The organism is Litorimonas sp. WD9-15, from assembly GCF_050271975.1.
Lineage (GTDB): Bacteria > Pseudomonadota > Alphaproteobacteria > Caulobacterales > Maricaulaceae > Litorimonas.
Genome location: NZ_CP189850.1, coordinates 114,436 through 228,137, shown reverse-complemented (window position 1 = coordinate 228,137; position 113,702 = coordinate 114,436). Strand labels below are relative to the sequence as shown.

General features: G+C 53.8%; 115 protein-coding genes and 1 other RNA gene (2 of these 116 only partly in view). 60 read left to right on the top strand and 56 right to left on the bottom strand.

Going from position 1 to position 113,702, the window contains the following annotated elements; translation table 11 throughout:
* Both scpA and ACP9M6_RS01135 read right to left on the bottom strand, forming a co-directional pair.
* Positions 1-1,136: the 5' portion of a methylmalonyl-CoA mutase gene (gene scpA / locus ACP9M6_RS01140; protein WP_427452693.1), read on the bottom strand. Its footprint begins 1,003 nt before the window's first position; 1,136 of the gene's 2,139 nt are visible here — the first part of the coding sequence; its start codon is at positions 1,134-1,136; the stop codon falls past the left edge of the window.
* Complete coding sequence (locus ACP9M6_RS01135; RefSeq protein WP_427452691.1) at positions 1,133-2,380, bottom strand: methylmalonyl-CoA mutase family protein; 1,248 nt, start codon at positions 2,378-2,380, stop codon at positions 1,133-1,135. Before ACP9M6_RS01135 ends, scpA begins: the two co-directional genes overlap by 4 nt.
* A 202-nt stretch (positions 2,381-2,582) precedes the next feature.
* Here ACP9M6_RS01135 and ACP9M6_RS01130 point away from each other — a divergent pair, with 202 nt between their 5' ends.
* Positions 2,583-3,380, top strand: coding sequence for a ferredoxin--NADP reductase (locus ACP9M6_RS01130; RefSeq protein ID WP_427452690.1), 798 nt, complete (start codon positions 2,583-2,585; stop codon positions 3,378-3,380).
* Here the strand turns inward: ACP9M6_RS01130 and ACP9M6_RS01125 are convergent.
* Complete coding sequence (locus ACP9M6_RS01125; protein WP_427452688.1) at positions 3,377-5,749, bottom strand: LPS-assembly protein LptD; 2,373 nt, start codon at positions 5,747-5,749, stop codon at positions 3,377-3,379. The two genes, ACP9M6_RS01130 and ACP9M6_RS01125, sit on opposite strands and share 4 nt — an antisense overlap.
* A 320-nt stretch (positions 5,750-6,069) precedes the next feature.
* Here ACP9M6_RS01125 and ACP9M6_RS01120 point away from each other — a divergent pair, with 320 nt between their 5' ends.
* A complete protein-coding gene (locus ACP9M6_RS01120; protein ID WP_427452687.1) occupies positions 6,070-8,019 on the top strand; it encodes a type I secretion system permease/ATPase in 1,950 nt (649 codons plus the stop codon).
* Entirely contained in the window at positions 8,016-9,347 is a 1,332-nt protein-coding gene (locus tag ACP9M6_RS01115; protein WP_427452685.1) for an HlyD family type I secretion periplasmic adaptor subunit, read from the top strand. Before ACP9M6_RS01120 ends, ACP9M6_RS01115 begins: the two co-directional genes overlap by 4 nt.
* 3 nt (positions 9,348-9,350) lie before the next feature.
* Here the strand turns inward: ACP9M6_RS01115 and ACP9M6_RS01110 are convergent, their stop codons facing one another.
* From ACP9M6_RS01110 to ACP9M6_RS01100, 3 genes are all read right to left on the bottom strand, one after another.
* Positions 9,351-9,776: a hypothetical protein gene (locus ACP9M6_RS01110; RefSeq protein ID WP_427452683.1), complete on the bottom strand. Its 426-nt coding sequence runs from the start codon at positions 9,774-9,776 to the stop codon at positions 9,351-9,353.
* Between the two features lie 64 nt (positions 9,777-9,840).
* Positions 9,841-10,584, bottom strand: a complete 744-nt coding sequence (locus ACP9M6_RS01105; RefSeq protein WP_427452681.1) for a helix-turn-helix domain-containing protein — start codon at positions 10,582-10,584, stop codon at positions 9,841-9,843.
* A 47-nt stretch (positions 10,585-10,631) separates the two neighbouring features.
* Positions 10,632-11,096 carry an Lrp/AsnC family transcriptional regulator gene (locus ACP9M6_RS01100; protein WP_427452679.1) on the bottom strand — a complete coding sequence of 155 codons (465 nt, stop codon included), beginning with the start codon at positions 11,094-11,096 and terminating at the stop codon, positions 10,632-10,634.
* 128 nt (positions 11,097-11,224) lie between these two features.
* On the opposite strand from ACP9M6_RS01100, the gene ald reads away from it, so the two are divergent.
* Positions 11,225-12,337: an alanine dehydrogenase gene (gene ald, locus ACP9M6_RS01095; RefSeq protein WP_427452677.1), complete on the top strand. Its 1,113-nt coding sequence runs from the start codon at positions 11,225-11,227 to the stop codon at positions 12,335-12,337.
* A 140-nt stretch (positions 12,338-12,477) separates the two neighbouring features.
* Here the strand turns inward: ald and ACP9M6_RS01090 are convergent, their stop codons facing one another.
* A complete protein-coding gene (locus ACP9M6_RS01090; protein ID WP_427452675.1) occupies positions 12,478-13,380 on the bottom strand; it encodes an aldose epimerase family protein in 903 nt (300 codons plus the stop codon).
* Between the two features lie 73 nt (positions 13,381-13,453).
* On the opposite strand from ACP9M6_RS01090, the gene ACP9M6_RS01085 reads away from it, so the two are divergent.
* The 3 genes from ACP9M6_RS01085 (at position 13,454) to ACP9M6_RS01075 (ending at position 16,931) form a co-directional block, all read left to right on the top strand.
* The gene (locus ACP9M6_RS01085) at positions 13,454-14,299 is read left to right on the top strand and encodes a class II aldolase/adducin family protein (protein WP_427452673.1); all 846 of its coding nucleotides are present in this window, start codon (positions 13,454-13,456) and stop codon (positions 14,297-14,299) included.
* A 234-nt stretch (positions 14,300-14,533) separates the two neighbouring features.
* Positions 14,534-15,505 carry a formylglycine-generating enzyme family protein gene (locus ACP9M6_RS01080; RefSeq protein ID WP_427452671.1) on the top strand — a complete coding sequence of 324 codons (972 nt, stop codon included), beginning with the start codon at positions 14,534-14,536 and terminating at the stop codon, positions 15,503-15,505.
* A gap of 34 nt (positions 15,506-15,539) precedes the next feature.
* On the top strand, positions 15,540-16,931 hold the full coding sequence (locus ACP9M6_RS01075) for an NAD(P)/FAD-dependent oxidoreductase (RefSeq protein ID WP_427452669.1): 1,392 nt from the start codon (positions 15,540-15,542) through the stop codon (positions 16,929-16,931).
* Here ACP9M6_RS01075 and ACP9M6_RS01070 read toward each other — a convergent pair whose 3' ends face one another.
* Entirely contained in the window at positions 16,932-17,645 is a 714-nt protein-coding gene (locus tag ACP9M6_RS01070; protein WP_427452667.1) for a hypothetical protein, read from the bottom strand.
* A 29-nt stretch (positions 17,646-17,674) separates the two neighbouring features.
* Between ACP9M6_RS01070 and ACP9M6_RS01065 the strand changes: the two genes are divergently transcribed.
* Positions 17,675-18,445 (top strand): hypothetical protein, encoded by a 771-nt coding sequence (locus tag ACP9M6_RS01065; RefSeq protein ID WP_427452665.1) that lies wholly within the window; start codon positions 17,675-17,677, stop codon positions 18,443-18,445.
* Here the strand turns inward: ACP9M6_RS01065 and ACP9M6_RS01060 are convergent.
* The gene (locus ACP9M6_RS01060) at positions 18,442-19,428 is read right to left on the bottom strand and encodes a tetratricopeptide repeat protein (protein ID WP_427452663.1); all 987 of its coding nucleotides are present in this window, start codon (positions 19,426-19,428) and stop codon (positions 18,442-18,444) included. The two genes, ACP9M6_RS01065 and ACP9M6_RS01060, sit on opposite strands and share 4 nt — an antisense overlap.
* Positions 19,398-20,045 (bottom strand): thiamine phosphate synthase, encoded by a 648-nt coding sequence (gene thiE / locus ACP9M6_RS01055; RefSeq protein WP_427452661.1) that lies wholly within the window; start codon positions 20,043-20,045, stop codon positions 19,398-19,400. Before thiE ends, ACP9M6_RS01060 begins: the two co-directional genes overlap by 31 nt.
* Positions 20,046-20,792: 747 nt before the next feature.
* On the opposite strand from thiE, the gene ACP9M6_RS01050 reads away from it, so the two are divergent.
* The 9 genes from ACP9M6_RS01050 to ACP9M6_RS01010 all read left to right on the top strand — a co-directional run bounded on the left by ACP9M6_RS01050 (position 20,793) and on the right by ACP9M6_RS01010 (position 28,444).
* Entirely contained in the window at positions 20,793-23,189 is a 2,397-nt protein-coding gene (locus ACP9M6_RS01050; RefSeq protein WP_427452659.1) for a zinc-dependent metalloprotease, read from the top strand.
* On the top strand, positions 23,186-23,572 hold the full coding sequence (locus ACP9M6_RS01045) for a GFA family protein (protein WP_427452657.1): 387 nt from the start codon (positions 23,186-23,188) through the stop codon (positions 23,570-23,572). The genes ACP9M6_RS01050 and ACP9M6_RS01045 overlap by 4 nt, the downstream gene beginning before the upstream one ends.
* Positions 23,573-23,743: 171 nt before the next feature.
* Positions 23,744-24,580, top strand: coding sequence for a TIGR01459 family HAD-type hydrolase (locus tag ACP9M6_RS01040; RefSeq protein WP_427452655.1), 837 nt, complete (start codon positions 23,744-23,746; stop codon positions 24,578-24,580).
* A gap of 30 nt (positions 24,581-24,610) precedes the next feature.
* Entirely contained in the window at positions 24,611-25,042 is a 432-nt protein-coding gene (locus tag ACP9M6_RS01035; protein WP_427452653.1) for a MaoC family dehydratase, read from the top strand.
* 6 nt (positions 25,043-25,048) lie between these two features.
* Positions 25,049-25,990, top strand: coding sequence for a bifunctional riboflavin kinase/FAD synthetase (locus ACP9M6_RS01030; protein WP_427452651.1), 942 nt, complete (start codon positions 25,049-25,051; stop codon positions 25,988-25,990).
* Positions 25,987-26,988 carry a cupin-like domain-containing protein gene (locus ACP9M6_RS01025; protein WP_427452649.1) on the top strand — a complete coding sequence of 334 codons (1,002 nt, stop codon included), beginning with the start codon at positions 25,987-25,989 and terminating at the stop codon, positions 26,986-26,988. Before ACP9M6_RS01030 ends, ACP9M6_RS01025 begins: the two co-directional genes overlap by 4 nt.
* A gap of 60 nt (positions 26,989-27,048) precedes the next feature.
* A complete protein-coding gene (locus tag ACP9M6_RS01020) occupies positions 27,049-27,432 on the top strand; it encodes a hypothetical protein (protein ID WP_427452647.1) in 384 nt (127 codons plus the stop codon).
* Positions 27,433-27,560: 128 nt separating this feature from the next.
* Positions 27,561-27,911, top strand: coding sequence for a hypothetical protein (locus ACP9M6_RS01015; RefSeq protein ID WP_427452645.1), 351 nt, complete (start codon positions 27,561-27,563; stop codon positions 27,909-27,911).
* Between the two features lie 146 nt (positions 27,912-28,057).
* A complete protein-coding gene (locus ACP9M6_RS01010; protein WP_427452643.1) occupies positions 28,058-28,444 on the top strand; it encodes a hypothetical protein in 387 nt (128 codons plus the stop codon).
* A gap of 4 nt (positions 28,445-28,448) precedes the next feature.
* On the opposite strand, the gene ACP9M6_RS01005 is transcribed toward ACP9M6_RS01010, so the two are convergent.
* Together ACP9M6_RS01005 and purD are read right to left on the bottom strand one after the other, a co-directional pair.
* Positions 28,449-29,753: an amidohydrolase family protein gene (locus ACP9M6_RS01005; RefSeq protein WP_427452641.1), complete on the bottom strand. Its 1,305-nt coding sequence runs from the start codon at positions 29,751-29,753 to the stop codon at positions 28,449-28,451.
* A gap of 72 nt (positions 29,754-29,825) precedes the next feature.
* Entirely contained in the window at positions 29,826-31,097 is a 1,272-nt protein-coding gene (gene purD / locus ACP9M6_RS01000; RefSeq protein ID WP_427452639.1) for a phosphoribosylamine--glycine ligase, read from the bottom strand.
* Between the two features lie 78 nt (positions 31,098-31,175).
* On the opposite strand from purD, the gene xseA reads away from it, so the two are divergent.
* Genes xseA through ACP9M6_RS00980 form a run of 4 tightly spaced genes read left to right on the top strand, consistent with a single transcriptional unit; the run spans position 31,176 to position 34,116 of the window.
* Positions 31,176-32,585: an exodeoxyribonuclease VII large subunit gene (xseA, locus tag ACP9M6_RS00995; RefSeq protein WP_427452637.1), complete on the top strand. Its 1,410-nt coding sequence runs from the start codon at positions 31,176-31,178 to the stop codon at positions 32,583-32,585.
* 29 nt (positions 32,586-32,614) lie between these two features.
* Positions 32,615-32,827, top strand: coding sequence for a DUF2093 domain-containing protein (locus ACP9M6_RS00990; RefSeq protein ID WP_427452635.1), 213 nt, complete (start codon positions 32,615-32,617; stop codon positions 32,825-32,827).
* 1 nt (position 32,828) lies between these two features.
* Positions 32,829-33,809 (top strand): M23 family metallopeptidase, encoded by a 981-nt coding sequence (locus tag ACP9M6_RS00985; protein ID WP_427452633.1) that lies wholly within the window; start codon positions 32,829-32,831, stop codon positions 33,807-33,809.
* Complete coding sequence (locus ACP9M6_RS00980) at positions 33,802-34,116, top strand: chorismate mutase (protein ID WP_427452631.1); 315 nt, start codon at positions 33,802-33,804, stop codon at positions 34,114-34,116. The genes ACP9M6_RS00985 and ACP9M6_RS00980 overlap by 8 nt, the downstream gene beginning before the upstream one ends.
* A 128-nt stretch (positions 34,117-34,244) precedes the next feature.
* On the opposite strand, the gene ACP9M6_RS00975 is transcribed toward ACP9M6_RS00980, so the two are convergent.
* The 4 genes from ACP9M6_RS00975 to ACP9M6_RS00960 are packed head-to-tail and all read right to left on the bottom strand — an operon-like array spanning position 34,245 to position 38,072.
* Positions 34,245-35,123: a lysophospholipid acyltransferase family protein gene (locus tag ACP9M6_RS00975; protein WP_427452630.1), complete on the bottom strand. Its 879-nt coding sequence runs from the start codon at positions 35,121-35,123 to the stop codon at positions 34,245-34,247.
* Positions 35,120-36,115 carry a tetraacyldisaccharide 4'-kinase gene (lpxK, locus tag ACP9M6_RS00970; RefSeq protein WP_427452628.1) on the bottom strand — a complete coding sequence of 332 codons (996 nt, stop codon included), beginning with the start codon at positions 36,113-36,115 and terminating at the stop codon, positions 35,120-35,122. The genes ACP9M6_RS00975 and lpxK overlap by 4 nt, the downstream gene beginning before the upstream one ends.
* Positions 36,112-37,371 (bottom strand): 3-deoxy-D-manno-octulosonic acid transferase, encoded by a 1,260-nt coding sequence (locus ACP9M6_RS00965; RefSeq protein WP_427452626.1) that lies wholly within the window; start codon positions 37,369-37,371, stop codon positions 36,112-36,114. Before ACP9M6_RS00965 ends, lpxK begins: the two co-directional genes overlap by 4 nt.
* Positions 37,368-38,072, bottom strand: a complete 705-nt coding sequence (locus ACP9M6_RS00960; protein WP_427452625.1) for a lysophospholipid acyltransferase family protein — start codon at positions 38,070-38,072, stop codon at positions 37,368-37,370. The genes ACP9M6_RS00965 and ACP9M6_RS00960 overlap by 4 nt, the downstream gene beginning before the upstream one ends.
* Before the next feature lie 29 nt (positions 38,073-38,101).
* On the opposite strand from ACP9M6_RS00960, the gene ACP9M6_RS00955 reads away from it, so the two are divergent.
* Complete coding sequence (locus ACP9M6_RS00955; protein ID WP_427452623.1) at positions 38,102-38,779, top strand: fused DSP-PTPase phosphatase/NAD kinase-like protein; 678 nt, start codon at positions 38,102-38,104, stop codon at positions 38,777-38,779.
* A 2-nt stretch (positions 38,780-38,781) separates the two neighbouring features.
* Here ACP9M6_RS00955 and ACP9M6_RS00950 read toward each other — a convergent pair whose 3' ends face one another.
* The 7 genes from ACP9M6_RS00950 to ACP9M6_RS00920 all read right to left on the bottom strand — a co-directional run bounded on the left by ACP9M6_RS00950 (position 38,782) and on the right by ACP9M6_RS00920 (position 45,154).
* Positions 38,782-40,530, bottom strand: a complete 1,749-nt coding sequence (locus ACP9M6_RS00950; RefSeq protein ID WP_427452621.1) for an ABC transporter ATP-binding protein — start codon at positions 40,528-40,530, stop codon at positions 38,782-38,784.
* Between the two features lie 4 nt (positions 40,531-40,534).
* The gene (locus ACP9M6_RS00945) at positions 40,535-41,641 is read right to left on the bottom strand and encodes an inositol monophosphatase family protein (RefSeq protein ID WP_427452619.1); all 1,107 of its coding nucleotides are present in this window, start codon (positions 41,639-41,641) and stop codon (positions 40,535-40,537) included.
* Complete coding sequence (locus tag ACP9M6_RS00940) at positions 41,628-42,992, bottom strand: TldD/PmbA family protein (RefSeq protein WP_427452617.1); 1,365 nt, start codon at positions 42,990-42,992, stop codon at positions 41,628-41,630. Before ACP9M6_RS00940 ends, ACP9M6_RS00945 begins: the two co-directional genes overlap by 14 nt.
* A 9-nt stretch (positions 42,993-43,001) precedes the next feature.
* A complete protein-coding gene (locus tag ACP9M6_RS00935; protein WP_427452615.1) occupies positions 43,002-43,400 on the bottom strand; it encodes an MAPEG family protein in 399 nt (132 codons plus the stop codon).
* Positions 43,401-43,418: 18 nt separating this feature from the next.
* A complete protein-coding gene (locus ACP9M6_RS00930) occupies positions 43,419-44,099 on the bottom strand; it encodes a DsbA family oxidoreductase (protein ID WP_427452613.1) in 681 nt (226 codons plus the stop codon).
* A gap of 66 nt (positions 44,100-44,165) precedes the next feature.
* Positions 44,166-44,612, bottom strand: coding sequence for a hypothetical protein (locus tag ACP9M6_RS00925; protein WP_427452612.1), 447 nt, complete (start codon positions 44,610-44,612; stop codon positions 44,166-44,168).
* 104 nt (positions 44,613-44,716) lie between these two features.
* Entirely contained in the window at positions 44,717-45,154 is a 438-nt protein-coding gene (locus ACP9M6_RS00920) for a MarR family winged helix-turn-helix transcriptional regulator (RefSeq protein WP_427452610.1), read from the bottom strand.
* 56 nt (positions 45,155-45,210) lie between these two features.
* On the opposite strand from ACP9M6_RS00920, the gene ACP9M6_RS00915 reads away from it, so the two are divergent.
* Positions 45,211-45,957, top strand: coding sequence for a ZIP family metal transporter (locus ACP9M6_RS00915; protein WP_427452608.1), 747 nt, complete (start codon positions 45,211-45,213; stop codon positions 45,955-45,957).
* 347 nt (positions 45,958-46,304) lie between these two features.
* Here ACP9M6_RS00915 and msrB read toward each other — a convergent pair whose 3' ends face one another.
* Both msrB and ACP9M6_RS00905 read right to left on the bottom strand, forming a co-directional pair.
* Complete coding sequence (gene msrB / locus ACP9M6_RS00910; RefSeq protein ID WP_427452606.1) at positions 46,305-46,811, bottom strand: peptide-methionine (R)-S-oxide reductase MsrB; 507 nt, start codon at positions 46,809-46,811, stop codon at positions 46,305-46,307.
* Between the two features lie 88 nt (positions 46,812-46,899).
* Positions 46,900-47,943: a 4-hydroxybenzoate octaprenyltransferase gene (locus ACP9M6_RS00905; protein ID WP_427452604.1), complete on the bottom strand. Its 1,044-nt coding sequence runs from the start codon at positions 47,941-47,943 to the stop codon at positions 46,900-46,902.
* A gap of 60 nt (positions 47,944-48,003) precedes the next feature.
* On the opposite strand from ACP9M6_RS00905, the gene ACP9M6_RS00900 reads away from it, so the two are divergent.
* The 3 genes from ACP9M6_RS00900 (at position 48,004) to ACP9M6_RS00890 (ending at position 51,695) form a co-directional block, all read left to right on the top strand.
* Positions 48,004-48,774, top strand: a complete 771-nt coding sequence (locus ACP9M6_RS00900; RefSeq protein WP_427452602.1) for a 16S rRNA (uracil(1498)-N(3))-methyltransferase — start codon at positions 48,004-48,006, stop codon at positions 48,772-48,774.
* A 980-nt stretch (positions 48,775-49,754) separates the two neighbouring features.
* The gene (locus tag ACP9M6_RS00895) at positions 49,755-50,789 is read left to right on the top strand and encodes a ribonucleotide-diphosphate reductase subunit beta (protein WP_427454734.1); all 1,035 of its coding nucleotides are present in this window, start codon (positions 49,755-49,757) and stop codon (positions 50,787-50,789) included.
* A 99-nt stretch (positions 50,790-50,888) separates the two neighbouring features.
* Positions 50,889-51,695, top strand: coding sequence for a tyrosine-protein phosphatase (locus tag ACP9M6_RS00890; protein WP_427452600.1), 807 nt, complete (start codon positions 50,889-50,891; stop codon positions 51,693-51,695).
* Positions 51,696-51,699: 4 nt separating this feature from the next.
* On the opposite strand, the gene ACP9M6_RS00885 is transcribed toward ACP9M6_RS00890, so the two are convergent.
* From ACP9M6_RS00885 to ACP9M6_RS00875, 3 genes are all read right to left on the bottom strand, one after another.
* Complete coding sequence (locus ACP9M6_RS00885) at positions 51,700-52,335, bottom strand: TadE/TadG family type IV pilus assembly protein (RefSeq protein WP_427452598.1); 636 nt, start codon at positions 52,333-52,335, stop codon at positions 51,700-51,702.
* A complete protein-coding gene (locus tag ACP9M6_RS00880) occupies positions 52,332-52,979 on the bottom strand; it encodes a TadE/TadG family type IV pilus assembly protein (protein WP_427452597.1) in 648 nt (215 codons plus the stop codon). The genes ACP9M6_RS00885 and ACP9M6_RS00880 overlap by 4 nt, the downstream gene beginning before the upstream one ends.
* 140 nt (positions 52,980-53,119) lie before the next feature.
* The gene (locus ACP9M6_RS00875; RefSeq protein ID WP_427452596.1) at positions 53,120-53,659 is read right to left on the bottom strand and encodes a pilus assembly protein N-terminal domain-containing protein; all 540 of its coding nucleotides are present in this window, start codon (positions 53,657-53,659) and stop codon (positions 53,120-53,122) included.
* 354 nt (positions 53,660-54,013) lie between these two features.
* Between ACP9M6_RS00875 and ACP9M6_RS00870 the strand changes: the two genes are divergently transcribed.
* The 10 genes from ACP9M6_RS00870 to ACP9M6_RS00825 all read left to right on the top strand — a co-directional run bounded on the left by ACP9M6_RS00870 (position 54,014) and on the right by ACP9M6_RS00825 (position 63,413).
* Entirely contained in the window at positions 54,014-54,205 is a 192-nt protein-coding gene (locus ACP9M6_RS00870; RefSeq protein WP_427452594.1) for a Flp family type IVb pilin, read from the top strand.
* A 98-nt stretch (positions 54,206-54,303) separates the two neighbouring features.
* Entirely contained in the window at positions 54,304-54,486 is a 183-nt protein-coding gene (locus ACP9M6_RS00865) for a Flp family type IVb pilin (RefSeq protein WP_427452592.1), read from the top strand.
* Between the two features lie 137 nt (positions 54,487-54,623).
* Complete coding sequence (locus ACP9M6_RS00860; protein WP_427452590.1) at positions 54,624-55,082, top strand: A24 family peptidase; 459 nt, start codon at positions 54,624-54,626, stop codon at positions 55,080-55,082.
* Positions 55,083-55,277: 195 nt separating this feature from the next.
* On the top strand, positions 55,278-56,141 hold the full coding sequence (gene cpaB / locus ACP9M6_RS00855) for a Flp pilus assembly protein CpaB (RefSeq protein ID WP_427452588.1): 864 nt from the start codon (positions 55,278-55,280) through the stop codon (positions 56,139-56,141).
* A gap of 9 nt (positions 56,142-56,150) precedes the next feature.
* A complete protein-coding gene (locus ACP9M6_RS00850; protein WP_427452587.1) occupies positions 56,151-57,623 on the top strand; it encodes a type II and III secretion system protein family protein in 1,473 nt (490 codons plus the stop codon).
* Positions 57,624-57,630: 7 nt separating this feature from the next.
* Entirely contained in the window at positions 57,631-58,314 is a 684-nt protein-coding gene (locus tag ACP9M6_RS00845) for a CpaD family pilus assembly protein (RefSeq protein ID WP_427452585.1), read from the top strand.
* Positions 58,315-58,373: 59 nt separating this feature from the next.
* Positions 58,374-60,044 (top strand): AAA family ATPase, encoded by a 1,671-nt coding sequence (locus ACP9M6_RS00840; protein WP_427452583.1) that lies wholly within the window; start codon positions 58,374-58,376, stop codon positions 60,042-60,044.
* 3 nt (positions 60,045-60,047) lie between these two features.
* The gene (locus ACP9M6_RS00835) at positions 60,048-61,448 is read left to right on the top strand and encodes a CpaF family protein (RefSeq protein WP_427452581.1); all 1,401 of its coding nucleotides are present in this window, start codon (positions 60,048-60,050) and stop codon (positions 61,446-61,448) included.
* Positions 61,449-62,435, top strand: a complete 987-nt coding sequence (locus tag ACP9M6_RS00830) for a type II secretion system F family protein (protein ID WP_427452579.1) — start codon at positions 61,449-61,451, stop codon at positions 62,433-62,435.
* 18 nt (positions 62,436-62,453) lie between these two features.
* Positions 62,454-63,413, top strand: a complete 960-nt coding sequence (locus ACP9M6_RS00825; RefSeq protein ID WP_427452577.1) for a type II secretion system F family protein — start codon at positions 62,454-62,456, stop codon at positions 63,411-63,413.
* 95 nt (positions 63,414-63,508) lie between these two features.
* Here ACP9M6_RS00825 and ACP9M6_RS00820 read toward each other — a convergent pair whose 3' ends face one another.
* A complete protein-coding gene (locus tag ACP9M6_RS00820) occupies positions 63,509-64,708 on the bottom strand; it encodes a tetratricopeptide repeat protein (RefSeq protein WP_427452576.1) in 1,200 nt (399 codons plus the stop codon).
* Between the two features lie 105 nt (positions 64,709-64,813).
* Here ACP9M6_RS00820 and ACP9M6_RS00815 point away from each other — a divergent pair, with 105 nt between their 5' ends.
* Positions 64,814-66,238, top strand: coding sequence for a leucyl aminopeptidase family protein (locus tag ACP9M6_RS00815; RefSeq protein ID WP_427452574.1), 1,425 nt, complete (start codon positions 64,814-64,816; stop codon positions 66,236-66,238).
* On the opposite strand, the gene ACP9M6_RS00810 is transcribed toward ACP9M6_RS00815, so the two are convergent.
* Positions 66,200-67,294: a hypothetical protein gene (locus ACP9M6_RS00810; RefSeq protein WP_427452572.1), complete on the bottom strand. Its 1,095-nt coding sequence runs from the start codon at positions 67,292-67,294 to the stop codon at positions 66,200-66,202. The two genes, ACP9M6_RS00815 and ACP9M6_RS00810, sit on opposite strands and share 39 nt — an antisense overlap.
* A gap of 168 nt (positions 67,295-67,462) precedes the next feature.
* On the opposite strand from ACP9M6_RS00810, the gene ACP9M6_RS00805 reads away from it, so the two are divergent.
* Together ACP9M6_RS00805 and ACP9M6_RS00800 are read left to right on the top strand one after the other, a co-directional pair.
* Positions 67,463-67,888 carry a MarR family transcriptional regulator gene (locus ACP9M6_RS00805; RefSeq protein WP_427452571.1) on the top strand — a complete coding sequence of 142 codons (426 nt, stop codon included), beginning with the start codon at positions 67,463-67,465 and terminating at the stop codon, positions 67,886-67,888.
* Positions 67,889-67,920: 32 nt separating this feature from the next.
* Entirely contained in the window at positions 67,921-68,709 is a 789-nt protein-coding gene (locus ACP9M6_RS00800; protein WP_427452569.1) for an NlpC/P60 family protein, read from the top strand.
* Positions 68,710-68,767: 58 nt separating this feature from the next.
* On the opposite strand, the gene ACP9M6_RS00795 is transcribed toward ACP9M6_RS00800, so the two are convergent.
* Positions 68,768-69,415, bottom strand: coding sequence for a c-type cytochrome (locus tag ACP9M6_RS00795; RefSeq protein ID WP_427452567.1), 648 nt, complete (start codon positions 69,413-69,415; stop codon positions 68,768-68,770).
* A gap of 170 nt (positions 69,416-69,585) precedes the next feature.
* Here ACP9M6_RS00795 and ACP9M6_RS00790 point away from each other — a divergent pair, with 170 nt between their 5' ends.
* Entirely contained in the window at positions 69,586-70,425 is an 840-nt protein-coding gene (locus tag ACP9M6_RS00790; RefSeq protein WP_427452565.1) for a prephenate dehydratase, read from the top strand.
* 46 nt (positions 70,426-70,471) lie between these two features.
* Positions 70,472-70,924, top strand: coding sequence for a YHS domain-containing (seleno)protein (locus ACP9M6_RS00785; protein WP_427452563.1), 453 nt, complete (start codon positions 70,472-70,474; stop codon positions 70,922-70,924).
* A 6-nt stretch (positions 70,925-70,930) separates the two neighbouring features.
* Here ACP9M6_RS00785 and nudC read toward each other — a convergent pair whose 3' ends face one another.
* Positions 70,931-71,851: an NAD(+) diphosphatase gene (gene nudC / locus ACP9M6_RS00780; RefSeq protein WP_427452561.1), complete on the bottom strand. Its 921-nt coding sequence runs from the start codon at positions 71,849-71,851 to the stop codon at positions 70,931-70,933.
* Positions 71,852-72,065: 214 nt separating this feature from the next.
* Between nudC and ACP9M6_RS00775 the strand changes: the two genes are divergently transcribed.
* The 4 genes from ACP9M6_RS00775 to ACP9M6_RS00760 all read left to right on the top strand — a co-directional run bounded on the left by ACP9M6_RS00775 (position 72,066) and on the right by ACP9M6_RS00760 (position 74,570).
* On the top strand, positions 72,066-72,590 hold the full coding sequence (locus ACP9M6_RS00775; protein ID WP_427452560.1) for a porin family protein: 525 nt from the start codon (positions 72,066-72,068) through the stop codon (positions 72,588-72,590).
* 100 nt (positions 72,591-72,690) lie between these two features.
* Positions 72,691-72,787: signal recognition particle sRNA small type (gene ffs, locus ACP9M6_RS00770), an RNA gene on the top strand.
* A gap of 112 nt (positions 72,788-72,899) precedes the next feature.
* On the top strand, positions 72,900-74,192 hold the full coding sequence (locus ACP9M6_RS00765; protein WP_427452558.1) for a mechanosensitive ion channel family protein: 1,293 nt from the start codon (positions 72,900-72,902) through the stop codon (positions 74,190-74,192).
* A gap of 9 nt (positions 74,193-74,201) precedes the next feature.
* Complete coding sequence (locus ACP9M6_RS00760) at positions 74,202-74,570, top strand: DoxX family protein (protein WP_427452557.1); 369 nt, start codon at positions 74,202-74,204, stop codon at positions 74,568-74,570.
* Here the strand turns inward: ACP9M6_RS00760 and ACP9M6_RS00755 are convergent.
* Together ACP9M6_RS00755 and ACP9M6_RS00750 are read right to left on the bottom strand one after the other, a co-directional pair.
* Positions 74,567-76,150, bottom strand: a complete 1,584-nt coding sequence (locus ACP9M6_RS00755; RefSeq protein WP_427452555.1) for a DEAD/DEAH box helicase — start codon at positions 76,148-76,150, stop codon at positions 74,567-74,569. The two genes, ACP9M6_RS00760 and ACP9M6_RS00755, sit on opposite strands and share 4 nt — an antisense overlap.
* Before the next feature lie 106 nt (positions 76,151-76,256).
* A complete protein-coding gene (locus tag ACP9M6_RS00750; RefSeq protein ID WP_427452553.1) occupies positions 76,257-77,996 on the bottom strand; it encodes a vanadium-dependent haloperoxidase in 1,740 nt (579 codons plus the stop codon).
* A 221-nt stretch (positions 77,997-78,217) separates the two neighbouring features.
* Here ACP9M6_RS00750 and ACP9M6_RS00745 point away from each other — a divergent pair, with 221 nt between their 5' ends.
* A complete protein-coding gene (locus tag ACP9M6_RS00745) occupies positions 78,218-78,589 on the top strand; it encodes a VOC family protein (protein ID WP_427452551.1) in 372 nt (123 codons plus the stop codon).
* 8 nt (positions 78,590-78,597) lie between these two features.
* Here ACP9M6_RS00745 and ACP9M6_RS00740 read toward each other — a convergent pair whose 3' ends face one another.
* Together ACP9M6_RS00740 and ACP9M6_RS00735 are read right to left on the bottom strand one after the other, a co-directional pair.
* A complete protein-coding gene (locus ACP9M6_RS00740; RefSeq protein WP_427452549.1) occupies positions 78,598-79,368 on the bottom strand; it encodes a CDGSH iron-sulfur domain-containing protein in 771 nt (256 codons plus the stop codon).
* Positions 79,365-80,663, bottom strand: a complete 1,299-nt coding sequence (locus ACP9M6_RS00735) for a ferritin-like domain-containing protein (RefSeq protein ID WP_427452547.1) — start codon at positions 80,661-80,663, stop codon at positions 79,365-79,367. Before ACP9M6_RS00735 ends, ACP9M6_RS00740 begins: the two co-directional genes overlap by 4 nt.
* Positions 80,664-80,916: 253 nt before the next feature.
* Between ACP9M6_RS00735 and ACP9M6_RS00730 the strand changes: the two genes are divergently transcribed.
* The 5 genes from ACP9M6_RS00730 (at position 80,917) to ACP9M6_RS00710 (ending at position 84,485) form a co-directional block, all read left to right on the top strand.
* A complete protein-coding gene (locus ACP9M6_RS00730; RefSeq protein WP_427452545.1) occupies positions 80,917-81,702 on the top strand; it encodes an SDR family oxidoreductase in 786 nt (261 codons plus the stop codon).
* Between the two features lie 71 nt (positions 81,703-81,773).
* Positions 81,774-82,928, top strand: coding sequence for a hypothetical protein (locus ACP9M6_RS00725; RefSeq protein ID WP_427452544.1), 1,155 nt, complete (start codon positions 81,774-81,776; stop codon positions 82,926-82,928).
* 125 nt (positions 82,929-83,053) lie between these two features.
* The gene (locus tag ACP9M6_RS00720) at positions 83,054-83,620 is read left to right on the top strand and encodes a carboxymuconolactone decarboxylase family protein (RefSeq protein WP_427452543.1); all 567 of its coding nucleotides are present in this window, start codon (positions 83,054-83,056) and stop codon (positions 83,618-83,620) included.
* A 227-nt stretch (positions 83,621-83,847) separates the two neighbouring features.
* On the top strand, positions 83,848-84,132 hold the full coding sequence (locus ACP9M6_RS00715) for a hypothetical protein (RefSeq protein ID WP_427452541.1): 285 nt from the start codon (positions 83,848-83,850) through the stop codon (positions 84,130-84,132).
* A gap of 56 nt (positions 84,133-84,188) precedes the next feature.
* Positions 84,189-84,485 carry a hypothetical protein gene (locus ACP9M6_RS00710; RefSeq protein WP_427452540.1) on the top strand — a complete coding sequence of 99 codons (297 nt, stop codon included), beginning with the start codon at positions 84,189-84,191 and terminating at the stop codon, positions 84,483-84,485.
* 4 nt (positions 84,486-84,489) lie between these two features.
* Here the strand turns inward: ACP9M6_RS00710 and ACP9M6_RS00705 are convergent, their stop codons facing one another.
* From ACP9M6_RS00705 to lepA, 5 genes are all read right to left on the bottom strand, one after another.
* Positions 84,490-84,822: a hypothetical protein gene (locus tag ACP9M6_RS00705; RefSeq protein ID WP_427452538.1), complete on the bottom strand. Its 333-nt coding sequence runs from the start codon at positions 84,820-84,822 to the stop codon at positions 84,490-84,492.
* A gap of 288 nt (positions 84,823-85,110) precedes the next feature.
* Positions 85,111-85,959 (bottom strand): HAD family hydrolase, encoded by an 849-nt coding sequence (locus ACP9M6_RS00700; protein WP_427452537.1) that lies wholly within the window; start codon positions 85,957-85,959, stop codon positions 85,111-85,113.
* A gap of 86 nt (positions 85,960-86,045) precedes the next feature.
* Positions 86,046-86,222 carry a DUF2158 domain-containing protein gene (locus ACP9M6_RS00695; RefSeq protein ID WP_427452536.1) on the bottom strand — a complete coding sequence of 59 codons (177 nt, stop codon included), beginning with the start codon at positions 86,220-86,222 and terminating at the stop codon, positions 86,046-86,048.
* A 65-nt stretch (positions 86,223-86,287) separates the two neighbouring features.
* Entirely contained in the window at positions 86,288-86,785 is a 498-nt protein-coding gene (locus tag ACP9M6_RS00690; protein WP_427452535.1) for a hypothetical protein, read from the bottom strand.
* 40 nt (positions 86,786-86,825) lie between these two features.
* Positions 86,826-88,640, bottom strand: a complete 1,815-nt coding sequence (lepA, locus tag ACP9M6_RS00685) for a translation elongation factor 4 (RefSeq protein WP_427452534.1) — start codon at positions 88,638-88,640, stop codon at positions 86,826-86,828.
* 124 nt (positions 88,641-88,764) lie between these two features.
* On the opposite strand from lepA, the gene ACP9M6_RS00680 reads away from it, so the two are divergent.
* Genes ACP9M6_RS00680 through ACP9M6_RS00665 form a run of 4 tightly spaced genes read left to right on the top strand, consistent with a single transcriptional unit; the run spans position 88,765 to position 92,125 of the window.
* On the top strand, positions 88,765-89,748 hold the full coding sequence (locus ACP9M6_RS00680) for a sterol desaturase family protein (protein WP_427452533.1): 984 nt from the start codon (positions 88,765-88,767) through the stop codon (positions 89,746-89,748).
* Entirely contained in the window at positions 89,748-90,875 is a 1,128-nt protein-coding gene (locus tag ACP9M6_RS00675; protein WP_427452532.1) for an acyltransferase family protein, read from the top strand. The genes ACP9M6_RS00680 and ACP9M6_RS00675 overlap by 1 nt, the downstream gene beginning before the upstream one ends.
* A 16-nt stretch (positions 90,876-90,891) precedes the next feature.
* Positions 90,892-91,452: a hypothetical protein gene (locus ACP9M6_RS00670; RefSeq protein WP_427452531.1), complete on the top strand. Its 561-nt coding sequence runs from the start codon at positions 90,892-90,894 to the stop codon at positions 91,450-91,452.
* Between the two features lie 34 nt (positions 91,453-91,486).
* A complete protein-coding gene (locus ACP9M6_RS00665) occupies positions 91,487-92,125 on the top strand; it encodes a DUF1134 domain-containing protein (protein ID WP_427452530.1) in 639 nt (212 codons plus the stop codon).
* On the opposite strand, the gene ACP9M6_RS00660 is transcribed toward ACP9M6_RS00665, so the two are convergent.
* Positions 92,122-93,756 (bottom strand): DUF4166 domain-containing protein, encoded by a 1,635-nt coding sequence (locus tag ACP9M6_RS00660; protein ID WP_427452528.1) that lies wholly within the window; start codon positions 93,754-93,756, stop codon positions 92,122-92,124. The two genes, ACP9M6_RS00665 and ACP9M6_RS00660, sit on opposite strands and share 4 nt — an antisense overlap.
* A 136-nt stretch (positions 93,757-93,892) precedes the next feature.
* On the opposite strand from ACP9M6_RS00660, the gene ACP9M6_RS00655 reads away from it, so the two are divergent.
* On the top strand, positions 93,893-94,126 hold the full coding sequence (locus ACP9M6_RS00655; protein WP_427452527.1) for a hypothetical protein: 234 nt from the start codon (positions 93,893-93,895) through the stop codon (positions 94,124-94,126).
* Between the two features lie 752 nt (positions 94,127-94,878).
* On the opposite strand, the gene pheT is transcribed toward ACP9M6_RS00655, so the two are convergent.
* The 6 genes from pheT to ACP9M6_RS00625 all read right to left on the bottom strand — a co-directional run bounded on the left by pheT (position 94,879) and on the right by ACP9M6_RS00625 (position 101,413).
* Positions 94,879-97,308, bottom strand: a complete 2,430-nt coding sequence (gene pheT, locus ACP9M6_RS00650) for a phenylalanine--tRNA ligase subunit beta (RefSeq protein ID WP_427452526.1) — start codon at positions 97,306-97,308, stop codon at positions 94,879-94,881.
* Between the two features lie 3 nt (positions 97,309-97,311).
* Positions 97,312-97,992 carry a hypothetical protein gene (locus tag ACP9M6_RS00645; RefSeq protein WP_427452525.1) on the bottom strand — a complete coding sequence of 227 codons (681 nt, stop codon included), beginning with the start codon at positions 97,990-97,992 and terminating at the stop codon, positions 97,312-97,314.
* On the bottom strand, positions 97,992-99,059 hold the full coding sequence (gene pheS / locus ACP9M6_RS00640; RefSeq protein WP_427452524.1) for a phenylalanine--tRNA ligase subunit alpha: 1,068 nt from the start codon (positions 99,057-99,059) through the stop codon (positions 97,992-97,994). Before pheS ends, ACP9M6_RS00645 begins: the two co-directional genes overlap by 1 nt.
* Before the next feature lie 75 nt (positions 99,060-99,134).
* Positions 99,135-100,064: a CheR family methyltransferase gene (locus tag ACP9M6_RS00635; RefSeq protein ID WP_427452523.1), complete on the bottom strand. Its 930-nt coding sequence runs from the start codon at positions 100,062-100,064 to the stop codon at positions 99,135-99,137.
* A 3-nt stretch (positions 100,065-100,067) separates the two neighbouring features.
* A complete protein-coding gene (locus ACP9M6_RS00630) occupies positions 100,068-100,433 on the bottom strand; it encodes a response regulator (RefSeq protein ID WP_427452522.1) in 366 nt (121 codons plus the stop codon).
* Positions 100,430-101,413 carry a hypothetical protein gene (locus ACP9M6_RS00625; RefSeq protein WP_427452521.1) on the bottom strand — a complete coding sequence of 328 codons (984 nt, stop codon included), beginning with the start codon at positions 101,411-101,413 and terminating at the stop codon, positions 100,430-100,432. Before ACP9M6_RS00625 ends, ACP9M6_RS00630 begins: the two co-directional genes overlap by 4 nt.
* 155 nt (positions 101,414-101,568) lie before the next feature.
* Here ACP9M6_RS00625 and ACP9M6_RS00620 point away from each other — a divergent pair, with 155 nt between their 5' ends.
* Entirely contained in the window at positions 101,569-103,215 is a 1,647-nt protein-coding gene (locus ACP9M6_RS00620; protein WP_427452520.1) for an FAD-dependent oxidoreductase, read from the top strand.
* On the opposite strand, the gene ACP9M6_RS00615 is transcribed toward ACP9M6_RS00620, so the two are convergent.
* The 4 genes from ACP9M6_RS00615 to ACP9M6_RS00600 form a co-directional block, all read right to left on the bottom strand.
* On the bottom strand, positions 103,194-104,585 hold the full coding sequence (locus tag ACP9M6_RS00615; RefSeq protein ID WP_427452518.1) for a lipopolysaccharide biosynthesis protein: 1,392 nt from the start codon (positions 104,583-104,585) through the stop codon (positions 103,194-103,196). The genes ACP9M6_RS00620 and ACP9M6_RS00615 overlap by 22 nt on opposite strands.
* 47 nt (positions 104,586-104,632) lie before the next feature.
* Positions 104,633-105,292, bottom strand: a complete 660-nt coding sequence (chpT, locus tag ACP9M6_RS00610; protein ID WP_427452517.1) for a histidine phosphotransferase ChpT — start codon at positions 105,290-105,292, stop codon at positions 104,633-104,635.
* Positions 105,293-106,111: 819 nt separating this feature from the next.
* On the bottom strand, positions 106,112-106,498 hold the full coding sequence (locus ACP9M6_RS00605) for a YdbL family protein (protein WP_427452516.1): 387 nt from the start codon (positions 106,496-106,498) through the stop codon (positions 106,112-106,114).
* Positions 106,499-106,524: 26 nt separating this feature from the next.
* Positions 106,525-106,716 (bottom strand): YnbE family lipoprotein, encoded by a 192-nt coding sequence (locus ACP9M6_RS00600; protein WP_427452515.1) that lies wholly within the window; start codon positions 106,714-106,716, stop codon positions 106,525-106,527.
* 130 nt (positions 106,717-106,846) lie between these two features.
* Between ACP9M6_RS00600 and ACP9M6_RS00595 the strand changes: the two genes are divergently transcribed.
* Complete coding sequence (locus ACP9M6_RS00595; RefSeq protein ID WP_427452514.1) at positions 106,847-107,560, top strand: YceI family protein; 714 nt, start codon at positions 106,847-106,849, stop codon at positions 107,558-107,560.
* Between the two features lie 154 nt (positions 107,561-107,714).
* On the top strand, positions 107,715-108,662 hold the full coding sequence (locus ACP9M6_RS00590; RefSeq protein WP_427454800.1) for a TerC family protein: 948 nt from the start codon (positions 107,715-107,717) through the stop codon (positions 108,660-108,662).
* Here the strand turns inward: ACP9M6_RS00590 and ACP9M6_RS00585 are convergent.
* A complete protein-coding gene (locus ACP9M6_RS00585) occupies positions 108,659-109,333 on the bottom strand; it encodes a Crp/Fnr family transcriptional regulator (protein WP_427452513.1) in 675 nt (224 codons plus the stop codon). The two genes, ACP9M6_RS00590 and ACP9M6_RS00585, sit on opposite strands and share 4 nt — an antisense overlap.
* Before the next feature lie 84 nt (positions 109,334-109,417).
* Here ACP9M6_RS00585 and ACP9M6_RS00580 point away from each other — a divergent pair, with 84 nt between their 5' ends.
* A complete protein-coding gene (locus ACP9M6_RS00580; protein ID WP_427452512.1) occupies positions 109,418-110,248 on the top strand; it encodes a sterol desaturase family protein in 831 nt (276 codons plus the stop codon).
* A gap of 26 nt (positions 110,249-110,274) precedes the next feature.
* Here ACP9M6_RS00580 and ACP9M6_RS00575 read toward each other — a convergent pair whose 3' ends face one another.
* From ACP9M6_RS00575 to ACP9M6_RS00565, 3 genes are all read right to left on the bottom strand, one after another.
* Complete coding sequence (locus ACP9M6_RS00575; protein WP_427452511.1) at positions 110,275-111,741, bottom strand: hypothetical protein; 1,467 nt, start codon at positions 111,739-111,741, stop codon at positions 110,275-110,277.
* Positions 111,742-112,466: 725 nt separating this feature from the next.
* The gene (locus ACP9M6_RS00570; protein WP_427452510.1) at positions 112,467-112,913 is read right to left on the bottom strand and encodes a DUF2147 domain-containing protein; all 447 of its coding nucleotides are present in this window, start codon (positions 112,911-112,913) and stop codon (positions 112,467-112,469) included.
* Positions 112,910-113,702: the 3' portion of a lytic murein transglycosylase gene (locus ACP9M6_RS00565; RefSeq protein ID WP_427452508.1), read on the bottom strand. It continues 467 nt past the right edge of the window; only the last 793 of its 1,260 coding nucleotides appear in the window; its start codon lies beyond the right edge, outside the window; it ends in the stop codon at positions 112,910-112,912. The genes ACP9M6_RS00570 and ACP9M6_RS00565 overlap by 4 nt, the downstream gene beginning before the upstream one ends.

Below are 113,702 nucleotides of genomic sequence, written 5' to 3'. Positions count from 1 at the left end.
TCTGTTTGTAGGAAAATTTGCGTGTTCCGCGCAATCCGCGCCGAGAAATCCGTGGGCAGGGCAAGGGCTTCGTCGAGCGAATTTGTGTGCAGCGACTGCGTCCCACCATCCACGGCGGCCATGGCCTCAATGTGGGTGCGGCCCACATTGTTGAAAACATCCTGCGCGGTCAGAGACCAGCCGGAAGTCTGGCAATGGGTGCGCAACATATTGGATTTCGGGTTCTGCGGATCAAACGCGCCGATCAGTTGCGCCCAAAGAAGTCGTGCCGCGCGGAGCTTCGCCACTTCCATAAAATAATTCATCCCGACCGCCCAGAAAAAGCTGAGCCTCGGCGCGAAACGGTCAATATTCATCCCCGCCGCGAGACCCGTGCGGACATATTCCAACCCGTCGGCCAGTGTGTAGCCCAGCTCAATATCCGCCGACGCCCCCGCTTCCTGCATGTGATAGCCGGAGATCGAAATGGAATTGAATTTCGGCATATGGGTGGAGGTATGTTTGAAAATATCCTCGATAATGCGCAGGCTCGGTTTCGGCGGATAGATGTAGGTATTGCGCACCATGAATTCTTTCAGGATGTCATTCTGAATAGTCCCGGCTAGCTGTTCCTGTTTCACGCCCTGTTCCTCTGCGGCGGCTATATAGAGTGCGAGGACGGGCAGGACTGCGCCGTTCATCGTCATGGACACAGACATTTTATCCAGCGGGATCTGATCGAACAGGACCCGCATATCGTAAATAGAATCAATCGCGACACCCGCCATCCCGACATCGCCAGGGACACGCGGATGGTCTGAGTCATAACCGCGATGGGTTGCGAGATCGAAAGCGACGGAAAGACCTTTCTGACCCGCCGCGAGATTGCGGCGGTAGAAAGCGTTGGAGTCTTCCGCCGTCGAGAACCCCGCATATTGGCGGACGGTCCAAGGGCGCTGCACATACATGGTGGGATAGGGACCACGGAGGTAGGGCGCGAAACCGGGATGGGTGTCTGTAAAAGGCAGGGTGGAGGTGTCCGCCGCGGTGTAATTTGCGGCGATGTCGATGCCTTCAGGAGAAGTCCAAGCGGCGCCAGAGCGTGGAGCGGTTGTTGCCGAGCCGAGGTCGAGTTTAGTGAAATCGGGATAGGTCATGCCCGTACCTCCGGTACTTTCACACCCTCTGCAGAGTGCAGCGTGACGCCGAGAATGGGTTCGGCCCGCGCGTCCCGATCCCCCTGCGCTGTCGCAAGATCGGAACTATATGTGTCGCTATTGAGATAGGTTTCCACACCGCCAATGCGTTCAATATCTTGGAATTTCGCCCACGCGGCCTGCGCCAGCGCGTCCGTCATATGCTCATGCCAATAACTGCCATAGGCAGCATCAGTGACCTGTCCAAGATGGCTTTCCTCCATCATCAGCAATTGCATATTGCGGGCGATGCGATGTGCAAACGGCGTCGCCTTGCCGAGACCGTCCGTGAAGGGGCGGATCGTGATGACATCCGCACCGCCAATGACTGCGCCAAATCCTGCGCTCATAATCCGGAGGAGATTGGTCCACGCATCTGTCCTCTGCATCATCCGCCCCGAGGTCACCGCGTGTAGGGGAATGTTCGATCCATCGCCGCCAAAAGCTTCCGCAATGCGCAAGATCAAACGCCGCGCCGCGCGGAATTTTGTGATTGTGAGATGTGCGTCGCGGTCTGTAGAGAGGTCGATGGAAAGATGCCGACACATGGCGTCCACACCGTGGCGACGCATGGATTCCGCAAGAGAGGCTGCCATGACGGAGAGTGCCTGAACCTCCGTTCCGCCGGCCTCATGCACGTCGGACGGCGCGAGGCTCATCAATCGCCAGTTTTCGGGACAATCCGAAAGCACCGCCTGAACTGTGTTCGCATCCTCGAGCGGGCCGAGGCCGATTTGCAGATGCGCCGTTTGCAAATCCTTGATAGAGAGGGCCATGGCGAACCGCGCTGCATTTTCCGAATTCGGGGCAAATTGGAGGGGTACGAGGTCCGTATAAACGCCTTCCAGCAGACGTTTCAGGTCATTGCGATCTTTGAGTGTCGCGCCAGCTTCTATCCGAACCGCACTCGCGCCGCCTTTGAGATCTTCGAGCAATTGCCGGTTGGCACGGGCGAGATCGGGATCGCGGACCGGCGCTGCGATATGCCAGGCCCGACCTTCTAGCAGCGGCATATCCGTGCGTCCGAGAGCCGCCAAACCCTCCGGCAGATCGTCCGCCGTCATGAGGGGGCCGCGCGGCAGTCCGTCTTCCGTGGATTTGATCAACGTCGCGAAATCGGAGCCGCGCAAACCCTTTTCGACGAGGGCTTGCCAGGCTTCATCCGTGGAAGGCGGGAAATCATTGGCGAGGTTCAGGTCTGACATGGTGTGTGTTTACCGTGATGGGGCGGGGGTTCAACTTGTAACACTGCAAAGCTGTTGACGCGATTGTGAAAATTTCAGCGAAAATATTCGCGTGCCGTTCTTTATAAAGAACGATAAGTTTCCTATATAGAATATTGTAAAACGGCGTGCCTGCGTTTATGGGGCGCGCGACTTCTATAATTGCAGACGGAATTCCCACACCATGTCCAACGCCCCTACCGAGGAAAAAGTCCTGAGCGTCGAGCATTTCACCGACCGCCTTTTCTCCTTCTCCATTACGCGTCCGCCCAGTTTCCGTTTCCGCACAGGTGAGTTCATCATGATTGGACTGCCGAAAACGGAAGAGCAGAAACGCCCCATCATGCGCGCCTATTCCATCGCGTCTCCAGCTTGGGATGACAAATTGGAGTTCTACTCGATCAAAGTTGAAGACGGCCCGCTGACATCGCGTCTGCAAGCGATCAAAGATGGCGACACTGTTTTGCTGGGCAAGAAACCCGTTGGCACACTCGTCTTGGACGCGCTCCTGCCCGGGAAACGCCTTTGGATGTTCTCCACCGGTACGGGCTTTGCGCCCTTCGCCTCACTTGTCCGCGATCCGGAAACCTATGAGCGTTATGATGAAGTCATCGTGACACATACGTGTCGTGAAGCCGGAGAGCTTGAATACTCGCAACGCCTTGTCGATGATCTCATCAACGACCCGCTCGTGGGCGAGATGGTCGTTAATGAGGATGGCAGCCCGAAATTGAAATTAATCACGTCCCTCACGCGCGAAGATCATCCCCTGAAAGGTCGTATCACGACATTACTTGAAACCGGAAAATTGTTTGAGGTTGCGGGAACCGAGCCGCTGAATAAAGACACAGACCGCGTGATGATTTGTGGGTCAAAAGATATGATCGACGATACGGCGAAGCTCGTCGAGGGCTTCGGCCTCACCGAAGGCTCGAACAGTCAGCCCGCAGAATTCGTTGTCGAGAAAAGCTTCGTCGGCTAACCGCCAAACCCGCCCAGTGTGAGGAGCGAAACTCTGACGCCGATATTGGCATTATTTTGCAGGGCATCATTATTGAAGTTCTGATCAGTATATAGAACTTCCAGTAAGAGACAGTCATCACGATAGCCAAGGCCGAAGCTTTGGCGACGTGTGATATCTTCATCCAAATCGCGTGTGATGCGGTAACTCGCGCTGATTCTATCGGTAAGTCTGAATTGTAGGCGACCTGTTAATTCCTCTGGCGGCGCGTTGGGATTATCTAAAAATTGACGGCTGGCGCTGTTTAATCTGAAATAGCGTGCACCACCGCTGATCCATTTTGTTCTAAAGCCTAAGGATGAGTCGATCCGTGTGAGCTCCTTCGTGTCCTCATTATATCTTGCGCGGGTCCGCGAGCTGATGAGATCGCCCAGCCCGAATTGGAGTTCTCCGACAATATCAGATTGATCTCCCTCCAGACCAGATCCAATCAAATATCCACCATCCTCACCGGCAATGCCCTCAACGGCGAGACCGTCTGATTCGAGTGAAAAGGATTGTCCCACAAAGATGCTGGCATAGCTTTTTCGCCCCCAATCGGCGGTCACACTGCCGCCAATATCGGCGCGAAGACCTTTTTGCCAGAAATCAAATCCTGATGCTTTATTGGACTGCCAGAGCAGGGTCTGGTCCAAATCTACATTTCCTGCATCCTCTGTGAAATCAAATATGGCTGTCCCGTCTTCGCGTCTAAAACGGTCCAGCTTGGCATCGCCAAAACTTTGCGTCACTTGTATACGGGGTTCAAGAGTCCAATCAATTGGACCTGAGCTATTGATGAAAGGATAGCGTATGTCGACGCCGACTTGCCCGAGTGCGCGGTCTAATGTCTCAGATTCACCTTCCTCAGGTTCCAGGTCAAATGTGTCGATGCGCGCATTGGCGAAGGGTTTAACCTCAATACCGCCCGGGGCAATGAATGTCTTTAAATAGTCGAGACCAAATGTGCCCCGCGTATAATTTGAGCCTTCATTCCGCGTCAAAACGGTCAGGTTTCCATCGGCTTTCAACCGCCCGCCAATAACTGGATCAGTCATATAATGCTGTAGCTCGATGCGCGGGGCGAGGATGGGAAGCGTTCGGTCATTGATACGCGCAACTGTGAACGTGCCGTCTCCATCGTCAAGAATACGATCCCTCAAACCCTGAAACCCAACTGTTGAGACTGTCAGGCGGGTCGAGTCATTTTGACCGATCAAGAAAGCCTGAGTCGTATTTCGCTGTGACTCGCCTTCATAGAGTCCTTGCGTTTGACGTTGTGCGGATAATCCGTAACGGCGTAAATAATTGTCGTCTGTCGTCAATTGGACACCAAATCCATAAGTCCAGAAATCAGTTGGCGCAAAAAGCCCTTTTGCAAAAATGTGACTGCGCAATCGTTTGCCGACGGGGGCTCTGTCTGGATTTCTGAAAAGGTTCGGATCCTCAAAGGCATTTCCGTTTCTGTCGAAAATACTGCCATAGGTGAAACTGCCGTCAATCTCCACACGGCCCGAGTTAAACTGGCGGGCAAATTGATATTCCAGCAATGGATTGACCTTGCTGTAAATGCGCGGCGTGATCGTGGCCTCGGTATAATCATCAATCGCCCAATAATAGGGTGTTTGTGTGTTAAACCCCCTGGATTGAGAGTAGCCAGCAAAGGGCATGAGCAGGCCACTGGCCCGTTCCGCACTGGGGTCGGGGTGAGCCAGGTAAGGCGTGTAGAAAACGGGGATGCCGAACATCTCAATCGTAGCGTCCCGATATTGCACACTTCTTGAATTTTTATCCTGCGTGACCTGTCTGGCTTTGATCCGCCAAGACGGTTTTGGGTTTTCCTCACAGACTTCGCAAGCTGTGTAATAGGCGTTATAGAGCTCGACCTCGCCGTTCGCACCGCGGGCAACAAATCTTGCGGCTGTGACGCCGCCATCGGGCAGGCGCGCGACGAAATCAGTGGCGGTTCCGGTTTCCAGCTCATTGGAGATTTCGAGTTTATCCGCATATTGTGAACTGCCGTCAGATTGGATGAGAACGACATTGCCGGAGGCTATTATTTGACCGGTCTCAAGATTATAGACGACGCGATCCGCGCGTAGGGTTCGGTCCTGATATCGGCCTTCGACTTCGCCTGAGGCGGTTAAAATTCCCGTTGCCTCGTCATTGTCGAGCGTATCCGCTTCCAGATAGATGATATCGGGGTCCCGGAAGGGGCTATCCGCCGCGAGTTTTAGGTCGCTATCTGACTGCGTTAATTGGCCGATTTGTGCCTGGGCAGGTGTGGCCACCAGAACAGAACTGCCCAGAAATGTGGCCAAACATAATAATGTTCCAGTTCTTTTGGCCAAGTCTGAGATCCTCAATCGATTATACGCTGACCCACATCTTTCAGAGTCGATCCGTCAACGCCTTAGCGAAGCGATAAGCAGGGGTCTATGAAATTTGCCCTGATTTTAGGGTGTGGAGCGATTAAATATCGGCCATTTGCGCTTAATTCTTGAAACAGATGTGAACAATAACAGCTTCTGTTCCGTTTGGCCCTTAATCTGCATTTAGGACTCACAGTTGTAATGTTTCGCAGTCTATAGGATGAAATCTACCAAGACTGCCGTTGGGGACGGCGCGATACATACTGTGTTTCGCGCGAAAGAACGATAAAAGTGGGATCATGGCCAAGAAAAAAGAGACATTACCCGATGCGGATAGAACGGGCTTGCGTTCACCTGTCGGTGAGGCCCTGAATTCCGCGCGGGATGCCTTTACGGGTGTTTTGTTATTCTCGATTTTTGTCAACCTTCTGATGCTGACCGGGCCGATCTACATGTTGCAGGTCTATGACCGGGTTTTGCAATCCAACTCTATTCCAACATTGGTCGCGATCTCGGTGATTATGATCGTTCTCTATATTTTCATGGGCATATTCGATTTCCTCCGCTCGCGCGTGCTTGTGCGGGTGTCTCAAAAATTTGAAAACCTGATGACGGACCGTACATTTGCAGCGTGGCTGCGGGGCTCTGCCAAGGGCGGGAAGTCGGCACAATCCATGCCGCTCAATGATGTGTCCACGATGAAGCAATTTCTATCCGGCAACGGCCCGGCGACCTTTATGGATATTCCGTGGGCCCCGCTCTTCATCATCGTGATTTTTATGCTCCATTGGACGTTGGGTGTTTTGGCGGTTGTCGGCTCCGTGATTATGTTCACAGCCGCGCTGATCAATAATCGCCGGATGCGCAAACCGCTCGTTGAGAGCCTGAAAATGCGTCGCGTGGAACAGGCTTTCGCGATACAGGCGCAGCGCAATGCCGAAACCCTTGAAGCCATGGGCATGACGCCAAATATCCATCGCCGCTGGAAAGAATATAATGCGCAGGGCGGACAGGACGGACGCGATGCCTCTGACCGTCAGGGCGGTGCGACGGCCTTTACGAAATCCTTCCGCATGTTCCTGCAATCCGCCATGTTGGGTGCAGGTGGGGCGCTGGCTGTGAAAGGCATTATCACGCCCGGTGCGATGATTGCGGGCTCCATCATTCTGGGCCGCGCCCTCGCGCCTATTCAGCAAATCATTGGACAATGGCGCAGCTTTGGATCCGCACGCGACGCCTATACGCGCCTCAACGAATTTTATCTCGAAAACCCGGAATTCCAAGAGCCCACACAATTGCCCGCACCGGAAGGTGTTCTGACGATTGAGGGCGTGACAGCTGCCCCTCCCGGCGGGACAAAAGCCATTCTTGCAGGGCTGAATTTTGCGGTGAAGCCCGGCCAGGGCCTCGGCATTATCGGGCCGTCTGCGTCCGGTAAGTCGACATTGGCGAAACTCATGACGGGGATTTGGCGGCCACAGCGTGGGTCCATTCGTCTCGACGGCGCGACATTTGATCAGTGGGACCGAGAGACCATCGGAAAATATATCGGCTATCTGCCGCAAGCGGTCGACCTTTTCGACGGAACGATTGCTGAAAACATTGCGCGTTTCGATCCGCAAGCCTCTGATGAGGCCGTGGTGGAAGCCGCGAAATGGGCGGGCGTGCATGATCTCATCCTGCGTCTGGATGACGGCTATGATACCCGCGTTGGCCTGGGCGCGACGGTCCTGTCGGGTGGGCAGATGCAGCGCATTGCTCTGGCACGGGCGCTCTATGGCGATCCCGTTCTCATCGTCATGGATGAACCCAATGCCAATCTGGATGCTGAAGGGGACGCTGCTCTCACACGCGCGATTTCAATTGCGCGGAAGCGGTTGAAGACCGTCATCGTGATGGCGCATCGCCCGTCCGCCATTGCGGCGGTCGATCTGATCTTGTCGCTAAAAGACGGACAGCAGGAAGCGTTTGGTCCTAAGGATGAGGTGTTGAAAGCCCTGCGTGAGAAGCGGGCGCAGGAACGCGGCGAAGCGACTCCTACAGCTACGCCCACATCTGCAGAAAACTCTACGCCCCCAAAAGCACCGCCAAACACGCCAACCAAAAAAGGGCCGGGTCGCCCGCCTTTGGGTGTCGCGGCGGGCGGGCCCCGCGGCTTTATGCTGACCAATAATCCAACGCCGAAAAAGCCGAGTTCAAAAAAGACATCGTCTAAGACGAAATCCGATATCGGGGATGCTGCAGAATGAATATGATCCCCACAAATATGGCCCCTGAATCTGAGACTGAAAAAGATCCTTATCGCTCCTATCTCCTCTGGGGATTTGGCACGATTGCCGCACTGCTCATCGGCGTATTCGGGTGGTCCTTAATTGCCAAAATCAACGGCGCTGTCCTCGCAACGGGTATTGTCGAAGTGCAGGGCAAGCCCAAAACGATACAACATCTGGACGGCGGTATTGTCGGCGAGATTTTCGTTGAAAACGGGCAAACTGTCCAAGCGGGCGATGTGCTCGTCCGGCTCGATCCAACTATGCTCGACGTTAATCGCGAGATCGCCGATGTGCAGTTGAACGAAACACTGGCCCGCGTGACACGATTGCAAACGGAACGCGATGACCTGCCGACGATTACTTGGCCCGTGCAATTGCTTGAGGCCCAAGACCAACCCCGTGTGGGTCGTGCGATGAAAGGGCAAGAACGTCTGTTTGAGGCCCGTCGCGCCGCTGCGTTAGGGCAAGCGACTCAATTGCGTCAGCGGATTGCTCAATCTGAGGATCAAATCATCGGCTTGGAAAGTCTAACGCGGTCCAAGGAAAACCAGGCGATAAAAATTCGCGAAGAACTCGTCGCGAAACGCGAAATCATGGAAAAGGGATTTCTCGGAAAGCCCGCCGTGCTGGTATTGGAGCGTGAGGAATTTCGCCTTGAGGGTGACATTCAAAGCCATCAGGCCGAAATCAGCCGCCTGAAAAACTCGATTATGGAAACGCGCGAGCAAATCCGTCAACTCAAGCGGGACCGCCAATCAGAAATCCTGACCGAATTGCGGGATGCCGAACTGGAAGCCTCAGGCTACCGCGAACAACTCATTGCCGCGTCGGCACAATCGGACCGGATTGATATTACTTCTCCTGTGGCAGGTCGGGTTCACAATTTGGCCGTGACGACGGTTGGCGGTGTTGTCGCCCCCGGGCAGGAATTGATGCAGATTATTCCACTCGACGGAAAACTAATCGTCCTCGCCCAAGTCCTGCCGCAGGACATTGACCAGGTTTATGTGGGTCAGCCCACCCGCGTGCTTTTCTCGGCCTTCAACGCGCGCAAAACGCCGGAGCTTTATGGCACGGTCACGAAAGTCTCGCCGGACCGTCTGCTGGATCCCGCAACGGGATTTCCATTTTTCGAGGTAGAAGTGATTGTGCCCGAAGAGGAACTCGCGCGGCTCGATAGCAGTCTGACCCTCATACCCGGCATGCCGGCGGAGAGTTTTATGCAGACCGAGTCCCGCTCGGTTTTCGATTATCTGCTCAAACCCGCCACGGATGCGATGACGCGGGCCGGACGCGAGGAATAGGCGTTAGACTTTCCTAACGCCGCTTTTCCCGATGGCCCAGAAATAGATTGCGGCAATCACGGCGTTGCTGAGCGCGTTGACCCAAAACCCGTTGGCGATGCTGATGACACTGTCGATGACCAGCCAGATAATCATACCGGTGGTCACACTCCCCCAGAGCGCTTTGACAGATGCCGCATTCATGATCGCCGTATGTTTGGCCAGCGCGAGTAACGTAAGCCCCCAGCCTAAAGTGACCGCCCCCATCAAGCCGGTCGAGAACCGCAAATGGTCACCCCAAACCGCGTGACCTTCGCCCGGGTGGAAGACTTTATAAAGGAGATCGACAGGCGCAAGTGTGAGGGTAAATCCTGCTAAACAAAGTACGGCTCCGAATAGAATCACAACCCACGCGAAGAGTTTGAGCGGAAAAATATTGATCTCTGACATGTCGGTCTCCCTGATTTATCTTTAGCTTAGGTCTTCAAATTCATTGAAACAATGACCCCGCAGGTCATGCTCCCGCGTTTAAAATGGCTTTTGTGGACTCATCTGCGGGGAACATGAGTTCCACTTTCATATCCGCGAGGGCGATATCCTCGACGGAAGAGAAACTTGCGAGAACGGTAAAAAGCGAAAGGCGGAGGTCGCCCAGCTTGAAAATAACCGGCACCATAGCGGGTTGTACAGAAGGCGACTGAGCGACTGGACCGAGTTTTGCGCGGGCGGCGTCCAAAATGGCATCCCCGCCATATTTCGCGGATTCAGCCTGTAAGCGCGTCCGCATATGCGCTTGCACCTCTTCCAGATTTTCAATTGCTTGCGCGACGGGTCCGTCAGTCGAAATCGCGTCCAACATGGAGCTGCCGACACTCAAACTTAGAGCGCCGACCAAGTGATGCGCGCTCTTATTTAACTGCAAGAGTGTCCAATGACGGTCCAAAGCAAAAGCCGGAAACGGGTCATGATTGTCCAGCATGAGCGTGACGGCGTCCCGAATGACCGACAGATCTTCCGAGTCCCATTCCCGCTCAGAATAGGCGCTGGCAAACCCTGCGGCTGACAGCAATTCATTCCGATGCGAGCGCGGTATGTTTAGTGTATCGGACAGGCGGGCAATCATCTCACGGCTGGGCTTTGATTTGCCCGTTTCCAGACAGCAGAGATGCCGCGTCGAAATCTCCGCCTCCAAGGCCAGAGACATTTGGGAATGACGCCGCCGTGTGCGCCAGTCGCGAAGCAGTATACCGAAACTCATGGGGGTGGCCTATCAGAGACAGGTCACTCTGGCGATGACCTCTGAGGTCATAGAGCCGGATAACCCGTCCAGCGTTTCACCGTTTTCATGACGAGACTGGATTGGATGCGACTGACATGGGGCAGGGCGGCGATGGCGCGTTTGTAAATCCGCTCATAATCGCGCGTATCGGGCGCGGCGACCTTGATGAGATAATCCGCCTGTCCCGTCATGAGATGGCATTCAAGGACTTCAGGACGGGACATGGCCGCCTTCTCAAAGGCTGAGAGAATGGCTTCGCTTTGCCCTTCCAATGTGACCTCGACATAAAATGTCATCGCAAAGCCGAGTTTCTCTCCGTCCAGCCGCGCGGCATAACGTTCAATCAGACCCCGGTCTTCGAGGAGCCCGATGCGACGGTGGCACGCAGATGTGGAGAGCCCAACCTTCTCGCCGATCGTGGCGGAGGTCTGTCGGCAATTGGTTTGAAGTTCGTGAAGTATCTTTCGATCTATATCTGAAATAGTCATCATTTTTCCGAAATTTGCAGTCTGAGTTGAGAATATATCCTGAAAATTCTTTAAATACCAAGTCTGATACGGAATTCTCACCAATTCATTTCGTTTATTGAGCGTAAAAAATAACCGCTTTGGAGTGTCCCATGCGCATTGGTGTCCCAACAGAAATCAAATCCCAAGAATTCCGTGTCGGCCTGACGCCTGAATCCGTCGCCGAACTTGTCGCGGATGGGCAGGAGCTATGGGTGCAATCCGGCGCGGGGTTAGGGATCGGCTCAACGGACGAGGATTACAAAGACGCGGGTGCCGAAATTAAAGCGGACGCCGCGACGATTTTCGCAGGTTGCGATATGATTGTGAAGGTCAAAGAACCGCAAGCGGTTGAGCGGGCCATGCTCCGCCCCGGGCAAATTCTCTATACCTATCTTCATCTCGCACCCGACGTGCCGCAGACGGAAGACCTCATCAAAAGTGGCGCGGTTTGTATTGCTTATGAAACGGTGACGTCTCCAAAAGGCGGGCTTCCGCTCCTCAAGCCAATGAGCCAAGTCGCGGGCCGTCTCTCGATCCAAGCGGGCGCTGTTGCTTTGCAGAAAGAACATGGCGGACGCGGCGTCCTGCTCGGTGGTGTGCCGGGTGTGAATTCCGGCAAAGTCGTCGTGATTGGCGGCGGCGATGTCGGCTATAACGCCGCGCTTATGGCTGTCGGGATGCAGGCAGATGTCACGATTCTGGAACGCTCCAATGAGGTCATGGAGAAGCTCTCCTATGAATTCGGCGTGCGCGCCAATGTGGAACGGTCCACGCCTGCCGTTCTCGAAAAACTCTTGCGAGAAGCGGATCTCGTCATTGGCGCGGTCCTGATTCCCGGGGCGGCTGCGCCGAAAGTCGTCACGCGCGACATGCTGAAAATCATGAAAGAGGGCGCTGTCCTCGTCGATGTTGCGATTGATCAGGGCGGGTGCTTTGAGACGTCTAAAGCCACAACCCATGCCGACCCGACTTATATCGTGGACGGTATTGTGCATTATTGCGTGGCCAACATGCCGGGCGCCGTGGCGCGTACGTCGACCTATGCGCTGAACGCGGCAACGCTTCACCATGCGAAACGCATTGCGCGTGTGGGCTGGAAAGACGCCATGCGCGAGGACCCGCATTTGCTGAACGGGTTGAATGTTTGCGAAGGTAAATTGACTTATGCGGCCGTGGGCGAAGCGCAGGGTTTGGAGTGGGTTGAGGCGGCGAGCTGCATTTAATTAATATGTCACACCGTCGCGACCTGAAAGGTCGCCCGGTGCCCATGTCGTAGAATTTGCAACACGTCCCAGTTTATAGAGTTACGCGATCAACACGGCATGGGCACCGGGCGGCTTTGCTGCGTCGGTGTGACGGCTGATCAAATATCGAACCTATACGCAATCCAATGGTCATAGATCTCGCCCGGTCTTAACAGGCTCCGCTGATCCAGATTGATATCATTGGGCTGAAATTGCGGTTCCAAGGCCACGCCACTGCGTGGAACGGACAGGGCATCGCCAGTATAAACTTGCATATCCGGGAGGGAGGATGTGACTTTCAATTCGGTTGAATGACCCTTCAATCTTGCCTCTTTCACATCCTTAAAATTATCGTCCAGTCGGACATGCCCGAGGGGCAGGGCTTTGCGGAAATCGAAGCGCGTCTCTTTAACGGGGACGGTTTGTGCTGTTTCTAAGATACTGCGATTGTCTGCTGATACGCTCAAATCATGTCCATCAATCCGCCCCCTGCCGTTCAAATTCCAATAGGGATGCCACGTCAGATTGACGGGCGTTGGCGCATTGGTTTCCGCGCGCATTTCCAGCCTGAGAGTATCGTTGCGGAATGAGATCCGCAAAGTCACGGATAGATGGCCGGGAAATCCGCCTGTCCCCGCCTGAGCCGTATGCGAGAATATCAGGACGTCCTCCTCAATCCGCGCGTTCCAAATCTGCGTGTGAAAACCCGTGTCACCGCTATGAAGATTATTCTCGCCGTCATTTGTGGAAACTTCAACGTGTTGGCCGTCAATCTCAAAACTCGCGCCGACGATACGATTGGCATTCGGGCCTATGATGGCACCTCGATATCCAGCTCCGTCAAGATAGGCGTCCAGCGAGTCATGACCCAGCGTCACATTCCTCCCATCCGGCAGATAGAGTGCCTGTAGTGTCACGCCATAATCTAAGACAACCGCCCGAAAACCACTTTCGGATGTCAGCTGATAGGCTGTGACAACGCGCCCCTCCGGCAGCGTTCCAAATGTCCATGCAGAAATCATGGCCTTGCCATAGCTTGCGAAATTCTCTCCGCAAGCTATCAGTAGTAAAAAATTATTTTGCGGGAGAATCCAGATGAATGCCCAAACAGAGAATAAAGCCTCAGCCGCCATTAGCGGGATGAGCGGTTTCAACATTCCTGACCCGACTGAAATCGAACGGTTGGAAGGTAAAGTCTCAGAGACGGAATGGCGGATGCGGTGTGATCTTGCGGCGACCTACCGTCTCTGCGCGATGCATGGTTGGACCGATCTCGTTTTTACGCATATCTCCGCGCGTCTGCCGGATGAGGACGGGGAACACCGTTTCCTGATTAACCCTTATGGTGTCATGTTTGACGAAATGACGGCCTCAGCGCTGGTCAAAATCAATGGCGAGGGCAAGGTCTGCCAAGAGACGCCGTATTTTATCAATCCTGCGGGTTTCACGATTCACTCTGCCGTTCACAATGCCCGCGCCGATGCGGGTTGCGTTATTCACGTCCATACGCCCTACGGGATGGCGGTCAGTGCGCAGAAAAAGGGCCTGCGCCGTTACACGCAAATGTCCATGCAGGTTTATAACGACCTCGCCTATCATGATTATGAAGGCATCGCGCTGGAACTGGATGAGCGGGAGCGGATCGTCGAAAATCTTGGCGCGAAATCGCTCCTCATGCTGCGTAATCACGGAACGCTGACACTCGGGCCGACCTGCGGAACGGCCTTCCTGCGCATGTATTTCCTCGAGAATGCCTGCAAAGCGCAGATTTTTGCGCAGAGCGTCGGGCATGAAGACCTGCTCATCGAAGAGCCGCAGGAGATGGGCGACCGCGTCTATCAACAGGGCGCAGCCGCTTTTGTGCCGGGCATGGGCGATAATCTTGTCTGGCCGGGCCTGATGCGGAAATTGGCGCGGACCAATCCCGGACACAATCACTAATTTGCATTAAAAACGCGTCATGCTCTGCGCTGGCGCGGTTGACAGGTTTCGCCCTTGGCCTGAAAATGCCCGTGCTTATACATCCGTTACGTTAGATTCTTTTAAGCTCTCTTCTGTAAGCTTTGAGAAGACTTTCGATATTAACACCTCTTTCATCACGAAGGGCGTCTAACATCGAAGACTCGTAGCGATTGCGCTAATGCGGCTTGGGGGTCGCCCGTGGGAGGAAATAACGTGCGTTTAACAAAATCTATCTGTGTCCTTGGACTTTTGATGACGGGCGCCAGCCTGCCCATCACGGCCTGCGCGCAGACAACACCTGAAGTCGTCGATAGCTACCCGAAGCAGCGTTTGAAAGAACGTGCAGAGGAAGAACGCCGGGCTGAAGAAGCCAGACGTGCGGCAGAGGAAGCTGCTCGCGCCAGCGTCCCCGTCGTTCAACCCGCTGCACCACTTCCTGCGGCCAGTTCGCCCATGGGAATGGAAATGGTCGTGATCGCACCCGGCCAAGGACAATTGGGATCGCCAAGTTCTGAGTTTAAACGCGCACGTTTCGAAAATCCGCTGAAGACAACCTTTATCGATTACGCCTTCGAAGTCGGAAAATATGAAATCACATTTGATGATTGGGGCAAATGTGTCGCCGATGGTGGATGCAACGGATATCGGCCTAAAGACGGCGGCTGGGGCAAGGGCAAACGGCCCGTTATCAATATCAGCTTCAACGATGCGCAGAGCTACCTGAAATGGCTTAATCGTAAGACCGGTCAGAATTACCGCCTCCTCTCTGAAGCGGAATGGGAATATGTTGCGCGTGCTGGCCAGAATACGCCGTTTGGCCGTGACGGCCGCGGCATCAATGCCAAGGTCGCGAATTTTGACGGCAAGGCGCCCTATACTTCTGCTGAGACCGGACCCTATCACCGCAAGACGCAACCCGTCGGAAATTACAATGCCAACCCGTTTGGCGTTCACGACATCTATGGCAACGTCTATGAGTGGGTACAGGATTGCTGGAATCCGAACCATCAAGGCGCAACCGGTACAGGTGCCCCACGCACAGACGGGGATTGTAAATTCCGCGTCATGAAGGGCGGGTCCTGGGTCACGCATGGTTATCAAATGCGGGCGGCAGCGCGTGTTCGTTATGTCACGGATTACCGTTATGATGATTACGGTTTTCGGATTGCCAGAACACTGAACTAGTTGCGTTGACCGCGCAGGCCATTAGGGTCTGCGTATGACAGAACAGCTCTCGACAGATTATCTCGTTATCGGCAGCGGGGCCATGGGCATGGCCTTTGTCGATACCTTGCTGGATGAAAATCCGCAGGCTGATATCATCATGGTGGACCGTTTCGCCAAGCCGGGTGGACATTGGAACTCCGCTTATCCTTTTGTCACCCTTCATCAACCGAGTGCCTTTTATGGCGTGAACTCGCGTGAGCTTTCACAAGGTCGTCGGGATGAGATCGGGTTGAATAAGGGCCTCGGAGACCTCGCGACGGGCGCGGAAATCCTCGCCTATTTTGAAGACGTTATGCGGCAGCGTTTCTTGACGAGTGGACGGGTGCGCTTTTTCCCAATGTGCGATTATCAGGGCGAGGGCAAATTCAGCCACAAACTGAGCGATCAGGATTATGGGGTTGAGTATAAAAAGCTCGTCGATTGCACGCATCTTAATACATCCGTTCCGTCCACGCATAAACCGAATTTCATGGTGGACGCAGACGTCACATTCATACCGCTGAATGACCTGCCGAAAATCACGACCGCGCCCTCAGGCTATACCGTGATTGGCGGCGGTAAGACGGGGATTGATGCGCTACTCTGGCTGCTCGAAAACAATGTCCCGCCCGCGAAAATCCGCTGGGTGAAGTCCCGTGATGCTTGGCTCATCAATCGCGAGAACACGCAGCCCGACCCAGAGTTCTTTGAAAAGACCATCGGCAATCAGGCGAATATGATGGAGGCGATAGCCTCCGCGACATCCAAATCTGACATGTATGACCGTCTTGAGGCCTGCGGCTATTTCCTGCGCATTGATCCGAATATCCGCCCGACCATGTTCCACGGCGCGACGATCAGTGAGCCAGAAATGTTCGAGCTTCGCAAAATTAAGGACATCGTCCGTAAGGGCCGTGTCGCGTCTATTACCTCTGACCACATCACTTTCGTCAATGGCCGGACGGAACCGAGGCTTGGTCACGTCATTGTCGATTGCTCCGCCAGTGCGATCAAGGACAATGTCATCAAGCCGATCTTCAACGGCGATGTGATTACGCCGCAAACGGTGCGCGCTTACCAACCTGTTTTCTCCGCTGCGATGGCGGCCTGGATCGAGTGTAATATTGAATTAGAGACGGATAAGAACGGGCTGATGGGCGTCGTGCCGCTCCCCGACGACCTCGACACCTTCATCCGCATGACCGCAGCCAATATGATGAATCAGGTCCTTTGGGGGCAGAATAAGAAATTACGCCACTGGATGCGCGAGTCCCGTTTGGACGGGTTCTCGAAGATGGTCAGCGATGTGAAGGAGACCGATACGGAGAAGGTCGCGATCCTGCAAAAACTCCGCAATAATGGTATGGGCGCTATGGCCAAATTACAGAGCTTTATGTCGGGCTGATCAGAAGCTCTGATTGACGAAAATCCGCAAGTCCATATCGCTGGAACTCTCCGTTACTCCGAAAAGCGTTCCAAGACGTAGCGTCGTCGAGGGCGTAACTTTCTGCGAGATATAAGGCCCGATTTGGTGCTCTTGATCATCAAAACCCGGGATGTCAGATGTTGTGCCTATATCATTGAACATTTCCAGACCAAGGCTGGTATTCCCGTCTAGTTTTTTATTCAGACGCGCGCGTGTTTCCAGCAATATGCCGTCATCGCGCCCATCGCCCATTTCCAGACCGCCAATTGCGATAGCGCGGATATCCCAGCCATTCCCGATTTTCCATGAATTCGTCCAATTGACAGCGAAGAGCGCCGGACGGTCCTCGCCTTGCCTGACGCGGAAATCGAAGCGCAGGCCCGTCTGATAATCCTGACTGTCATCCTGCGTCAGCTGCCACAGCAATTCCGCCCGTAGATAATCAATGTCTACATCCGAATCTGATGTTTCCCGCGTCTGTACAATCGCCCGCCAGCGGAGTTGATCATTGATGGATTGCTGGAAATGTAAACGCTGGGCGAAGGTGTCATTATCGGTATCAATAGCAATACGATATTGCGCGGATTTGTCATCGGGTTTGACAACTGGACTATGCGTTCCGCTCGTATTTTGTGCCTGCGCAATACTGGCCGACATTAGAAAAACGATGAGAGTGGAAATTAATCTTTTCATGAATCACTTGTCCCTTCATAGATTCAATTATGCGTTTTCTAGTCTTGTTTACGGGCCTTGTGCTGTTCGGATGTCAAACTGTCGCAGAAAGGCCTGCGCAGTCTGCTATTTATAGCGATAAGACAAAATTTAACCTGGGAGACCGAGCCTCCTCCGTTTGGTTAAGTGAGAAATTTGATGGGTCCCACACGCGACAAATTATTGGTGATGAACTTGAGTTCTCGCTCTCGCAATCCCACCGCGAAGGCGGGTTGGATTTCGGATTGGCGGACCCGAATTTCAAAGCCCGTCCCGTTTCGAAAATCCCTGACACGCTGAGTTTTTGCTCCTCCTATGACATCAATTTCTCCGGCGCGGGCCGCTGGTGGGCCGGACCGAAGATCAGTGTGAATTGGCAGGGGATTGAATCCGCCAAGGGCAATGGTGATGACTGGTACGAAAATTATATTATCGATGTGGCCAGCACCTCCCCACAGGAACTCCATGATATTCTGACCGATGATTATTTCGATGCCGAAGTTTTGGACGATACATTTATCGCCGGATCAAATTATAAACATTATAAAATCCGCTATCAGGATTGGTGGCAATTCTGGTCGGTGCGGCAGGATTACCGCCCCACAGGAACGCTTCCGATCCAACCCATTTTAAATGTTTGGTCTGCCAATGGATTGCCGACTGACAGGGCATTTGACGGAATTAAAGCCAATATTGAAACCTATGGCGAGATGTCGGGTGAGGGTCGTTTCCGCATCGATATTGCGACGGAACCCGACGCCGAATTAGACTGCGCCTTTTAAAGCTTTGCCTTCACCCGCGCGATGGTCGCAGGATCTAATTTGCCTTCCAATCCTTCGCGCAATGTCCGCTTATCCGCGTCATACTCATCCACGCCCGTTTCACCCGATTTCAGCACCCAGTAATAGGCGTCTTCCATGGAGGCCGGAACGCCTTCACCTTTTGCGAGCGTGAACGCATAGAGAAATTGTCCCTCCGCATCACCCGCCTCAGCCGATTTGCGGAACCACTGGGCGGCCTCATCAATGGACTTTGCCGCGCCGTAACCCTGATAGACGAGCAGCCCGTAATCGGCCATCGCCGCCGGATGCCCACCCTTTGCCGCTTGTCGCAGCAGCGCGGCAGATCGGTCTGAATTTGGACGAATGTCAAAGTTTTCGGCATACATGACACCGGCAATATAGGCAGCTTCGATATGACCATCCTTTGCCGCAGCCTCATAATGTTTTAGCGCCGCCTGCGGATCGCTCTCAAACACGCTATCGCCCAAACGTTTCGTCGCATCTGCATCGAAACTCTGCGAGGCTTGCTCTAACAGGCGTTTGGATTCTGCGGTGTTCGCATCAATCCCCTGACCCGTTCGGTAGAGGTCAGACAGCGCCCGCATTGCATCCGTGCGGCCTGCATCCGAAGCACGGGTCAACCAGGACACTGCGTCCGCTTTCGTCAATCCCGCCTGTTCGCGAATCCCCATCTCACCCAGGGCGACATAGGCGTCGGGATGACCTTTAAACGCGGCCTTTTCATACCACTCGCGGGCGCCCGCCATATCGGTACGTCCGGCTTGACCGTAACGCAGAATATATCCCGCCATGACGGCGGCATCCGCACTGCCAAGATTGGCGGCGGTCTCCGAGAGGGCGAGAGCCTCTGAGAACTTTCCGGCGTTATAGGCGTCCAGTGCGACTTGGAAATTCGTCTCGACTTCCGCCGGATTGGACAGGGTTGGCGTCGCTAATGCGGCGGGCGCGTATGCTCCGCACATAATTGCGACAAGCGCGACACAGCTGCGGCGGGCCCATCCGGATGTGACCAGACGCCCGAACAGACTGCGATAAAATCCGCGCCCGCCGCTATGACGGCTTTCGCATTGTCCACTGTGATCCCGCCTATTGCGACGCTCGGTATTTCGACGGCTTCGTGCCACCATGTTAAAATCTCCAACTCGGCTTTCGCCTTGGGTTGCTTTGTCGGCGTCTCGAAAAACGCGCCAAAGGCCACATAATCTGCTCCGGCTTTCGCGGCGGCAAAGGCCAGTTCCTTCGAATTATGACAGGTCACGCCGACAATGGCATCCCCGCCAAGCACCTCTCGGGATGAATAATAGTCCATATCATCCTGCCCGATATGGGCGCCGTCAGCGCCGATTTCCGCCACGAGGTCGGGATGATCGTTGAGAATAACCTCGACTCCCGCCGCATGACAGATGTCTGTGATAGCCGTTCCGGCTTGAATGAGGGCTGAACGCGCGATGTCTTTCAATCGGATCTGAACACAGGCGACAGGTGCCGCCGCGAGGGTTGTCTTGAGTGTCTCGCAGAAGGCCGGGACATCGTCGATGGAGGGCGGGGTGAGCAGATAGATTTGGCAGGGTTCGGTCATGGGCGGCGTGTAGAGGGATTGAGTGGAAATGGGAATAGGGGAGTGCGGGCAAGCGGATTTTGCGACTGCCCATCTTGGGGTCAGCAGGAGACTCTCAAAATAAGCGGGACAGCCCGCGTGGCCGGTACCCCTGCCGGATACCGAAGAGTAGTTAGTTTCGCAAAGGCATCGGCCACGCGGCGATGGTTTTTGTTATAACGGTCCTGCGTGGTCACAGTTGTCGGGCCTGACTTGCCTACCAAGCCAGACCGGACAGTGTCGGAGCACTCGCCATAAAAGACCCGGCACAGTCCGGCGTCTCACCGCCGGATGCTCAGTCCCACCGTCCTTCAGTACCAGCAAGCGAGGCCTCGCCTGTCCCGTGTCCGAAAGAACGAGAATGAATATGACACAGCTTATATAAGTGGGGATCATTCTCTTTATAAACGGGGGTTGTCCACCTTTTTCAGCGACACTCTCCAAATGTCATCCCGCACGCAGCGCAGCGGAGATGCGGGACCTGTCGTCTGCAAACCTAATCTAAGGCCCTGTAAACATTAGGCCCCGCATCTGCGCCCTTTGGGCTGGTGCGGGGTGACAGAGCTATGTGATTTCGAGAAATGTTATCGTTGCAAAAGCGAGGATTAAGTTTCGGGTATCGCGGGATTGCAGCCCTCTATGCCTATGATTGCGACCCAATTTTCTAAATCAACCCTTCCACCGCAAAACCTCTTTCACCCCGCGATAATCCCGCCTAAACCTCCCATTATGCGTTATCTCCTTCTCCTCCCCCTCATTCTCCTTCTCTCTGCATGTGAACCCCGCACGAATTCTTCCTCGAAACCGGGACCTCTGGCCGGGCTGGAACATCGGGAGGGGTTCATCAATCTTCATGTTGATAAGAAAACCAATCGCGTGCTGGCCCGCCTGCCAAAACCGGATAAGGACGGTGTTAGTCTGCGCATGATCCATTCCGCGCGGTTGACGGCCGGACTGGGATCCAACCCCGTCGGTCTGGACCGAGGCTGGGGCGAGAGTGGGCGAATTATTGTCTTTCGCCGTATGGGCGATAAAATGATCGTGGAGGGAGAAAATCTCCGCTACCGGGCCGCGCCGGATAATCCGCTGGAGGCTCGGGCTGTGCGCGAGAGTTTTGCGCGGTCTTTCCTTGCGGCGCTGCCGATCACGAGTGACATGCGCAAAGGCCCGTTGGTCGATATGACGGATTTTCTGACGGCGGACAGTCTCAATCTTGTACAATATTTGAAAGATGCTGAGCAGGGGAGTTTTTCCGTCGCGAAGGACCGGACCTTTGTGGATATGAAAAACACATTCGCTTTCCCTGATAATGTCGAAATCGACGTTTTCTTTACACTGTCTTCCGCCGATGCAGGCCGCGAAGTCGCGACGACGGCCGCCAATGGAAAAGATGTTACCCTTATCCAGCATCACAGTTTCGTCCGCCTACCCGAGGCAGGATTTGAGTCCCTGAAAGCCGACCCCCGCGCAGGGTCGATTGAGGAAGTCCATTATAATTATTCCGCCCCGCTTTCCGCGCAGATCGAGACGCGTTTTGCACGACGTTATCGTTTGGAAAAAGACGCGGAAGGCAATGTCATCGATCCGATCATTTTCTATATTGATGGCGGTGCGCCCGAACCCATTCGCTCGGCCCTCGTCGAGGGTGCGCGCTGGTGGGAAGAGGCCTTTACCGCAGCTGGTTTTCCCGGTGGCTATAAGGTCGAGATACTCCCCGAAGACGCGCACCCGTTAGATATTCGCTATAACACCGTCCAATGGGTGCATCGCCAAACGCGCGGCTGGTCCTATGGCGGCGGCGTTTCGGATCCGCGCACGGGTGAAATGTTAAAAGGTCATGTGAACCTCGGCAGTTTGCGCGTGCGGCAGGACCGCATGATTTTCGAAGGGCTTGCGGGGGCGGCCAAGACCGATTCCGGCGATGCCGATGATCCGGTGCAACTCGCACTCGCCCGTATTCGTCAACTCTCCGCGCATGAGGTCGGCCACGCCCTCGGCTTTGCGCATAATTTCGCGGGCAGTTCCGATGATAAATCAACAGTCATGGACTATCCCGCGCCGGACGTGCGGGTGACGAATGGTGAGTTGGACTTCTCCAACACTTACGGTGTCGGCGTCGGACCGTGGGATATGTTTACGACGGACTGGCTTTATGGTGAACACACGAAAAATGAACGTGATGCCCTGGTCAAAGCCGCCTATGCCAGCGGTCTGACCTATGTCGCCGATCCAGAAGGGCGCAGTGCGGGCACGGGTCATCCACAGGGCAGTGTTTGGGATAATGGTGCGGACGCAGCGGCGACATTGGATGAGGTCATGGCCGTGCGGCGGATTGCGCTCGATAAGTTCGGGCCGAATAATCTCGTCGGGGGCCGTCCGCTGTCGGATTTGAATGCGGCGATCGTGCCGATCTATCTCTATCACCGATATCAAACGGCGGCGGCGACCAAGCCGATTGGCGGGATGACATTCGGATATGGCGTGAATGGTGACACGACGCCCGCCGCAGAAATTGTCGCGCCCGCAGAACAACGCAAGGCCTTGACGGCGGTGTTGAAAACACTCGATCCGGCGGCACTCGATCTTTCTGATGAGACGCTCAAACATCTAACACCTGCACTCAGCAGTTTCTCCTTTGCGGATTCGGATCGTGAACTTTTCCGGTCTACGGCAGCGCCGACATTTGATGTTATTGCGGCGGCGGATACGGCGGCGAACCTGACCTTTGATGCGCTGCTCCACCCGCAACGCGCGGCGCGTTTGGTGGAATTTAATCGGCGGGACAGCCAAAACCCGGGACTGGAAGAAGTCCTGCGCACGACACAGCGACAACTGATGTCCGCTGGCTCACGCGGTCGCACTGCGGAAATCGCGCAGGCGGTTCGGACGCGTTATGCCTATTCCCTGATGGAACTCGCAGATGCGGATGTGAATGCTGCTGTCAAATCGCGCGTGGATATGGCCCTGAGGTCCTATGCAGAGGCACTGAATGCGTCGGGTCGTGATGCGGATGATTGGGTCGCGGCGGAAATCCGGCGCTTCCGCTCCCGTCCGGCCACGGCTTCTGCGCCCGTCGTGCCCGCCAAACGCCTCCCACCCGGCAGCCCGATTGGCTCTGAAAGATGAGTGACATCACGCATCGTGGTGGCTGTCATTGCGGCGCGGTACAATTTGAATTTGACGCGCCCGCCAAGGTCGATGTGACGGACTGTAATTGTTCCATGTGCCGCATGACGGGCTATGAACACGTCTTCGTCCCGCAGGAGAAATTACGCTTTCTCTTTGGGGATGACGCGCTCACGACCTACACATTCAATACGGGGGCGGCGAAACATAAATTTTGCAACATATGCGGCATAAAACCCCTCTACCGTCCAAGAAGCCATCCCGATGCGTGGAGCGTGAACCTGCGATGCGTGGAGGCCGGGACGATGGAGGTCGCGCGACGGATCGCCTTTGATGGCGACGATTGGGAAGGGAATATTGCGGGGTTGAGGGCGGAAACATAACTCATCCGTATAGCATCAATTGTAATCCTCGGACTTGATCCGAGGATCCATTGTGCAAATTTGAACCCAGGCGCGTTCGCAGTGTTATCGAATAGATCGTCCGATCAAGTCGGACGATGACATGTATTATGAAGATTGAATTTGCATTCGGTCCAATCTACCTCCCCACCCATGACAAAATCATTCCTCCCCCTTTCCGGCCTCGGGCAAATTGCCGATCAATATGACGCGATTTTCTGCGATATTTGGGGCGTGATCCATAATGGCAAAGTGCCGTTTATCGCGGCCTGTGAAGCGCTCGAGCGGTTCCGCGAACGGGCGCCCGTCGTCCTCATCACCAATTCCCCGCGCCCGTCCATGACGATCCCCGCGAGTTTTGAGCTACTCAATGTTCCGGGGGAGTTCTACGATGCCATTGTGACCTCCGGCGATGCGACGATTGATGAGCTGGCCCGCCGTGCGCCGGGGCCTGCATTTAAAATCGGACCGGAGCGGGATGATGCTCTCTACGCCGGATTGGAACTTAACTTCACCGATCTCGATTCGGCGGAATTTATTTCCTGCACGGGTATGTTCGATGATGATGAACATCCGGATGATTACACGGAATTGTTGGGCGAAGCCCGGGAGCGAAACATTCCGCTCGTCTGCGCCAATCCCGACATCAAGGTCAAAGTCGGCGATAAGATTGTCTGGTGCGGCGGCGCGCTGGCCAAGATGTATGAGGATATGGGCGGCCCTGTTGTCTATGCGGGTAAACCTCACGCGCCGATCTACCGCCTCTGTCGTGCGTGGTTGGACGAAGTGACGGGACATGTCCCGCCGCCGGAACGCATCCTCTGTATTGGCGATAATATCTTCACCGATCTCGTCGGGGCGCAGGCCCACGGCCATGACTGCCTGTTCATTCAGGATGGTCTTTACGGCGAGACGGAGCGGAAGTTCAAAATGCTGATGGAGCAACACGGCATTACCGCGCGATATGTTGCCCCACATTTATCGTGGTAAGCGAACTATAGCTTTGCTAACAGGCCTGTCATGAACGTGAAATACTACCTCGAAGATCTCGAAATCGGCATGCGTGCGGAAACCCGCGCCGTGATTACGGCGGAGATGATTGACACATTCGCCAATATTACAGGCGACCATAACCCGATCCATGTTGATGAAGCCGCCGCGAAAGAGGCGGGCTTTGCAGGACGGATCGCACATGGCGCACTCTCGGCCAGTTTTATCTCCGCTGTGCTGGGCAATGACCTGCCGGGACCGGGCGCCGTCTTTGTTGAATTGAACCTCCGCTTCCGCAAACCCGCCTTTATCGGCGATGAGATTATCGCCATCGCAGAAGTCGCGGAAATCAATGAACGTACGGGTCGCGTGAAAATGAGATGTCATTGCGAGGTCGAAGGGCAGAAGATCTGCCGCGGGGATGCGGGTGTCTTCGTGCAAAAGCGACCTGTTGAGGATTAGCCCCGCGTGAAAACGCTTCAAACCTATTCAGACTTAGACGCCGCCGACCAAGGTGCGGTGATTGCCCTCGGCAATTTTGACGGTCTGCACCGGGGACATCAAGCCGTTCTGAAACAGGCGCAAGCTATCGCGGAGAATCTAGGAGCACCATTGGGTATCGGATTATTTCGCCCCCATCCATATCGTTTCTTCAAACCCGGTGCTGCGCCGTTCCGGTTGATGACACCGCGCGTTCGGGCACAGGTCATGGCGGAACTGGGGGTTCAGTTTCTCTATGAAATTCCCTTTGATGAGGCTCTACGCGATATGGACGATGTCGAATTTGTCGACACCGTTCTTCATCGCGGGTTGGGCATACGGCATGTTGTCGTCGGCGAGGATTACGGCTTCGGCAAAAATCGCTGCGGAAATGTTGAGAGCCTCACGCGTCTCTGCGCGGAACGTGGCATTGGCGTGACCGCGATCTCGCCTGTCGGCCTGCACAAACTCTATGGCAAATATGGCTCGACCGAAATTCGCAAAGCCCTGCAGGACGGCGATGTTTTCCACGCCCAACATATGCTGTCCCGCCCCTGGCAGGTCGACGGTGTGGTGCAAGAAGGGCAAAAACGCGGACGAACCATTAATTTCCCGACGGCCAATCTCGACTTCGGCGATCTCGTGCGTCCTAAATTCGGCGTCTATGTCGTGGAGGTCCGGATTGAAGGCGAAACGGAATGGCGGCCTGCCGTCGCCAATACGGGCAGCCGTCCAACCGTGGACGGCGAGGAAGCCCGCCTCGAGGTTCACCTGCTCGACTTCAACCGCGATCTCTACGGTCAATTAATTGATGTCAGATTTCGGAGTTTTATCCGCGCGGAGAAAAAGTTTGAAAGTTTCGAACATCTCAAAACCCAAATCATGCGGGACGCAGATGGCGCGCGCGCTGTTTTAGGTTTGGCAAGATGACGCCCGAATACGCCCCCTTAGCTGAACGCCGAGGCGTAGATGTCGATACTTTCCGAAGCGATATTATGGCTGCAGGCAACCCCGTTATCCTGCGGGATTTGGTCGGGGACTGGGGCCTCGTTCGCGCAGGGCAAGATGGACCAAACGCTCTCGCAGACAGTTTAAAATCGGCGGCCATAGGTGGCCTCGTCAATGTTATGCGCGGCGCACCGGATATTGAGGGCCGCTTTTTCTATGACGGCTCCATGCGCGGATTTAATTATCAGAGCGGTCAGATGGAGTTCGGCGCTTTCATTGATAAAGTCCTGAACATCGAGACTGGCGAGAGCCTTTATATGGGCTCCAACCCGCTGCCGAATATCATGCCGGATATGATTATAAAATGCCCGATGCCGCTTGTCCCAAACGGTGTCCCGCCGCGCATTTGGATTGGGACCAATAGTGTTGTGTCAACGCATTATGATACGGATTTCAATGTGGCTTGCGTTGTATCGGGCACGCGGACTTTCACGCTCTTCCCGCCGACACAAATCGCCAATCTTTACCCCGGCCCGATTGAACATAATATGGCGGGGCCGCAGGTCAGCCTGCCCAACCCTGAAAAGCCCGACCTGAAAAAATTCCCGAAATTTGAAACGGCGATGAAACAGGGACGCCAAGCTGTTCTTGAACCCGGCGATGCCATCTATATTCCGCCGCTTTGGTGGCACCACGTTCGGGCCAAGGGCCAGCTAAATGTCCTCATGAATTATTGGTGGAGCCCCGTCCCGCAATATAGTCGCCAACCGCTGGAAGCGCTCGTCCTCAGCCTGCTTGCCGTGCGACAATTGCCGGAGGCCGAACGCGCGGCATGGAAAAATCTGTTCGATTATTTCATCTTCCAAACGGAGGGTGATCCGATGGAACATTTACCGGACGACATTAGCGGTGTCCTTGGCCCACACTCCCCGCAACGCGCCCAGCAGATCTGGGAGTTTTTCAAAGGCATGATGCGCTAAGCTTGACTCCACGCTTATTTCTAATCCCGCAGAGGGATACAGCTGCTAGAGGGCAGATAAATGATACAATCTGAAATGAACGATATTCTGATGGTATTAGCCGTCGGAGTTTTTGCCGATAAGAAAATTCATTCCAGTGAGATTGAAGTTTTCATTCGATCTGTGTCTCGTATTCGGTTGTCTGAATATGATGTTCCAAAGGTATCAGAGGCGAAAGCGCTGACGTGGTTTGAAATGAACAAAGACGATATTCGTGAGCGTTTTAACGGCCCGAGATCTGAATTTGATGCTTGGCTCATTCCGATTCTGAAGCGCGTCGAGGATCATGCGGATAAAGAGGCGCTGCTACACCTGCTCAATATGATCTTCCTAGCGGATCGCGAAGTTCATAACAGCGAGAGAGCTATGATGGTGCTGATAAAGCGGGTCTGGAATTTAGAGTAATGCCAGCTTAACCATATCGCACGATTTCCCCTGCGCATTTAATCTTAATTCGGCAGGACAGGTTAAGAAGACCTGTCTGAGGGGGCATTGTGAGTGATGGGGAGACCGCAGTGAAATATTGTCGTGACATGGAAGCGCTACTGACTGTGGCGGCCCTATCGACATATTTGAAAAACGGAATGCGCTGCGAGCATATGTCCGCTTTTGCCGATTTCGCTGCACGATTGGACGGCATCGACCATCCGGATCAGCCGATTACATCCGCAGACCTGTCCGCTTGGTTCGATTTTAATAGACCCGTTTTGCGCGACAGACTTCGGCTGCGCCCCGCCGGACTAAAAATGTGGTATCAGGGCCTCGTGTCCGATTTAGAAGGTTTTCCGCGACAGGATATTGTGCAGGATATTCTCTCCGGCCTCTCGCTTGAAGATTTGCAGACGGGTCTGGCCAGACGACCAAAAGTTATGCTCGCGGCTTAGGCTCACTGTCTTATTTCAGCTATTTTGGCCCTATAATTTTTAATGGTTGTAATGTGTCAACTTCAAAACACTTGAAATTTCACATAGTTTTAAGGTTTTTTTCCACATGGTTATCAAATAGATAAGTTTTCACCGATGTGGGTAAGATGTTTAGACCAGATATTGAGGCAACATTAAAACTGTTGGCGCTCACAATCCTAATTGATAAGCTTGTTTTACAAGAAGAAATCGAAGCCTTTATGGACTCCGCACCCGCTTTAAATCGCGTGAGTTGTTCGACTGTAAAAATTTCTGCGCCTCGATTGCTATATTGGTTTGAATTAAATCGGGACGACATTGCGCAAATGACAAAACTCGATCGCGCAGAGTTCCAGCGACAATTCCGTCAATTGATCTGCGAAGCGAGTGCTTTTCCCGACCAGTTCCTGATCTTCAAATTAATGAACAAAATCTCGATGTCGGATGGACGCATTCATGTCAGTGAAAGGGCGCTGTCAAAATATGCTCAAGTCGAACTGTCTCAGGTCGCGTAAGCGTTTATTTTTCGCCCTTATAAACGACGCCGCCCTTCATCACGAAATCGACGTCCATCAACTCGCGGATATTCTCGCGCGGGTCACCGTCCACGCCGATGAGGTCGGCCTGTTTTCCAGCTTCCAATGTGCCGATCATGTCGCCCATTTCGATATGCTCTGACGCGACGACGGTGGCGGCGCGAATGGCTTCGACCTCTGACATTCCGGCCTCAACCATATATTCGAATTCCTTGGCATTCTCGCCATGCTTGGACACGCCCGTATCTGTGCCGAAAGCAATGGTCACACCGTTTTCATAGGCGAGGGCGAGCATATCGAGCATTTTGGGACCGACCGCCTGGGCCTTGTCATAGCTGGCCTTTGGGAGAAAATCCCACTCCTTGACGGTCATCCCGGCGAGGACGGTCGGAACCAAAACCGCGTCATATTTTTTGAACAAACCTGCCGTTTCCGCATCCATATAGGTGCCGTGCTCAATCGATTTCACGCCCGCTTTAAGGGCAGCGTCGATACCGTCCTTACCGTGAGCATGTGCGGTGACTTTGCGCCCCATTGTCGTCGCGGCTTCCACGATCGCGACGAGTTCGTCATCCGTCATCTGTTGGCCCGTGCCCGCAGCCGTGTTGGATAGGACTCCGCCCGTCGAGGCGATTTTGATGAGGTCTGCGCCGTTCTTAATGGCGAGGCGGGTTGCGCGGCGGCAGTCATCCGCCCCGTCGCAATTGGTGGGACGTTGAAAATGTTCGAGAATATCGGCGCGAAAACCGTTCATCTCGCCGTGCCCGCCTGTAATGCTGACATTGCCGGAGGCGCGGATATGCGGTCCGGGCAGTTTACCCGCGTCAATCGCGCGGGACAGCGCTTTAATCGCGGGCGGTCCGCCCACATCCTGGACGGCCGTGAAACCCGCCATGAGCGTTTTCCGCGCATTGGAGGCGGCGTCATAGGCAACGTCGGCATCTTCTTTCGTGAAATTCTCTAAACGTCCATTCGGATTCCATTCCCCGCGCAAATGGACGTGGCTGTCGATCAGGCCCGGCAGGTAAAACATGTCCTTGCCGTCAATGATCGTCGCGTCTTCATCCTCCAGAAATCCGTCCTCAATCCCGACGATCTTCCCGTCATGGATGATGATTGTGTGATCTTCCAACACCGCCTCGCCAGGCACAGCCATGACATGGCCCGCATGGATGAGCGTGTAATCTTCGTGACTGTCATGGGTTTCGTCATGCGCCGTGGCGACAACAATGCCGCCCATAGCGAAAGCGATGATGGAGGCGGAGAGAATGAGTTTTTTATAGGTCATGAAGCCTGTTAACACATTGTTAACGGTTTGCCACCCAACTCGCCCGATAGGCGAAACGATAATCTGTATGTTTTAAACCTTCAGCGCATGATGCGCGATATCCATGCGGAATTGTTTATCGTCCCAGTCAATCGCGTCCACCGCGGCATAGGCGCGTTTGACCGCTTGCTCCAGAGTTTCACCTGACGCGGTGACATTCAGAACGCGCCCGCCATTCGCGAGAAGTTTATCGCCCTCCCGTTTCGTGCCTGCGTGAAAGATGACGACATCGTCCATTTCATTCGCGGCGTCGACACCTTTGATCTCTGTGCCTTTGTTATATTTGCCGGGATAGCCTTTCGCGGCCAAGACGACATTGGCCACCGGTTCATTAAACCAGCTCGGTTGCTCAACCTTATCTAAGTCACCCGCTTCCGCCGCAATGAGGAGGGGAAGGAGGTCCGATTGCAAACGCCGCAACACGACCTGACATTCCGGATCGCCGAAGCGCGCATTATATTCGATCAGTTTCGGTCCGTCCTCGGTCAGCATAAGCCCCGCGAAGAGCACGCCAACAAAAGGATGCTCGTCTTTCGCCATGCCGTGAACGGTGGGCAGGATGATGTTTTTCATGACATCCGCCATGACCGCATCTGTGAAAACGGGGGCGGGGGAATAGGCACCCATCCCGCCCGTATTCGGACCCTTATCGCCGTCAAAGGCACGTTTGTGATCTTGTGCAGCAATCAAAGGCAGGGCGGTTTTCCCGTCGGAAATGGCGAAGAAACTCGCCTCCTGCCCGCGCATGAATTCTTCGATCAGGACGCGTTTGGACGCGTCACCAAATTTGCCGGAGAAGAACTCTTCCAACTCCGCTTCAGCGTCTTTCAGCGTTTCGGGAATGACAACACCCTTACCTGCCGCGAGGCCGTCAGCCTTCAAGACATAGGGTGCGGTCATGGTTTTGAGATAGGCTTTCGCCTCGCCCAAATCGGTGAACACGCCATAGCTGGCCGTCGGGATTTTATATTTGTCGCAGAGCGCTTTGGTAAAAGCTTTGGAGGATTCGAGCTGCGCCGCCGCTTCCGTCGGGCCGAAGACCTTTACGCCCGTGTCCTGCAAGGCATCGACGAGGCCAAGTGCGAGCGGTTGTTCCGGTCCGACCACAACAAAATCATAGGCTTCGCGCTGGACGAGGCCTAGCAGGCTGAGGATATCATCCGCTGCGATGGGGACGATATCCGCAACATCTGCAATCCCCGCATTCCCCGATGCGCAGTGTAATGTGTCGACCAAAGGCGACTGCGCAAGTTTCCAAGCCAGAGCATGTTCGCGGCCACCGGAGCCAATGAGTAGGAGTTTCATAGATGAGTCTCTGATCGGTCAATTATCTCTGCGGCCACCTAATATACATCCCCGCGCGAATCCACTACCATCCTTTCGATGACCACGAACACACCCGAATATTCAGTTTCCGAACTCGCCTTTGCGCTCAAGCGCACGGTCGAGGACACTTATGGCCATGTCCGTGTGCGGGGGGAATTGGGGCGTGTGACGATCGCGAAATCGGGTCACTGCTATCTGGATGTCAAAGACGACAAAGCCGTCATCAATTCCATCATCTGGAAAGGCGTAATGTCCCGCCTGTCCATGCGTCCCGAAGAGGGGATGGAAGTGATCTGCGAGGGCAAGCTCTCGACCTATCCGGGGCGGTCGAATTACCAACTCATTATCGAGAAGATGGAACTTGCGGGCGCTGGGGCGCTGATGGCGCTGTTCGAAAAGCGCAAGAAAATGCTCGCGGCGGAAGGTCTGTTTGACGAGGCGCGGAAGGTCGAACTGCCCTTCCTACCGAAAACAATCGGCGTTGTGACGTCTCCCACTGGCTCCGTCATTCGCGATATTCTGCACCGTATCACGGACCGCTTTCCGTCCCACGTCCTCGTCTGGCCCGTGCTCGTGCAGGGCGACAAAGCGGCGGAACAGATTGCGGGCGCGATTAACGGATTTAATCACGGGGACGGCTTTCCCCGTCCGGATGTTTTGATCGTTGCGCGGGGCGGTGGGTCGATGGAAGACCTCTGGTGTTTTAACGAGGAAATCGTCGCCCGCGCCGCTGCCAATTCCGACATCCCGCTTATCTCTGCCGTCGGGCATGAGACGGATTGGACACTGATCGATTTTGTCGCGGATTACCGTGCGCCCACCCCGACAGGGGCCGCGGAAGTCGCCGTGCCGGTGCGCGCCGATTGGCTGGAGACAGTGGATGATTACGGCTCGCGTATCCTCCGCGCCCTGCGCCGGAACTGGACGGATCGCCGCAATCGGTTGCGCGCGCAGAAATTGCCGAGCCTGCAATCCGTCCTCGCCCCCGCGCAGCAGGGCTTGGACCGCGCAGCGCTCCGCTTGCCGACGCCGGAACGGTTATTTGAGCCGAAGAAAAATGCGCTCCTGCGGCAGAGCCAAGCGCTGCTCTCGGCCATGCGGTTCACGAAGACGCGCCAACTGACAGAGATTAAACGACAGGGCGAAACATTGACGCGATATGGCCAGACTGCGGAAACAGCCCTGAAGCGCCAACTCGAAACACAAGCCCGCCGCCTCGATCGTGCGGGCAAACTCCTCGACGCCTATTCCTATCAGGGTGTGTTGAATCGCGGCTATGCGCTGGTGCGGGACGAAGCCGGAAAAGTTGTGCGCTCAAAGGCGGCCACGACCTCCGGGCAGGCGGTCGAACTCGTCTTTGCGGATGGCGAGGTCGGGGCCGTGATTGCAGGCAAAGCCGCACCGCGCAAAATTGCAAAACGGAAACCCGCCGTACGGGATGATAAAAAACAGGCCGACCTGTTTTAATTCTGCGATTTTGCGCCTAAGTGAGTGCCATGACAGGACTCTTCTCATCCCAAGGCGAAGCCAAAATCCATTTCGGTGCCTCCGATTTCACCATTATGGAAACGGGCAGCTATGTTACTTGCGCCGTGACAGGTGAGCGCATCCCGCTCGAAATGCTCCGCTACTGGAATGCAGACCGCCAAGAAGCCTATAAGGACGCCGCGGCGAGCCTTGAGGGATTTAAGCGGGCGGGTGTCGTTTAGGATGCGACTTGTCCTCGCGACATTGGCCTTGATGCTCGCGGCTTGCGCAGCTGAGCCGGATGCGGAAGCTCAGATTACGTCTGTTGATGAGTTATTAGAAAACGTCAAAGACGGCATTCCAAGTCATTCAGCTGAGGAACAAAAACGTTTGAATGAATATCGTGAAGTTTTGCAACGTAAAGATAATATTCCCGCTGACCATCATTGGAACACTGTCGATACAAATTTAACCTGCCAGGGCATCGTCAAACAGGGTGGGCTCGTCATTTGCCAGACCGAACCCAACGCGACTGTCGAAGTCGGACGCTCGGAAAACGACACTTATACCCAAACCGCTGGCCCTGACGGTCGCATCCTCGTCGGCTTTGACCGCGATGAACCCAATGCTTTCATCCGCGTTGGCGAACAGCGCGTGAATTTCGAGATAGCTACCCGCGAGTACGACACCTCCCGCATTGATGGTCTGCCGAAAAACATGGTCAGCGAATATACGGAAGAGGAACTCGTCCGTATCCGCAAAGCGAGTGCGCTCAAAAAAGTCGGCTTTGCGTCTAAAGTTGAAGAGATCGGGTTCGAGAATGGCTTCATCTATCCCGTCACGGAACATATCAAGACAACGAATTTTGGGGCACAGCGTATCCTGAACGGTGATCCGAAACGCCCACATTTCGGTGTTGATCTCGCCGCGCCAAAGGGCACACCCATCCTCGCCCCCGCCGCAGGCATTGTCAGCCTCGCGAGTGAGGAGATGTATTTTGAAGGCTCGCTGATCATGATCGATCATGGGCAGGGCTTGATTTCCTATTACCTTCATAATGAAGATGTGATGGTTGAAGAAGGCCAGCGCGTTGAACAGGGCGAGCAAATCGGCACGGTCGGGTCGCGCGGGCGCTCAACGGGCCCGCATCTGTGCTGGCGTCTGAAATGGCGCGGGCGCAATCTTGACCCTGAATTACTGACGGAGTGGCCCTCTAATGGCTAAAGCCCCAGACGATTGCAAAACCATGATCGAAGTCCGCGAAGGCGTCGATGCGCTGGACCGTGAACTCGTGCGTCTGCTCGTGACGCGCCAAGGCTATATGCACGCCGCCGCGCGGATTAAACCCAATCGCGACGCTGTCTATGATGCTGAGCGGATTGAGGATGTTGTTGCGAAGGTTCTGGTTGAGGCGAAGAGACAAGGTTTGTCAGCCGATATTGCCGAACCCGTCTGGCGGAAACTAATTGAACGCTGCATCGCGCATGAATTTGATGTGTATGATGACACGCGTGGGCGGAAGAGCGCTTAGTCGTATATTTTATGATGTCATCGCGACACCAAGGGATGCGGGACCTATCGTTTATTGATGAGGCTTGCGTTCTGTAAACGGCAGGTCCCGCATCTGCGTCCTTAGGACTTGTGCGGGATGACATCGGTTTATGACGAGCGTTTCCGATACAGATCCTTAGGCCAGCGGCGATGAACCCAAAACCATTGCGCCGGATTTTCCCGCACGCGGTCCTCAATAAATCCACTGACTTTTGTCACACCGTCCAAAACATCCGCCTCGCGGTTTCCTGATTTCATTAAGTCTATCGGCTCATAAAATGTCACGGTAAAACTGGCCTTGTCCCGCGTGACCGCCATTGGCAGCAATGGACGTCCCGTCTTCAATGCCAAACGCACGGCCCCCTGCGCGGTCATGGCGGGCTCTCCAAAGAATGGAATGCTCAGGCCTGTATTGAATTTCTGATCATTGAGCAGCGCAACACTCTCACCATTTTTCAGTGCTGTCAGCAATTCCCGCCCCCCGCGATGGGTCGATTTTTGGACGAGAAATTGGGTGCCATAGGCCTCGCGTTGTTTCCTCACCCGCGCATCAATATGCGGGTTGTTGACTTTGCGATAGGTGATGCGCACGGCCAGCTCGGATTGCGTCAGGACCGTGGCCATGACTTCCCAATTCGCGAAATGTCCTGTGACGATCACGGCGGGGGCGTGGCGTTCGAAAACCTCCATTCCGACAATCTTGATGCGGCTATTTGCGTCGAAGGGTTTCAGGCGGTGGGTCATCGGAAATTCGCCTAAGGTCCGTCCGGTATTGTCCCATTGATCTTTCAAAAGCTGTTTAATTTCGGCGTCTGATTTCTCCGGAAAAGCTGTCCGCAACCCCGTCTCCGCAATTCTGTGTTTTGATGTCAGCGGGCCAATCAATTTGACGATAAAGGCACCCAGTCCCGAAATCCATGCAAAGGGAAATAGGCGCAGGATGAAGGCGACGATGTCATAGGCGAGCGCCTCTAAACGGTCCTTCATTTGGCCGCTTCGACAATCGGGTGGAGGAGACGGCGGAGCGTCAGCTCATCTTCAAACACAACAGAAACAGGCCAGGTTTGCACGCCGCGACGATAGCCTTTGGGCAGGCGGACATAATCTTTTTCTGTCGTAATTAATCCGGCGTCCATTTCCGCGGCGAGGACGAAGAGGCTCTCCAAGTCTTCATCCTTATATTTATAATGATCGGCATAGCCCTCTGTCTCGACAACATTCGCGCCCGCGCGACGTAAGGAGTCGAAAAATTTCGCGGGGCGTCCAATACCGGCAAAAGCGTAAAGCGGACCTTTGGGCGCAGGTTCCTTGGGCGCGAGATAGGCGGGAATGACAATCACGCCGCCCAATTGTTCGCGCAGATGATCGGATATTTTATAATCCGGCGTCGGCTTCATCAGGATGATGGCATCCGTGCGGTCCAACGCCGCATCCAAATCTTCGCGTAACGGCCCCGCCGGAAAGACGCAGCCATTCCCGAACCCGACCTCCGCATCCACGACGAGCAGCGAGAGCGTTTTTGCGAGTGTCGGGTTCTGATGGCCGTCATCCATGATAATGACTTTCGCGCCATTGGCGACCATGGCTCGCGCGCCGTCATCCCGTCCGGCGGACACCCAGACGGGCCCGTTCCGTGCCAGTAGTAGTGGTTCATCCCCGACCTGCGCTGCGATGTGGTCGGGTTGGACGGGCATTGGGCCTTTTTCCGTGCCGCCATAGCCGCGCGACAGACCATGCGCGGGGATACCGAGGCGTCGGAAAGATTTCAGCAGATAGGCGACGACGGGCGTTTTCCCCGTGCCGCCCATCGTTGCATTCCCGACGCAAATAACGGGTACGCCGGAATTATAGGGCTGCGTGGTCTCCAACCGACGCGCGGCGGCTTTCGCATAAAGCCAGCCGAGCGGTCGTAGCACGGTCCGCAGACTGACCTTGGCTTCGGGGCCGGACAGGTGGTTCCAGAAGACGGGCGGCTTCATAGCAGCGCCTGTAATTTGGTCGCCGTGAAATCCAAAATGCCGTCACTTTCCTGCGCGACGGATTTTGCCCGCGCCGACATTTGCCCCCGCGCCGCGCCGTCACCGAGGAGAGCTATTAAATGCTTGGCGAGGTGGTTTGAGGATTTCACGCGCATGGCGGCGTTAGAGTCAAAAAAACGATCATAGATATCCGTAAAGCTGGCCACATGGGGGCCTGTCAAGATCGGCACGCCAGCGCGGGCGGGTTCCAAGGGATTATGCCCCATGAGGCGCGGGTCGAGCGAACCGCCCATGAACACGATATCCGAGAGGGCCAGCGCCAATCCCGTCTCGCCCAGCGTGTCCATGATATAGACGGCGGTGGACCCATCCGGAATTTCCCCCTGTGAGCGTCGCGCGATTTTGCCATGCGCGGATGCGGCAAGGGCGATATTGTCTCCGCGTTCGGGATGTCTCGGTTGCCAGATACAGAGCGTATCGGGGTGTTTCTTGCGCAGGATTTCCAACGTACTGAGGATTTCGAGTTTCTCTTCCTCATGGGTGCTGGCCGCTAACCAGACGGGGCGGTCACCAATGGTGGTTTTTAGCTGCGTGGCTTCCTCTTTATCATAGGCGAGGGCGGGCGCGGCAGCTTTCAGATTGCCGATCTCCTGGATGACGGAGTCAGAGAATTGATTGAGCGCGTTAAAGGTCAGGCGATCTGCGGGCAGGATGAGGTCGAATGTCCCGAATACCCGTCGCGCAAATCCCCGTTTCGCCCGCCAGCGATCAATGGAATTCTGGCTCATCCGCGCATTGATGAGCGCCATTTTCGCGCCGCTCTCTTTTGTCTGCAGGACGAGGTTCGGCCAGATTTCACTCTCGGCCCAGATGGCGAGATCGGGTTTCCAATGATTGAGAAATTTCGCGACAAAGGTGGGTCCGTCCATCGGGACGAATTGGTGAACGGCCCGTTCGGGCAGTCGTTTGGCCATGATTTCGGCGGAGGTCACAGTGCCACTTGTGACGAGAATGTTTAACTCCGCATCATCGGATAAGAGCCTGTCAATGAGTGGCAGGAGCATTGACGTCTCCCCAACGCTCGCCCCGTGCATCCAGACAAGTGTCCCGTCAGGTCGGGCGAGGGAGGCGCGGCCTTTGCGTTCCAGAATGCGGGTGGCGTCTTCTTTTTCGGCCTTCACCCGCTTGCGCAGGATATATCCGGCAAAGGGTTCCAGCATGCCGCTCACCCCGCGATATAGGGCTTCCCAACTCATGCGGGCGCGACCGGTATGTGGCCAAGCGACTTGTCAGCTTCCGCGAGAAGGGCGTTCATTTCGGTTTCAATGAAGAGTCGAATATTTTCCAATTCTTCATCAGTCGCATGTTTCGAAATCGTGACAGGCGTCCCCCAGATGATAAGACCCTTACCAAATAATTTCGGCAGGACGAATTTATCCCAACTGTCGAATTGTTTCCGCCGCGCGACGGCAAAAGTACACGGCATAATGGGCGCACCCGTCGCGCGGGCGAGACGCAAGGGTCCGTCGCCCAAACGTTGTCTCGGCCCGCGCGGACCGTCCGGCGTGATGACGACGCAGCCGCCGGATTTTACGGCCGTAACAGCGCCCGCGGCAGCTTCTTCACCGCCCTTATTTTTTCCACGTTTCTTGGAACTGCCCCGCAGCGTTTGTAAACCCAAGGCTTTACACGTCGCCGCAACAACCGCGCCGTCTCTTGATCTCGAAATCATGACATATGGCAGCTGATACTCCCGTTTCCACGCCGAGGTCAGCATCAGGAACCGCGAATGCCAAGTCAGCGCGATGACGCCTTTCCGTCCTGCGATAATATCTTCCACCCGTTCGGGATGGCGGATGTCCCACCGCGTGGTCGCCTTGATCAGGCGCATATATTGGGCGACGCCCCAGCCCAATCCCGATTGGACTGCTGGACGCCGCAAGAAGCGTTTGAACACGCGCGGCCTCCCTGTTAGCCAGCTTTGATATGACCGAGTTAAGCGATAAGGGGCTGGACCTCAACAACCCAAGGGACCGAAAACAGGCCCGGCGCGACCTCACATGGGGGGACCACGGATTCCTGCGCAAACGGTTCCCGAATCGGCATAATCTGGGCGGCGGGATGTATCGCGAGAATCAGCCGTCACCCGAACGAATTGCCGTACTGGCCGAGGAGGGCATTAAGACCATCCTCAATCTGCGCGGCCCGTCACCGAAAGGGTTCTACCTGCTCGAGAAAGAAGCCTGCGAAAAGCACGGTATCAAACTCATCAATTTCCGAGTCTATTCCCGCGACGTCCACACGCCCGATAAAATCCGCGCGGCGAAGGAATTGTTCGAGGCGATAGATTATCCCGCCGTCATGCACTGTAAATCCGGCGCCGACCGGACGGGTTTTATGGGCGTCCTCTATCGGCACTTCCACATGGGCGACACGATTGCCGCGGCGGTGGAAAGCGAGCTGACGCTGAAAAAGCTGCACGTGAAACAGGGGAAGACGGGGATGCTCGATTTCTTCTTCGCGGATTATGTAAAGGCCGCGCAGGAGAAAGACATCAGCTTCATCGACTGGGTCGAAAGCGATTACAATCCGGCAGATGTGAAAGCGCGGTTCATGGACCAGTGGAGCGGTAATCCGATTACGGAGATATTGCGGCGGGAGTAAGTTTAGTTCTGGGTTCCGCTTAAACCGGCATAAACACCCCCAACCGTCCGCAATTCCGCGTCTGTTCCGCTCTCCACAACTCGGCCTCCGTCAATCACGTAAATGCAGTCCGCATCCCGCACGGTTCCGAGTCTATGCGCGATGACCAGTGTCGTCCTGCCCTCGCTCAATCGATCCAAAGCCGCCTGCACTTTGGCCTCGCTTTCCGTGTCTAGCGCTGATGTCGCTTCGTCCAGCAGCAGGATCGGTGCGTCGCGCAAAATGGCTCTCGCGATAGACAGGCGCTGTTTTTGCCCGCCAGATAATCCTGCGCCGTCTTCGCCGAGCCTTGTGTCATAACCTTCGGGGAGGGCCATGATGAACCCATGCGCGTCGGCGGCTTTCGCGGCGTGGACGATGGCCTCGCGGTCCGCGTTCAAATCTCCCAGCCCGATATTCGCGGCGATGGTGTCGTTGAATAATGTGGCCTCTTGCGAGACGACGGCGATATTCCGGCGCAAACTGGCTTGCGTCACGTCGCGCACGTCCTGCTTGTCAATGCGGACACTGCCGGAGGCGACGTCATAGAGGCGCGGGATAAGGTGCATAATCGTGGATTTCCCGCCGCCTGACGGGCCGACGAGCGCTGTTATCTTTCCGGGGTCCGCCGTGAGGGTCAGACCGTCCAATGCGATGGTGCCGTCCGGATAGGTGAAGCGAATATCGGAGAGGAAGACTTGACCGTCTGTGACTTTTAATTCTGTCGCGTCAGCCGCGTCTGTTAGCGACGGCTCTGTATCAATCACCTCAAAAATTCGCGCGACGGAGCTCAAGCCTTCTTGCACGGCATTATTCAACGTGCCGAGCGCACGTAGTCTCGGCGCGAGGATCATCAATCCGCCCAGCACGGCCGCGATCTGCCCGCCCGTTGCCGCGCCTGTTCCATATTGCCAGACGCCAAAAATCACGACGGCGGCAATGGCCAGCCCGCCGACGACCTCAAGGATCGGATCGACCCGCGCCTGTTGCGTGACGAGTTTGAGATAGAGCCGGATGCGTTCATCAAAACTGCGGTTCAGCCGCGTCTGCTCATGCGCCTCCAAGCCGTAGGTTTTGACGAGTTGCGTCCCACCCAGACTCTCTTTCAACTCCGCCGTGATCTGACCGATATGTTCCTGCACATCCTTCGCATTGCCGCGTAGGCGTTTGGAAATTTCGATAATTGGCCAGAGCGCGAGGAAAAAGACGACCATGAAGAGCGAGAGTTGCCAGTTGAGCACCAGCATGGCGATCACGGAAAAGATGACGGTCAGCACATCTTTGACCAGATTACCCAAAACCCGCACGAGGCTGGCGGAGACGACACTCACATCATTCGTAAATTTCGCGATGAGGTTACCCGTCGGCTCTTCCGCGAAATCGGCATAGTCGCGCCTTTGCGCGGCCTGCAACATCTCGGTCTGCATCTGCCCGACCGTGTTGAGGGCGAGAGAATTCGTCAGGATGCGCTGGATATATCCGCCAATCGCCGCCGTCAGGGTCAGGCCCAGAATGACGGGCAGGATGATGAGGGCGTAGGATCTGGCTTGCGCAAAAGCATCGCCGGAATCGTCCAATGCGTTAGCGGCATCAATGATCAGGCTAATGAGATAAACATAGCCCGCCGTTGCCGCGGCGAAGATCGCCATGAAAAAGAAGGCGAGTATCAAACGCCCTTTTTGCGGCCAGAGATAATCTCGCCATAGTCGCGCAATGCGTTGGCGATCCGTCATGGGTCTAGCCAATAATGCCGTCCCCATCGGGGTCGAGCAGGTCATGGGCGTGGAGGATGAAATAGCGCATATGCGCGTTATCGACGGTGCGTTGCGCGGCGGATTTCCACGCCTTGCGGGCGTCTTCAAAATTGGCATAGGCGCCGACAAAATCGACCGCTTTCAGGTCCTTGAATTCCGTCCGGTTCGGATCGACTAACTCGCCGCCCATCACGATATGGAGGAGTTGAACCGATTTCATCTCGGATGTTTCTTTTTTACGGTCGGCCATACGGGTCCCCAAAAATTTAAAATCTCTGCCTTTGGCGAATTGCGCCAAATGCGGTTTCACCGCCGCCAATAACAAAGCGTGCAGCGTCGGGCCAGCACAAATCACGCCCAATCCGGATGTGCTTTCCGTATCAAAATGCGGGACCTCGCCGCGAATATCTGTGACGACAGCGCTGGCTTCATTGGCGATGAGGCTCGCGGCCGCCACATCCCAATCAGATTTTGGCGTGAAAGCGATGGTGGCATCCGCCTTGCCACAGGCGACCAGAACCATGCGATACGCCATGGAGTTTGCGACCGTCACATTCATATCCGGAAAGCCCAATCGTCGGAATTTTCGAGGATAGCCGACCATGTTGATGTTCTCGATAGAGGCAGGATCGCTGGCGTTGATGTGTTCGCCGTTCAGCCACGCGCCGCCGCCCAAACTGGCTTCAAAAAACTCATCCTTCATCGGATTGAAAACGACACCCGCGATAGAGCGTCCTTTTTCAATCACGGCGACGGACACGGCGAAGTTCGGGGTGCGGTCAATGAAAGCGCGGGTGCCGTCAATCGGGTCGACGACAAATGTGCGCGGACAGGCATGGCGCGAATGGTCGTCCTTGGTTTCTTCCGATAACCAACCATAACCCGGACGGGCGGCGCGTAAGGTCTCAAGCAGATAATCATTTACGGCAATATCGGCATCCGTGACGGGATGGCCTTTTTCCTTATCCCAGACTTTTGCGTCATTGGCGATGAAAGCGGCTTTGGCAATCGCGCCCGCTTCCCGCACCGCGTCGCGTATCAGGGCCAAATCTTCCGACGGCAAGCAGCAGCTTGGATCAAGATCCGGCAAGGGTCAGACCTTCCACGAGGAGCGACGGTGAACAGGTCGCGCTGTCCATTTTCAAATCATTGGCCGGGATCATCGTGCGGTACATATCGAGCAGGTTACCCGCAATCGTGACTTCGCTGACGGGAAACGCGCGTAGGCCATTCTCAATTTTAAAGCCCGAGACTCCAACGGAGTAATCGCCCGTATTTGAATTGAGGCTGGGTCCGAACATTTCAGAAATCAGGAAGCCTTCTCCCATTGCAGCGGCTAATGCCTCGGGCGTTTTTTCGCCGGGAACCAGCCAAGTATTGGTCGCGCTGACACCTGGCGGGCTGCCCAAGCCACGCGTCGCGTGACCCGTGGATGTCATACCCAGCTGACGCGCACTCGCGCAATTCAGCAGCCATGTTTTCAAGACACCATCTTCAACAATATGCTGTTTCTGAACGACCAGGCCCTCCCCGTCCCAAGGGCGGGAACCGTTGCCGCGTTTGAGTAAAGGGTCATCAACAATTTGAATATGCGGAGAGAAAATTTCCGTATTTAATTTATCCTTTAGAAAGGACACGCCGCGCGTGATGGACGGACCGGAAATCGCGCCGAGAAGAGACGCGATCAATGAGGCTGCCACGCGTTCGTCAAAAATAACGGGCATGGCACTGGAGGCAATTTGACGGCTGCCTAATCGCGCAACCGCACGGCGTCCGGCGGTGTGCCCGATAGAGGCGGGATCAGGCAGGGCGTCGAAATAGCGTGTGCTCTCATAATCATAATCGCGCTCCATCGCGCCACCGGATTCCGCGATGGCGGAGACGGAGAGACCGTGACGGCTCGCCCGCCAGCCGTCGAGAAAGCCGTGTGAGGTCGCATAGGCCATGGCGCTCGTCGACCAGCTCGCATTCGCGCCTTCGGCTTGCGCGACGCCTTTGATCGACAGGGTCGCGGCCTCCAATTCATGGGCACGGGATTTGAGGGTTGCGGGGTCGAGTTCGGTTGTATCGTAAACATCCAGGGCTTCGCCTTGTCCGGGTTGGGCGAGACGCTCAGGATCGGCCAAACCGCACCACGGGTCTTCCGGCGCGAGTTTCGCCATGGCTACGGCGCGTTCGGCCAACGCTTTCAGACTTTGCTTCGAGAGGTCAGATGATGAGACGCAGGCTTGGCGTTTCCCAACCATGACGCGCAGGCCGATATCCTTACCCTCGCTGCTATCCACATCTTCCAGCGCATTTTCACGCACGGCGATGCCGAGGCTCCGACCGTGGGTGGCGATGGCGTCCGCTGTTTCAGCACCAGCTAGTTTGGCTTCACGTAGGAGCGATTTCAGCGTTGGGTATAACGCATCCGATGTTATCGGGTCAGATGTTGGCAAGATGAGTTCCTAGACGGCGTTAAACGTAAAAACGAGATAGAGGATGTAAATTGCCTGCCCGAAATAGACGAGTAATGTCGTCAATGTGCCGACTAAGCGGCCTTGCCCAAAGCTGCCTGCCATACCCATCGCGTGTAGAATGCGTCCAATAAAGAAGGCTGCGCCAAAGACATGGAGAGCGATGGCATTCCCGTTTAGGAAGGCGATAGCCAAAAGCCCTAGCAGGGCGAGCGGTGCATTTTCCGTAAAGTTCCCATGCGCCCGAATACGGGATACCATTAGGTCATCGCCGCCGTCGCCGAGATTGATTTTCTTACCCAACCGCACCTGCCCGACGCGGAACATCAGGATGGGCGCGAGGATCATATTCAGGGCAATGTAAAAGCCGACGATTCCAAAAGTTGTCATGAGGGTGTCCTGTTCTAATTAATTATTCGGGTCGGATTGCGCCGCTTCCGCCATCACCTTGCGATGTTGTTCCGGCGGTTGCGCGCCTTGGACGGCATATTGCCCGCCATAGATAAAGGTCGGGACGCCGGACACGCCGAGGCCGCGAAAGAACAGGACTTCATTCTGAATTTCGACCTTGTCCTGATCGCCTGCGAGGAGGTCCCGAGTAAGGGCCTCATCCATGCCGATCTCTCCGGCAATGCGGGTGAGAATATCATGATCACCAATATCTTCGCCCTGTTCCATATAGGCAATGAAGAGTTTCTCGGCACATTCAAAACCCAAATCCTGCCCTTGCGCCCATTTCATAAGGCGGTGCGCATCAATCGTATTGGGACGGCGTTTCACGGCGTTGAAATCGAAATTAATCCCCACATCGGGACCCGCCGTTTCCAAATGTTCGCGCATGGCTTTCCATTGCGAACTGGGTTTGTCTCCAAATTTGGCTTTCATATAGTCCTTATAATCGGCCCCGCCCTCAGGCACATTCGGGTCCAGCATATAGGGGCGAAAGGTCAGTTTGGGGCGCGGCTTGGTCTTACCGGCCGCTTGCAAATAATATTTAAACCCTAGCCAGCACCACGGGCAGACGAAATCCGAGATCATATCGACTTCGACGGGCAGAGCCTGGGCTTTTTTGGATTTACGTTTGGCCATTGGGCCGAGACTTAACCCGCGCCCCCGTCGGTGTCCAACTGGATTCGGTCACTGACGCAGCCTAATTTACGGCCGGTAATAGGCTTTCGCTTCGCTACAGCGTTCCGAAAAATCGCTATCCTTGGTCAAGTCGGCCATCACGTCTTTAGCCGTTTGAATGTCTTGTGGTGAGATATTTTCATCACGGAGCGCAGCGGAGAGACTCTTCGTGTCTTTGTCATATAACCGCACCGCCGCTTTATATTCATTGAGCGTCAATTCATATTTCAGAACATGGGTGACGCAAAGACACGTGGCTTGGCTCTGCCCTTTCGACGTACACGTCTCCACCAGTGCTTTATCCTCCGCATAAGTGTCTGCATCCCGGGCCAGCTTTGTTTGCAAGGACATCATCGGATATGTCTGTTGAACCGTTTGCGCTTTCGCCGCGGCCACAGCATTTTGCGAGAGGAGACCAAGCCCCGCCGCTAGAATGGCCAAATTTCGGATTTTAAACTTTGGATTGCGCCCCATAAGTCCCTCCCTAAGTAAATATATTAACAGATATTAACCCTATAATAAGGCAAAAATAGGGTCTTCGTCTACCCCCATGCAAAAGGCCCCTCACTTATTATTTGTTAGATGTCCGTATTTTCGACGGAGAGGGCGAGGAATTTCATGACGGCCGCCGTCTCCGCATCCGTCAGGCCCCGGGTCAGTTTTGTGTTGAAGTCGCGGAAATCAAGCATGACGGCCTCTCGCATTGTCCAGCCTTTATCCGAGAGGAACACCATGCGCTGCCGCCGGTCGCCATAAGATTGTTTTCGCAAGATCAGGTCAGCGGCCTCCATCCGGTCGACCAAGCCGGAGATCGCGGCATTCTTCCGTCCTGTGCCTTCTGCAAGCTCGCTGAGCGTGCACCCATCGTGATATCCGAGATAGATGAGCACGGCGGCCTGTGACCGGCTCACGCCAGAGCCATTCGACAGTGTCCGGTCTGCCGCTTGGGCGAGTTTCAGGAAAGTGCGGTCGAGCACGAAGAAAAGGCGGCGATCAATGGTGCGGGCGATGGCCATAGGAAAGTTCCAAAATTGAATAGGCAAGTGGGCGATGTGCGCCCATAGTGCGCGACATGTTCATGCTTTCAAGTTCTATTCTGACAAGCCCTATTTTTCTCACCGTTGTTTTGGGGTTCGTCGCAGGATTTGCGGGAACGGTTGGCGGATTTGCCGCGCGGTTCACGACTGTCACCCGCTCACGCCACGATTTCATTTCCGCGTTCGGTGCAGGAGCCCTGATCGGGGCCGTCGGGCTCGTCCTGATCCCGCATGGTGTGGAGAACCTCCCGCTCTGGCTCGCCGTGCTCACATTTCTCGGCGGCGGGTTGGTGGCCTTGGCATTGGAACAGCTCACGACGAAAAAGGCGGAGGCCAAAACGGGCGGAACCTCGACCTTTGCCGCCATGATGCTCGACTTTCTACCGGAAGCTCTCGTCGTCGGGGCGCTTATACCCGTGGACCGGATGCAGGCGATTATCGTGACAATTATTATCATCGCGCAGAACGGGCCTGAGGGGTTTGCAGCCTTCTCGGAAATGGCAGAGGAAGGCGACCGAAAGTCAAGGCGCAAGGCGCTGTGGCTACTCTCGACGCTCCCCATCATCGGTATTCTCGCCGTCGGGTTCGGGCTCTGGCTCTGCGAAATTGATGATGCGGCCCTCGGCCTCATCATGGCGGGGGCTTCGGGCGGCATCCTCTATCTCGTTTTCAAGACTATTATCCCGGAAGCCCACGATTCAAAAGACGGGCCTTGGCCTGCTTATGGCGGGATAATAGGATTTACCGTCGCCCTGCTCGGATATGGCCTGACGGTTCACTGAGTGCCAAAAACAACAAAACCCGCTTCACAGTATGAAGCGGGTCCTATTTGAAGTTTGGGTCTCGTCGGGCGCCATGCCCGATTTCAAGATAGATAGCTCTTTACCCTCATTCGATTTTTACGAAGGTGCTGATTTAACAGCTTAGGGCAGACCCCTCAAAACAGATAAACAAATTACACCTCCTTTCAAAACGCGGCTCCACAATGGAACGGCTAGACAATTAAGAAATGGCGGCGATTTCCTATTTTGGCAAGAGGAAAATTTTGTGAAATTTGCGTCACAGACAGCGTGCCGGAAAGGGTTTATTAACCACAATCATCCGACACTCCGCGACCTTGCAAAATCCTCTAGGATTCAATGAAATCAAGCGCGACGCCATTATTGCAATAGCGCAGGCCCGTCGGTTTTGGGCCGTCCTTGAACACGTGACCCTGATGTCCACCGCAGCGTTTGCAGTGATATTCCGTGCGGGCCACGAAGAGTTTGCGATCAACTTTTTCGCCGACATTGCCCTCAATCACGGTAAAGAAACTCGGCCAGCCTGTGCCGGAATCGAATTTCATCTCGGAGGTGAAAAGCGGCAATTGACAGCCCGCGCAGACATAGGTGCCCTCGGCTTTATTATCATTGAGCGGGCTGGAGAAGGGACGTTCTGTGCCTTCCTTGCGTAGCACGCGGAACTCCATATCGGTGAGTTGTTCCTGCCACTCGCGCTCGGACATATTGGCCCAGTCTGTGTTGGATAGCTCTGTCATAGTCTTTGTCTCCGCAGCTTCCGCTTTATTTTGCGTCTGTGTACAGGCGGCGATGGTTAGGGCACCGGCGCCCAGGGCGAGGTCACGTCTGGTCAGCATGGAAAAATCTCCTTCAATTCAGTCCGCTCTATATGGGTACATACGCATGAAGGGCCATGCACGTTGCAATCACGGTGTGGTGAGGTGATTACCGTGAATTGGGAACCATCCAAGCAAAGAGCAAAATCATCACAATTAAAAAAAACGCTGCCCACCTATTGGAGAGAAATAGCCTCAATGCGGACTTACCATTATCTGGTTCCAATTTCTTCGTTTGCCAAAGAAAATGAATTGAAAGTGGTAGAATTGTAAAAAGTGCAAGAAAAAGAAAGTGAGAATTGCTGGAAACAACGTCAAATTTTCCGGGAAGTAATAATTCTCGAGACGACGAATTATCCAGATAAGGTTGAACGCGATTTTCAAAGATTATCGAATTTCTAATTTTATACGCAATTTGCAAGGAAATTACGATCATGGTCAAGCTAACTGCATAGCAGAAAACCACCCCCAGCTTCACCCGTCCGCCAAACCGCCGCGCGGTACTCTTTATCCCTACAAAGGCATCATCCTCAATATCCTGACAGGCATAGATCGTGTCGTAACCGACCGTCCAAAACATCAAGCCGAGATAGAGGATGAAGAGCGCGGGGCTTAAGCTTCCCGTCTTCGCGGCATAGGCCACCAGTACCGCCCAATTAAAGGTCAGGCCCAGCCAGACCTGCGGAAACCACGTAATCCGCTTCATAAAGGGATAGACCGCGACGAGCGGGATCGAGAGCAGGCTGACAATCTGCGCGAGACGCGGCAGCATGAGTAGCACGACCAACCCCACCGCACATTGCACGAAGAGCCAAATCCACGCCTGTTTCGTCGTGACGGTTCCGGCGGGCAGGGGACGCAGGGCCGTGCGTTCGACCTGCGCATCCAGATCCTGATCGACAATATCATTATAGGTGCAGCCCGCGCCGCGCATCGCAATCGCGCCGATCAGGATCAGCGCCGCCCATTTCAGGTCCGTCCAGACCAAGCCGTGGCTCAACCCCGCAAAGGCCAGCCCAATCCAACCGGGCAGGGCGAGTAGCCAATAGCCGACCGGGCGGTCCAGCCGCGACAGTTGCAGAAAAGGCCGCACAGACACGGGCGCGCGATTGACCCAATGGGTTTTCGCTGAATCTTTGACCGCTTCAATCATAACACTCCGTCATTACCGGGCTTGTCCCGGTAATCCATCTCTCATAGGTCGTATGGCATCATGGATTACCGGGACAAGCCCGGTAATGACGGAAAAAACAGGATGCGGGAAAATTACACATTAACGCGGCTCTTCGTCGAGGCGGATTTGAGCGAGGGTGCGGCGGTCGACCTCGCGCGTGAGCAAGCCCATTATCTCGGCAATGTCTTGCGGAAATCCGTCGGCGATGCGGTGCGGCTGTTTAACGGGCGTGACGGCGAATGGCGGGCGGAGATTGTCGCGCTCGGCAAGAAGGGCGCGGGCCTGACCTGTGTGGAACAATTGCGCCCTCAGACGCAGGTTCCCGATATCACGCTCCTCTTCGCACCCGTCCGAAAACACCGCACGGCTTTCATCATAGAAAAAGCGACGGAACTCGGCGTACGCAAATTCCAACCCGTCCTCACCGCCCGCACCCAATTCCCGCGTCTGAATATAGAGAAAGCGCGACTGCAAGCGATCGAAGCGGCGGAACAGACGGAACGGCTGGACGTGCCGGAAATCGCGGCGGCGAAACCGCTCAAAGATATTCTGGCCGCTTGGGACGGAACGCCCATCCTGTTTGCGGATGAAGCAGGTGATGCGATGCGAGCGGAAGATGCGGTGGAAAACGCGTCCGCGCCCGCCGCCATCCTCATCGGGCCGGAAGGCGGGTTCACGAAGGATGAACGGGCGGAACTCCGCGCGATGGCGTGCGTGAGTGCGGTAACCCTGGGGCCGCGGATTTTGCGCGCGGATACGGCGGCACTGGCCATGTTGACGCTCTGGCAGAGTGGGGTTGGGGATTGGTGAGGGGCAATCCACGTTTACGGAGACATGTATCCTCGCTTTCACGACTTTCAACTATTTCCAACAACAAACATAGCTGTCACCCCGCACCAACCCAAAGGGCGCAGATGTGGGCCTAACGATTACAAGGCCTTAGGTTAGGTTTGCAGACGATAGGTCCCGCATCTCCACTGCGTTGCGTGCGGGATGACAATTGTGAGTTGACGCAGACATTCGGTGACCAATCCCCGTTTATAAAGAGAATAATCCCCACTTCTCCAAATACGCATATGTTTAACTCGTTCTTTCGGACATGGGACAGGTAGGAGCTCATCTATCCGTGCCGGAGGACGGTGTGTTTATCGGTGCGGGGTGAGACCTGCATCGGGGGACCGGGTTTCGAGTGCCTGACGGATTGAAACATTCGCAGTCAAGTAAGGCCGTTACCTGTAAAACACCGCCGCGTGGTCCGAGCAATTGGCGTCAGCCAAATGTGGGACGTGCAATGGTTCTGTCGATTAAAGTCCGACGGAGCCTGAGATTTGGAAGACGTAACGGTATCGCCGACAGAGTTGATTTTCTGTTAGAAAATTCAACGACCCAAACCTCACGCACTTGGCCTTCGTGTAAAACATTTTTCTTTTTGGTCTCCATCACGGAGGTCACCGCGCGGACGTCCCGCTTTTATATCTCTCGCCGCACGCCTCGATCGTCGGTCGCAACGCCCGCTCGCCCAATGATCATCCACACGCTGTGCAGAACATTTCGCAGCCGAACCGGGTTCCGGCCCTTGTCAGGCTGTTTTTGGCCCGCGCATAATGACGCAGCGGGACTTCGCCCTTGCATGACATCGTGCACAAGATATGGTGCATACACATGGGGAGAATGGCATATATCGCGTTTTTAAGCGATTTAGGGCCAGTTTCAAACGGTTAGACAGAATCACGGGGCTCTGCCAGGCAGGCGACCCGACACAGGAATGAAAGAGCACAGTCATGGGTAAAATGGGTAATTTCGAGAAAAGCGAATCGGGCCTGCTCCTGCCGTCCCATTCCTATAAGCCCTTCCGCTATCCCTGGGCCTTTGATTATTGGCAGAAACAGCAACAGGTCCACTGGATGCCGGAAGAGGTGCCCTTGGGCGAGGATATCAAGGATTGGGCGACTAATCTGACGGATGTTGAGAAAAACCTCCTGACGCAGATTTTCCGTTTCTTCACACAATCCGACGTCGAGGTTGGCGCGAATTACATGGAAAATTACATGCCGCTGTTCAAGCCGGTGGAAGTCCGCATGATGCTGGCCTCGTTCTCCAACATGGAAACGATCCATATCGCGGCTTATGCGCTCCTGCTCGAAACGATCGGCATGCCCGACAGCGAGTTTTCTGCTTTCATGGAATATGAGGAAATGTCCGCCAAGCATGATTATCTCGGTAAATTCGGTGTCGAGACAGAGCGCGATATTCTGACCTCCATGGCCGTGTTCGGAGGCTTCACCGAAGGGCTACAGCTCTTTGCCTCATTCGCCATGTTGATGAACTTCCCGCGTCTGAACAAGATGAAGGGCATGGGCCAAATCGTGACCTGGTCCATCCGGGACGAGAGCCTGCATTGTGAGGGCATGATTAAACTGTTCCACACCTTCGCGGCAGAAACGGGTGCGCTGACGAAATCCGTGGCCGATGACATCATTGATTGCTGTCAGACAGTTGTGAAACTGGAAGATAAATTCATCGACCTCGCATTCGAAATGGGTCCGGTTGAGGGCATGACATCCGAGGATATCAAAGCCTATATCCGTTACATCGCTGATTGGCGTTTGGGCCAACTCGGCCTGCCAAAAGTCTACGGCACGGAAGAGCATCCACTGCCCTGGTTGACCGAAATTACGAATGGTGTCGAACATGCGAACTTCTTCGAAGCCCGCGCCACGGAATATGCCAAGGGCGCGACCGAGGGCACCTGGCACGGCGCGGAAGGTGTCTGGGACCGGTTCGAGGCGAATTTGAGCAAAGTGAAATTGGAAGCGGCGGAATAAAGCCAGCTTCATATCCCAACAAAGACCTCGCCCCGTGCGAGGTCTTTCTATTTGCGTCATCCGTAGATAAAATAAGACTTTCTAATATAAAGACCTTACATGTCCCTCATCTCCTTTGACGCCCGGAATTACAGTTTCGAGACCATCTATAATTTTCGTGATTTTGGCGGCTATATAGGCTTGGACGGACGTGCGGTCAAAACCGGACGCCTGTTCCGCTCGGCACATCTCTCGGCTTTAAGTCCGGAAGATCTCTCAGAGATTGGAGGTCTTGATATCAACCTTGTCGTGGATCTTCGCCACGCACCGGAACGGGCAAAACAACCCTCCCGCTTTCCAACACCAACCCCGCATGTGCATGAATATCCGGACGCGCCCGACAAAGTGGATGCGAAGGTCGCGCCGCATGAAGCGTTTTTGGAACATGAACTCTACACAGCTGCCGATGCCCATGGCTATATGATTGGCAGCTATACCGCGCGGCCGCATGACCCGGGCTTTCAGAAAATCTTCGCCGATACACTTCATTTCATGGCTGAGAGTGAGAACGAGGCGGCGGCAGGGGTGCTCGTCCATTGCGCGGCGGGGAAAGACCGCACGGGGACACTTTGTGCGCTGATACAGGGCTTATTGGGGGTCTCGCGTGACGATATTCTGGCGGATTATATGATGACGCTGGAATCCGTGGATATAGATAAGATTATCGGACCGGCGGCGGAGATGTTCTCGAAACGCTATGGCCGTCAGATTGATGCGAACGCCATTTGGCCGATGTTCGGCGTCACGCCGGAATTTTTAAACGCGGCCTTGGATGGTATGGGAGATATGGAAACCTATGCGACGCAAACGCTTGCGGTGAAGCCCTCGACGCTCGCGAAAATTCGCACGCGATATCTCATAGGTTAAATGTTTAGGACGAAGATGTGCTGCCCGTGCAGGTGACAGTTGCATAGCCGCTGGCGGAACAAGAAATATCCTTGCCGGAATCTTTACCAATCACGACAGAATTTGACCGACGGGGTTTCAGCATGAAGGTCTCGCTGAGCGTGATATCCGTATCAAAGAATCTCAGTTTTAAGGGCGAATACGTATAAGCCACCCGCGTCACAACAATACCGGAATTTTCACTCAAAATTTTCTCATCTAAAGTCGCAGCGTTAAAGCTGGGTAGATTATTGGCGCTGGGATTCATCTGAACGATTCCTTCAGACGTGATGTTTCCGTTTGTATCTTTGATGAAGCTCCGCATATCAATCGTGACTTTTCGGGCATCCGCGACGCCCATAATTCGAATGGCAGCAGAGAGTGTTTCTTCAACATCTGTAACCGTCATCTCGGATGTATGGGTCGCGAGATCGCCGGCAACATTTGTTCCGTGCGAAACGCGACGATCCGCATCAATAGCTGTCGCGATTTCCGCCAAGCCAAAATACATCATGATCATGACCGGTGCGACGAAGGCAAATTCAATCGCCGCGGCACCTTCTTCATTCCGTCGCAGACGTTTAGCGAGAAACTTTGCGGTTCTGGGAAGAATGTAGGTCATGCGGGTTTTCCCTCCGAAATCTTGTCATTTGTATCCGAATCGCAAGTGCCGGATGCAGGGAAAGGCTCGTTTTTGAAAGCCGTTGTTGACGTGATCACGCGTATACCCGGTGTGCCCGGTGATTCTAACCGAGTAATTTTCGGCGGTAGGACCAAGCGGTGATATAATATAGATCTGACGACGAGTGCCGTGCCCGCAGTATTGGCCTCTGATGAAACTGTACCATTGGGGGTCTGTGGGATGGCATCATCTCCCGTTTTATCAGGGTCACGCGGTGCGGGCGCAGGGGGTTCGGGTAGCGTGATTGTCTTGAAACTGGCACCATCAACAACATCAATTCTGACGTTTTTCCAACAATTGCCTAAGCCTTTCATTTCCGAGCAGACGAGTGCTTTAAACTCATCTTCGCCGCCACAGGCCTGAAAATTTCCAACACGGATGCTTCTGCCGGCCTCAGACGTTGCATGCGACAGGGCAGAACTAATGAAAAAGACAAGTGCGAGTTCGATGATACCGAATAAAAGTGCAAAAAACGGGAGCGCCACGAAAGCAAATTCGATGGCCGTTGCGCCGTCTTCATCTTTCTGGAATTTGGCGACAGTGCGTTCAGCCCGCCGCCATGCTTTTTCCGATATAAATTTCATGTCCCACTCCATGATGTGAAAGCTCCAGCTTTTCCTCGCTGGATTCATCAGGCTTAGGAAAGCTTAGAAAGGTTTCATTAAGAAAGACGTAAAGATTCAGGTTAATAAAGTATTAATTTATTTCCAAATTTAAGACTCAATTAAAACCCGGGTCCTGTGGGCGACGAAAACTCTGCGCCGCCTGCAATATTAGATCCATCGCTTACACTCGCACCTGTTCCACCCAGTGACGGACCTTGAGCAATGGTTGTATCCAGGTCCCGATCCTCCGGGGTGTTTAATGCGATGAATTCGGGATTGTCGCCCAATACGGGTGAGGGACCGCAATAAGGAATACAGGAATAAGTCTCACGCGATTTTGCATTATGAAGTCTCACGCTGTGCGATGACAACGTATTGACGACCTGAAGGTTCGTATCCATCATCGTATTTCCGTTCGCGTCTAGTATGATGAGATTGGTCTCGCCATACCCGCGTCCCACGACAAATATAGTATCGACGGATTGAACCGTGACATCTGCAATATTGGGATTGCCGATAATAATAGAACTCGCGGCCCCTGGCAGGCGAACTACTTCTGTTTTGTTCAGCTCGACTTTATAAACCTGATCTCCTGCAAAGGCAGGCGCAGCGCTACTGGCGATAGTTGCCAAGACCAGCAATAATTTTGTCATACGCATTTTCGTCGACTCCCAAATTTTTTTGGAAACTAGAAGAATGTAGTGAACGAAGCGTTTACACCTGAGCGGCTTTGTCTGTTCTGACGATGAAAATGGTCTATACACTATATTAGCGTCGAAAAATTTAATGAACGGATGTTTAAATGTGACTTATTCTGGTCACATTTGACAGGTCTTGATTGGTAATACGCATGACTTTCAGCACTATTTCGCGATAAATAGTTATTTTACCAGAAATTTACCCTATCTCTCAACAGGGCAGTAAGCCTTGGTCCCTATAAGCAATCACATCAGGGATGACCCTGTGAACTGAGGGTTATCCTCTCTGACAAACGCATACGTGGGAGTATTGTTATGCAAAATCTTTTTACTCGTTTTATTGAAGACGAATCCGGTGCGACAGCTATTGAGTATGGTCTGATCGCCGCTCTTATCTCTGTTGGTATTATTGCCGGCGCTCGTACAATCGGTACAGGCATCAGCAGCCGTTTCACAGAAGTCGGAACTGCAGTGACTGGCGCAACAACTGGTTCGACTGGCGAATAATCTAATAGATTATTTGATTGAATAGCGCCCGCCCCTTGTGGCGGGCGCAATAGTTTTCATATCTGAAAAATGACCAAGAAAAAGCGGTTGAGGCCTTCATGAAAAAATTTGAACAATTTCTCAAAGATGAATCTGGCGCGACTGCGATTGAATACGGCCTCCTCGCTGCGTTGATCAGTGTTGGCATTATTGCAGGGGCTTCGACGATTGGTTCAGGCATAAGAACCCTCTTCACGGATACCAATAGCGAGCTTGTGAAAGCTGCAACTGCCTCTGAATGAACTGCCTCTGAATAGACGGCTGCATTATAACCTGACCTTAAGCTTTTTAGGGTACTGTTGGGAAACCCTATTTTGCGGATGTCGACACAATGATTTTACCAACGCTCGTCTTTTTTATATTTACGATCCCGCAAATTATGGCTGCATTAAATGACGCCAATGCGATGAAGATTCCCAATCGTATCCCATTGATTGCACTGTTCAGCTTTTTTCTGATTATACCTTTCACATGGGGCGGCGTTCCGATATTCCTAGAACATCTCACAGTTGGGTTGGCGATGTTTGCGCTTGGCTTTGCTATGTTTGCCTTTGGATGGATGGGCGGCGGCGATTCCAAATTACTGGCGGGTACAGCGATTTGGTTCACGTGGCCGGATATGTTGATGTATGCTGTTTTCACATCCTTATTCGGAGGCGTCCTCACACTCGTTCTACTTGTAGGACGTACATATATTCCTGTTCGTATTCTGACGACACCTTGGGCACAGATGATGTTGAAGGATGAGAAGAAGATCCCTTATGGCTTGGCGTTGGCAGCGGGGGCAATCTTCACGCTTCCACACAGCCGAATTTTTGCAGCAGCTTTGGGGCATTAACGGGCCTTATACCCGTAGATAAGTCTTATGAGCGGCGCTGTAAAACACGCCGCTTTTTTTTGAGGCTGTGAAAACTCAAATTTTTACGAAAGCCGTTAACCCTTTCCAAACGCCTCACTGTCTATCCATTAACCATGCTTTAGTGCGTCTGTCCCTATTCTGGGTGCTAAGACGCAACCAATGTGGTGAGGGGATATGGACACCAAGAAGATTATTGTATTGGGCGCGATGGCCGTTTTAGGCTTTGTCGTCTTTACGCAGGTCAAGAAGATGGGCACGCCCGTTGCGGTCCCCGAGACCCCTGTTCAGACAGAGGTCGTCGTTGAAAAAGTCAAATATGTGCCCGTCTTGGCGGTCGCGAGTGACTTTTCCGTTGGGCAGAGAATTGGCGAGAGCTCTTTGACATCAATTGAATGGCCCGCGGAAGCGCTGACAGCCAATCTCATAAATCTTGAGGATCAGCCGGATGCGCAAGCGCAATTTGTAAACTCTCTTGCGCGCGTTCAACTGGCTGAAGGGGAGACCCTAACGCGTGATAAAGTCATTATGGCGGGTGATAGCGGTATTATGGCCGCATTGCTGAAGCCTGGAATGCGGGCCGTGACAACCCGGATCTCAGTCGACACCGCAGCCGGTGGTTTCATCCAACCGGGTGACCGCGTCGACGTTATCTTACGCGAAAATTTCCAGATCCGTCGCAATCCGACATTAGATGCTCAAAGCACGACTGTTGGTCGAAACAGCCTTTACGTGGCCAAGACACTTTTTGAAAATGTTAAAATTCTGGCGATTGATCAGACTTTCACAACGTCTTCCGAAACGGGTGCCGCTATTCCCGGGTCCACAGCCACGTTTGAATTATCGCAATCTGATGCTGAACTTCTCCAAGAATCAGAAGGTTATGGTGATATTTTTCTAACATTACGGGGTGTGAACGGGTCCAATTACCAAGCCCGAAGCGCGGCACGTGTTGAACGGGAGGGACAAGACCCTGCGCCGTCAACACTGACAGTTTACCGCGATGGCCAAGCGACACCTGTCGCCTTGCAGCAAAGATAGGTCGAACTGATGATGATGAAACAGACATTTCGAACATCTGCAACGGCACTTGCACTCGTCGGGGCCCTTGGTCTTTTGGCGGCCCCGTCTCAGGCGGGGACACGGTCTTACTCCAACGTCCAAAATGCGACAGCGGCCGTGAAAATTCAAGGCCCTGGAACGAGCGCAAAGAACCAATCTATTATTCTTCCACTTTCGAAATCCACCGTCATAGAATTGCCTGAAAACGTGATGGATGTGATTGTGTCTGACCCTAATGTTGTCGACGCCGTCATTCACACATCGCGCCGCACAATGTTAATCGGCAAGAATGCCGGCCAAACCAATGCTTATTTCTACAGCCATGATGGTCGCGAACTTCTTAACCTAGATATCCGTGTAGAGCGTGATATTGGCGGGTTAGAAGGTCTGATCGCGCAAAATGCACCAGATAGCGACGTCGAAGTACAGGTCTTCAACTCAAATATTCTTTTGACGGGAATGGTGCCAAACGCCGCTGCAGCGGATCGTGTCGAGAAACTGGCGCGGATGTGGCTGACGACGGGCGGTCCGCAAAGTGCAGAAGGCGAAATTGTCAACTTGATGTCCATTGCTGGCAAGGACCAGGTTATGCTGAAAGTTCGCATTGTTGAAATGCAGCGTTCCGTGACAAAGCAGATGGGTCTGAACCTTAACGCCATTGGTGAATTGGGTGATGGTACGGTTTCCCTGATTAATCAGGTCGGTCCTTCTTTCTCAGGTGGTTTGAACGCGTCCGGCAATTTCAATAACACTGGGAGCGGCGATCTGACCTCACTCGGCGGCGCCCTTAATGCATTGGAGACAGTCGGACTTGTTCGAACTTTGGCTGAGCCCACATTAACGGCAATATCCGGCGAGACAGCTAATTTCCTCGCGGGTGGTGAAATCCCACTTTTTGCCGGATCATTCCGGGATGAAGACGGCAATCTTCAGCGATCATTCGAGTTTAAACCCTTCGGCGTTTCGTTGGGTTTCACACCAGTCGTCTTATCCGAAGGTCTCATCTCTTTGTCTATCAGTACGGAAGTGTCCGAACCGACAACAGAAAACTCATTCTTAGCCGATGGCGGTGACAATGTTCTGGGTATCCGGGTACGCCGGGCCAATACAGTTGTTGAATTACCAGCAGGTGGTTCTCTCGTGATCGCGGGTCTGATCCGCGAAGAAGCCCGTTCAACGGTTGACGGAACACCGGGATTGAAGGACGTGCCAGGCTTGGGAGCGCTCTTTCGCGGTCGTGACAGTCAGTCAACGCAGACAGAGCTGGTTGTCATTGTGACGCCTTATCTCGTCGATGCCACGCATCCTGATAAGTTGCAGACACCGACAGACGGGTTTCAAGCCCCGAATGATGTTGAGAGCTTGATGCTGGGACGGCTTAATAAAATTTACGCGGAAAACGGAAAACCTGAGATTCAATCCAGCTCTCTGGGTGGCCCGTTTGGCCATGTTGTGGATTGAGGAGAAAATGATGTCTAAAACCTTGATTAGAACAACAGCGTTACTCGCGACCTTTACATTGGCGGCCTGTGCAACGCCTGCGCCGACCTATAAGCCAACACATATTCGCAACGCGGTACAAGTGGCCGAAAGCATTGAGCGGTTAGAACTTTACACGCGACCAAATGGCCTTGAGCTCTCTGCAAGAGATACGCTGGCTGTCTCACAATTCTTGGATGGATATGCCCGGTCCGGTGATGGCCCCCTATTCATCAATCGCCCCGCCAATGCGTTGTCCGGACTCGGAACGCAGCAGGCGGAAGCGAAGGTCCGTCAATTGATGGCGCAGGGGGGAATGAACCCCGCAGTTTTACAAGCAGGTCAATATGCGTCTGCGCCGGGCGCGCCCGCACCCGTAGTCGTCTCCTACCGCACATTGAAAGCCATCCCGCAGGATTGTCGTCAGATGGGGAATATTGGGACAACTTACGCGAACCAGCCGCATTCAAATTTCGGGTGTTTCCACTCCGCCAATCTAGCCGCCATGATTACCGATCCGCGACAGCTACTGGAACCTTACGCCACTGGAACGCCAAATTCTCAGCGCAGACAGGTTGTCTATGACAAATATATTCAGGGCGAACCCACCTCTGCGCAAATTAACCCAAGACAAGAAGTCGGTGCCGGCGACGGCGGCGGCGGCGGTACCTAGATCGCCGAAACGAAACCTAATTTAAGACGACGCCGAAAACGCAAACCGAAGACGATGCCATGACACAGATGCCACAGCCGCACCCCAATATGCCGCAGCCCGTCCCGGCCCATCCCGGTGCGCCGACGCCGCCACGACCGGTGGCCATGCCGCAATCTGTCACGCCGCAGCCCGTGCCAATGCCGACACCTGTTGCGCCGCAACCTATGCCCATGCCGGCACAAATGCCGCGGCAGAGCCTGCAGCCGCAAATGCCCCCCGGCTCGCAAACGATGCCTTATCCAGCAGCCCGGCCTGCCCCGGTTCAGGACAGCTCTCTATTGGATTATTCCGGACAGCCGCAATTAGGTCAGATGCCCCCAAATCAAATGGCCCCAGGCCAAATGGGAATGAGTCATAATCCGATGGGCCATGTAGAGGCCGCACGCCCCTATGCCCCTTTGGATGATACTGCCCGCGAGGGCGGTGAAAAACCGCTACCCTCCATCTCGGTACATGCTTTTTGTGATCGTCAGGAAACTGCGCATTGTGTAAATGAAACGACGCGCGATTGGCGTATGAAACGTGCCAATGTGAAAATCTACATGGGTGGATTGCCCGCCGCGATAGAATTTTATCATAAAGAAAATACGCCGTCTCTGATCCTTATTGAAAGTGGCATGCGGGGCGAAGAGCTATTTAATCAGCTCGAGCAACTGGCCAGCGTTTGTGATGAGGGAACAAAAGTCGTTGTTATTGGTGCGACCAATGACATTCGTCTTTATCGTCAATTGATGGATAAAGGTGTCTCGGATTATCTCGTTCCACCTCTGCATCCGCTTCACGTGATCCGCTCACTTGGAGAGCTTTACTCAGATCCAGAGCAACCCTTTATTGGTCGCGTCGCCGCATTTTTCGGTGCGAAGGGCGGGGTTGGTTCTTCGGCACTTGCGCATAACACGGCTTGGGTGCTCTCAGAAATCATGGGGCAGGAAACGTCTCTCATTGATTTAGATGCGAGTTGGGGGACAACCGGTCTTGATTTTGCTTATGATAATACATCCGGTTTGGAAGAAGCGCTCGGTGAACCGGATCGGCTTGACGAAACACTTATGGACCGGATTATGATCCGCCATACGCAAAAACTATCTATTCTACCGACATCAAGTTCGCTCAATACCAAACCCGTCATGGCAACTGAAAGCTATGAAGCTGTCGTCAATGCCGTGCGCGGCATTTCCCCGCTCGCTGTTTTAGATATGCCCCATTACTGGTCGGATTGGACGACGAATGTCCTGACATCTGTCGATGATGTTGTTGTCGTGGCGACACCTGATCTGGCGGGTATGCGCAATGCGAAAAACCTGATTGATTTTCTGAAAACACAACGACCAAATGATGCGGAACCCATTCTTATCCTCAACAAGGTCGGGATGTCCAAAACGACAGAGATTTCTGTCAAAGATTTCGGCGCAATGGTCGGTATGGACCCGAATATCGTCATAGGCTGGGACCCTGAAAGCCATTTTGAAGGTACGAATGAAGGTAAGATGTTGACGGAAGTCAAGTCAGCAGACCAAACCGTGCAAGGTCTAAAATATCTCGCCAATCGCATTCGGACGGGAACTTACGATGTTCGTCTGAAGGGTGATGTTGCGCCAACAAAAAAGGGGCTTCTGAAAATTGGCGGTGGTAAAAAGGAAAAAGGCGAAGCCAAGTCGATGTTTTCCTTTTTGAAAAAAGGGTCGTAAAACATGTTCGGTAAAAAATCCGACCTCGCGCTTGCGGGTGATGCACCTGCGCCAAAACCGTCAAAAGCGGCAGCGGCGCCTGCGCCCACGCATGCGAGTGATGCACCGCGTAGCCGGAGTAATGAGCCGAGCGAAGAATATTACGAAACAAAAGCGACCATCTTTAATGCGCTTTTTGAAACCATTGACGTCTCCGCCTTGGCAGGCATGCAGCCTGATAAAGCGCGCGAAGAGATCCGTGGTATTGTTGATGAAATTATCGCGATTCGAAATGTTCGTTTATCTGTCGCCGAATCAAATCAATTAATTACAGAAATTTGTGATGATATTCTCGGCTATGGTCCGCTGGAGCCCTTGCTCGCGCGGGATGATATTGCCGATATTATGGTCAATGGCGCGAAACACGTTTTCATCGAAACCAATGGTAAGATGATCAAAACAAATATCCGCTTTCGCGATAATACGCAGTTGATGAATATTTGTCAGCGTATCGTGAGCCAAGTGGGCCGTCGCGTCGATGAAAGCTCGCCCATTTGTGATGCGCGTCTTTTGGACGGCTCTCGTGTGAACGTGATTGCGCCACCCCTCTCAATTGATGGACCCGCGCTGACCATTCGGAAGTTTAAGAAAGATAAACTGCGTCTCGGGGATCTTGTGAATTTCGGTTCAATCTCGCCGGCGGGTGCACGCGTTTTGCAGATCATTGGCGCGTGTCAGTGTAATATCGTCATTTCCGGCGGTACTGGCTCTGGTAAAACGACGCTTCTCAACGCATTGACAGGATTTATCCATCCGGATGAGCGTATCATTACCTGCGAAGATGCGGCGGAATTGCAGTTGCAACAACCGCATGTCGTGCGTCTCGAAACGCGCCCGCCCAATCTTGAGGGTAAGGGTAAGATCACCATGGCGGATCTCGTGAAAAACTGTCTGCGGATGCGTCCGGAACGGATTATCGTGGGTGAGGTCCGGGGGCCGGAAGCTTTTGATTTGCTACAGGCCATGAACACGGGTCATGATGGGTCCATGGGAACGCTCCATGCTAACTCCCCGCGTGAAGCACTGTCTCGTTTGGAATCTATGATTACGATGGGCGGCTTTTCCCTCCCGGCGAAAACAATTCGGGAAATGATCGTCGGCTCTGTCGATGTAATCGTGCAGGCGACGCGTCTGCGGGATGGGTCCCGTCGGATCACGAAAATCACCGAAGTGATCGGTATGGAAGGCGATGTGATCGTCACACAAGATCTGATTGTCTATGAGATGGACGGTGAGGATGCGCAGGGCAATATTATTGGTGAGCATAAATCCACCGGTATCGCCCGCCCGGCTTTCTGGGATCGTGCGCGTTACTTTAACCTTGAAAAAGATCTGGCTGAAGCGCTGGATGAAGCGGGCAGTTAGGTGGACCAGCAAACTCTCATCGCGCTTTGTGCTGCCGGCATTGTTGTCTGTATTGCCTTCCTCTTCTTGGGCGGAGATAAATCATCCTCTGATACCAAACGCGTGCGTGAATTTGCGGGAAAGAAAACGCTGGGCAGCAATATAAAGGAAAAGCTCAAAGTCGAAGATTCCGGCAATCGAAGAAAACAGATTGAAGAGTCCCTTGGAAAAATTGAAGAACGTCAGAATGAAAAAAAGAAGAAGGCGAAATCTCTCAAGGCCCGGTTAGTCCAAGCGGATTGGAAAACAAAGCCGCAAACATTTATGGTTATTTCGCTGGTGCTGGCGGTTATGGGCGGAGGCGTACCTTTTGTTCTCGGGCTGCGACCACTCATGTGTTTGGGTCTTGCAGTTATTTTGGGCTTCGGATTGCCCCGGTTTATTTTGAATTCGGCCATCAAGCGACGTCAGGCTAAATTTACGTCTCATTTTGCGGATGCGATGGATATTATCGTGCGGGGTGTGCGGACCGGTCTGCCTTTGGGTGATTGTCTAAAAATTATTGCGCATGAGAGCCCAGAACCTCTGGGCACAGAATTCCGCCGCGTTGTTGAAGGTGAAGGATTGGGTATTCCGATCGAAGTCTGCCTTGAACAAATGTATGAGCGTATGCCGATTTCCGAAGTAAACTTCTTCGCAACGGTTCTCAATATTCAGAAATCAACGGGTGGTAATTTGGGCGAGTCCTTGGCGAACTTGTCCAATGTACTGCGTGGGCGGAAAATGCTGCGAGAGAAAATCAAGGCGCTCTCTGCGGAAGCCAAGGTGTCTGCGATTATTATCGGCGCACTTCCCATCATAGTCATGGGTCTGACCACAATGATGAGTCCCGATTACATGATGGATCTCTACACAACAAAAACCGGTCAACGAAACTTGATGATCGGCGCAGCTATGATGTTTTTCGGCACTATGATGATGCGTAAAATGATTAACTTTAAATTTTAGCGCGACGGAGAAGCAGATATGTCACCTGAATCCCTCGCCATGTTTTCAACAGCCGGCGCCATCCTGATTTCCGCGCTGGTTATGTACACGATTTGGATTGTCGTCATTCCGATGTTGGAGGGCGACAAGAAAAAGAAACGCATGGAATCCGTTGCCTCCGCACGGGAAGGTATGCGCAAGGATCGTTTGGCAAATCTTCAATCGGAAGCCAGCCTTCGCGCTGATGGCAAGGGCGTCGCCAAGAATATGGTGGATCGCTTCAGTCTTGAAAAACTTCTCGAAGCCTCAGACCTTAAGGATAAAATGGCACAAGCGGGCCTTCGGGGTCAGAAACCTATTTACGCCTTTTATATGGCACGTTTGGTCGCACCGATTGTCTTAGGCCTACTCGGTTTTCTCATCTTTGTCGTCTTAAACCTGCCTGGCTGGGACATGCTGCGTCGTGTCGCGCTGTCTATTGGGATGATGCTGTTTGGATATTATTTGCCCGGTATCTATATTAAAAATGTCGCCGGGAAACGACTCGCGTCGATTATGCCCGTTTTCCCGGACGCTCTGGATCTGCTGCTGATTTGTGTGGAATCGGGGATGTCTGTCGAACTCGCTTTTGGTAAAGTTGCAGAAGAAATGGGGGATGCTTCGGTTGAATTGGCGGAAGAGTTTTCCTTAACGACGGCAGAATTATCATATCTAACATCACGGCGATTGGCTTATGAAAACCTGGCCCGTCGAAATAATCATCCCGGTATTCGTGCGGTGGCGACGGCGTTGGTTCAGGCTGAACGTTATGGTACACCACTCGGTGATACGCTTCGAACAATGGCAAATGAAAATCGTCAGATGCGCGTGATGCTAGCTGAGAAAAAAGCGGCTGCTCTCCCGGCGAAATTGACCGTGCCGATGATTCTATTCTTCCTGCCGGTTCTGTTCATCGTCATCCTGACACCTGCGGGTATGCGTCTGGGCGAGGCTTTCTAAATTCGAAAAAATCACGGGTTTGATGATTTAAAGTCAATAAAAAACCCGCCTTCTAATAGAAGGCGGGTTTTTGTTTTTAGAGACTTGGTGGAAAGCTACCTACGACGACGATTAGCTTGACGTCTCGCGGGTGCTTGTTGTGTTTGCTGCTGCACGGGCCCGCCCGCCATGGCTTGTGGTGGTGCGGCTTGGAGCGGGGCATAGGCTTGGGGCGGCATTTGCTGGGCCTGTGGATAGGCTTGTCGCGTCTGTGGACGCGACGGCAGGGGTGTTGTGGTCGTTGGTTGTGTCTGTAAGTTTCTGGAAATACGATCCAACATGGCTTGTTGAGCTTCGGCGGAAGTTTGAGATTGAACAGGCGCGATGCGCTCTCCCGTTTTTTGATTGGCCATGGCGCGTGCGGCCTCCGCCGCGCTGGAGTAATTTTGGCCTTGCGCGGGTCCCATGGACATCCGCGCTTGAGGTTGTCCCATTTTAGGTTGCGCCAATTGTGTTTGGCTCATGACAGGCCGTAGCGCTGGTTTGGCTTGGATTTGAATATTTTGCGGGCCGCGCGTCAGCGCCACCATCTTCTCGGCTTCTTCAATTTTGCCTTGAAGTTTGAGCACAAGGGCCAAGTTCTGACGCACACTCGGCGAAGCCCCCGGCATATTAACGGCGCGACGTAGCCATTGCTCGGCCGTCACTGCGTCGCCGGAGAGCGCATAGCTGAACCCAATATTGGCGAGAACATTCGGATCATTCGGCGTGATCTGCAGCGCCCGCTGATAATATTGACGCGCTTCGCCGTAACGTTCCTGCTGATCCAAGGCCGCCCCTTTCAGGGACCAGAGGCGCCCATAAGCGGGCGTCATGGCGAGCGCCTGATCCAAGGGCTGCATCGCATCTACAGACCGTTCGGCCGCGATGAGGGCGGCCGCATATTCCGCGACTAAATAAGGGTCGCGCGGATAAAGCGCACGCGTTGTCTGCGTAATTTCAATGGCGCGGTTAGGATTGCCGAGTTTCCGAACCGCTGCGGCCAGTTTGATCGCGGATTCCAGATCGCCTGGATTTAAATTATATTCGTTCGACCAAAATGCAGCTTGCGCAAAAATGGGCTGCGTCTCAATCGCGTCGCGCATCTGACGCGTGGCGGGCAGATTATTATCGACGGCCAGATCGCTTTTAATCTGCAGTTCCTGCTCATTCATTTCGGGCGCGACCGCGCAGGCGGAGACAAGTAGGGCCGTTGTCGCAAATAGCGCAGTCATCTTGAACGGTTTCATATCGACCTCATCTGGAGAATGACCCATAAGCCTGATTTGCAGGAGAGCCTGATTTCGTTAACAAACCTGAACGAAGAGGGTTAACGCCGCGTTAGCAAATTGACCGCAGCACAGGTCAGTGAGAGGAATTTAATGTTAAACCAGACCGCCACGCCATTTATTCTGCATAAAGACCTGCCCAGCGGGGTTGTACCCGTCAAAATTGATGTCCTGCGCCCCGAACATTGGGACCGTTACGCCGCAGGACTGACTGACGCGCAGCAAGTATTTGCCGAAGAACGCGGCTTTAAAGGGGAGGCCGGCCAACGTTTGCGTTTGCCGGATGCGGAAGGTCGGGTGCGATTGGTTCTTCTGGGCTGTGGTCCCGAACAAAGTGATGACACTGTCGAGATGAGGTTAGGTGTGCTGGGGGGAGCGCTTCCCAAAAATCACTATGTCCTTGGCCATATACCGTCCGATATGAGTGCCCGCCTGGCCGCGATTGGTTGGGGCATGGGGGCATATCGGTTTGACCGTTACCTCTCGGAAAAATCCGATCCGCCGCTTCTCGTCTTGGAGGATGATTCAGACCATGTGGAAATCATGGCGACCGTGGCTTCTACCGCACTCTGCCGCGATCTCATCAATACGCCCGCCGGGGATATGGGGCCCGTGGCCCTGCATCAGGCGGCGCGGGATTTGGCGAAAGACTATGATGCCGACATAAGCTCTGTCGTGGGGGAAGATCTCCTCGAAGAAAATTATCCCATGATCCACGCGGTAGGCCGCGCCGCGCATGAAGCGCCCCGCCTCGTCGAGATTGAGTGGGGTGATCCTTCCCATCCACGACTCGCGATTATTGGTAAGGGTATCACCTTCGATACGGGGGGCGTGAATATGAAATCCGCTTCCGGTGCGCGGCTGATGAAAAAAGATATGGGCGGCGCGGCCCATGCGCTGGCGTTGTCAAAACTTATCATGGCGACAAACCTGCCCGTTCGTTTGCACTGCCTGCTCGCGATTGCTGAAAATGCGGTCTCGGCCAATGCTTACAGGCCGGGAGATATCCTTAATACGCGCTTGGGCATAACGGTTGAGATCGACAATACGGATGCAGAAGGGCGACTTGTTTTGGGCGACGCGCTGACGAAAGCCACAGAGAGCGATCCGGTCTTCATGATTGATTTCGCAACGCTGACAGGCGCTGCACGTGTTGCGCTTGGCCCGCATCTGCCCCCCATGTTCTGTAACCGGACGGCCCCGATAGAGCCCGTCTCGCGCCACGGCTTGGCGCAGCAGGACCCGGTTTGGCATATGCCGCTCTGGCAGCCCTATAATTCCATGCTCAGTTCCCCGATTGCCACTTTGAAAAATTCAGGCGGCGGATTTGCAGGGGCAATGACGGCGGGCCTTTTCCTCGAGCGATTCGTGAAAAATGTACCTTGGATGCATTTTGACACATATGGCTGGAACCCGACGGCGCGGGCTGCGCATCCCAAGGGCGGTGATATGTACGGCGTCCGCGCCGTCTATCATTGGCTAAAGGCGGGTGGGTTGAATGCGCGCCTGACGGAGTAGCAGGAACCCGACCACTGCTGTTGATGAGGCCAGCAGGACTGAAAACTCAATGACTCCGAAGGCGTTCAATTCCGGTACAAGCGCAACAATGATCTGTGCGGCCGGCCAGATCGTGACATAGAGAACGGGCGCCAATCTGGGGCAGCGCCGCATTGCAAGTGGCGCGTGGGTGAGGAACCCAATACAGAGTGTCGCCCAAAATGCGGTGCCCAAGATCTCAATTAAGGGTGTCCAGGGTAAGACGTGATAATGGAAGGTTGCAGCTGCGCCCAACAGCGCGGCGATAATCCAAATCGTGAACAAACGCCGCGGCAATTTATGCTGCCAAGAAAACAGTGCAACCCCACAGAGATAGATATATCCAAGCCGGATCCCCGGTAGGACAGGTTCTATAATTTGCGCGAAGGCCGGAAATTTGACGGCGAGAAAAACAGTGCTCACATACCCGGCAAGTCCCAAGACTGCGGATACCAGTGCAAGGTGACGGTTTTGCAAAAGCTTCGTCATCCAGCCAAAAAGAAACGCGACGTGTAAGATTAAGCCCCAGCGCAATGTCCAAATCGCGCCCTGCATCAGGCACATATATTTCGCATCATCCAACAGGCCCGGCATGCGGGAGCCGGGATCAATCAGGAAAACCGTTTTGAAAAAATAGGCTGTCAGGTCGAGCGCGTCCATTTTTACGGGTGCATCCGGGGCACACATGAGGGGATAAATAATCAGGACTGTCACGAGAGTTGCCGTGAGTAAGGCCGGCCAAAGACTGAAGAGACGTGACTTAAAAAATTCGACAATCGTACGACCTTGCGTCATGGACCGCGCGGCGAGAAAACCGGAAAGCAGGAAGAGCAGTTGGAGTCCGTACCAAGAGGGATCGTAACCCCAATGATGACCCCATTCAAAACTCTCTGTGCCTAAGCCCATTGTTGAGGCATAGCCCAGCCCAATCATGAGGACGATCAGGATACGAAGCGCCGCCAAACCATGAAGAGGTAAGCGGTCCCGCCTCTGGAAAAAGGTCGAGCTCTCGTTGGGATATGAGCTATCGCGGCGCATCCCACGATAATGACGGAAAAGCCTTTAAAAAGTTTTGTGGTTTTTGAGTCACTTGACTCTTTGAGTTGAGAAAGGCGTGTGACGCGCCTTGACCGCGGAATCATGAGTGTGCGAATCCATGATTCGTAGAGGACCACATTCAAACACATCATTGGGGAGTGATAGATTATGCCAGCATTGGAAGCCGTTCTGTCCCCGCGCGTTGTGTCCTCGACAGATCCGGACGCTCTACCAAATCGTCCCGCACCTTCGGCTAAGCTAGAGCGGCAGTCCCGTACGGATAGTCTCGAATTTTGGCACCGCGTTACGCTTCAGACTGTCCGCTCTGACAGTCCTGATCTCTCCGCACGTCAACTCGCGATGTTGATGACCATATATCTTGAGAAAGGCCCGCATACCGTCCGCTCTCTCGCGGCGCATTTACAGGTCACGAAGGCCGCGATTAGTCGTGCGACGGATAGTTTATGCAAGCTTGGCTATATTGTTCGCCAACCGGATCACCGTGACAAGCGATCCGTTGTACTCGCGCGGACCTCTGCCGGCATTCATTTTCTATCCGAATTTGCGGATATCATTCAGGCTGAACGGTCTTGAATTAAACGCAGCCTATAGGCCATGACTACGTTATGAGCTCTGATCCCCGCGTTACACTTCCCGCAGATGTAAAACTGCAATCGGCCTATATTGCTGCGCCTTATACGACATTGGGCGTGGCCTCGGGCATGGGAACGCAGGCCCTGTTCGGACAGCGTTTTCAGATTTTTGACAGGCGGGGAGATTTTGCGATGGGGGCCTTGCTCTCAATTTTGCCCGACTCCGACCGGATAGATTATATCGGGTTAATCCGTGCGCGTGATCTTTCGGGAGACGCCGCCGCGCCAACCCATACTGTTAGCGTGGTATCGGCGCCCGTTTTTGTCTCTCCTGACATCAAATCCACAATCTTCAGGTTCTTACCCCGCAATGCTTGCGTGACGGGTACGGTCTCTGGCGAGTTTCTGGATTTAGGAGGGGTTGGGTATATCCATCTCAAACATCTGCGCCTTATGAATGAAAGCGCAGATAGAGATTATACAGATATCGCCGCCGATATGGTCGGGCTGCCCTATGTCTGGGGCGGCACAGGTGGGGGCGGCGTTGATTGCTCCGGCCTGGTGCAGAGTGCACTCGCCGCGATCGGTGTGGATGCGCCTCGGGATGCGGATCAGCAGGAAGCCGGTTTAGGGAACACCGTTGATTATGAGGCCAGAGGTGAGGGTGATCTCCTCTTCTGGGCGGGTCATGTGGGAATTGTGATCGAAGGGGACAGACTGCTCCATGCCAATGCGCATCATATGACTGTCACGATTGAGCCCGTCACCGAAGCCGTCGCCCGCATTGGAGACGTCAGAACTGTCAAACGGCTGACGCTTTAAGCGCAAAGAAAAAGGCCCGACAAAGCGGGCCTTTTCGAAAGTCCGTTATATTTTGAGCTTACTCTGTTGGTTCAACAACGGTTTCGTCGGTGACGTCAACCGGTGGCTCTTCCATGGATTGCTCTGTTTCGACAATCGGCTCTTCCAGTGGTGTGGAGATTTCGAGTTCTGCGACGGCAGGTTCCGGCTTTGCTAAAGACTGTGAGCCGTTTACGCGGAGATATTCAATCACGGCCGCACGGTCCGCAGGCTTTTTGAGGCCGATAAAGTTCATCTTCGTGCCGGGGGCATAGGCGCTTGGCTTTTCAAGATAGCCGTCCAAGTTTTCATATGTCCACTCGCCGGGTAATGCGTCAAGCGCTGCGGAATAGCTATAGTCTGCATGGGAGGCTTTATCCGCCCCGACAACGGCATAAAGATTTGGGCCTGTGCCATTTGCGCCGCCATCTTCTACATTGTGGCAGGACGTACATTTCTTAAAGACTTTCGCACCCTTAGCAGCATCCATCGCGGCCACCCAATCTGCTTGCGGGAAGGGGAGGTCGACATCGGCTTCTACTGTCGTTGTTTCAATCGGCCCGACTTTATATGCAATCGACTCATCCGCATCGGGCATAAGAATGGCAGGCAGTTTCATGAGGATCATGATGCCCAAGCCCGTAGCGAGCACTGCCCCGGCAATTTTGTTAAAACCTAAATCGTCCATGACGAAATCCTGTTATCTGCAGTCTATAGGGTTTGCCCGCTGGGGGAGTCCCTCATCGCGCAGTCTCTTATAAATATATGACGGAAATGCAAACGGAAAACCCCTTGCGGCCAAGCGTCGCGAGCGGTTTATACAGGTCTGGAAAGCGCCATTCGCGCGAAAGGTTTCAAATGCGTGATATCATCGTCTATCAGGGAGAGCCCGGAGCCTATTCCCATCTGGCCTGCTCCCAATTTTATCCAGAGTATGAGGCGCGGGCCTGCCAGAGCTTTGCCAAGGCGTTTGAGGCCGTGAGGTCGGGGACGGCCAGCCTCGCCATGATTCCCGTTGAGAACACTGTCGCGGGACGGGTCAGTGATATTTATCACCTCCTGCCTGGCGGTGGGTTATCAATTGTGGGTGAACGTTACCTGCCTATTCATCATCAATTACTGGGGGTGAAGGGGGCGGTTCTTTCAGACATTAAAACAGCGCGGTCGCATCATATGGCGCTGGCGCAGGTTCGGAATTTTCTGACCCAACATGATATTGATCCTTTTGTCGATGTGGATACGGCGGGGGCGGCCCGCAAAGTCGCAGAACTTCGCGATAAGACTGTGGCGGCGGTGGCCTCGAAACTCTCGGCGGAGAGTTATGGATTGGACATTCTCGTGCCGGATATTCAGGACGCAGATCACAACACGACGCGTTTTATCGTCCTATCGGCCACGGCCGATATGCCGGATGTTCAGACTCCCAGCGTCAGTTCTTTCGTCTTTAAAGTCCGGTCTGTCCCGTCCGCGCTCTATAAAGCGCTGGGCGGGTTTGCGTCTAACGGGCTGAACCTGACAAAGCTGGAGAGCTATATGGTCGGGGGCTCATTCAAGGCCGCGCAGTTTTACGCGGATGTCGAAGGTCATATTGAAAGCCCCGCCATGAAAAACGCGCTGGAGGAACTGGCTTTCTTCTCCGAGAGTATTACGCATTTAGGGACTTATCCCATGGATGAAATTCGTCACGCGAAAGCGTGATACGCCACGCCTTGAGCGGCAGTCCGTCCGAAACTATATGATAGTCATGCTGAAAACATTTTTTGCCGCATCTTTGGGCGTTAGCCTTCTTCTCTTTCCCGTTTCGGCTTTCGCCGCGCCGGATGCCGTTCACACGAATTGGCGCGATAATGTCGCCGCTAACGGTATGGATGTTGTCAGCTTCTTTTCCGGCAAACCACAGCCGGGTAAGCTGGAATTTTCAACGCGATATAAAGGGGCGGATTGGTTCTTTTTCAGCCAAGCGAATAAGGACCTGTTCCTGACCAATCCCGAACAGTTCGAACCCCAATATGGCGGCTATTGTGCGTGGGCGGTGGCCAAAGGTAAACTGGCCGAGGGCAATCCTGAACATTGGGCGGTTGAGGATGGACGGCTCTATTTCAACTATAATGCGCGGATCCAGCGCCGTTGGGATAAAAAACGCGTCAGTTTTATTGAAAAAGCGGACCAGAAATGGCCGGACCTTATCAGCAAATAGGCCTGGCTAGGCGGCCGTCTCACCCAACCACGCGCGGATAATTTGATGCGCGATGGTTGACCGCGGCGGGCGTTTAAACGCCTCGCCCCGTTTTTCAAATACGGCTGCGACGTCTTCGCGCGTGAACCAGCGGGCTTCTTCTAACTCCTTTGGGTCAATGGAAATATCGGTGTTGATGGCTTCCAAACGGATGCCCATCATGAGTTGTGACGGATAAGGCCAAGGCTGCGAGAACATGTATTTCGGGTTTTTCGTCTTAATACCCGACTCTTCCTCGACTTCCCGCATTGCGGCTTCTTCCGGTGTTTCTCCGGGGGAGACAAATCCCGCGAGGGCCGACATGAATCCTTCCGGCCAGCCGGGTCCGCGGCCCAGCAATATACGGTCGCCATCCGTGACGAGCATAATCACAACAGGATTGATACGCGGGAAGGATTCGAGATTGCAGCCCGTACATTGCTGTTTCGCGCCGCCATCCTTACCCACCGTTTGCCCGCCACAAGACACACAGTGCCGATGCGTATGATGCCAATCAAACAGTGATTTCGCGCGTCCAACGAGCGCAAGGTCTGCAGGTGGGAGGTGTCCGCCCAATCCACGCAATTCGACATAGTTTTCCTCCGGCAGAAATTCCTCGGGATTGGCGAGGCTCGCGGCAAAGATGGGACGCTCTCCGTCCAGACCTAAAAAGACCGGGCCGGGATTATGCAGGTTGTGACCGATAAGCTCGGACGGGTGGATACGATGCGGGCGACCGCCATCGCCAATCCCGATCTTTCCTTTATGCAGGATCACGGCCCGGGCATTTGTCTGGCCAATCAGTTTTTGTAGGGTTTCACCGTCACGTTTATCTTCTGCATAATCGAGAGGGTCGCCTGCAAAAGGGATGGGTGTATCGGGTGCGAAAGTGGAGTTTTGTTCTGTCATGAGTTCGCCTTGGAACCTTACGCGCATGAAATCAAATAGCAATTTTATCTGGGTTTTGTTCAGTTTCGCGTAATGTCTATGACATGGCCGTCACAAACAGTTGTAAAAATAACACAGTGTGGCTCTTCTCTCTTAAATTGCGGAACATCGCGCTTGTTTATCCATTCTTACTGCCGGATGGGGCGCGCCGTCTTAGATTAGAAAAGGAAAAGACATGAAATTTTTGAAAGCCGCTCTCGCAGCCACAGCTCTCACAGCCTTTGCGACATCCGCACAGGCTCAGGATACAGGTGCCTATATCAACCTCGGCGTCGATGCCGTGGAATTTGACGCATATTCCCTCGCAGCGCGTGCAGGTTACCAGTTCACAGAAAACTTCTCTGTAGAAGGCCAAGGTAGCTTTGGTATTATTGATGACGAAGTCCAAGGCGTCGATGTCGGTGTTGACTACTCCGTCGCAGCCTTCGTTCGTGGCTCCATTCCTGTGGGAGAGCAGTTCAGTCTCTTCGCCCGTGGTGGTTACCACTTCACGCAGTTTGGTGCCGAAGGTAACGGTATTGACGACTCGCTTGACTTTGATGGTTTCGCCTATGGTGCGGGTGCGGAATATATGATCAACGACCTGAACGGCATTCGGGCTGATATCACACTTTATGATAGCTCCGATGACAACATAAATGGCGTGGACGTGTCCGGTACATCTGACGTTTACTCGATTGCTTATGTGCGCAAATTCTAAGTTTTGGTGATTTTTATGAGAAAGGCCCGGTTTTGCGACCGGGCCTTTTTTGTGTCCGCAACCCTTGTACGCAGCCCAACGCCCCGCTACATCGCGCCTCGGAAGGTCGGCCTGGACGAGATCCTCGCCAACCCGGTCAGGGCGGGAACGCAGCAGCCGTAACGAGTCTTTCTCGGGTCAGGACCCGGCCTTCCACCCGCGAAACGTCAAAGTCGTAAGCTTCAGGATCTGACGTTCTAAATTCAATGCCCTCAGCACCTCGCATCCTCCCCGCTCATATGCTCTAAGAGCGTGGAATAGGATTATCACATGCGCTTCGTTTTTATTTTCATAGTCAGTCTTTTCATGGCTCTGGCCGTCTCCGCATTCGCGCAGGACTTGTCTGCAGGGGATGAGGCGTTGCAAACGCGGCTGACCGCCATCTATAAAAGCACAGACAGTCTTTCCGGGGTGACCGTCGCCGTTGAAAATGGTGTCGTTACGCTCTCCGGCGAGATCGCGAATTCAGAGCTGGCAAAAGACGCAATGGAGATCGCGAAAACGCAGGACGGAACGGTCTATATCCAAGACCAGATTGACCGCACATTGGTTGGCGACAGCGATGTCGGCGAGGCGCTGACAGGATTGCAGAAGGATGTATCAGACATCACACAGGCCCTGCCCATTATCGGGCTGGCCCTCTTGGTTTTTGCAATTTTCTTCTGGCTTGGCGGTGTGGTTGCGAATTTGCAAAAGTTCTGGCGAAAGATCGCCCCCAATCCGTTTCTGGCGGAATTATTATCTCAAACTGTCCGTGTGTTATTTATCATTATTGGTCTTGTGGGGGCACTAAACCTACTCGGCGCACAGGCAATGATTGCGACGATTCTCGGAGGGGCGGGTGTTGTCGGGATTGCGATTGGTTTCGCCGTACGGGACACGTTGGAAAACTACCTGGCCTCTATCATGCTCTCGCTGCGGCAACCGTTTCGTCAGGGGGATCATGTCCTGATTGGAGAACATCAGGGCAAGGTCATGCGTCTGACCAGTCGCGCAACGATCATGATGACATTGGACGGAAATCATCTTCGCATTCCCAATGCCACGGTCTTCAAAGCTGTCATCCTGAATTATACGACTAACCCGGAACGCCGTTTCAGTTTTGCGCTCGGCGTGGATGCAGCCGATGATCCCGTTGCGGCGATGAAAATTGGTCTCGATGTTATGCGGGCCAATGCTTTTGTTCTCGATAAGCCCGGACCGGGCGCCGTAATTTCCGAAGTGGGCGATTCTAATATCATCATTAAATTCACCGGTTGGGTTGATCAGACATCTGCCGATTTTGGCAAAGCCCGGAGTTATTCCATTCGGGGCGTGAAGGATAAGTTGGAGGCGGAAGGTTTCTCCCTGCCCGAGCCTATTTACCGGGTAAAACTGGATAATTTGGCAGGAACTGAACTTAATATCCCCTCGGACCAAACGCCAAAGCCAAAGTCCAAAAAACCGGCCGAAGCGCTCATGGTGGACGTCACACCTGACACGACGATTGATACGAAATTGGAAGAGGAACTGTCCGAAGCTGATGAGGATAATCTGCTGGATGATAGCAAGCCGACCGAGTAGCCTTGATCCGTGAAAACCTTCAAGCTCATTATCGTTTACGGCCTGTCAGCCTTTTTCCTGTTTGCAGGCGTGTCGCATTTTTTAGCGGATGATAGTTTCGCGGCCATTGTGCCGCCGCTGCTGCCCTTTCCCTATCTCATCGTTTGGATCACGGGTCTTATGGAGATCGGGTTCGCGATCATGCTGCTCTGCCCGCATTTCAGACCGCGTGTCGGCATCCTACTGTCGCTCTTTTTACTCGCCGTCCTACCCGCCAATATTTACATGGCGCTGAGCGGGATGCCCTTGGGCGAGTTGGGAAATGACCCTGCTGTTTTATGGGGCAGGGTGGCGATGCAATTCCCACTCATCGCCTTGATCCTCTGGGTGACGCGTTAACCGTCCTGACGCGAGCCTTTATTTCGATTGCGATTTGGGCGTTTCTTGTTTCGACGACGCGGCGGTGTGTCTCCACCAGACCCGCATGCGGGCTTCGGCGTTTCGCCTGCTGGTTTGACACGGCCTCGGCTTGGGTTTGCGTCCGCACTGCCCGACATTTTAGGTTTGGCGTCGCGCGTTGGGGCTTTGCGGGAGCGGCCTTCACGAGAGGGTTGCGGGCGATCTGATTTCGGTTTTTCAGCCCTAGTATTATCAGACCTCGAATTATCAGAACGCGGTTTATCCTGACGGGGGCCGTCAGACGATTTTGCGCGGTCTTTGCTGAAACGCCCTTTTTTCTTCTTGGACTTTCCCCGACCCTTACGGGTTTCGACATGCGGTTTTGTGTCGATGACAATAGGCTTGCGGGATTTCAGAGCTCTGAGAAGATCAGGGAGATCGCTCGTATCCTTGGCTTCAGGAATTTTCTCCTTAAGGAGTTTTTCAATATCGCGAAGATATTTCAGCTCATCATTCCCCTTATCCGTGGCGACGAGCGCGATGGCTTTACCCGACGCGTTGGCCCGGGCTGTCCGTCCGATACGGTGAACATATTGCTCGGCGACATTCGGGATTTCGAAGTTAAACACATGAGTGATGTCGGGAATATCAATGCCGCGTGCCGCCACATCGGTGGCCACCATGACATTCACATTGCCGGAGCGGAACGCCTCCAGTGCGCGGGTGCGCTGACCTTGTGACTTATTACCGTGAATGGCGACGGCAGCGATGCCAACCTTTGCGAGACGTTTGACCACGCGGTCTGCACCATGTTTCGTCCGCGTGAAGACGAGAGAGCGACCCACATCTTCGCGGGTGAGTTCAATGGCGAGCCGTTCCTGCTTTTCCGCCATGGTCAGGCGGATCATGCTCTGCGTGACTTTCTCCGCCGTCGTATTGGCGGGCGTCACGGAGACGTGGACCGGGTCTTTTAGGAACTGCTTGGAGAGCTGTTTTATCTTCGGTGCGAGAGTGGCCGAGAAGAACAGCGTCTGACGGTTTTTCGGGACGAGGGGTACGATCTTTTTTAGGGCATGGATGAAACCCATATCCATCATCTGGTCGGCTTCATCAAGAATGAGGACCTCAACTTGATCAATCTTAACAGCTTTACGATCCAGCAAATCAATTAGTCGTCCGGGTGTCGCGACGAGGACGTCAACACCGCCCGATACTTTCTTGATCTGGCGATTAATCGGCACGCCGCCAAAGACGCAGGCCACGGACAAAAACGGCATATGACGTCCATAGCCGCGCACGCTCTCCGCAATCTGGCTGGCCAGTTCGCGTGTGGGCGCGAGGATGAGCACGCGGGCGCCGCGTTTGGGCGGCTCCATATCCTCCGTGAAAATATGGTGCAGCGTAGGCAGTGAGAATCCGGCTGTCTTCCCCGTTCCCGTCTGGGCAATGCCCATCACGTCCCGGCCTTCCATTGCGGGCGGAATGGCCTGTGATTGGATAGGAGTCGGCGTATCGTGGCCAAGGTCGTCGAGCGCGCGGGCCAAGGGCTCGCACAAATTCAGGCTTTTAAAGGATGTCATGGAGTTCCGCATCATTGGGTCAATAGACCCGTCACGGTCTTTTCATATATTCAAGGCGGCGCGTAGGCTCCTATACGCCGCCTGTCAACGGAACGGACTGCGTTGATTAGGCCGAAAGGACGACCCCGTTTTCGATTGTGATACGGCTTCCATCGAACTTTGTGAGCGTGAATCCGGCAAAGCGCTCGCGATAGGTCAGGGAATAATCGCGCAATAGTCCGATGGCCTGCTGCTCGCCCACGGCCAGACCGTCCACCCCGTCACTGCGGAAATGCACGCCGGCCCAATCACGGCCCAGCGCAATATTATTGGCGAGTTTGTTGATCTCGCCGCCAATGGTCAGGTCGGGCCCGAAATAGGGCACAAGATTGGCACCCGAACTATCCGGCACAACTGGATCGGGTATCGGCATAGACTCTTCAAAGAACGCTTTCAGTACCGTACAGCACGCCCCCGCAATTGTGGCATGTCCCGCCGGATAGGACGGATGAGTCGGGGACCCTTCGGGAAAGGCCTGCGAGAGGAACGCTGAGCCGTTCGCAGAAACTGTGCGTTGGACGGCATCTGAGTTCATGATCTCATCTGGTAGACCGTAATCCTTCGCCCCGAAAATCTGGTTGTGCAGCCGACCGCCATAAACTTCCGGACGGGCGCGACGATGGACGAGCCATTTCTGATACCACGCGCCGGTCAGAGCCAGGTTGCCTGCCTTGGTCACAAGGTCAAGCACATCCGGTCCACCGAGGGAGACGAATGCCCCCTGATTTGTCGAGCTGATATAGATATTTCCGATATCGAAACTGCCGGGAATACCGAGGATGATCAGCGCCGCGCTGAGATAGGCCTGAAAACTGAAATCCGTATGGACATATTCGCCAAGAGCGCGGGCATCTGTGATATAACGCGCGCCGCCTTTTGTAAGAGGCGTCGGTGCAACGCCGTTTTGAATGCCGAGCCAGTCCGATGTCGTCGTCATGAAATCATCACCGGGTGCAGGCGCGTCATATTGTTGGACGATCCGTCCATTGCCGTAAGGAATGTCTTTGAACAGCAATTGCGTGATATAAGGCCCGGTCGCGTCGCCGGGCGTTTCCCCGCGGAAGACTGTACCTGATGTGACAGAGCCACCATCTTTGGGTCCGACAGTTTCCTCAAATGCATTGAGGTCTGCAACTGCCGCTGTGATAAGCGGATTGCTGTCATATTCCGAGAAGTTCACGTCGCGACAGAGCGCTTTCCAGTAAAGCTCGCCCATCTCTGCTGAGGTTTCCTTACCGAGGAAAGTCGGTGCAGGCCGCATCCATGTCTGATGACTGTCAACGCCCGTCATTTCGAATTTGTAAGACGCGAGTGGGTTGGCGAGACGCCGTGCGGCCGCCAATGGGACGCGCTCCATGTCGCGACTCCGCCCTGTCGTCAGACCCCGGATCATGCGGCGGAAAGCATCGGCATCAACTTCGCCCAACGAGTCATGTGGGAGGGCTTTTGAGTAGCTGCCGCGTTTGTCTGAATAGGCACCTTCGTCGCCATTGTTTTTCTGTTCGGGTAAGGGATCAGATTTGTAAGAGAGTGCAGCCTGCATCCGCAAGCGGGTGGATTTATTTCGTCGCGCAAAACGGTTTCCACCCAAGACGGGATGCCCGCTATTCTGCCCGAGATAGCCGCGCAGGCTTTGCCCGGATGTTGGCGCATCAAATGTGAACGGTACCTGCGCCATAGAGGGTTGCGCCGCCAAACCGCCGAGGGCGGTCGCGCCCAGTCCTGATTGTAAAATGCGTCTGCGCGATAGTCCTGATTTTACGTTGGTAAAAGAATTCCCCGCATTTGCGGAATTATTGTCGGTCATGATGCTTGCCCCGTCATGTTTGTCTGCTCACGAAATAGTGAGCAATCCCACAGAACAGTGCTTCGATTATTTCGTCAAGCGATGACCCGTAAATGTCGCAACATGTCGAATAGAATTCCTATTCGGATAGGTCATAAAAATGATCATCATTTGCACAATTTTGTGTCTGGACCCACGCCGCGGCTCTGCTAGGCGAGACCTTTATTTCGAAGGAGAGTATTATGATTGGTTATACAACATTGGGCGTCTCAGATATGGAACGGTCCAAGAAGTTCTATTGCGACCTCTTGGAAGCTCAAGGCGCGAAAGTTCAGTTTGACGGCGGGCGGATTGCGATGATCGGCAAGTCCATGAGCCAGCCCATGGTTGCGGTTTGCGAACCTTATGATGGAAACGCACCGACACCCGGAAATGGCGTCATGGTTGCCTTTCCAGCTGGATCCAAAGAAGCCGCAGATAAAATGTATGAGCGCGCGATTGAACTGGGCGCGACCTGCGACGGCAAACCCGGACAGCGTGTACCGAATATGTTTTACGGCGCTTATGTCCGGGATCCCGACGGTAATAAGCTCGCGTTTTTCGATTTTAGCTAGGGGCTACCCTAGGGCGCTTTAAACCCGATTTTTGCGTGGCTGCCATCGCAGAACGGTTTATTTGAACTGGCCCCACATCGGCATAATCGGCAACTATTGGTACGCTCGATAAGCGCACCTGTTCCTCCGCAAATTTCCAAATGACCGGAGACAGCAAGTGGTCCATTGGGCTGTGGCCGGATATCTAATTTACCGTCACGTTTATCCGGCATAGCCGTATCGCGAGCTTCACGTTCACCGCTGGCCTGAAACCCGGCATTATGATGGGACCCGTCGCAATAGGGTTTATTTTGCGACTTCCCGCAGCGGCAGAGTGTTCTGTTGAAAGGTTCGCTATCGTTATCCGGCGAGAGTGAGCCTTCCGGATCATGTACCCGCAAATCCGCGCGGAAAGAGAGCGGTCCGTTCTCCTTGAGTCTCAAAATATTGACCTTTGGCGCAGCCTCTTCCTGCCCACCATCCTTACGGTGAATACGGATGGCTCCGCTCGCACATTCCCGTCCAATCGCGTAGAGAAGATCGGCCTCTGTATCATCTGGATAGAGCCAGGGCCCCTCAACATTGGCGAGGAACGTGTCGGGTGCGCCCATGACGCAAAAGCGGGAGTGAATACAGGCCTTGCCATCAAATTCCATGATCACGTCTTTGCCTTCAATAACTTCGACGCCGTCCGCGCGTTTAATTCCGCGCAACGGTTTCGTGCGGCCTTCGCGTTCAGGATAATCCATTGTTTCGCCAGTTTTCGCCCAGTCATCCATTTGCTCGAAAATATCGCTCATGATTCTGTATCCTCTCCTTTGGCTTCAATAATCGCCTCCGCCTCTCGGATGAAGGTTTCCGCGATCCGTGCCACCATGTCGATGGAGGCATCGACCGCGTCTGAAATACCACGAATGTCTTCACCCGCCTCGGTAATTTCATTAAAACGGCAAGCAAAGACTCTCCATTCTGTTCCGATCGGCAGCGGCGCAACGGAATTACGGATGGTCGCGAAGCTCATCCCCGCCGTGCGGTCCGTATCGCCATTGGCTTGGATGTGAGTCATCGCTTCGGCGGCGGGTGTCATCGCATACATCAGGTCGGTGGCGGCATTGACCAGAATGCGTTTTTCATGCGCGTCGCCGCGTCGCCCAAAGGCCTGACTCAGCAAGCGCAGCATTTTAATATAGAGAGCGTTTGTCCAATCCATCAATGTCGCCGCCGTGGGTTCCGTGACCCAGACTTTTCCTTCCGGTGTGGGCGGGCTGCGCATGACCGGATTTTCTGCGACAGGTCGGGCCGGGTCGAATGTAGGGTCTTCGTCCAGATAGGCGTCATATTGCGCCTGTATCCGGCAGAACCGTTTGAAGTGGGAGGTCTCGGAATGGGCGTTCGCACCTTCGCCCTGTTCCTTGATGACGTCGACTGCGACTTTCGCATCTCGTAGGTTGTTGATGACACAGAGTCCGGGAAGGGGCGTGATATCCGGTCCGATCTGACGGCTGGCATCCCCGACGAAAAGATGATCTTCGCCGTATTTTTCACAGAGAACTTCAAAGGTTTCGACGATTTGATCGTAGAGCGCACCTACCGTCGGATAATCCATCGCGACGGGCATCAGGCGGGATTGTTCAATTGGGGCGCGGTGGTAATCATATAGGTCCCGGAACGGAGGACTATCCTCAATATCTTGTGCACATTCCGGTCGCTCCAAATAAATAAAATGCTGGAGTGTATCCTGATCAAAGCGACGGAGGCGGACCGACATTTTCGCGGGTAGCGGGCCGGGCGCGATGGGAAAATTTAGGCGACCGAAATGCGGCGTCCCACCAATCGCGCAGAGCAAATTACAGACAAGGGCGAGATGCCCCATCTCCTCTACCGCGATGCGAATAACACTGCGTCGCCAAGTTTTGAGCGTCTTGCCTTGCTCTGCCGTTAGACCTTCGCTTTCTTCCGTTTTGATAGAAAACGCGGCATAGAGATAGGTCAGCATGAGATTGTGCTCGACCTCGGCCGCCTCCTGCAACATTCCCATAAGTTGTTCGCGTGACGCCAGTTTACTGGCATCTTCTAATTGGACAACTTGGGTCATGGCATAGGTCTTTTATTTGCGTTCATCTCCCACATTGCGCGACCGGCCCTCTCTTGGTCAAGGCGCTTTAAGTGAGGCTGTTGGTTGGATGTTCCGTATACAGAGGAAAGGCTTGCATTGTAATTGAAGGGCACGCTAGATTGGCAATACCAAAGAGGAGGAAGCCAATGAACAATTAATTCGCGACATATTAAATATCTCGAATCAATTGTAGCGCCTTTAACGGGCCTATGGCTTTCGCATTGGAAAAATCATGAAACGCTTGGAACAAAAGCTCTGCCTCGTCACAGGGGCGGCCCGCGGTATTGGTGCCGCCATATCACAAAAATTTATGGCCGAGGGAGCGACGGTGATCCTCTCTGATATTGATGATGACGCCGTCCGTCAAACGGCCCGAAATTGTGGGGGTATCCCCTTTCACCTTGATGTCTCTCAAGAGGCTGACTGGGACCGCTTGGCTATAGAATATCCGAGGGTAGATGTCGTCGTGAATAATGCAGGCATTACCGGATTTGAAAACGGGATTATGGCTCATGACCCAGAACATGCAGAATTAGACGATTGGCATGCCGTCCACCGCGTCAATACGGACGGTACGTTTCTTGGCTGTCGATATGCTATTCGTGCCATGCGCGCGGCGGGAGCGGGGTCGATTATCAATATCTCGTCCCGTTCCGGACTGGTCGGTATTCCAACGGCGGCGGCCTACGCGGCGTCTAAGGCCGCCATACGGAACCACACAAAAACAGTCGCGCTTTATTGTGCGCAGCAAGGGTTGAACATTCGCTGTAACTCTATTCATCCTGCCGCGATCCTCACCCCGATGTGGGAGCCGATGTTGGGTGACGGTCCTGACCGCGCGGCGCGTATGGCGAACTTTGTCGCGGACACGCCGATGAAACGGTTCGGCACCGTCGAAGAAGTTGCCGCCATGGCCTTGTTACTGGCGACAGATGAAGCCGCTTATATGACCGGTGCGGAGCTGGTCATGGATGGCGGGTTGCTTGCGGGCAGCGCGGCCACGCCGGAACAGGCTTGATTGTACCTCTTTTTCTTCTCTCTGGTTTTCCCGTGTTACTCTGACTATCAGGGTGACAGGGAGGACCGATTTTGGAATTTTTAAACGGCTTGTTGAATGAGTTGATGTCGGGCGACCGCCCTTTGCTCAGTTTTCTGTTTTTCCTGAACATTATACTCTTGGTGCTTTCGCGGCCGATCATCGGACTGATTGCTCCCAATCAGGATAATAAGACTAAGGTTAAACTGGCGCAGAGCCTTAATATCCTTGTGCTGGGATTCCAAATTATAGACTTCGCCTTGCGTCGGTCCTTTGTGGACTATGATGGGGGCTATCTTGTCAATCTCGGGATTAGCTTGATGGTTATCTATACGGGGATTTTCCTCTATAGCCTGAGCGGGACCTTTACGCGCCGCCGGTTTGGCAAGACGCGTAACTTGGATGACAAGACGCTTTACATCGAGACTTATAATTCGCGTCTCATCAATATCCTTCTGCTTGCCGTTATTGTCCTAACGGTCATTTATTCGCTGATTAAAGTTTGGGGCGCGGATAGTCTGCTCGAGACGACGGGGATTTTTGGTATTTTCATCGCGTTTCTCGCCTTTACATCCGCGATTTGGGCGCCTGATATTGTGAGCGGTCTCATCATCCTCAATAGTGAGATGATTGTCGACGGCGATGTCGTGATTCTGGAAGGCCATGCGGATGAATTCATCGTCGCGCGGGTCACGCTAATCTATGTCGTGCTCTATGATGTGCGCAATAATCACCGCACGCTGCTCCGCAATACGCGCTTCATTCAGGGCCGGATCGACAATCTCAGCCGGATTGCGAGCTCTGACGGGATCCGGCAGGCGCTTAAATATAACATTGGTTATCCGGAGTTTAGTGAGGATCCGGAGCTACGAGAGGCGGAATTAGCCGCGTTTCAGAAAAACATCGGAGATATGTTCACCCGCAGTTTTGAAGCCTGCGACGCGAATAATGCGATCAAAGTCAACCGAAGCAAGCCCTTTGAATGGGCGATGACAAATGCGGGCGATTACGCGTTGGAATATACACTCTGGGTCTATCTCGACCGCATCCCGAATACGAAAATCACGGCGACCATCCGCAGTTACCTCATGGGGGCGATGTATAAGATCAATGAAAATGTCTATGCGGCTTCCGTCATAGAAGGCGTGGACCTGTCGACACCGGACCTCGTCAATGCGCGGCTCACGGGCGCGGACACCCCTCAATAACAGGGCTTCATAGGCATCACGGAGTCGTGATGATCTAATAATTGACCAAATGGTTTCATATGCCTATCTAGTAATATACCAAACGGTTCATAATGTGCCGTTACAAAGCATAAGAGAGATATAACATGACCGATTTCCCAACACATACGATTGAAACGGCACCGGCCGATGCGAAGCCTCGCCTCGAAGGCGCGCAAGCCGCCTTGGGCTTTGTGCCTAACCTCTTTGCCGCAATGGCCGAAGCGCCGGCCTTGCTCGAAGGTTATCAAACACTATCTGACATTTTCGACAAGACGGACCTCTCCGCGACGGAGCGTCAGATCATCCTGATGACTAATAATTACCTCAATGGCTGTGACTATTGCATGGCCGCCCATACCACGATCAGTCAGGGCTCAGGCGTCCCCGCTGACGTGATAGAATCCCTGCGCAACAACACGCCGATTGCGGATGCGAAACTCGAAGCCCTCCGCCAATTCGCGATCACAGTGAACGAAACCCGTGGCTGGCCGCTGGAACGCGACGTCCAAGCCCTCATCACGGCGGGATATACGACGCAAACCGTCCTCGAAGTCGTCCTTGGCACAGGTCTGAAAGTCCTGTCCAATTACACGAACCATATTGTCGAAACGGATGTCGACGCGGCCTTTGCCCCAAATGCGTGGACTCGTCCTGCAGCGAACGCAGCCTAAGTTCAAATCACAAGCCCTGTTAGATATCAGCTCCCAGTTCTATCCGCTTTGGTTAGGGCTGGGGGTTACTAAATTTTCCCCACATGAGATGAAAATTCTATCATCTTCGTTCTTTCTCGGCAGATTTTGCAAATTGCGCCGAAGACTTCCTCATATTCAAAACTTTATATAGACATGTTTGCTTTTCTTTTGTTGGATGTAAGAGCCAAAAATCGAAAGGACCTCACATGAAAAAATTTATCACATTGCTCGCATTACCTGTTTTTCTAACGGCCTGCGGTACAGTTCCCCCCGAGTGGAAAGAGGGAGACCAATCCTTTATAGAACTCGCGGAGCAAAAACCGGATGAAGAACTATGTCGGAAGACAAAAGTTTCCGGCTCCCAGTTTGACAAGAAAGTCTGCATGACCCGCCAAAAGTGGGCCGAGATGGAACAACGGGCACAGGAAAATGCGGCCGCCGCACAACGTGCCGGTGCCCAAGCGATCAGAAGTCCGCAAGGCGCGAATTAAGAACAATCCGGTTATCGCGTTGACGAAGTGGTGAAATTGTCATTAATAAAATTATTATGACTATTTCTAAAGTTTCTATCTTCGCGATAACTCTACTGTCCGCCATTTCCCTACAAGCGTGCGGCACAGTCCCCGCCGAATGGAAAGCGGGTGAGAATGCGGTGGCGACATCTGCGGATCCTGACGAAATCATTTGTCGGGATACGCGTATGACGGGCAGCAGCTTTGATAAAAAATTGTGCCTGCCTCAATCGGAATGGACCGCCATTGCAGAGGCGTCCAAGAAAAACACCAAACGTATTCAGGACAGTTCAGCCCGCGCCATCCGCAGCTCCGGCGGCGGAGGCGGCTGAGCGTCTATCGCGGGACCATTTCCATGCGGCAGGGCATTGTCGGAATGCCGATCATGCGTAGCGGATTAATCGTGAACCACAGGTTCGCGTAAACCGTCTCGCCCGCATTCACAAAGACCAAATCCATTGGGTAGCTCTTGCACCAATCCATTTTGCCGTAAATTTGTGTTGCGGATTGTGGAACCTCGACGGTTACACTGCTGCCATGTTTCACCTTGCCCAGACGCACTTTCCCGGTCGGCGTTCGCGCATAGAGGACGAGCGCGCGTAGCACACCATATTTGCCGCGATTGCGCGTGACGGTGAGGGGATAGGTCTGGGACATCTCGAGACTCACATCTATAAGGTTTTAATCCTTAAACGACGCCTGCGCCGCCGCGTCAAATCCCAACGGCCCGCGATTGGGCAGGGCCAGCGCCTTGGCTTACCGGCGGAGGGGGTGGTTCCGAACCGCCGCCGCCTCATCCTCGGAATGCGCGGCGCAGGCGTTGATGGATACAGTGATATCTTTGCGTATGGCTCTCCGCTTGAGGGAGTAAATTACGAAATAGAGTAGGTCGCCAAGTTTTAGAATTTAATAAAGTGGGCCCCAAAAATACAGGAAATTTTGCACTATCAAAAATATCTATTGGAGTTTTTCGGTTAAGCGTTTGCGTCTCGATGATGCTGCAACTTCTTCCAACCGCAACCTTACGATTTTGTCCAGATCTTTTTCATCGCTGTAATCGGCTGACACCGCACAATTAGCTCGTCCATCCAAGACAAGTTGTTTAGCATAATCCTTTTTCCCACGTTTTTTTGAATTATACACTGCGATTGACATTCCACCGTAATGATTTGTCATTTTCATGGCAGGGATATCAGTCGATCCATCTCCAATGAATATCATATTCTCAATAGGAGTTGGACGTTCTTTCATTTCAACATATTCGTTGATCATTCGGTTATCCCATTGATCAAGAGTGCCTTTATTAATGCGGAAAATATATTGGGTTTTAGAAGTGTAATCTACGGCAACGCCAGGAGCTATTGGCTTGCCATCAGCATCATATATGAAATCACAAGCATATATTCTTTTAAATTCTTTTGCGATTGATGTGCCTTCAATAAGAGGCTTTACACCGGAAGAAATAACATAATGTTCTAAGCGGACACCCAAACTTTTCGCGAATTTGTTCTGTCGATCAAACCATTCTTCAACACCAGGGAACAGCTTCAATCCTTTGCCGTAATTTTTGATAAAATCCTTACTAACAGGGATTTTCTTATGCTGAGCTTCTCTCAACATGGTGTGCATATAAGCTAAGATTTCACAACAATCTTGTTCTCTAGCAAGCGCTTTGACTTCTACCCAAAAAGCATCTGAAGATGAGAATCCCAATTGTGGAATGAACTCATGTTCCTGCATATTTATAGGACTGAGTGTGCCGTCAAAATCATAAAGAATTGCGGCTGGAATTAGTCTTGCTGCCATCTGAGCCTCCCAATAGATATATGGGAGTTAAAGATTGTAATTCAAGGTTTTACCATCGCGCCATCCAAGCTTTGAGACTCGCAATGTTAACCACCCCGCCCAACAAACAAATCCAACATATCGGCGTGGAAGCTGTCGCTTTGGAGTTTGCCGTTGCGGTCGATCCATTGGACGGCCCAGGCGTCTCCGTCAGGGCCTTTAATGGTCATTTTGGGGCTGGCGGATTTTAGGCGGACGACGTCGCCGGTTTTGAAGTCTGACATGATGGGCTTTCGGGTTGAGTTAGAAGAATTTAATTCTTCGCAAAAATATTTTGGTAGTGAGGCCTTCAGAATTTGTCCTTGAAAAGTTGGCCTTTGAGGGAGGCTCTCATTGCGCTGCAATCAACTTCATTTTCTTTGAGCCAGTTATCGACTTTGCCCATACCATAGCCATGGAAAAATCCGATCATAGAAATCTTTTCTCCTGAATGTTCTGACTCAGGAAGATGCTGTCTCTGCCAATACATCATCGGGTCAAAGTTGTTTTTATCGTAATCCAAACCGCAATGTTCTGCGAAAGATGAAATTGTTCCCGTTTTAATAACGATTGTGAAGTCCAAAGCTTCAAAGGTTTTCGGAATATCAGTTGTGTCCGTCATTAAAACTGATTCGATAAACGTTTCGAAATCTGTTGATTGATTAGCCGTCATGCCTTTGAGCGTTGTTTCAGACCAATCATGGACAGTCTGCTTGGACGGAATATCTTCATTATTTGCGCAGCTAGATAATACTAAAGCCAAAAGCGTGAAAATGGTAAGGAGGTGAAACTTAGAAATTATTGTCAAGAGAGTATTCCCTAGATAATTGAGCGGCCCGAAGGGGCGATTAATTATCGTCCATTTTAAGCGCCGCAATAAACGCTTCTTGCGGAATCTCCACGCGGCCAAACTGCCGCATCCGTTTCTTGCCCTTTTTCTGCTTATCCAGCAATTTCCGCTTCCGGCTGGCGTCGCCGCCATAGCATTTGGCCGTCACGTCTTTGCGCATGGCGGCAATGGTTTCGCGGGCGATGACTTTGCCGCCTATGGCTGCTTGGACCGGGATTTTGAACAGGTGGCGCGGGATGAGGTCTTTGAGCCGCTCGCACATCTGCCGCCCGCGGCTTTCCGCATTATTGCGATGGACGAGCATGGAGAGCGCATCGACGGGGTCGCCATTGACGAGGATGGACATCTTCACGAGATCACCTTCCTTCAAGCCAATCGCCTGATAATCGAAACTGGCATATCCTTTGGAGACGGATTTCAACCGGTCATAGAAATCGAACACGACCTCATTTAGGGGCAATTCATATTCCACCATGGCGCGGCCATTGATGTAGGAGAGCCCCGTCTGCACCCCGCGACGGTCCTGACAGAGTTTCAGAATCCCGCCGAGATAATCATCCGGCGTCATGATCGTCGCCTTGATCCAGGGTTCCTGAATATGGTCGATCTTCATCACGTCCGGCATGTCGGCGGGATTGTGGAGTTGCATCTCTGTGCCGTCCCGCATGGCGAGCGTATAGACGACCGAGGGCGCGGTCGTAATCAGGTCGAGATCAAATTCCCGCTCCAACCGTTCCTGAATAATTTCCAGATGGAGCAGGCCGAGGAATCCACAGCGGAAACCAAAGCCGAGCGCGGCAGATGTTTCCATCTCATAACTAAATGACGCATCATTCAGGCGCAGACGACCCATGGCCGCGCGCAAGTCTTCAAAATCGGCGGCGTCCACGGGGAAGATACCGCAGAATACGACGGGTTGCGCGGGTTTAAATCCGTCCAGCGCCGTTTCTGTCGGGCGCTTATCCTCGGTAATCGTATCACCCACGGCGGCGTCGGCGACTTCCTTGATGGAGCCGGTAAAGAACCCGACCTCGCCTGGGCCGAGCGATTTGACATCGGTCGCCGTCGGCAGGAAGGTCCCGACCTTGTCCACCGTATAGCTCGCGCCCGTATTCATCGTGCGGATGCGCATGCCCTTGGAAATTGTGCCCTCGATCACGCGGAACAGCACGACGACGCCCATATAGGTGTCATACCACGCATCGACGAGCATGGCTTTGAGCGGCGCTTTCGGGTCCTTCGTTTCGGGCGGGGGCAGGCGGAGCGCGATGGCTTCCAGCACATCCTCGATCCCGATGCCGGATTTGGCGGAACATTCGACGGCGTCCGACGTGTCCAATCCGATGACGTCCTCAATCTGTTGCTTGACGCGGTCGGGTTCGGCGGCGGGCAGGTCAATCTTGTTCAGGACCGTGACGATCTCGTGGTCATGTTCAATCGCCTGATAAACATTGGCGAGGGTCTGCGCCTCCACACCCTGCGACGCATCCACGACGAGGATCGAGCCCTCACAGGCCGACAGCGAGCGCGAGACCTCATAGGCGAAATCCACATGACCCGGCGTATCCATAAGGTTCATGATATAGGTTTTGCCGTCCTTGGCCGGATATTCCAGGCGCACGGTCTGCGCCTTGATTGTGATGCCGCGTTCCTTCTCAATATCCATATTGTCGAGCACTTGCTCTGACATTTCACGGTCCGACAATCCCCCGGTATAGGAGATCAGGCGGTCGGCCAGGGTCGACTTTCCGTGGTCAATATGGGCCACGATGGAGAAGTTGCGGATAAGGCTTTGGTCGGTATTCTCGGTCATGGACGCTATGTAGCGCGGGCGGGCGGATAAGCAAGCGTGGGGTACTGCCGCAGGGGGTCGCAATTTTACGGGATTTCAACCTATCGCACCTATTAAAGAGAGAGAATGCGGCGTTTTCCGCAACATGAGGGAGGAAGCGGGTTTGGATGTGACCGCGCAAATATTGCAAGACATATATAATTCCGCTTTCGGTCTCTCCTCGCGACTCAACCCGCTATATTGTCTGGCGATGTTGCCAATTGCGGCTTTTATTTATCGCAGGCAGAAAATTGACCAGCCGTTTTTCGGCTGGCTCATCCCGCGCAAAATCTACACACATGCCTCAACAGTGACGGACCTAAAGCTCTTTGTGATTGGACGGGCGCTAGCTTTGACGGGCCTTCTAAACGCCACTTTTATAAAAATTCTGGTTGTCTATCTCATCACGCAAAATCTGGGTTGGTCAGACACCGGTTCCGACTTGACTGTTTTAGACACAGTCCTGCTCGCGCTTGTTTTCACAATTGTTGCAGATTTTTGTACCTATTGGATTCATCGTGTGCATCACGAGGTCAAAGTGATCTGGCCGTTTCACGCCGTCCATCACAGCGCCGAGGTCATGACTCCGTTAACCGTTTACCGAAAACACCCCATATATGATCTCATCAGCGCGATGGTAAAAGCGGTCGTGACCGGTCTTGTACAAGGATTGATTTTGGCCCTTCTTTTCGGTCAACTTTCCCTCGCCACGATAGGGGGGGTGACGGTTTTCTTTATGCTGTTCAACATGGTCGGTGCAAATTTCCGTCATAGTCATATCTGGATATCCTACGGTCCGTTCTGGTCGCGGATTTTTATATCTCCCGCACAGCACCAAGTTCATCACAGCCTCGCCCATAAGCACTGGCACAAAAACTATGGGGAAATATTTGCGGTATGGGATTGGATGTTTGATACACTTTACGTGCCGGAAGATAAGGAATTTATGGCGTTCGGCCTGTCGACGCCTGATGGAGCCCGGATCGAACAACCTTATCCAACAGCGCTAGCGGCTCTTATAAATCCATTTCAAGAGGCGGCGGACCAATTTAACCGGTCTGAAAAATCTATTGAGATAAAAGTTAAATAATGTCGGAGCGTCCTGTCATCAACGCGTCGCTGTCATGGTATCTCGATGTTCTTCGTTTTGGGGCGGCGCTTGTCGTCCTGCTCTCACACTGGGCTTACACGCGCTTCACGGGTGGAACTTATGGTTTCATCCGGGATTGGAATTTGGGAAGTGACGCGGTTGTCCTGTTTTTCGTCCTATCCGGCTTTGTCATAACATATGCCGCCACATGTAAGGACCGCACGGCCAAAAGATTTGCATTTTCACGTTTAACGCGGTTGTGGTCGGTTGCGATTCCGGCCCTCGCGATCACGCTTATTCTTGATGGTTTGGGCGTCAATATTAACCCGGATTTCTATTTGGACTCGCCCTTTTACAATCCAACTGAAGGATGGACCTATTGGGTCCGGGGTCTAACATTTTCAAATCATTGGGGCGGGCAGAATATTCGCCTTGGCAGTAACGGGCCATATTGGTCACTCAGTTATGAGGCTGCGTATTACCTGATTTTTGGTATCGTTCTCTATCTTAGAAAAGCCGCGCGGCTTCTGGCTTTATTGTTTTGCGTCTTCATTTTCGGTTTTAAAATTTTATTATTGGCACCGGCTTGGTTTATGGGTGTCGGTCTATATTTCGCTTTTCAAAATATGCGGCATAAAGATGTGTCACCCGCTCTACTCATGCTGATGATTTTTGTTCCGATAGGGCTTTATGTTACATTCCAGCTCCAGAACTTACCCGAGACTTTGAGAGGGCTGACATATATTTTATTGGGTCATGATAATTATCTAGCTCTCGGTTTTTCGGATGAATTTCTTTGGAATGCACTCTTGGGAGGATTGTTCACAATTCATCTCATGGGGGCGGGGTTATTATTCGCTCAAAAACCTGATTTTACAGTCGCAAGCAAATCCGTCAAATGGCTGGCGGGGGGGAGCTTTTCTCTTTATCTCGTCCACTATCCCGTCTTGCAGTGGCTTGGTGCGACACTTCCAAAAACAGAATGGCCGATTTTAAATCATGTGTGCCTGCTCATCGGAACAATTTTCATCTGCTACACTTTTGCGGCCTTTTTCGAACGGCCTTTACCGCGCTACCGCGCTCTAATGAAAAGAATCATGTACAGAAATATACCAGTTCAATCCTGAATCGTCCGGTAATGGTATGAGCAAGCCCCATGATTATCACCGCTTTTCCGGCTGGCGTCTCGTCGTGCTGCTGCTCGTGTTCGCCCTCTATACGACGTGGTTTATCGGGCCTGGATATTTTGGGCAATTGGTGCGGCTGGAGGGGTATGAGTTTCTGCAGGGGCGAGGCTTTTACACGGGCGCCGAAGCCGTCGCCGCGATTGAGAGTCTGGATGTGGCGGGGCGGCGGTTGAAATATACCGAGCTGGGTTTTGATCTCATCTATATGGTCTTGCAGACCTTCGTTTTTGAAGCGTTGATCGCGTTCGGCCTCCGCCATTTGGGATGGTTAAAGACGCACTGGCGATGGCTGCTTCTCCTACCAATGGGCTATCTCTTTTTCGATATTCTGGAGGACGGCTTTCTGGCGTTACTGCTCTCCACGGGATCGGAAATGATAGGCAGTTTCGCGGGCGTTTTCACTGCGGCGAAAATGGCGTTTTTCCTGCCCTGCCTCCCCATTTCACTGGGCTTTGCAATCGCGGGATGTGTGGCGTTTTTCTTACGCAAAGGTAAGGCGGCGGACGTGTCATATTAACGCGGTCTTAACCATGATGGACGACATGTCAGTCATGTTTGATACCGCAAAATCTCTCCCGAAACTCAATTGGATGACGCTCGCCATTTTAGCGATTTGCGGCGCAGCGCTCGCATTGGGCGGATGCTCCACGACACCGAAGAACAATCCCAACGGCTATCCGCAGGGCGAAACGGCGCAGGCCCCGAAGGAAAGCTATAGCGACAAGGAACTCGCCAGCGCGATTTCCGACCATCTCGGCGTGACGGCGGAGAGCGCGGCTTCTGCGATTGAGGATCTGTTCAAGAAACAGGGCCGCCCCGTCGGCTATATCACAGGCGAAGAGGGCGGCGGCGCGCTGATCTTTGGCGCGAAATACGGTAAGGGCACACTCTGGATGAAGGATGGGCGCACGCAGAAAGTCTATTGGCAGGGGCCAACAGTCGGGATTGATGCGGGCGCGGAAGTCAGCCGTGTGTTCACACTCGTTTATGATCTTGATGATCCGGAGGATATCTATCGTCGCTTCCCGGGTGTGGACGGCTCAGCCTTTTTCATTGCCGGTATGGCGGTACATTATCAACGTGCTAACGGCATTACACTCGCGCCGGTTCGCGCGGGTGCGGGCCTGCGTCTCGGCGCGAATGTCGGCTATTCCAGCTACACGAAAAAACGCGGCATCCTGCCGATTTAAACGGGCTCCAGCCAGCCCTCATATTTGCACAGCCGTCCGAAGAGCGGGGCGCGTAGATCGACGTGAAAGATAAATCGTCCGTCGCGTTCGGTCTCATAGACCTCTCCGCCCGGGCGCAAAAATTTCGGCAAGGGCATACCGAAAGCCGACCAGCCCCGCGTCTCAATCCGCAAATTTCCGCCTTCCTCCAGAATGGCCATGTGAATGGCGAAGGGCCCGAACCGTTCCGTTACGTGTCGCGCCCATCGTCCACGCCCCATCGCATGATGACTGGCCATGCGTTTACCGTCAAAGAGCCGCTCCCAAAACTCGCCTTTTGAATCGGGCGTAATGGTCAGGTCGACGCGGATATCCTTGCCCGCTTTCGGAAAGCGGAAGATTGCGGCGACGATATGGGAGAGTGGATTCTTCCCGCGCGTAATCTCGCAACGCCCCTGAAAGATGCGACCTTCGCCAGTATGGTGTAAGCTTTGAATAGAGGAATGAAGGCGGGCATAACTATCGCCCATGACCTTTTGATAGATAGGCAGATTTGCGCCGTCATATTGCAGCCCGTAGCGAATGGCGAGTGCATCAAATTCCGGTTGAAGGTCGGATAATTGAATGATTTCGTCCCCGCTATAGGCACCTGCCGGAATGATCTCGCCGCGCAGTTTTTTGCGGATGAGCGCAACGACGGGGAGGGTGGGAATATTCGGTCCATCATCGCCCTCTGCCACAATATGCCAACTCGCAGAGTCCGTCGCGTTAGACGCGCGAACAAACAACCCGCCGCGATGGGTGCCAAAGGGAAACAGCCCCCGAACGCGATAAAATAATCCTGCGAAAGGCGTCAGCGGCGGGCAGAGCTTCCAACTCACCAGATGGCTCATCCCGACAAGAATCTTATGAAGCCAAACGGGCCGTGTGCCTGCGCCCGTCCATATATTCTTCAATGTAAAAAAATCCTGCGGCAAGCTCTGCGCATCCGGAGCATCAGCAAGAGAAAACGGCAGACGTGGCAAGGGGATATCGCCGGGCACGCAAACTGTTTCTCGCCGCGTTTCTGTTAAGCCTGCAACGGTTATGGCTTTGCCGTCGCGAAATACGGGGACGGTCTTCCGTCCGGCATAGCTGGCGACGGCACCGACAACATTCCGGCCAAGTTCCGCTTTGGGCGAGGGTGCGACACCGATCGTGACATCTGTCGCGGGGCCAATCCGGGCTTCGATCTCCCGCAAGCCAATCGCGCTCAAAACGGGGCAGGTGGACAGGCCGGAGATGAGGGAAATGCCTGCCTTTTCCGCGTCCATCTCGCGCATCAATATGGCCGCCACAAAGGCTCCGTCATCGGAAATATCGGCATAATCTATACGATGCTCTAAACAATATTCGACAACGGTTTGACGGCCATAGGCTTGGAACGGACCTGACGCATCTACAATCAGATCGGGTGTAAAATCCAGATTCATGACGTTTCTATCTAATCGCAATGGCGTAAAAATGGCCGCACCAGAGAGCAAGGCACAGGCGGCTTTCGCCTTTGCCAAAGACCGCCCGGCCAGAACGATTTCCAATCCCGGTTCATCCGACAGGCGTCGCGCCATGCGCAGACCGAATGTGCCATAGCCGCCGATAATCAGAACCTTCATGCACCCGCCTTTCTGGGCTTACCGTGACATCTTTTCCTATCGCCCCAGACGTAGAAAGCACAGAGACTGTTTTGCAATTCGGTCCTGCAGGAACGCAGGGGTTGGTTGATGCGTTATGACTGTGAATGGAGGAAAAATGGAAAGCGAACAAACATTAAAAGGCAAAGCTATTGCAGGCGCAAAGGCGGCCCGCAAGGCGGATGAGGACATCGGCAAAGAGGCGGTGGACCAAGCCAGTGGGACGCTCAAAAAAGGGAGTACTGTCCAACCCGTCTATAAAACACAGGAAAAAATTGGCGGTAAAAATATACACCGCGACAAAGATGAGATCATCAGCGAGTTTGATGATCCGGCTGGGAATACGGTTTAAATCGTGCCACGAAAATTTAATCCCCGTTTATTCAATTTGTGAAGGCGTGGGTATATAATTTAATCCCTTTTCAACTTTCGGTCATTCCAGCGTAAGCTGGAAGACAGAATTGAACTGAATTTCAATAATTTACGTGAAATTTTGCCATTGACGCTTTGGACCCCAGTCTGCGCTGGGGTGAGACGGAAGATGGGGATTGATATTTAATTCATAAACTTCATCCCCACCTCTCCCTTCCACTCCTATCTTAAACTCATTCCCACCACGGGACGGCCGGACTGCAGACCGGTTCGGTCGCGGCGGGGATGGGTGATGACATCGGGTTTTCCGGTGGTCCGCCAGAGACCTGAACCTCCCTCTGACGACGGGACGAAGCGTGTTCGGCAGGTGGTTAAAAGCAGAGCCGATACATTCCACATGGGCTGTCGAGAGATGGCACGTAACCCGTAAGTTCAACCACTCACCGTAAGTTTAATCCTTAAGCCGCCGACCTAAGACAAAAGCCCATGTGGATGTTTCCCGAAATAATTTAGAAAACGAACAAATCTCTCGCTAATTGTTTGCCGAGCCATGTTATTGCAAGCAAACAACCGCCCGCGACCCATGCAATAAAGACTGCGAGTTCATCGGCGGTTAGTCGGGTATGCCGACCTATCGGCATACCCGACTAACCGTAGGTTATTCCATAAACCTAATGCGCATGGATCACGGGTTAAACTCGGGAACAATTTACGCAGGAGTCGAGATCCAATCTATCCCCGCAAACGCCCGCCGGCCTTCATCACCTTCTCGATAATTTTCCCACTCACCGCCTCAATATCGGCGTCAGTGAGCGTGTCCTGCGTTGGCGAAAGGGTCACGTCGATAGCCAGGCTTTTCTGGCCGTCATCGACGCCTTTTCCGCGATAGACGTCAAACAGAGTCACATCGGAAATTAATTGTTTATCAGCGCCTTTTGCCGCCTTGATAATATTTCCGGCTGGCACAGACTCATCCACGATAAAGGCGAAGTCGCGATGGACCGGCATGAAGTCGGAGAGTGCGAGGGCAGCTTTCGCCTTCGTCGCGGCTTTCTTGCGCGGTGCAGGAATGCTGTCCGGCGCGATTTCAAAGGCGACGACGCGGCCTTCAATCCCCAGTGATTTCAATACGCGGGGATGCAATTCCCCGAAATTGGCGAGGACATTTTTCGGACCCAAGCGCAGGCTGGCCGACCGACCCGGATGCCAATACGAACCGACGGCCTCCATCGTCATCAGATTATCCGTCGCCGCGCCCATGGCTTGGAGCGCCGTAAGGACATCTTCTTTAGCGGTCAGGGCCGTAACCTCAACAGCTCCCGCCCAATCCCGCACACTCTCCACACGCCGCATTCCTGCGAGTTGCAGCGATTGCGCATCGGGCGCTGTGCCTTGGAAAACAGGGCCGAGTTCGAACAGGGCCGCACCGGGATAACCGCGATCCGCGCTGCGCTGTCCGGCGAGCAGCATGTGGATCAACGCCGTCGGCCGCATCCAGTTCAGATCATTTGAAATCGGATTATCCAACGCCAATTCCGGCTGTCCACCGTCAAAGGATTTCGCATGTTCGTCAAGCACGAAGGACCACGTCACCGCCTCAGACAGTCCACGCAGCGCAAGCGCCCGTCGTGCCAAGCGCGTTCGGTTCTGTGTCAATGTTGCCGTCGGTTCGCGACGTCCGGGCAGGGGCGGCAGGCTGACGGCTTCCAGATTGTGGAAACCGTGAATGCGGGCGATTTCTTCGACAAGGTCTGCACCCTCACTCGCGTCACGGCGGAAAGAGGGGACATCGACCCACCAGTGATCGCCTTGTTTTACTGAGAAGCCGAGATCAGTCAGGATCATCAGCATTTGATCGTCATGTAGGTCTAAACTCGTTAGACGGGCGACTTGCGCCGGATCAAATTCGATAGCAGGCGGTGCAGGCGGAATTTCACCCGCAATTTTAATCTTGGATGCCTCACCGCCGCAAATATCCAGAACCATCTGCGTCGCGAGTTCCGCGCCGTCAACCAGACCGCCTGTATCCACACCGCGCTCAAACCGATATTTTGCATCGGAATTTACGCCGAGCCGTTTGGCCGAACGGCGAATGGTGAGCGGGTCGAAATAGGCGGACTCGATGAGGATATTATGCGTATCCTCATCCACACCCGTGCTCTCGCCGCCGACAATTCCGCCGAGGCCGAGAATGCCGGACGCATCGGCGATAACTATATCTGACTCCAACGCACCATATTGATTGTCGTCTAGTGCATCAAACCACTCAGCTGGCCATGGCATTTTTGCTTTTGGCAGCATCAACGATTTATCCCCCTTACGCACGGTGATGGCTCCACTCACCTTATCCAGATCATAGAAATGCAGCGGGCGGGCGCGGTCATAGGTGACGTAATTCGTTATATCGACGAGGGCTGAAATTGGGCGCAAGCCAATCGCTTTCAACTGGTCCTGCAACCATTGCGGGGACGGGCCATTTTTGACGCCGCGAATGACGCGACCCACAAAAGCGGGGCAGCCATCGGTGTCTTCAATCACGATCTCCTGCTCGCAAGGGAACTCGCCTTTGATCTTCTCAATTTCAGGCGTAATTAATTCGCCCAATCCAACAGCGGCGAGGTCGCGGGCAATCGAATTGACGCCCAACCAATCGGGGCGGTTCGGTGTGACTTCAAAATCAATGACGGGATCATTCATCTCCAGCGCATCGACAATCGGCGTGCCGACCGCATGGTCCTTCGGATCCAGTTCCAAGATGCCATCATGGTCTTCGCCAAGTTCCAACTCTTTGGTCGAGCACATCATACCGGAGCTTTCCACACCGCGAATTTTGCGAGGCTTCTTGTCTAGGCTGAAATCCAATCCCGGAATAAACGCGCCCAGCGGCGCATAGGCCACGGCGATGCCCGCCCGCGCATTCGGTGCGCCGCAGACGATCTGTTTCATTCCGTCCACAGTCTCGACTTGGCAGACTTGCAACTTGTCCGCATCGGGATGTTTCTCGGCGGATTTCACATGGGCGATGGTGAAGGTGGAGAGCGACTTGGCGGGGTCGATGATCTCTTCGACTTCCAATCCGGCCAGCGTCATCGCTTCGGCGACCTGCTCAATCGTGGCGTCTGTTTTCAGGTGGCGTTTCAGCCAGGACAGTGTGAATTTCATGATTTAATTTCCCAACCGTTTGGCGGCGGTTTGATCGATATAAGTCTGGAACAGGTCGACGGGCGCGTCTTCGATGCCGCAGGTTTTGACGGGTTCCGGTAATTTGCGGTCGAGATAGCGCACGGTCCAGCAATCCTCGAACACAGAACAATAGCAGACTTCAACGTCCACGCCGTCCATCGGCGGCCCGAATTGTCCGCGCAAATACGCGCCGAGTTCCGATCCCGCTGCGCCCATGCGGTAAGCCCGCGGTGTCACCGTATCGCCCGCGCGTAGGAACCCCGCGGCAGGGGCGGTGATGGGATATCCGGCATTGCTGCGCATCCGTCCGTTCATCACGGCGAGGTCGAATGTGTCGACATCCGTGACGGGCTCGCCATTCTGCAGCGGCGCGACTTTCTGGATATGCGCAATGCCGGCCCCGACATTGTTCAGGCGCACGGCGAACATGGCCTCACTGCGGTCCGCGATATTTTCATAACCAAGATCAATATCGATGATCGGCAGGACGGACGCCTTCTGCGCCTCCAACGCCATCTGCGTTTGCGACCGCGCGACGAGGAGGGACAGGAACGCGACGAGGACAGCGACAACACCCGTCGTCAGGCCAATGTCGATGCGTTTTAGGAGCGCCGCGGCGGGTTTAGTGCTGCCATCGCCTGTAGAACCAGTTGGGATAGTCATCAACTCAACCCAGTCGCCAAATTCGCCTGCACCAGCGGATCGAACCCATAATGGCCCAGCCACCGCGTATCCGCCGCGAACATGTCGCGCAGGTCCGGCATGCCGTATTTCAGCATGGCGAGGCGGTCGACGCCCATGCCGAAGGCGAAGCCCTGATATTCCTCGGGGTCAAGACCGCAGGCGCGAAGGACATTGGGATGCACCATGCCGCAGCCGAGAATCTCCATCCAGCTCTCGCCCTGGCCAATTTTAATCGCCGCGCCGTCGCGTTCATAGCGCACGTCCATCTCGGCGGACGGCTCCGTGAACGGGAAGTGATGCGGGCGGAATTGCACGTCGACATCAGTTTCGAAAAAGGCACTGACGAAATCCATCAGGACACCTTTCAGGTGACCCATATGAATGCCCTTATCAATGACAAGGCCTTCGACCTGATGGAACATTGGTGTGTGGGTTTGGTCGCTATCACAGCGATAGGTGCGTCCCGGCGCGATGATGCGGATGGGCGGTTTTTCTTTGATCATCGTGCGGATTTGAACGGGGGAGGTATGCGTGCGTAGCACTTTCTTTTCACCGTCTTCGTCCGGCACCATGAAGAACGTATCGTGCATGTCGCGGGCGGGATGTCCGGGCGGGAAGTTCAACGCCGTGAAATTGTGAAAGTCATCCTCGATATCCGGACCTTCGGCGACGGAAAATCCCATATCGGAGAAGATCACGGCCATTTCTTCCATGACTTGCTGCACGGGGTGGAGCGTGCCGGACGCCGTGCCGACGGGCAGGGACATGTCCATGGTCTCGCTGGCGAGCGCGGCGTCGAGCGCTTCATTTTCGAGCGTCGCTTTGCGTGTTTCGACAGCCGCGTTCAGGTCGTTTTTTAACCCGTTCAGCGCCGGACCCATGACTTTCTTCTCGTCGGGGCTCATTTTGCCAAGGCCGCGCATCATCAGGCTCACTTCGCCTTTTTTGCCGAGGGCGGCGACGCGAATATCGTCCAGCGCAGCAAGGTCGCTCGCGCCTTCGATTTCGGCAAGAATACGGGTTTTGACGGCGTCTAAATCAGACATGGAGCAGGCTTTCGCGGGTCTAGAGTTTGGAAGGTCTTTTACGCCGCCCAATCGTCTCGTCAACAGGCCCTATCTCTAACGCGACCCTGCAAGTTTGCGTTTCCGGCGGGGCGATTTTTCGAAAGTCGTCTTATCTGTTGGGACTTTTGCATCCGGATCAATTTCCGGCTCGATAATTACCTCACGTTTTTGGTAGAGGCCGGGGCCGTCCAGCACGCGGTCAAAGCCGTAATTCATCTGCGCCAAATTCTCGCCTTCACCGAGGATAAGATAGCCATGTTCCCGCACCAATCCCGACAGACCCCGCAAAACTCTTACACGGGCCGGGGCGGAATAATGGGGCAGGCTGCCGCAGAACATCACGGCATGGAAATCCTCCAGCGTGTCGAGTTTCGACAGGAGGTGAATATCGCGAAATTCCACGGCCTCGCGGATTTCGGATTTCACAACCCAATCCGCGCCGTCCGGGTCAAAAAAATCAACCAGGTCCTGAATCGGTAATCCGCGTTGCACATCGAAATGGGTATAACGTCCGGCGCGGGCGCGTTCCAACGCTTGGCTGGGATAATCCACACCGACAATATCGACTTTTAATCCGTCCAATTCGTCGCGCATTTTCGCGACCGTCATGGCCATGCCGTAAGTTTCCTGCCCACTGGCGCAGCCGAAAGACAGTAGCCTGATCCGTCCACCGCCGCGTTTGTGATGCAGGTCAGGCAAGACATGTTTACGTAGGTTATGGAAGGCCGTTCGGTCTTTGAAAAAATGCGTATCGCGTTCCGTCAGGGCGGAAACGATCTGCACGGCGAGGCGCGTTTTCCCCGTTTTGAACAACTCGTCGACCATGGCCTCCAAGGAAACATAACCCTCTTCCCGCGCCAATCGCGCGAGACGGGTTTCGACCAGAAAAGCATGGTTCGTGCCGAGGTTCACCCCCGCCAGTTCCAGCGTCAGGCGTTTTAAGGCCTCGTAATAGGAGGCGTCGAGTGTCAGCGCTCCGGCCAAGTCTTAGACCAATCCCGCCAAGGCAAATTTGCTCTCGATAATATCGGAGTCGAACGGCTTCATGATGTACTCATTCGCGCCGGCGGAAAGCGCGTCGACGATATGATTGATGTCGCGCTCGGATGTGCAGAACACGACGGTCGGCTTGTCGCCATTGGGCAATTTGCGCAGAGCTTTCAGGAAAGCAAACCCGTCCATAACGGGCATTTTCCAATCCAAAAGGACGGCATCCGGCAATTCAATCCGGCACTTATCCAGCGCTTCCTCTCCGTTTTCCGCGTCCTCGGTCTCGAATCCAAGGTCTTTCACAATCCGTCCGGCGACGCGGCGGATCATACGGCTGTCATCGACGATGAGACAGGTTTTCATGACGCATTATTCATTGTGGTTTGTGTATCCATCAGCGCGGCAAGTTGCGCGCGCAGGCCCTGTTCCGTTTCCGGCGTGATAAGCGGCTTGGACGGCGGCGTTACAGCGTTCGGGTCAATTGCAACACGCAGGGCCGTTGTACCGGCCATAATGTGTAATTGCTCGCCCGCATAATTGACATCAATATGTCCAACGCGTCCCTCGGGCAGGGCTTGGCGAATGATCTGCGACAGGGCCGCGCCGAGGCGAGATTGCAAATCCGCAGAGAGGTCTTCGGAAATCTGTGCATCCGCCATATCATAGGACAGGCTGATCGTGCGGTTAGCCGTGCGGGCGACGGAGAGCGCATCGGCCACAACATCCCGCATCATCATGTCGAGCGCGATTTGCGGTCCGGCCAAACGGGGGGAAGGCGCGGGAATGTCAAAGACATCCGCGACGGGTTCGATCTCAATCTCTGATCTTTCAAGGACGGAGGGAAAGGCGACGATGGACGAGTCGTCCGCTTCAGTTGCGGGTGCATCACCCATTGGTTGCACGTCTTCAATCGTCACAGGTGCACGCATGAGGCGGGAGAGCATATCCGCATCCGCCGCTTGCGCCTTCGGTAAGAGGGAATCCAGAGTCGCGCGAGCAGATTCCCATTTATCAGAGGCCGTTTGCGGCAGGTTCAAACCCTCTGGCGCCTCAACAAGCTCCGAGAGGCCGCGCGCGTAATTCGTGACCAACATGCCCAGCGCATGGACGCGGCGTTTCAAAATTTCGTCGCTTTCATGGTGCAGGGCTGACAGCACATCCTGCGCCGACATATAGACATGACGGGCCCGCAAGCGCTTTGCGCCGCGTTGGATCGTGGTCATCATCGCCGTCACGACGGAGGCGGCCTCGGGCGCACGGGCATCGTCCATCCCGGCCAGAAGCTCCAGCCCCTCGGCGGCGGTGCGCGTAAATTGCCGCGCAAATGTCAGGTCATCACCCATAATCACTCAGTCTCGAATCTATGCTTGCCCACATGGTCTGTCCCGAACTTGACGGGAAAGGGTTAAGACGGGGTCAAGCGCGGATGAAAAAAGCGTCATTTGCCACAAAATTTTATGGCGGCGTTCTCCGCGTGATATCTGTTGAAACATGACATTTGCTAAAAGCGCATATTGCGTATTTCATCCGCCTGATGGATTGCTATGTAGATGGCATGATTTCTGACCTCGCCAATGACCCGCTTGCTGCCGACTTGTCTGCTGATGTCTGTATTATCGGGGCAGGTGTCGCCGGACAGACGCTTGCCATGCGTTTGGCGAAGTCTAATCGCAAAATTCTGCTGGTTGAGAGCGGGGGGCGTGATTTCGATGCGCAGACGCAAAAACTCTCCGGCGGTGAAAATATCGGCGAGGATTATTATGATCTGGAGACGACCCGTCTGCGCCTGTTTGGTGGGACGGCAGCGATCTGGGGCGGGCGCTGTGCGGAACTGGACCCGATAGATTTCGAGCAACGCGATTACCTTCCCCATAGTGGATGGCCGATCACCAAGGCCGATCTCGATCCTTATTATGAAAAAGCCTATGCCGCGTTGGGCTTGGAACGGGCAGGGGAGAACCGTCTTTGGCCAACAGTCGGGCGGGAGAAGCCGGAATTTGACGCTTCGAAACTGGACACTGATCTCTGGTGTTTTGACGAAAATGGCGAACGATTTACGAATGTCTCGCGCGGGCATTTGGACCGTGTGGAGATCCTGCTCAATGCGACACTGACAGAACTGGATGTGGCAAAGGATGGAGAGGTTCGAACGGCCACGCTCCAGAGTTTAAATGGAAACAAAGTCACGGTTGCTGCCAAGACATTCGTCCTCGCGGCGGGGGCGATTGAAACCATCCGCCTCCTCATGGCCGCTGTGCCGAACCGTCCGGAAGGTCTGGGAAATGAGACGGATCAACTGGGTCGTTTCTTCATGGAGCACCCTCATGCGCGAGGCGGAGAAATTAAGCCGAAAAATCTGGGACAATCGCTGATGGTTCTACCACGGGCCTTGCGCGTGAAGGGCAAACGTTATGCGGCATATTTGCGTCCGGCGGAGAGCTTCCAACGCGAGGCGGGCATTCTCAACACATCGCTCAGTCTCGCCCCGCGTCGGCATGAGGGCGATAAGCCGGACCTCATGCGAGCGGCCAAGGGCAAGTTGAAACACGATCTGCCAAGTACGAAATTCTGGCGCTCGACCTATAAACGATTGAAGACTTTGACCATCAAATTGCGGGAAATGACCGACCCGTGGCCCTCTGTTTTCGCGATGAAAAAGTCGCGCGGGAAGCTCGGGCTTTATGCCGTTATACGTGCGGAGCAAGCGCCCAATCCAGACAGCCGGATTACGCTGTCAGAAGACAAAGACGCCCTGGGCCTGCCGCTGGCCAAGCTCGATTGGCAATATTCCGAGATTGATAAACGCAGTGTGCGGGTCCTGATGGAAACTTTGCGTGACGAGTATGGTCGTCTGGGTTGGGGCGAGGTTGAACTGGCCCCGTGGCTGACTGATCCAACATTAGACTGGAAAAATGACCCGCTGATTTCGTCCCATCCGATTGGCGGATATCACCATATGGGGGGCACGCGGATGAGCGCGACTCCCGCGACGGGCGTCGTCAATGCCGATTGCCGTCTTCACGCAAGCCCGAACCTTTACATCGCCAGTAGTAGCGTCTTCCCGACAGGCGGTTGGGCCAATCCGACCGTCACGATTATGGCGCTTGCCGAACGGCTAGGCGATCACATTGACGGGACCTTGTGACGTTTCATCGTTAGGGTCGCCCAGATCGTGACGATGATGATTTCGAACGCGGCCCCCGCTAACGCCGCCCACCCGGCCGCGTAAATTCCGGCTGTTGAGACGAGCGTGAAGAAGGCAAAGAGATAGGCAATAATCGCCCCGCCACGAATCCAAGCTGCGCGACCGGGGCGCATGAGGACATAAAAGACGGTGTAAAATGGCACGGCCGCCCCGGTCAGGGCTGCTGAGAGGAGCAAGAACACCGCTAAACCTGAAGCTTTTTCAAAGCCTGCGCCAAAGGCCAGCCGGATAATCGGTTCGCCAAAGACCAGAACAATAAGAGTCAGAAGAAGGCTGATCCCGCCAATCACAAGAGTCGCCTTGAGGGCAACGTTTTGCAGGGCGCGGATGCGACCTTCCGCGACGAGGCGGCTGAGTTCGGGATAGAGCACTTGGTCAAAGAGTTTTGTCCCCTTGCTGAGGATTTTGGCGAATTCTTCTGCGATACGGAAAATTGCAAAGAGGGCCGGGCCGAAGACGGCCGTGACCAGCAAGCTAGGGAAATGTGTACGAAAGGCGTTAAGGGTTGAGTCGATGTTCGTCTTTACGACAAAGGGCCAAAGACCCCTATCTGTTTCGATCAAAACATTCCGCGCCTTCCAGACGGGGCGGAGGAGGCGGCGCTTATAGAGCTCTCTGATGGCTAGAAGCGGCAGCGCGATATAACTCAGCGCTGATGCCGCAAACCAAACACAGAGAAACCCCGCTACACCCCAACCCATCCACCACGCCAGGCACGCGCCGGAAAAGCGCAGAACCGGCATGATCAGTGTCCGCAGGGCGAGGACACCAAATTTATCAAACAGCCGAAAAATCCCCGTCCCCGCATGGGTCTGCCGCAGTAGTAGGACGAGGCAGTAAAGCGTCACGTAATTCTGCAAGGTCGCGAGGGGGAGACCGTCCGCTTCCGGCCCGAATCCGGGAAAGCGGGCGGAGAGTGCGACGACGACACTGAACAATCCGACCGCCGACCCATAAGCCAAAATGGCGGCCAAGGCGTCCAGCGTGAAGCCAAAGCGAAACAAACGTCCCAATAGTCTCGCGTCTTTATTCGACAGGTGATCTGCGCCGAACCGGACAATGGCCTGCCAGCTTTTAAAGGTCGCGATATCCGCAAAGAACAACATATAGGCGTGGACGAAAAGAACTGTCCCGAAGGCGGCCAAATCGTCCAAGGCCCGCGCTGTGATAATAAGTGTGACGATGCCGAGCACGGATGAGATCGCCCGTGCGCCGCCCATTAATCCGGAATTGGCGAGGATACGTCCCGTCATTCCACGCGAGGATCCTGTCGAAAAATCGATGTCCTGTGCTGGAATAGGTGAGTTCATCTGCGCAGCCTAATTGTTCAGACTGACGGCGTCACCTGTTTCGGAACTCAGGCCGCGGGCGCGGTAAAGCGCGCGGCGAAGGTCACTTTTGTCTCATCCGCGCTGGCCTCCACGGTACCGTTCGCTTCGCGGGTCAGCATGGAGGTATAGAAGGGTTGGATGGACCGTCCGTCAAAACCGTCCTCCGGCGCTTTACCAGATAGAGCGCGATCGACCGCTGCATCGAGGCGGACTTTCGGGCCTTCGCTGACGAGTTTGAACTCGGCCGCTTCCGGTGTGCCGCGACGAGTAATCGTGACCGTACCACCACGCGGGGCGGCCTGAACCGCCAGCATGACGAGGTTAAGCAGGATGCGCGTGCGGTCTTTCTCCACGCCGTCTGTCGCCAAGTCCCAGACGAGGTCGGGCTTCGCATCCGCGTACATGGCGTTGGACAGGTCAATGATTTCGCTGGCCGCAATCACACCCGGCGCGGACCCGCCCGCGCCAAAGGCCAATCGCAGGAATTTTAACTTCGCCGCCGCCTGACGGGAAGACGTCCGAACGAGGCTCATCGCGTCCTCATGCATATCCGTGTTGGACGGATCATCCAAAATCTCAATCGCTGTCCCCAGCGCCCCAACAGGCGAAATCAAATCATGACAAATCCGCGCGCAGAGCAGGGCGGAGAGCGAGGTCGGCGTAAGTTTGGAAATTGAGGCTGACATAGCGGGCGTCCTGCGAGATTGATTCGGGTTGGAGCCAATTGTGAATCAGATGGGCGAGGGGCGCAAAGGGAAAAGTACGCCCTTCAATTCTAAGAGTTTAGACAAACGCATTTACAGTTAGCATTTTATTAAATCGCCATTTGAGATAAAATAAACCCAAAGGCGGGACTAGGAAACTTAAGAAAAGGGCTAAGGAGGATGATGGAGTTCTTTTACAGGCGGATTCCAAACGTTGAAAAGACTTTGTCGAAATGAGCGCAGATATAAAAAGGCCGATTGAAAGAAAGCCAAAGACCGGCAAAATTATAAGAAGAATATTGTCGGCGGGAAGTTTCGCGGCGAATATAATGCTTATAAAAATTACTCCCATGCAGGTTCCAGATATTGCGCTTCCAATTGTTTCGAGCCTTGTGGATAAGTTAAAAGTCTCTAAATGCTTTCGCGGAACGTCTATCCAGAGGAAGACAGGAACGAGAGCGAGAAACGTCAGCACTAAAATAATTTGTCCGTCAAATAACAGATATGGATAAATTGCGAGTATTATTGATCCGAGAGCCACGAGACCCCAGCTGATCCAAGTGATGACATTCAATATCATTCAATACGAATGGGGTATTTCACTAAAAATTTTGTAAATATCTATTGAATTATAAATTTTGAATAGACCGTTTTACCCGGTGCTGGATTTTTACATTCATATCTCTAGCAATCTTAATGTGTTTATTTTCTGTCCTCTGAAATTGACTGGATACGACACCCAACAAAAAACCCTGCCTGTTTCCAAGCGGGGCTGAATATTAGTTTATCTTTGCGCGGAGATTACTTCTTCTTCCAGCGGCCCGAGGCGTCCTTGATATAGGTTCCGGGTGCGGCTTTTGCGAGTTGTTTTTCGCCTGTGAGCTGCGCAAAGACGGCCGTCTGGACATTGCCTTGCGAGGCGGCCTCTGTATAGGCGGATTTTCGTCTGATATTAATATCGGCCATTGCGGTACGGACGTCAGCCGATGGGTTTTGGCCGTCGACAATGCCGAGATAGCCGTCAATTTGTTCGCCAATTTCACCGCGGGCAATGGCAGCATCAACTGTCGCTTTGGAGCTGGATTGAGCATGGGCGATATCTGTGCCGAGTGTTGTCGATAGCAGTGTCCCGCCGGCCAGAAGACCGAGCGCGGCGACAGCGCCGAAAATGAGTTTCAATTTGGCCATAACAGCCTCCTCAGATGGTGTTGGACCTAGAATAGGTCCGGATTGTTCGAAATCAGATCTTCCACATCCTTGTCCAAACGGACGCGGATTTCCTGATTAATATTCACGGTCAACTCGATGCGGATCGGCTCTTTCGAGGGCACAATCTGCACTTTGGGCTGACAGGCGGCCGAGAGGGTCAGGGCCGCGACTGCGCAGAGCAGAGTTTTCGTTTTCATGGCACGTCCTATCAAGTTCCGCCTGAATGTCGCATTAATAGGTCGATCAGACAATACTCATCTCTTCGTGATGTGCCATTTGCCGTTCCGGACCGTATACAAATGTAAATATTGAAAAATGGAGCGTTCTATGACCGTCTTATCCCGCATCTTGACGAAACCCCTTATCGTGGCTGCAGCCGTTGCCATGCCCCTGACGGCCTGCGGGCAGTCCTCCGACACCGGTGAAAGCCTCGCGGCGAAAGCCAAAATGGAAACCATGGTTGATGTGCCCGAAACAACGATCACCTCTGGCACTTATGCCAATGACCCCACCCATACGAGCATGGCTGTCTCACTCATCCATCTCGGTTTTGCGCCTTATGCCGTGCAGTTTGCAGATGTGGACGCGACCCTGGATTTGGATCTTGAAAATCCTGCAGATTCCACTGTGTCGTTTGATCTGGCCGCAGACAGTGTCTTCACCAGCTATCGCGGGGATTACAAAGCGACCCATAAAAACAGCAAACATGACACGTGGGAAGAGGCCGTGGCCAAAGACTTCCTCGGCGCGGAAACGCAACCCACCATCACGTTCCGCAGCACACGGTTTGATTATGAGGGCGGGATGACCGGTACGGTCTACGGAAACCTCGCTATGAACGGCATTACAAAGCCTGCGCAATTCGACATTGAGATCACGGGCGAGGGCCTGCACCCGTTCAATCAGAAAGAAGGCGTCGGTATTGTTGCAAAAGGCACAGTGACTCGCGCGGATTACGATATCGCGCAAAGCATGAATAATTTCCTCAGCGATGAGGTGACCATCAACTTCTCTGCTGATTTCCTGAAAGCTGCGGAATAGGTTCCTTTTCAGCCTGAGTTAAAAACTCCCGTCTTTTCAGGCGGGAGGTCTTCACCTCGCCCGCGCCTTGCGATAGGGCAGTCCCGCTAATCGTCTTTTGGAGGGACCGACCGTGGCTGAACTTTTAACATTGGAAGCGGCATTTACGCTGCTTATGCTCGTGCTGTTGCAGGCCGTTCTAGGCTTTGACAATCTGCTCTACATTGCGATTGAATCGAACAAGGTCGGCAATGAATCGGATGCCAAGAAAGTCCGCAAATGGGGTATTGGTATTGCGGTGGCTCTGAGGATTGTCCTGCTTTTCCTCATCGTCAAACTTTTTGCGCTTCTCGCAGAACCGCTTTTCGGCATTCACCTGAAGGGGTTTATCTACGGTGACTTCACCGCGCAGGCCCTGATTACACTCGTGGGCGGTGGGTTCATCATCTATACCGCGATTAAAGAAATTCATCACCTCCTCCAAGTCGATCATATCGAACACTCTGAGGGCGGCGGTACGCGCACGGTCATGGGCGCGATCACACTTATCGTGTTGATGAACCTCGTTTTCTCCGTGGATTCCATTCTCTCTGCGATGGCAATTGCGAGTGTTGATGCGGCCAATATCGTGGACAGTGCGGGCGCGACCATTGCGCAGTTTAAAGGTACAATTGTCGACTGTAAGAGCAGCCTGATTAATAATCCTGTTGCGGGTGCCGTGGGTTGTGAACCGACAAAAACCTATCAGGTGCCGCTCATGGTGATCGCGATTCTCCTCTCAGGTCTGGCGATGATTCTGCTCGCGGACCGCGTGACGGAATTCCTGAAAAAGAACCGGATGTATCAGGTTTTGGGTCTGTTCATTCTCTTCCTCGTAGGTGTGCTGCTCGTCACTGAAGGCGCGCATTTGGCGCATCTGGAACTGTTCGGGTTCAAGATTGATGCGATGAGTAAGTCGAGCTTCTACCTCGTGGTCGGTGTCCTGGTCGTAACTGACATCATCTCCAACCGGTATCAGAAGCGTCTCTGGGCGCAGAAACAGGCGGAGATTTTAGGCACAACGGAAACAGCGGGCCAAGACGCGGTGGATGCGTTTAAGGGCAAAAAGCCGGGCGCGCACTAACCCTCGCGCGTCGCGATCCAATCAATCAACCTGGCCCGGTCGGGCAGGGTGATTTCTCCGTAACCGAGCGTGACCAACCGGTCGCGCTCGAGACGTTTTAGGGCTTGGGAGAGTGTCGTGCGTGACATGCCCAAAGTCACGGCAAGGTCCGACTGACGGCACCGGAACACCGTTTCTTCGCCCGCGGAGGTCACCAGAATGACGAGCGTTTTCGCCACGCGTTCCAAGACGGGCAGGGAGCGCATGGCCTCTACCAATTCCAATAAAATATGCGTTCGCACTAAATTCGTCCGCAGCAAAGCTTCCGTCATTTCCGGCCATGTCTCGCACAAGCGCAGGAACCGTGCGCCCGGTAATTGCCAGACTTCCGTCTCGCCCATCGCAATGACGTCATGGGTGCGGGGCAGATTCGCGAATAGCGTGAATTCTCCGAATGTCTGACCCCGACCCAACAGGGATGTGATGACAAAAGTACCATCCGTTCGGATGACGCCAATCCGGACAGTGCCAGACCGAACAATAGACAGGCCGGGTTTCTCGTCCCCGCGATTGTGGATCATCGCGCCATCCGCATAGCGCATGGAAATTGCAGCGGATTTAACAGCGTCCACAGCCTCCGCCGAAATCGACATCAGGAAAGGTTTTGAAATATCAGATAATCGTTCAAGCATGACATAAATTGTAAGAAATTGAACAATCTTGTCCAGCGTTCTGTTTTAAACGACGTGTCAAATACCCGGGGAGGGACTGCCACCGTGAAACCGGAAATTATCGTTGTCTTGGCAATTTTTGTCTTTTTTATTGGGATGGAGATCCTCTTTACGAGATTCTTCAAAAAAGACGGCCAAGTCAAAGGTGACGGGACTGTTGAAGTGATCGGCACATTAATGCTGACCCTGATCACACAACCGCTCGTGGTCGGGGCCGGTTTCGCGGTGGCAGCATTTTTAGCGCCCGAGCAAGTGGATGTGCTGAAAAGCTGGCCTGTTCTGGCCGTGCTCGCGCTCTTCCTCGTCTTTGATGATATGACGCAATATTGGTGGCACCGATATACGCACCGCACGCCGTGGCTCTATAATTTGCACCGCCCGCACCATCAGGCGGAATATCTCTCCATCCGTATCGTCTACCGGAATAATATCTTTTATTATTTTCTGATGCCGGGTCTCTGGTTCACGGGCGCGCTGATTTTCCTTGGCGGCGGTTGGGTCTATGCCGGATATATCGTGGTCAAGATGACAGTGATTTACGGCGCCCACTCCGACGTTCGCTGGGATGCGCCGCTCTATAAGATCAAATGGCTCTCACCGCTCATGTGGGTCGTGGAACGCACGATCTCCACACCTGCCACACATAGCGCCCATCACGGCAAACATGCAGAGGACGGCGTGACCCATTATAAGGGCAATTACGGAAATCTATTATTCTTCTGGGACGTGTTATTCGGCACCGCAAAAATCACACGGCGTTATCCGCAAGAAATGGGCGTCGAAAACCTGCCCGAAACAAGCGCGGGCGAGCAATTGTTGTGGCCGATTATTCGAGTCAGAAAAAAAGCCTCTCCCAATGTTTCAAGGGCTGTATAAAGCGCTTCGCTCGCGAGAAATCAGTTTTACCGGATGAGCCGTACCTCATTCATTTGATCCGTTGCACTCTCAAAGGCGCGCTTGAGCGATTGCGCATTCGTGGCAGTGAAGCTCAAAGTTGGAGTCGAGGCACAGGAACGCAATAATTGGCTATTTGCCGGATTGCCCCCATTGGAAAATGAAACGGTTGCAATATTAATATCATCCGCCTTGATGGAATCGCATAATTTTTGGGTTAAAGCATTTGCCACTGCATGATCTCTGCCTTCATGGCTGGAACCGGACTGCGATTGCGTGTTCTCACCATCCGTCATTAATATAAGTAATTTGTCGCGTTTTTTTGGACCTTTGATTTCAAATGGCAGGTCTGGGTCAAGAACGCGCCAACCCCATTGAAGTCCACTTGGAATATACGTGCCCCCACTGGCCGTAAGACTTGAGATAGTCTGCCGCGCGCCAGCCAAGGAACTTGAGAGTTGAGTCATAGGTTGTCCACATGTTCGGTTATAAACGAGCGGAAACTTCTGCCCGCTTAACTTTGCTTGAACATTGTACGGGCCGGGTCGTGACCCGACACATCCGAACCAATTTTCATTCAGTCGAGCCGGTCTGCATTCCTCAATTAATGATCCCGAACTCTCTGTTGGATCAGAACTGAATGTGCAAAACCCGCCGGACGTGGATGCGAAAACATCACTCCATGTGGACGTTGTGCCATTGCTGGTCGTTGTCGTGGTCGTGCAGGGACCGGTTGGACCTGTCGAACTTGAACTAATACTCGTGGACGTCCCGCTAGGACCCGATGTGACTGTTGTAATCGTAGTTGTTCCGCCGCAGACTTCTGTTGTCGTTGTGACGGTGGTTGTGCCTTGGGGTTGGGTGGTCGGAACGGGACAAGAACTTGAGGATATATTGTCCATAGAGCAGTTCACATCGGAACCCAGCCCGGACGATACCGGAAGGTCTAACCAAGATGTATCCGCATGATTTACACCGACATTAACATAGTTTGAAAAAGGGATGACCGCGATCCTGACATCTTTGTTGTCAGCCTCTAAATCTGAAATATATTGGGTCGCCGCCGTTGTTAGACCTGCGAGATTAGTACCTGCCATGGAACCTGTTCTGTCCAAAACTAAAGCGATGTCCAAAGGTGCGGAACTTTGTAAATAACCCGCCGTGTCTACATCCGCATAGACGGTTGGGTTTCCAAAAAGCTTCATAAAATAGGTTGGTTTCTCCAACCGCGCATTTAATGCTAGCATATTTTTATTTTCGATTTTTAGGTCAAATTTTCTTAACGCCTCTTCCTCTTTATATTGAAAATTTTCTTCAAAGACATTTTCTGCGACAACTCTTAGGTCTTTGAGTTCTGTCTCACCGGATGAGACTGCAGCTAGTAAAGCCGCGTCTGATGCGTTTTGTAGAGCTGAATGCCGTTTCTCCAAATCTGTGTAATCAACGGCGGCCCCAATCGCAGCAAGGATTGCCATTAGAGAGACGGCGAATATCATAGCAACGTTACCGTTAGTATTTCGACGAAACTCAGAAATAGAAAGCATTGAAATACCACACATTTTTTAGGATATACTTTTACCCTACTGATAACAGTCGACCACAAATATGAAATTCGGCCTAAACCTCTTATTTAATGGGTGGTAAATGCGCCATAATTCTTTGAATTGAGATATTAGCGAAATCAAGCTACGCAAATGGCGCGTGTGTCATTAACTCGTCAACTTTACGGAGTCGTTTTTATCTTTCTCAAGGATAGTACTTATTTTGCCATCATCCGTTTAAATAGCTGTTATTCCACATATCCATCCACCTTCAATCCAGTGACCGCCTGTCACGCCCGGATGGCTTTGCAGGAATTCCGGCCGATGTGCCTATCCATGTCCTGTGTGTCAAAGCCAAGATTGGTAAGGCATTCCCGAAAAAGACTTACCCCATATTTTTGATAGATTTAAACATGTCGAAGGGACCGGGAAAACGCATCATCTTCCAACCCCACGCAAAAAGGCACGGGTCTCGGCCTATCCATTATAAAAGAACTGGTCGAAACATATGGGCGGGTTTGTGAAACTGACCAGTAGAGTGGGAAGTGGTACGGTTTTCGGCATCCTGCTAAAATTGCCACCAGTAGCCTTAGCACCGCAATTGGAAGCGACCGACGGGCTAGAACAGGAACAGGTAAAGGCCGCGTAGTCGCTAAGGTCTACTGATTTGCAGTGGGTTGGTCTTTGTCAACTGCCGTCCAGATCTGACTTTGGCAGAATGGGCCGACACAGCCTTTGACTTCCAACGTGCCGTCTTCGAGCTTCTTGATCTTAGACTTATAGCTCTTGCCGCTTTCGGCGTCATAGATTTTGCCGGAGGACCAGCGTTTCGACTTTTCCTCAAATCCCCACAACATACGTGATCCGAGCAGCGGCTTTGTCGCGAGGTCCGGGTCGGGATTATTGCTGTCCAGCGCGGCTTCAGGATTCTCAGAATTAATACTGTGGAGAGTGCCGCAAGGCGTGCCGTCCCCGCAATCCGCGATTTTCACGACGGCGGAACCGCTCCCGACTTGCCAGAGGCCGAAGACATCTTTGCCGTCTTCCGCTAAGGCGGGAGAGGCGAGGAGGGTTGTTGCCGCAAGGGCGAGGGCTATTCTTTTCATAGTCCCATCATCCGTTTAAAGAGGCGTTGTTCCACATATCCATCCGCTGTCAATCCATTGGCGGCCTGCCAGGCGCGGATGGCTTTGCGGGAATTTGGGCCAATGCGACCGTCCACGCCCTGCGTGTCAAAGCCGAGATCTGTGAGCCGCTGCTGCATGGCTTTCTTGTCCTCGAAAGACAAAAGTTCATCTCCGCGCGGCCAGTCCTGCTGAATGCCCGGCGCGCCTGCAAAGGCATCGGCCAAGACACTAATCCCCATGACGTAACTGGTGGAATTATTATAGCGTTTGAGCACGTCGAAATTCTTGAAGGTCAGGAATTTTGGGCCGCGCGCACCGCCCGGTGCGATGAGTTTGGCCTCCAGAAACCCTTCATCCAAATTCCAGCGTTGGCCGGAGACAGGCTGCACCCCGAGGCCCGTCCAATCATTCACAGATTTGCGGCTGCCATCGGTCACGGAATAATCAAACCCATCGGGGAGTTTGACTTCCTCCATCACGGGTTCGCCCTCGCGCCAGCCGGAGCGGGCAATGTAGCTCGCAGCACTCGCCAAGGCGTCGCCGGGATCGGTCCAGAGGTCTTTATTCCCATTGCCGTCAAAATCGACGGCATAGTCGCGGAAGGTCGTCGGGATAAATTGTGTCATGCCCATCGCGCCCGCCCACGCGCCTGTCAGCTGCTCGCGTCGCACTTCGCCGGAGGCCAGCAGGTCGAGCACGGCAAAAAGCTGCTGCTCGCCGAACTTTTGACGGCGGCCCTCAAAGGCAAAAGTCGAAAGCGAGTCGACA

Coding starts and splice junctions, on each gene's coding strand:
- xseA (WP_427452637.1), top strand. CDS start 31,176: ATGACCACGAACACACCCGAATATTCAGTTTCCGAACTCGCCTTTGCG.
- ACP9M6_RS00695 (WP_427452536.1), bottom strand. CDS start 86,222: ATGTCAGACTTCAAAACCGGCGACGTCGTCCGCCTAAAATCCGCCAGC.
- ACP9M6_RS01090 (WP_427452675.1), bottom strand. CDS start 13,380: ATGATTTCTGCATGGACATTTGGAACGCTGCCGGAGGGGCGCGTTGTC.
- ACP9M6_RS01015 (WP_427452645.1), top strand. CDS start 27,561: ATGGAAGCGCTACTGACTGTGGCGGCCCTATCGACATATTTGAAAAAC.
- ACP9M6_RS00935 (WP_427452615.1), bottom strand. CDS start 43,400: ATGACAACTTTTGGAATCGTCGGCTTTTACATTGCCCTGAATATGATC.
- cpaB (WP_427452588.1), top strand. CDS start 55,278: ATGGACACCAAGAAGATTATTGTATTGGGCGCGATGGCCGTTTTAGGC.
- ACP9M6_RS00585 (WP_427452513.1), bottom strand. CDS start 109,333: ATGCTTGAACGATTATCTGATATTTCAAAACCTTTCCTGATGTCGATT.
- ACP9M6_RS00630 (WP_427452522.1), bottom strand. CDS start 100,433: ATGAAAACCTGTCTCATCGTCGATGACAGCCGTATGATCCGCCGCGTC.
- ACP9M6_RS00570 (WP_427452510.1), bottom strand. CDS start 112,913: ATGAAAAGAATAGCCCTCGCCCTTGCGGCAACAACCCTCCTCGCCTCT.
- ACP9M6_RS00865 (WP_427452592.1), top strand. CDS start 54,304: ATGAAAAAATTTGAACAATTTCTCAAAGATGAATCTGGCGCGACTGCG.
- ACP9M6_RS00975 (WP_427452630.1), bottom strand. CDS start 35,123: ATGAAGGACCGTTTAGAGGCGCTCGCCTATGACATCGTCGCCTTCATC.
- ACP9M6_RS00800 (WP_427452569.1), top strand. CDS start 67,921: ATGAGCTCTGATCCCCGCGTTACACTTCCCGCAGATGTAAAACTGCAA.
- ACP9M6_RS00765 (WP_427452558.1), top strand. CDS start 72,900: ATGCGCTTCGTTTTTATTTTCATAGTCAGTCTTTTCATGGCTCTGGCC.
- ACP9M6_RS00885 (WP_427452598.1), bottom strand. CDS start 52,335: ATGACCTACATTCTTCCCAGAACCGCAAAGTTTCTCGCTAAACGTCTG.
- ACP9M6_RS00700 (WP_427452537.1), bottom strand. CDS start 85,959: ATGGCAGCAAGACTAATTCCAGCCGCAATTCTTTATGATTTTGACGGC.
- ACP9M6_RS01035 (WP_427452653.1), top strand. CDS start 24,611: ATGAACGTGAAATACTACCTCGAAGATCTCGAAATCGGCATGCGTGCG.
- chpT (WP_427452517.1), bottom strand. CDS start 105,292: ATGTCAGCCTCAATTTCCAAACTTACGCCGACCTCGCTCTCCGCCCTG.
- ACP9M6_RS00625 (WP_427452521.1), bottom strand. CDS start 101,413: ATGGGTGATGACCTGACATTTGCGCGGCAATTTACGCGCACCGCCGCC.
- ACP9M6_RS01085 (WP_427452673.1), top strand. CDS start 13,454: ATGAATGCCCAAACAGAGAATAAAGCCTCAGCCGCCATTAGCGGGATG.
- thiE (WP_427452661.1), bottom strand. CDS start 20,045: ATGACCGAACCCTGCCAAATCTATCTGCTCACCCCGCCCTCCATCGAC.
- ACP9M6_RS00990 (WP_427452635.1), top strand. CDS start 32,615: ATGACAGGACTCTTCTCATCCCAAGGCGAAGCCAAAATCCATTTCGGT.
- ACP9M6_RS00895 (WP_427454734.1), top strand. CDS start 49,755: ATGGGTAATTTCGAGAAAAGCGAATCGGGCCTGCTCCTGCCGTCCCAT.
- ACP9M6_RS01120 (WP_427452687.1), top strand. CDS start 6,070: ATGGCCAAGAAAAAAGAGACATTACCCGATGCGGATAGAACGGGCTTG.
- ACP9M6_RS00595 (WP_427452514.1), top strand. CDS start 106,847: ATGACCGTCTTATCCCGCATCTTGACGAAACCCCTTATCGTGGCTGCA.
- ACP9M6_RS00870 (WP_427452594.1), top strand. CDS start 54,014: ATGCAAAATCTTTTTACTCGTTTTATTGAAGACGAATCCGGTGCGACA.
- ACP9M6_RS00645 (WP_427452525.1), bottom strand. CDS start 97,992: ATGACTATCCCAACTGGTTCTACAGGCGATGGCAGCACTAAACCCGCC.
- ACP9M6_RS00805 (WP_427452571.1), top strand. CDS start 67,463: ATGCCAGCATTGGAAGCCGTTCTGTCCCCGCGCGTTGTGTCCTCGACA.
- ACP9M6_RS01065 (WP_427452665.1), top strand. CDS start 17,675: ATGCGTTTTCTAGTCTTGTTTACGGGCCTTGTGCTGTTCGGATGTCAA.
- ACP9M6_RS00905 (WP_427452604.1), bottom strand. CDS start 47,943: ATGATTGAAGCGGTCAAAGATTCAGCGAAAACCCATTGGGTCAATCGC.
- ACP9M6_RS00775 (WP_427452560.1), top strand. CDS start 72,066: ATGAAATTTTTGAAAGCCGCTCTCGCAGCCACAGCTCTCACAGCCTTT.
- ACP9M6_RS00985 (WP_427452633.1), top strand. CDS start 32,829: ATGCGACTTGTCCTCGCGACATTGGCCTTGATGCTCGCGGCTTGCGCA.
- ACP9M6_RS01135 (WP_427452691.1), bottom strand. CDS start 2,380: ATGTCAGACCTGAACCTCGCCAATGATTTCCCGCCTTCCACGGATGAA.
- ACP9M6_RS00875 (WP_427452596.1), bottom strand. CDS start 53,659: ATGCGTATGACAAAATTATTGCTGGTCTTGGCAACTATCGCCAGTAGC.
- ACP9M6_RS01100 (WP_427452679.1), bottom strand. CDS start 11,096: ATGATGACTATTTCAGATATAGATCGAAAGATACTTCACGAACTTCAA.
- ACP9M6_RS00950 (WP_427452621.1), bottom strand. CDS start 40,530: ATGACGGATCGCCAACGCATTGCGCGACTATGGCGAGATTATCTCTGG.
- ACP9M6_RS00750 (WP_427452553.1), bottom strand. CDS start 77,996: ATGACCGACAATAATTCCGCAAATGCGGGGAATTCTTTTACCAACGTA.
- ACP9M6_RS00815 (WP_427452574.1), top strand. CDS start 64,814: ATGTTAAACCAGACCGCCACGCCATTTATTCTGCATAAAGACCTGCCC.
- ACP9M6_RS00710 (WP_427452540.1), top strand. CDS start 84,189: ATGACTATTTCTAAAGTTTCTATCTTCGCGATAACTCTACTGTCCGCC.
- ACP9M6_RS00665 (WP_427452530.1), top strand. CDS start 91,487: ATGTTTGATACCGCAAAATCTCTCCCGAAACTCAATTGGATGACGCTC.
- ACP9M6_RS00670 (WP_427452531.1), top strand. CDS start 90,892: ATGAGCAAGCCCCATGATTATCACCGCTTTTCCGGCTGGCGTCTCGTC.
- ACP9M6_RS00600 (WP_427452515.1), bottom strand. CDS start 106,716: ATGAAAACGAAAACTCTGCTCTGCGCAGTCGCGGCCCTGACCCTCTCG.
- ACP9M6_RS01105 (WP_427452681.1), bottom strand. CDS start 10,584: ATGAGTTTCGGTATACTGCTTCGCGACTGGCGCACACGGCGGCGTCAT.
- ACP9M6_RS01050 (WP_427452659.1), top strand. CDS start 20,793: ATGCGTTATCTCCTTCTCCTCCCCCTCATTCTCCTTCTCTCTGCATGT.
- ACP9M6_RS01025 (WP_427452649.1), top strand. CDS start 25,987: ATGACGCCCGAATACGCCCCCTTAGCTGAACGCCGAGGCGTAGATGTC.
- ACP9M6_RS00835 (WP_427452581.1), top strand. CDS start 60,048: ATGTTCGGTAAAAAATCCGACCTCGCGCTTGCGGGTGATGCACCTGCG.
- ACP9M6_RS01020 (WP_427452647.1), top strand. CDS start 27,049: ATGATACAATCTGAAATGAACGATATTCTGATGGTATTAGCCGTCGGA.
- ACP9M6_RS00605 (WP_427452516.1), bottom strand. CDS start 106,498: ATGGCCAAATTGAAACTCATTTTCGGCGCTGTCGCCGCGCTCGGTCTT.
- ald (WP_427452677.1), top strand. CDS start 11,225: ATGCGCATTGGTGTCCCAACAGAAATCAAATCCCAAGAATTCCGTGTC.
- ACP9M6_RS00575 (WP_427452511.1), bottom strand. CDS start 111,741: ATGGCAATCCTTGCTGCGATTGGGGCCGCCGTTGATTACACAGATTTG.
- ACP9M6_RS00860 (WP_427452590.1), top strand. CDS start 54,624: ATGGCTGCATTAAATGACGCCAATGCGATGAAGATTCCCAATCGTATC.
- ACP9M6_RS00590 (WP_427454800.1), top strand. CDS start 107,715: ATGCTCGTGCTGTTGCAGGCCGTTCTAGGCTTTGACAATCTGCTCTAC.
- lepA (WP_427452534.1), bottom strand. CDS start 88,640: ATGACCGAGAATACCGACCAAAGCCTTATCCGCAACTTCTCCATCGTG.
- ACP9M6_RS01110 (WP_427452683.1), bottom strand. CDS start 9,776: ATGTCAGAGATCAATATTTTTCCGCTCAAACTCTTCGCGTGGGTTGTG.
- ACP9M6_RS01115 (WP_427452685.1), top strand. CDS start 8,016: ATGAATATGATCCCCACAAATATGGCCCCTGAATCTGAGACTGAAAAA.
- ACP9M6_RS00930 (WP_427452613.1), bottom strand. CDS start 44,099: ATGGCCAAACGTAAATCCAAAAAAGCCCAGGCTCTGCCCGTCGAAGTC.
- ACP9M6_RS00615 (WP_427452518.1), bottom strand. CDS start 104,585: ATGAACTCACCTATTCCAGCACAGGACATCGATTTTTCGACAGGATCC.
- ACP9M6_RS01005 (WP_427452641.1), bottom strand. CDS start 29,753: ATGACCTATAAAAAACTCATTCTCTCCGCCTCCATCATCGCTTTCGCT.
- ACP9M6_RS00720 (WP_427452543.1), top strand. CDS start 83,054: ATGACCGATTTCCCAACACATACGATTGAAACGGCACCGGCCGATGCG.
- ACP9M6_RS00730 (WP_427452545.1), top strand. CDS start 80,917: ATGAAACGCTTGGAACAAAAGCTCTGCCTCGTCACAGGGGCGGCCCGC.
- ACP9M6_RS00900 (WP_427452602.1), top strand. CDS start 48,004: ATGGATTACCGGGACAAGCCCGGTAATGACGGAAAAAACAGGATGCGG.
- ACP9M6_RS00955 (WP_427452623.1), top strand. CDS start 38,102: ATGACCGAGTTAAGCGATAAGGGGCTGGACCTCAACAACCCAAGGGAC.
- ACP9M6_RS01060 (WP_427452663.1), bottom strand. CDS start 19,428: ATGTGCGGAGCATACGCGCCCGCCGCATTAGCGACGCCAACCCTGTCC.
- ACP9M6_RS01070 (WP_427452667.1), bottom strand. CDS start 17,645: ATGAAAAGATTAATTTCCACTCTCATCGTTTTTCTAATGTCGGCCAGT.
- nudC (WP_427452561.1), bottom strand. CDS start 71,851: ATGACAGAACAAAACTCCACTTTCGCACCCGATACACCCATCCCTTTT.
- pheT (WP_427452526.1), bottom strand. CDS start 97,308: ATGAAATTCACACTGTCCTGGCTGAAACGCCACCTGAAAACAGACGCC.
- ACP9M6_RS00920 (WP_427452610.1), bottom strand. CDS start 45,154: ATGGCCATCGCCCGCACCATTGATCGCCGCCTTTTCTTCGTGCTCGAC.
- lpxK (WP_427452628.1), bottom strand. CDS start 36,115: ATGAAGCCGCCCGTCTTCTGGAACCACCTGTCCGGCCCCGAAGCCAAG.
- ACP9M6_RS00850 (WP_427452587.1), top strand. CDS start 56,151: ATGATGATGAAACAGACATTTCGAACATCTGCAACGGCACTTGCACTC.
- ACP9M6_RS00715 (WP_427452541.1), top strand. CDS start 83,848: ATGAAAAAATTTATCACATTGCTCGCATTACCTGTTTTTCTAACGGCC.
- ACP9M6_RS01045 (WP_427452657.1), top strand. CDS start 23,186: ATGAGTGACATCACGCATCGTGGTGGCTGTCATTGCGGCGCGGTACAA.
- ACP9M6_RS00755 (WP_427452555.1), bottom strand. CDS start 76,150: ATGACATCCTTTAAAAGCCTGAATTTGTGCGAGCCCTTGGCCCGCGCG.
- ACP9M6_RS01130 (WP_427452690.1), top strand. CDS start 2,583: ATGTCCAACGCCCCTACCGAGGAAAAAGTCCTGAGCGTCGAGCATTTC.
- ACP9M6_RS00745 (WP_427452551.1), top strand. CDS start 78,218: ATGATTGGTTATACAACATTGGGCGTCTCAGATATGGAACGGTCCAAG.
- ACP9M6_RS00740 (WP_427452549.1), bottom strand. CDS start 79,368: ATGAGCGATATTTTCGAGCAAATGGATGACTGGGCGAAAACTGGCGAA.
- ACP9M6_RS00655 (WP_427452527.1), top strand. CDS start 93,893: ATGGAAAGCGAACAAACATTAAAAGGCAAAGCTATTGCAGGCGCAAAG.
- ACP9M6_RS00660 (WP_427452528.1), bottom strand. CDS start 93,756: ATGAAGGTTCTGATTATCGGCGGCTATGGCACATTCGGTCTGCGCATG.
- pheS (WP_427452524.1), bottom strand. CDS start 99,059: ATGTCTGATTTAGACGCCGTCAAAACCCGTATTCTTGCCGAAATCGAA.
- ACP9M6_RS01040 (WP_427452655.1), top strand. CDS start 23,744: ATGACAAAATCATTCCTCCCCCTTTCCGGCCTCGGGCAAATTGCCGAT.
- ACP9M6_RS01010 (WP_427452643.1), top strand. CDS start 28,058: ATGTTTAGACCAGATATTGAGGCAACATTAAAACTGTTGGCGCTCACA.
- ACP9M6_RS00785 (WP_427452563.1), top strand. CDS start 70,472: ATGCTGAAAACATTTTTTGCCGCATCTTTGGGCGTTAGCCTTCTTCTC.
- ACP9M6_RS00790 (WP_427452565.1), top strand. CDS start 69,586: ATGCGTGATATCATCGTCTATCAGGGAGAGCCCGGAGCCTATTCCCAT.
- ACP9M6_RS00890 (WP_427452600.1), top strand. CDS start 50,889: ATGTCCCTCATCTCCTTTGACGCCCGGAATTACAGTTTCGAGACCATC.
- ACP9M6_RS00680 (WP_427452533.1), top strand. CDS start 88,765: ATGAGGGAGGAAGCGGGTTTGGATGTGACCGCGCAAATATTGCAAGAC.
- ACP9M6_RS00845 (WP_427452585.1), top strand. CDS start 57,631: ATGATGTCTAAAACCTTGATTAGAACAACAGCGTTACTCGCGACCTTT.
- ACP9M6_RS01075 (WP_427452669.1), top strand. CDS start 15,540: ATGACAGAACAGCTCTCGACAGATTATCTCGTTATCGGCAGCGGGGCC.
- ACP9M6_RS00810 (WP_427452572.1), bottom strand. CDS start 67,294: ATGCGCCGCGATAGCTCATATCCCAACGAGAGCTCGACCTTTTTCCAG.
- ACP9M6_RS00735 (WP_427452547.1), bottom strand. CDS start 80,663: ATGACCCAAGTTGTCCAATTAGAAGATGCCAGTAAACTGGCGTCACGC.
- ACP9M6_RS00925 (WP_427452612.1), bottom strand. CDS start 44,612: ATGGGGCGCAATCCAAAGTTTAAAATCCGAAATTTGGCCATTCTAGCG.
- ACP9M6_RS00675 (WP_427452532.1), top strand. CDS start 89,748: ATGTCGGAGCGTCCTGTCATCAACGCGTCGCTGTCATGGTATCTCGAT.
- ACP9M6_RS00840 (WP_427452583.1), top strand. CDS start 58,374: ATGACACAGATGCCACAGCCGCACCCCAATATGCCGCAGCCCGTCCCG.
- ACP9M6_RS00915 (WP_427452608.1), top strand. CDS start 45,211: ATGTTCATGCTTTCAAGTTCTATTCTGACAAGCCCTATTTTTCTCACC.
- ACP9M6_RS00965 (WP_427452626.1), bottom strand. CDS start 37,371: ATGAGTTGGGAAGCCCTATATCGCGGGGTGAGCGGCATGCTGGAACCC.
- ACP9M6_RS00795 (WP_427452567.1), bottom strand. CDS start 69,415: ATGGACGATTTAGGTTTTAACAAAATTGCCGGGGCAGTGCTCGCTACG.
- msrB (WP_427452606.1), bottom strand. CDS start 46,811: ATGCTGACCAGACGTGACCTCGCCCTGGGCGCCGGTGCCCTAACCATC.
- ACP9M6_RS00820 (WP_427452576.1), bottom strand. CDS start 64,708: ATGGGTCATTCTCCAGATGAGGTCGATATGAAACCGTTCAAGATGACT.
- ACP9M6_RS00825 (WP_427452577.1), top strand. CDS start 62,454: ATGTCACCTGAATCCCTCGCCATGTTTTCAACAGCCGGCGCCATCCTG.
- ACP9M6_RS00980 (WP_427452631.1), top strand. CDS start 33,802: ATGGCTAAAGCCCCAGACGATTGCAAAACCATGATCGAAGTCCGCGAA.
- ACP9M6_RS00880 (WP_427452597.1), bottom strand. CDS start 52,979: ATGAAATTTATATCGGAAAAAGCATGGCGGCGGGCTGAACGCACTGTC.
- purD (WP_427452639.1), bottom strand. CDS start 31,097: ATGAAACTCCTACTCATTGGCTCCGGTGGCCGCGAACATGCTCTGGCT.